Origin of the sequence: Thiothrix eikelboomii, from assembly GCF_900167255.1 — a bacterium.
GTDB classification, from domain to species: Bacteria; Pseudomonadota; Gammaproteobacteria; order Thiotrichales; family Thiotrichaceae; genus Thiolinea; species Thiolinea eikelboomii.
In genome coordinates this window covers 1-98432 of sequence record NZ_FUYB01000017.1, presented here as the reverse complement: position 1 = coordinate 98432, position 98432 = coordinate 1, and the positions used below count along the sequence as shown (strand labels likewise).

The window sequence follows — 98432 nt, the reverse complement described above, 5'->3', positions numbered from 1 at the left end:
GTTTGAATGTTTCCCTGTTTGAGAAGGGATTAAGACGCGGCAATAAAAACGAGTGCAATCACTTTCATACCGTTTGAATGTTTCCCTGTTTGAGAAGAGTATCGTCTTGAAATCAATAAAAAGGTGATAGAATTTTTTTATTGATCACGATCTACACAAATTAAGCCATAAGAGTGGCGATTTTTTCCAAAAGCCTCCAACTGGAGGATGTCAAAAGCACCGCCTGAAGCTAAAGCTCGCGCATAAGCTTATAGGCGGTTGGTCTGATTCCTCGGTATACTAAAGTCATTGGCGTTTCGCCCTGTTTAGCTTGATAGGTAAGCATCCATGTATAAACTTTTGCTTTTGTCTACAGTGTGGATTGGCTGTGCTAGTGCGTTGGCTCAAGCCGAGACGCTGACCACGATTGATCAGACCTTTTTTAATGTCGGTGGCCCCAGTCAAGCACTGACGGCTATTGCGCCGACTACGACCGTCAAACAACCTGATCCGATGCCAGATCCGGCTTTGTTTACTCAGGTTCAGAATTTATCTGAGCAGAATCATGATAATGCGGTTGATATTTTTGGCTTAGGCAAACGCGCAACGGCTACAACTGCAAGTGCTGGCGCGACGGTCATTGCACCCGATGGCACGACGGTTGCGGCAACCCCGCCAGTGAATCAATCAGGGATGCCTGATCCGAGCTTATTCACCAATACAGGTACACCCAAAGATCAAACTCGTGATCATCCGTTCAAACTGTTTTAATCAAATCGTGGCTTTGGGGCTGGTATACTGCAGCGCAGTCAACCCCGAAGGAATTGCATGAAAGATGTCATCATTGTAGGCGGCGGCCTCAAAGGCATGCTAACCGCCTTATTCCTGCATGATGCAGGGCTGAATATTATGTTGGTCGACCAGAATGAATTAGGTCGTGAATCGTCTTGGGCCGGTGGGGGCTTAATCACCCCTTTATATCCTTGGCAGGCTAGCCCAGTGGTGAGTGCCTTAGTCAAAGACAGCCAAAAGCATTATCCGGCTTTGTGTGAGCGCCTTTATCAAGAAACTAATATTGATCCGCAGTGGCTCAACTCGGGTTTGCTGATTACGGATACGAGTCAGCATCAAGCAGCTCAAGAATGGGCTAAGATCTGGGATTATCCCCTACAGATTTTGGAAGGCGCGAGTTTAACGCAGTGCGAGCCACAGCTTAACTCCCAGTTTGGGCAAGCTTTATATTTTCCTCAAACCGCTCAAGTTCGTAGCCCCCGCTTGAATGCAGCTGTGCGTGCTGCCTTGCGGATGCGCCCGATTTTAGTCAGTCAGCATCAAGCCGTGCGCCAGTTACATAGTGTGAATGGGCAAATCGGCGGGATTTATCTTGGCAATGATTTATTTAAAGCACACAAGGTGATTCTGACCGCAGGGGCATGGACAAGTGCTTTTGCTGAAGTACAAGCTAGCCCCTTGCAGCTGCGCCCGCAATTGGCGGAGTCGATTATGTTTCGCACATCCAAGCGTAGTCTGCAACGGATGATTGTGCATCAGCAGTATTATCTGATTCCACGCAAAGATGGCCGCATTGTCTGCGGTTCGGTGTTTTCTTCTCAAGGTCTGGAAAAAACCTTGAGCGAACAAGCCCAGCAGGAATTGCGCCGAGTGGCTTGCGAATTAATGCCAGAGCTAGCTGAGCTACCCATTCATAATCATTGGAGTAGCTTATTATCCTTCTCGGAAAATGATGAGCCGTTTATGGGGGAACACCCGACGATTCGTGGCCTCTATATTAATGCAGGCCACGGCAGTAATGGCGTTGCTACTGGCTTAGGTTCAGTACGGGCTTTAATGGCCCAAGTACTCGCTTAAAGCTTAGCTACGGCGCAATTTGGCGAAATCGAGCATCCGTTGGGTGGAGCGCAAAGCCTTCACCCGAATTGCCTCCTCCACGAAGATTTCATTTTTACCCGTTTCTAAAACTTGCAATAGATTATGCAGGCCATTCATAGCCATCCACGGGCAATGGGCGCAGCTCTTACAAGTCGCACCCTCGCCCATAGTTGGGGCGGCGATAAACTCTTTATCCGGCGCGGCTTGTTGCATCTTGTAGAAAATACCGCTATCGGTCGCGACGATAAAGCGCGGATGCGGTAAGGTTTGGGCGGCTTTAATGAGTTGCGTGGTTGAGCCGACGGCATCGGCGAGCTGAATGACTTTTTCAGGTGATTCAGGATGAACCAATACCCCCGCTTCAGGGTATTTTTCTTTTAGTTCAGCCAATGCTAAATGCTTAAATTCATCATGGACGATACAAGCACCTTGCCAAAGCAACATATCCGCGCCCGTAACTTGCTGAATATAGCGACCTAAATGCCGATCTGGTGCCCAAAGGATTTTTTTGCCTTGCTCATCCAGCCAAGAAATTAGCTCAACCGCAATGCTTGAAGTGACCACATAATCAGCGCGGGCTTTAACAGCTGCACTGGTATTGGAATAGACCACCACTGTGCGCTCAGGATGTTGATCACAGAATTGATAAAATGAAGCGGCGGGGCATTCTAAATCCAAAGAGCATTCAGCCTCTAAGGTAGGCATCAGCACGCGCTTTTCGGGATTGAGAATCTTGGCAGTCTCCCCCATGAAGCGTACCCCGGCAACGATCAAAGTCTTGGCCGGATGCTCATGGCCGAACCGCGCCATATCTAATGAATCAGAAACATAGCCGCCGGTGGCTTCAGCTAATTCTTGCAGATCCCGATCAACATAATAGTGCGCAATCAAGACCGCATCTTGCTCTTTGAGCTTTTCAGCAATCTTGGCTTTGATTACTAGTTTTTGCTCAGGTGTATAATGCGGGCGCAATGATTCAACCTGTGCAGTAATCGGAATTTTAATTAACGGAACGCTCGGTGTTTTGGCAGTCATATCGAACTCTTTATTCAGCAATCACGATAAGCACTAAGCATGGGCTAGAATGGCTTAGGATTCAAGTTTGCCCATTATTCAAGTCGTTAAAGCCCAGTATCCCAGTGTCTCTGCGGCCTTATTGACTCAACGACTGGGGTAATCCACACTTGAATTACCCTTAAGTGGTTTACGGTTTAACTGATGGTTTAACCTTTCCGATGCATAGCATCAAGACTAGCATAGGCTGCCATATTAACAATGCCGCGCACCGTCGTACTTTCAGTGAGAATATGCGCTGGATAATTAGTGCCGACTAACATCGGGCCTACGGGTAAACCATCTGCTAGCATTTTCGTCATATTGTAAGCAATATTCGCCGCATTCAAAGAAGGGCAGACCAATAAATTAGCCTCCCCAGTGAAGGCTGAGTTTTTAAATAAACGATCCCGAATTTCTTGCGACAGTGCCGCATCGGCGTGCATTTCACCCTCTGCTAAAATCTGCGGATATTTATCGCGCAAGATTTGCAGCGCTTGACGCATTTTCTCTGAATGTTCATTTTGGCGACTCCCAAAATTAGAATGTGAGAGCAACGCAGCTTTTGGTTCCATCCCAAAACCTGCCATAAGTTCGGCGGCCAAGGCGGTACTATCAGCAATCTGGGTGGCGGTGGGATTCACACTGACATGCGTATCAGTGAGGAAATAAGTACCTCTTTTCAGAATCAACATCGTGACCGCTGCTACATCCGCTAGGCCGGGGCGAGCGCCAATCAAATCACGGATATAACGTAAGTGAGAAATATAGTTACCTTCCACCCCACATAACATCGCATCCGCATCACCTGCTCGCACCATAATCGCCGCGAGTGCCGTATTGCGCGTTGCAATCACCCGCTTAGAATACGAAGGTGTAATCCCCTTACGACACATCAATTCATAGTAAGCTTGCTTATGCTTTTTATACTCAGGGTTGTTACGTGGGTCAATCACCTCGATATTTTCGCCAACTTTTAAACGTAGGCCGTAGTTATCAATATTCTGCTGAATACTGGCCGGATCACCCAAGAGAATAGGTTTGCAAATACCATCATCGACGAGAATTTGTACGGCATTGATCACCCGCTGGGATTCACCTTCTGCAAAAACAATCCGTTGCTGATTACGCTTTGCCAATTCAAAAACGGGTTTCATCGTCATTCCAGAGCGGAATACAAAGGTCTCGAGTTGGCGTTGATAAGCATCGAAGTCTTCAATGGGACGGGTAGCAACCCCCGTATCCATAGCTGCCTTGGCGACTCTCGGCGGAATAATCGTCATTAAGCGCGGATCGAAGGGTTTAGGAATTAAATACTCGCGCCCAAAACTAAAGGCTTTGCCACCATAAGCCGCCACCACCGTGTCAGCCGCTTCACGCATCGCTAAATCACCAATCGCATCCACTACTGCAATTTTCATAGCGTCATTGATTTCGGTCGCGCCCACATCTAAAGCCCCCCGAAATAAGAACGGGAAGCAGAGTACATTATTCACTTGGTTCGGATAATCGCTGCGCCCCGTAGCCATAATCGCATCACCACGCACCGCATGCACCAACTCAGGGCGAATTTCTGGCTCAGGATTTGCTAAGGCCAGAATCAACGGATTAGCCGCCATGCGCTTAACATGCTCTTGCTTTAACACACCGGGAGCAGACAAGCCTAAGAAGACATCCACATCATCCATCACATCATCTAAAGTACGAGCCTCCGTTTCAATCGCATAGGCTGAATTATAGGGGTTCATTTCATCCACACGCCCCTTGTAAATGATCCCAAAGCGATCATTGACCGTGATGTTTTCTTTCTTTAACCCCATTTCAACTAACAAATTCAAACAGGCAATCGCGGCTGCTCCTGCACCTGAACAGACAAATTTTATTTCCCCAATGTTCTTACCGGCTACCCGCAAACCATTGCGAATCGCGGCAGCTACACAAATCGCTGTTCCATGCTGATCATCATGGAATACAGGGATTTTCATGATGGCTTTTAAGCGCTTTTCAACCTCGAAACATTCAGGGGCTTTAATATCTTCTAGATTGATCCCGCCAAAAGTAGGCTCTAGCAAGCTAACCGCATCCACAAAGCGACCCACATCTAAGGTATCGACTTCAATATCAAAGGCATTTACCCCTGCAAATTTTTTAAACAGTACCGCCTTACCTTCCATCACCGGTTTAGAGGCTAAAGCACCAATTGAACCTAAACCGAGCACCGCTGTTCCATTAGAAATCACAGCCACCAAATTGCCACGGGTAGTGTAATCGGCTGCACACGCTGGATTTTCTGCAATCGCTAAGCTCGCAGCGGCCACGCCCGGCGAATAGGCTAAAGCTAAATCGCGTTGGTTAACCATATTTTTAGTTGGAGTAACTTCCAATTTGCCCGGGGTTGGATAGCGGTGATAATCCAACGCAGCTTGGGATAATTCGTCAGCCATTTGATTGTCCTGCGGTGATAAGAAAAGGAAAGCCTTTTACTTTACTCGGATCAAGCAAGAGAGAGAAGTATAAAAACCTGAGTTTATGAAGGTGAACTTGAGTGAAGGTAAAAAAGAACTAAGCAGCGACTAAGAAAAAACAAAAAAACAAGAAAACTAGCAGTTACTCCCACTAAAAATGCGGAGTCACCAGAGGTTCTGAGCAAGTACTCCTCCAAAAGTACTTGCTCAGCAATAGCCTGTTTACACGCGCTTGAACAAACTAACAATGAACAGCAGTAACACCGCACCGATAGTAGCCCAAATAATTGAACCTACGATACCCGGAATATTCAGATTCATCGCACCACTGACCATGCCACCAATAAAGGTACCAATGACTGAGCCGATTAAACCCACCACAATATTACCGATTAAACCAAAACCACCGCCACGAATCAGATTGCCTGCCAGCCAACCTGCTACAGCACCAATCGCCAACATGATTAAAATCTCAACGAGACCCATGCCATACTCCTGATTACTAGGTTAATAAAGTCCGCTTTTCTAAGTCGGAACAGCTTGAAGTATAGTTCAGGCATGGTTAATAGAGAATTTTATTAAGCAAATAACTTAAATTTCAGGACGAACTTGAAAAAACCAGCGATGAACTAGCCTAACGCCGCTCACTGTAAGCGATCGTATAGTTCTTGCCCTGCTTGAGTTTACTATAATTACCAAACACTTCTTGCAGATTACGCTTCATGTACTCGCGTAAACCATTGATGGTCACCAAGTAAATCCGGCCACCCGGCTTCAGATGCTTGTTCATATCCTGTAGCAAGATCGTCATCATCTCCTTACCGACTTTGGCAGGAATATTAGATGCAATCACATCAAAACGTAAGCTCGGATCAATATGCTGGAAACCATTACTGAGCATGGCTTGCGCATTAGCTAGCTTATTCAGCTGCGCATTACGATTGCTGTATTCAACCGCCATAAAATCCTTATCCACCATCAAAGTTTTACCTTGAGGCGCTAATTTCGCCATCGCAAGCCCTACAGGACCATAACCACAACCTAAATCAAAGCAATCATCGGTTGGATTAATTTCGATATACTTGAGCAGTAACTCGGTGCCTTCATCAATTTCACGTGGCGAAAAAATACCCCAAGTACTTAAAAAACTAAACGTCTGACCACATAACTCAGCTTCAAAGCGAATATCCTGACGAATTTCGCGTAAATAGTTGCTATCCGTCATCCTTTAAACCTGCTGTAAACGAGCAAAAATCCGATTAGCTTCAGCAAGAGCGCTCTGCAAATCGGGGGCAAGGGTACAAAAATGTCCCATTTTTCGCCCAGCACGGGCTGCATGTTTGCCATATAAATGGAGCTTGCTATTAGGACTGGCCAATAACTCATCCCAAACTGGCTGACTACTCCCCCATAAATCCCCTAAAAGGTTGGTCATCACCACGGGAGTATGTAAGCGAGTATCTGCAAAAGGTAATGCGCAAACCATCCGCACTTGCTGCTCAAATTGCGAACTGATACAAGCATCGAGGGTGTAATGACCACTATTATGGGTACGGGGTGCAAGCTCATTGACTAATAGCTCACCTTGGCAGGTCACAAAAAACTCAACCGCCATCACCCCGACAAACTCTAATTTTGTCGCCAGACTTTGTGCCGCTTGCTTAGCTTGCTCTGCAAGTTCGGCGCTAATTCGGGCGGGAGCGAGGGTTTGATGCAAAATACCATTTCGATGCAAGTTTTCAGCGACCGGAAAGCACTGCATCGCACCAGTCACACTGCGTGCAAGTATCACTGAAACTTCTTTTTCCAGCTCAATACGCTGTTCTAATACACAGTCAACGGCGTTTAACTGTTGAAAAGCCAGCTCTAGCTCGGCTGGGCTATTTACAAGTATTTGCCCCTTACCGTCATAACCTAAACGAGCTGTTTTCAAAATGGCTGGGAAATTAATCTGTGTGCAGGCCTTAGGAATATCCGCCAGCTGGCGAATCGGTGCAAAGGCGGCAGGTGATAAGCCACAACTGCGAATAAATTCCTTTTCTACCAACCGATCTTGTGTCACTTGTACAGCGGCTGCGGCAGGACGTACAGGGCAGAACTGCGTTAAAAACTCCAAAGTTTTGGCGGGGATATTCTCAAACTCAGTGGTGACTACCGCGCATTGCTCACCAAACTGTTGCAAAGCCTGCTCATCGTCATACGCTGCGCATAGATGCTGATCCGCTAACTGCCCCGCAGGACTTAACGGATCAGGCTCAAGCACGATAACTTTGTAACCTAAATTACGCGCTGCTATGGTAAACATACGCCCTAACTGCCCACCACCGAGCATACCAATCGTCGAACCGGGAAGAAGCATTAACTCGCCACTCACTTAGCTAAATACACAACAGAAACACCAGATAAAAATCTAAGCCATCTAAGCCGATTCCGCAGGTGGCGGTAAGGGCATATTCAAAGCGAATTCGCACTGAGCTTGGCGAAACTCGGCTAATTGCTTCGCTAAACCGCTCTCGTGTAAGGCTAATTGTGCTATCGCAAATAAAGCGGCATTCGCTGCACCCGCCTCACCAATTGCAAAAGTTGCCACCGGAATTCCTTTGGGCATTTGTACAATCGAATAAAGCGAATCCTGACCATTCAAATAGCGGGAAGGCACGGGAACACCTAGCACCGGAATCGGTGTCTTAGCCGCCAACATCCCCGGCAAATGGGCAGCACCACCTGCTCCAGCGATAATGCATTGTAAACCACGATCTTGTGCCGTACTGGCATATTCAAACAGCAAGTCAGGGGTACGGTGCGCCGACACGACTCGATATTCGTGCGCTACTCCAAACTGCTCTAGCAGTTCAACGGCCTTGGACATGACTTTCCAGTCACTATTACTGCCCATGACCACCCCTACGAGTGGTTGCATCATCTTGCTACCCTTATCAAACAAAAAATCTGATAGTATAACGGCTTAATCCATTTCTCACTACTTTATGCAGCAATGAGCCAATCTGTCAGTATCTTAAATTCAGCCACCCCAGTCCTTGAAACTAACCTGCAAAATCTAGCCCTGCTAGCACGCGGTAAAGTACGAGACATTTATGCGATTGATGATCAGCATCTGCTGATTGTAACGACCGACCGCCTCTCCGCTTTTGATGTAGTAATGCCGACACCGATTCCAAATAAAGGCAAGATTCTCACTCAAGTAGCTTTATTCTGGTTTGATAAACTAAACGCTATTATTCCGAATCATTTAAGCCAGCTGAGTTTGGATGATTTGCCCTTGACGGCTGAAGAAAAACAGATCCTAACAGGGCGCAGTATGCTAGTGAAGCGCCTGAAACCCTTACCTATTGAAGCGATTGTACGTGGCTATTTAATTGGTTCTGGCTGGAAAGATTACCAGCTAACGGGTACGGTTTGCGGCTTAGCTTTACCAGCAGGTTTACAGCTGGCTGAAAAATTGCCACAACCGATATTTACCCCCTCCACTAAAGCCGAGGTGGGTCTGCATGACATCAATATTAGCTTTGCACAAGTGGAAGCAAAACTGGGCAAAGACCTTGCCGAACAAGTGCGTAAAGTCAGTATAGAACTTTATCAACAAGCAGCAGCCTACGCTTTAGAGCGCAAGATTATTATCGCCGATACTAAATTTGAATTCGGCCTTGACCCGCAAGGCAACTTAGTCTTAATTGATGAAATCCTAACCCCAGACTCTTCGCGCTTCTGGCCAGCTGAGCACTATCAATTAGGCAGCAATCCACCCTCTTTCGATAAACAGTTTGTGCGTGATTACCTAGATACTCTAGATTGGGATAAAACCGATCCCGGCCCCTACTTACCTAGCGCGATTGTCGAAAAAACCGCTGAAAAATATCAAGAAGTCGCTACACTCCTCACCCAGTCAAACTGAGAGATTTTAGCCATGCATGTTCTTGTTACCGGTGCTGCAGGTTTTATTGGAATGCATGTCGCCCTCGCGTTGTTAAAACGTGGCGATACGGTCATTGGTTTAGATAATTTAAATAATTATTACTCTGTCGCCTTGAAACAGAGTCGCTTACAACAGATTCACGAGCAAGCTAGCCAGCAGAGCTTCCAGTTTATACTAATGGATGTGGCGGATCGGGAGGGGATCGCTAAACTTTTTGCTGAGCAACCTTTTGATAGCGTAGTGCACTTAGCCGCTCAAGCAGGTGTCCGCTATTCTCTAGAGAATCCGCTCGCTTATATCGACAGTAATCTCGTCGGCTTTGCGCATATTCTCGAAGGCTGCCGTCAACAACGGATTAAACATCTCGTTTATGCCTCGTCTAGTTCAGTGTATGGAGCTAATGAAGCCATGCCGTACTCTGTACATGATAATGTGGATCATCCCTTATCTTTGTATGCGGCCTCGAAGAAAGCCAATGAACTCATGGCACATGCCTATTCGCATCTCTATGCTTTACCCACAACCGGTTTACGGTTTTTCACGGTGTATGGCCCTTGGGGTCGCCCTGATATGGCACCCATGAAATTTACCAAGGCTATTTTAGCAGGTGAGACGATTGAGGTTTATAATTACGGGAAACATCGACGAGATTTTACTTATATTGATGACATCGTTGAGGGTGTGATTCGCGTTTTGGATCAGCCTGCCACAAAAAATTCAGCCTGGAATGGCAAAAAACCTGATCCAAGTAGTAGTTCTGCTCCGTGGCGAGTCTATAATATAGGGCAGCAGCAACCAATTGAGCTGCTTGATTATATTGCTGCACTGGAGTCACATTTAGGTAGAAAAGCTCAGCTAAATCTTCTACCCTTGCAGCCCGGCGATGTGCCTGACACATTTGCTGATGTCGAGGATTTAGTAACAGCGGTCGGCTATCGACCCACGACTTCCGTTGATGAAGGAACCCGTCGGTTTATAAGCTGGTATCGTGCATATTCTAGGGTTGATTTTTGACTGCACAGGTTTGATCTATGCAAAAGCTTAAGCAACAACAACTGTTGGATCGTATGCTGGAAAAACTACCTGACCACGTAACTTTTTTACTGGTCATTCTCAGTGGTTTTCTCTTAGCGCGCCTCACTTGGACTTTATTTCCTGCAGACCCCGCCCTAAACCTTGCAGCTAACCAAACTGAGATTGCCCCTGCTGTTGAAGTGATTCCCGCCACTGCAAGCTCGATTGAGCTAGGGCAGGAATTAGCCAATTATCATTTATTAGGGGTGTATCAAGCGCCTGTGGCCCCAGCGGCTCCCGCTCCTGTTGTTGAGCCAGCTCCGGCTCCCGCCCCTGAAGCTCCACGGGTTCCCCTTAAATTGGTTGGGGTCTATGCGCTACCTAATAAAAATGGGGTAGCCGTAATTGAAGTTGGGGGTGCAGCCCAAAAAGTAGTCGGGATTGGTGAAGCTATTGCCGATAGCAACGGTGCAGTGTTAGAAAAGGTCTTTGCTGATAAAATCGAGATTAGCTGGCAAGGAAAACTCGAAACCTTAGGGATGCCGAAACTCGGCGATGCCCCTATAGGTGGTGCTGGCCAAGGTGGCGAAGCTCCGATTGAGGAATATATCCCTGAGCCAGAACCAGAAATCATTCCTGATCAATTAATGCTGCAACAGCAAGAAGCACAGCAACAACAACTTCAGCAAGAAGAAGTTGAAGAAGATGCTGAAGAAGGTGCACCTGCAGCACCTGTGCCGCCGGGGGCGGTTCCACCACCAATGCCACAGGTTGACCCTGAAGCTAATGCAGGGAGTGCTTCTGAGTTAGGCAGTTTTCGTCAACAAGTGGCACAAAACAATTTAAAACTGTTAGAAGTGATTCGGCCTAGCCCTGTTTCTGACCGAGGCCAATTGACAGGGTTTAGAGTAACCCCAGGGCAGAACGAGGCTTTATTTAGACAAACGGGTTTACAGGCCGGGGATGTTGTCACGGGGATTAATGGCACACCGCTAAACAGTAATTCATCTAGCTTGCAGGCTATGCAAGGCTTATTAACGAGTGCTAGTGCCCAATTAACCGTATTACGGGCTGGGCAAACCACCTCGGTGCTGGTCAGTTTTTAACTGAGACCAACCTAGCTCTAGCGCTTAGTTTACGAACGGCGCTGAGCATCTTGCACCGAAGGTAATTGCATTAATTTCTCTAATACCTCAGACAATTGTTCAATATCTTGAATTTGAATCGTTAAGTTAATGAAGGATATTTCTTCATTTTCTCTTGGCAAGGTATTAATTTCGTGAATATTAATATTGAGCCGAGCTAAGACATCGGCAACATCACGAACTAATCCCGGTTTGTTTTCTCCACTCACTTGAATATCAACTGCGTAATCCATTGTCCCCCCCCTCCAGCTCACATCAACTAAACGTTTTTTCTGTTCCTCATTTAGATGAAGGATATTTTTACAATCTACTCGATGGACGGAGACACCCCGACCAATCGTGATATAGCCAATAATAGCCTCACCTTGCAAGGGTTGGCAGCATTGCGCTATTTGTGTGACTAAATCGGCTACACCTTGTACCACCACTCCGCCGACTGGCTTGCTTAGAGCAACTTTTTTAATCTTACGAATCGGTATTTCAGTCGAACGCGAACGCAGCAGTGAATCAGAAAACTGCTTAGGGCTAATATCCCCACGCCCCAATGCAATCAGAAAATCACGTTCATTTTGCCGCCCGAACTGCTGAAATAAATCCTGTGCCTTGAGATTCGGGAAATTCAATTTGTGCTTTTCCCGCTCTAAAATCGCTACACCCTCTTGATAATTACGCTCATGGTTTTGTTGGCGAAACCAGTGATTAATTTTTTGCCGAGTACGCGGTGCTTTCACAAAACCAAGGCTACTATTCAACCAATTCATTTTTGGCCTTGGTTCTTTATTGGTGATTATTTCAACTTTGTCAGCATTTTTAAGCTCATAATTCAGTGAGGTCAGCCGATCATTCACTTTCGCACTATGGCAGCGATGACCTATATCTGTGTGAATAGCGTAAGCAAAGTCAATCGGGGTTGCGCCTTTAATAAGATCAACGATCTTACCCTTGGGTGTCACCACAAATACCCGATCAGAAAATAACTCTGCCTGAAAGTCTTCGATTAGCTCCCCATCATCCACATCCGCATCGAGCAAGCGCCGCATAGAGTTAATCACCCGCTCTAAGTTGCGATCATAGCGGCCACCTTCTTTATAACGCCAATGAGCAGCGACCCCAAGCTCAGCAAACTGATGCATCTCTTGAGTACGAATTTGGATTTCTACCGGTCGATCTGCAGAACCAATCACCACCGTATGAATTGACTGATAGCCATTCGATTTAGCATGATCAATATAATTGTCAAATTCCTCTTGAATGTGCGCCCAACGGGCATGAACCAGACCCAGCACTTGATAGCAAGCATCGTTATCGTCCACAATGATTCTAATCGCACGTAAATCATATAATTGCTCAATACTTACATGCTTGCGCTGCATCTTCTTCCAAATACTATAGATATGCTTAGGGCGACCATAGACTGTGGCTTTAATATTGGCCTCTGCCAACATGACCTGAATCGTCTGAATAAACTCTTGAATATAGTTTTCGCGTTGTAAGCGGGTATTTGCGAGCGCTTTGGCAATACTTTTATATTGTTGTGGCTCTAAAAAACGGAACGATAAATCTTCTAACTCCCATTTAACCTGACTAATCCCTAGACGATTCGCTAAAGGTGCAAACAGCATCATGGTTAAATTGGCCGCATGCATATGCACAGGGCTTAACTCTTCTCGTGCTAATAGCCGTAAATATTGTAATTGCCAAGCCAATTTGATTAGCACGGCGCGTATATCACCGACCATCGCCAACAACATATTACGCACGAGTTCGGCTTGTTCTTTTTGGGTAGGATCAGCCGCCCCAGCCGTATTTTCTCGAAAAGAATGCAAACTCCACATACCCGCACAGATACGACTCACCTGACTGCCATAATCACGCTCAATCTCACCCTGTTTTAACGGCTCAGCATACAACGGGTCAGAAAGCAGGGCAGCGAGTAGTGTAAGCTGTTCAGCTTCCATCAAACGCAGGTTTTCAGCGACATCTAAGCTACAAGGCTGTAAATACTCACATTCCCCACGCGCTATTAAGGGTCGAAGCGCCTTATAGAGTAGGTCTAAATCCTGCTCCTGCTTAGAAACCCATAAGCGCTGTACCCAAGTATCTAAGTCACGTGACTTAGGATTGACGGTTTGGCTGTGTTGCATATTAAAATATCCTGTCCGTCTTCATCCATGAAGCTAGCTATTGGCAGTTACACATTATTCTAATCAAAAAGAACGCCCTAGAAGTCTTATAATAATTTAACTAGAGCTTCTATTTCAGCAAAATTTGTCATAATCGCATCAGGCTTTAATCCTATGGGCGGCTCCCGCTGTTGCGGATTAAACCAGATAGTACGCAAGCCGACTTGCTGTGCGCCAATTACATCTTTTTCTGGGTCATCACCCACATAAACCATTTCATGCGCCGCCACTTGAGCTTTCATTAAAGCTTGCTGAAAAATTGCAGGATGCGGTTTGGCCACCCCTGCTTCGGCTGAGCTGAGTGTAAAGCAAAATAAATGACCAATACCAATCTGATGGACATTCGCATTACCATTGGTAATCACCCCTAAGGGATAGGTTTGAGACAAACCCTCTAGCTTGGCGAGCACCGCCGGAAAAAGCTTAACTTGATTACGTGCTTGCCAAAATACTTGAAAAACCTGCTCGGCCATTGAGGGGGCTAACTCCGTTTCAAGTGCTAATTGTTGCAACCAACGCAGTCGTAATCTAGTCAAATCATGCTGTAACTCAGGGTATTGCTCAAGGTAAGTGAGGCGACTGGTGATCAGTTGCTCCAAACTTGGATAGCGCGCCACTACAGCTGGATAATGTTGTTCTAGATAGTGAAACTGAGCCTGCTCCGCATGATGAAGGACTGAGTGGCAATCCCACAAAGTGTCGTCTAAATCAAAAGCAATACAGCGAATAGTCATCAAGCAGTCGTCAGGCAAAAGAAAACGATATACTAGCAGTAAATAGTCGATTTAACCGAGAAGGACCTTCTATGAAATTTTTTGCTGGCTTAGTGGTGCTGATTGTTAGTCTGCTTAGCGCAAGTGCTAAAGCAGCAACCTTAGTATTGATTCCGGGGTTTCAAGAGTCGGGTATGGCTTGGCGTTTTCAACATGTCACTTCAAGCTTAGAAGCCTCAGGCTGGGTCGATGGTGGCAATTTGATTTTAACGCCACAGGGTGTAGTCAATCACAGACCGCTGGCTAAACGCCCGAAAAAAGTCGTTTATACTCTCGAATTACCAAATCAGCGCTCCATCACTCAGCAAGCGGCGGTTTTGGATCATTACCTTAGAGTGCTGGCTGCAGAACGCAAAGAGCCACTCAGTTTAGTGGGGCATTCGGCAGGAGGGTTGGTAGGGCGCTATTGGCTAGTGACCGCCCAGAGTGTCCCTGTCGATACTCTCATTACCATCGCCACGCCACACCTAGGCACACCTTGGGCGGATTTTTCTGAGGTCGCCATTAATACACCTCTAGCTGAATTAGCCGCAAGCTTAGGTTTGGACTTAGCCAGTGCTCAACCGCTATCTAAAGAGCTACGTGAAGAGCGCCCGGGTAATTTTTTATATTGGCTCAACCATCAGCCGCATCCAGCCATTCGTTATGTTGCGATTGTGCGTAATAGCCAAAGACCAGACTCAATGGATTTAGTCGTACCCCCACACAGTCAAGCCATGACTAAAGTCTTTGCGCTTCAAGGGCAGACTGAAACTGTGCTCAGTGAAGGGCAACATTTTATCAATGCGAATGACGGTTATCGGATTGCAACCATTTTGGCACCGCCCCAGCTAAGGAAAAAATAGTGCCTACTAGAGAAAGCTACCTATCCCCAACCGCTAGTGTTACTATTTAAATAATAGGGTAAATAACCAAAGACCTGTATTGGCCTTAATAATAGAATCAATTAGCTACCTAGATAGACGATACCCATGAACGAGGCGATCTACGCACCGAATCATACACCGTTGATGAAAACACTGCCGTTTGCTTTAGCAGTGCATGCCGCTATTATTTTTGGTATTTCCTTTGCACCTTTAGTATTACCGCGCTTAGCGATACCGCCAGCTTTAGATATTACGATTGTGCAACTACCTAGTGAAGAAACACCGAAAGAAGTAAACTTTCTAGCACAAGCGAACCAAGAGGCTAGTGGTACGGAAGAAGAAGTCAATAAACCACGCAGTCCCTTAGCTTCGTCACTCTCAACTGATACGGGTGAATCACCCGTGCCATCAGAGGCAAGCACCGAAGACCTACAGCCAAAACTCGAACCGCAAATCCTCACAACCAAAGGCAACACCTTCACTGAATTAAGCAAAGAACCTGACCAACCTGATAACCCTAATCAACTGATTGCTGATATTACCGCCGATAGCGCTCGGGAAATTGCAGAATTATTAGCCGAGGTTGATGCCGCAGAGGCACAGTATGCACGTCGACCCCGCATTCATTTTATTGATGCTGTCAGTGCCAAAAGTGCGGTTGAAGCGGCCTATATTGATAGTTGGATCAAAAAGATTGAGCGGATTGGGAATATTAACTTTCCAGAAGAAGCCATTCGCCGCAATATGAGTGGTAAGCTGATTCTGAATGTAACGCTCGATCATGCGGGTCGTGTTGTGGATAGTCAGATTGATGTATCATCAGGCTTTAATATTTTGGATAAAGCAGCGCTACGCATTGTAAACTTAGCATCACCTTATCCACCACTTCCTGCTGATATTCGCAAGAAATGGGATCAGCTAAATATTACCCGCACTTGGATTTTCCATAGCGGTACTTTAAACACAGAATAGAGTCTATGCAGGCCATTTCCAATTTGCGTAACAACTTGCTGATTGCCATGCCTAGCATGGATGATCCTAATTTCGATCACACAGTCACCTTGATTTGTCAGCATGATGAACAAGGCGCGTTTGGTGTGACGATTAATCGTCCACTGGAAATCACTATAGGCGAATTACTCGCACAATTAGACATTGAACTCACCAATATCCAGCTAGCTAATCGTGTCGCCATGAGTGGTGGCCCGGTGCAATCAGAACAAGGTTTTGTCTTGCATAACACGAATCGCGCTTGGGAAAGCACCTTGCATATTGCTGAAAATCTATCAATTACTTCGTCGAAAGATATTTTAACGGATATTGCAACGGGCAATGGCCCTGATCAGTTTCTCTTAGTCCTCGGTTGTGCAGGTTGGAGTCCGGGGCAACTTGAGCAAGAAATTAAAGAGAATGCTTGGCTCACCTGTGATGCTAATAACTCCATCCTTTTCGAAATGCCTTATCCACATCGTTGGCGGGGTGCAGCCTCTACGTTAGGGATAGATCTTAACCTACTCGGCACGGCGGCTGGTCATAGTTAAAATATGTCGATTACGGTTTTAGGCTTTGACTTTGGACTTAATCGCACGGGTGTTGCCATCGCCAATACCCTGACAGGTGTCGCCACCCCTCAGACTGTTTTACATTCAAAAAACAAGCAACCTGACTGGCAAGGGATTGAGCGCTTAATCCATTTATGGCGACCTCAAATTTTAGTCGTCGGCCTACCACGCAAGCTCGATGGGAGTGAGAGTCGTATGCAAGCCACGATCTTAAAATTTTGTCGTGAACTTGAAAAGCGTACTGCACTCCCTGTACAGACGGCCAATGAACAATTATCTTCTCGAGAAGCAGAACAACGTTTGAAGAGCGCCCGCCAAGCCGGTCGCACCCAAAAAATTCGCAAAGAAGAAATTGACTCGCTAGCAGCCGCGATTATTTTAGAGAATTGGATGCAAGAACATGCCCACCCCTCCTTATGATTTACCTGAATTACTCAAGCAGCTCGCTGAGCAGCTCACAATCTATTTACAAGAACATCAAATTAACAATCCTGTACTGGTGGGGATAGAGCGCTCTGGGGTTTGGCTAGCCGCTGTTCTACATGAACGCTTGCAACTCACTGAGGCTTTAGGCAGTTTAAACATTAGTTTTTATCGGGATGATTATCATCGTACTGGCCTCGCCGTACAGACTGAACCTTCACGTTTGCCCTTAAGTTTAGAAGACCGACATATCATTCTAGTGGATGATATCATTCATACCGGACGCACCATTCGTGCTGCTATGAATGAGTTATTTGACTATGGGCGACCTGCTAGTATTATTTTAGCCACCATTGTTGCGCGCCAGGGTCGGGAACTACCGATTGAACCGCAAGTCTGCGTACTCCGTGAAGATCCGGGTAAAGACTATATTTATCATATCTCCCAAGACCCCTTACGCATGGAATTGGTACGTAAAACCTAATACAAAGGTTTATCAGGCTGAGACAAACTTGTAAAATACAGCCACCTTAGCCATCTAGCGAATATGCCTCATGCACCCTCATCTAAAACCCGGCCCTTTGCCTTTGAGCATGCAGCTCGCGCCGGGTAATCAATTAAATCATTTCCTGACTGTTGAAGGGCTACCTTATCAATTGCTGCACGATATTATGGATCGCGCCGAACAGTTTGTAACTTTACCCGCTAAGCAACAGAAAAAAGCACCTTTACTACGTGGTAAAACGGTGATGAATTTATTTTTCGAAAATTCGACTCGCACCCGTGTCACTTTCGAAATCGCCGCACAACGCCTTGGCGCTGATGTGATTAATCTTGATATTCGGACTTCATCGACCGCTAAAGGTGAAACCTTACTGGATACCGTGCGCAATTTAGAAGCGATGAATGCCGATATGTTTGTCGTCCGTCATGAACATGCGGGGACGGCGCAATTCATCGCTCGCTATTCAGCTCCGCATATTAGTGTCTTAAATGCAGGTGATGGTAGACATGCCCACCCGACACAGGCGATGCTCGATATGTTTACGATCCGCCAAAAGAAAGGGGCTTTTGAGCCACTCAAGGTCGCCATTGTCGGTGATGTCCTGCATTCACGAGTAGCACGCTCACAGATTCATGCCTTAACCACACTATTGACTGGCGAAGTGCGGGTGATTGGCCCGAAAACCTTAATCCCTGCACATATCGAACGCATGGGGGTAAAAGTTTTTCATAACCTCGATGAAGGTTTGCGCGATGTGGATGTGGTGATCATGCTGCGTTTGCAACGGGAGCGAATGGCTGGCGCACTCCTACCTTCCGAGCGTGAATTTGCGAAATTATATGGTTTAAACGAACAGCGCCTAGAACTCACTAAACCCGATTCCATTGTGATGCATCCAGGACCGATTAATCGTGGGGTAGAAATTGATACTGAAGTCGCTGATGGCGTGCGTTCTGTGATTTTAGAGCAAGTCACCAATGGGATTGCAGTACGGATGGCGGTCATGGCCATGATTATGGGTGGCAATACAGGGAGTGCAGCATGAACTTAATCATTCAACAAGCACGCCTGCTTGATCCTCGTTCTGGTACTGATCAAATCACCGATGTCTATATTCAAGACGGACTGATCCTAGCGATCGGTGAACCGCCGCAGTTAACCTCTTTTCAAGCTGACGAACGGGTCAATGCTGCTGGGATGTGGCTCATGCCCGGCGCGATTGATCTAGCCACTTGGCTACGTGAACCGGGCTTAGACCATAAAGCCACCTTAGCCAGTGAAACTCGTGCCGCTGTCGCCAGTGGCGTGACTACTTTATGCTATCAACCCGAACCGGCCACGAGTATTGATAACTCCGCTGCAGTCAATTTAATTCGGAAGATTAATCAGGGCTTACAGCTGGCTAAAGTCGAAGTCATCGGTAATATGACCTTTAAGCTCGAGGGTAAGCGCTTATGTAATATTGGAGGCCTGCGGCGAGTAGGTTGTGTCGGTGTTACCAATGGTTGGCAGCCGTTTGAAAACCTGAATGTATTGCGCCGTGCGATGGAGTATACCTCAACCCATGATTTAACAGTCTTCATGTACCCCTTAGAACATGGCCTAGCGGCAGCGGGGGTCATGCATGAAGGCGAGGTCTCCACCCGGTTAGGCTTGCCTGCGATTCCCTCTGCCGCAGAAACAGTCGCAGTGGCACAAATTATTGCTTTAATGGAGTTAACCGGTAGTCGAGTGCATTTTTGTCGTTTATCAGCCGCTGGCAGTGTGCGCCTGATTCGTCAAGCCAAACGCGAAGGGTTAGCTGTCACGGCGGATGTGGCCGCTCATCAACTCTATCTGACTGAGCGCAATGTATTAGATTTTGATCCGCTGTGTCATGTACGCCCGCCGTTACGTGCCCAAGCAGATCGAGATGCTTTATTAGAAGGCTTAAGTGATGGCACGATTGATGCCATTTGCTCTGATCATCAGCCGCACGAATTGGATGCTAAACTAGCGCCTTTCCAGCAAACTGAGCCGGGGATCTCCGCTTTAGAAACCCTAGTCCCATTAACTTTACGCCTCGCTGAAGAAGGTGTGCTACCTTTGCTATCAGCCTTAGCTAAAATTACGGCTAATCCAGCAGCAATCATTGCTAGCCCCGCCGGTTGTATTGCCCCCGGTGCACCCGCTGATTTAGTGCTATTAAAGCCGGAGGTGCTTTGGGATTTCAGCTTAGCCACTATGCGTAGCCAAGGTAAAAATACTCCCTTTGCAGGCTGGAGCTTTCAAGGCCAAGTACAACGTACCTTTTTGGCAGGTCGAACTGTTTATCAAGCTCAAGAGGCTAACTGAGCGATGTTCCATGTAGCTTTATTTGAACCCGAAATTCCACCGAATACTGGTAATATTATGCGCTTATGTGCCAATACGGGCTGCTACTTGCATCTCATCCATCCGTTAGGCTTCTCTTTGGATGAAAAGCAAGTACGCCGTGCGGGAATGGATTATCGGGATTTGGCGGTCGTACAAGAGCATGAAAACTTTGCTGCTTTTAATCACGCGATGCGCGGTAAACGAGTATTTGCTTGCACGACTAAAGCAAAAAGCTCTTATGCGGCTACAGAATTTCAACCCGATGATGTCTTGCTGTTTGGCCCAGAAACACGCGGTTTACCTGAGATTTTGCTGGCCAGCTTGCCAGAAGAGTTAAAGCTACGTATCCCCATGTTGCCAGATAGTCGCAGTTTAAATCTGTCGAATACCGTAGCGATCTTCGTTTATGAAGCTTTGCGTCAGCAAAACTTCACAGGCTTAAGTTAGTATGAAGCTATTACGCTCATGGAAGCAGCAAACACCGCCGTGTATTGCCACCATTGGGAATTTTGATGGCCTGCATTTAGGTCATCAAGGGATTATCCAACAAGTAAAAGCACACGCGGCTCATTTAGGATGGCTATCCACCGTGATTAGTTTTGAGCCTTTACCCGCAGAATATCTCCGTCAACCGCCACCGACTCGTATTTTGCCGCTACGCGATAAGCTTATTTATCTACAAACCTTAGACATTGACCAATTTGCCTGCTTAACTTTCAACTCAGAGCTAGCCACGATGGAGCCCGAGGATTTTATTCAAGACATTTTATTAGCAGGCTTACAAGTACGTGCCTTGGTCGTTGGCGATGATTTTCGTTTTGGACGTAAACGGCGCGGTGATTATCAGATGCTGCAAACCCTAGGGGCAAAGCAAGGTATGGAGGTTGTGCAAAGCTCTACAATAGTACACACCGAGGAGCGGGTAAGTAGTACTTGGGTGCGTGAAGCCCTAGCTAAAGCCAATCTCAGTACGGTTAACACGCTATTGGGGCGAGCTTATACTTTATCGGGTCGAGTACGACACGGTGATAAATTAGGGCGGACAATTGGCTTTCCAACCTTAAATTTGCGTATCCCTGAAAATATTGCTTTGCGTAAAGGGGTCTATGCAGTGCATGCTTTTCAAGGTAGACAAGCTCCCATCAAAGGCATTGCCAACCTAGGTGCGCGCCCGACCGTGAACGGCTTGCAAAGCCGTCTTGAAGTACATCTGTTCGATTTTTCACAGCAGGTCTATCAACAGCATTGGACGATTGAACCCATCACGTTTATCCGTGACGAACAACGCTTTGCATCATTTGAACACCTAAAGCAGCAAATTAGCCGGGATGTGGAACAAGCACACAGCCTGCTCCACTAAACCTTTAAGCGCTAAGCAAGATGATAATCAACCACGCGCTGTACTTCATTTTTAGAACCTAAAACAACAGGTACACGTTGATGTAAAGCATAAGGTTGCAACTCTAAAATACGCTCCCGCCCCGTACTCGCCAAACCGCCAGCTTGCTCAATCACCATCCCCATCGGATTGGCCTCATAGAGCAAACGTAATTTACCTTCCTTACCTGCTTTGCGCATTTTCTCATCCATAGGGTACATAAATACCCCACCCCGCGTCAGAATACGATGTACTTCCGCGACCATCGACGCGACCCAGCGCATATTAAAATCCTTGCCACGGACACCTTCTTTACCTTCGATACATTCTTGGATGTAACGCTGCATAGGCAATTCCCAATGGCGTTGGTTGGAGACATTAATCGCAAATTCTTTAGTGTCTTCAGGGATTTTTACATGATCGCGAGTGAGTATAAACTCCCCACAACTACTATCTAAGGTGAACATACTCACCCCACGCCCAGTGGTCAGCACCATAATGGTTGAAGGACCATATAAGCAGTAACCCGCCGCAACCTGCTGAGTCCCTGCTTGTAAGAAGTCCTCAGCACTTGGGTTTTCTATCCCAACAGGTGCACGCAAGATAGAAAAGATGGTCCCCACCGATACATTCACATCCATATTGGAAGAACCATCCAAGGGATCAAAGGTGACTAGATAAGAGCCACGGGGCTTACCTACTTTCAGGTTATAGACCGTTTCCATCTCCTCAGAGGCTAAAGCAGCGACATGCCCATTATTCTCTAAGGCCTCAATGAAGACATCATTAGAGATAATATCCATTTTCTTTTGGATCTCACCTTGGACATTTTCTGAGTTAGCCGTGCCTAAGACACCTACTAAAGCCCCTTTTTTAGTCAGGCTGGCTAATTTCTTACAAGCCGTCGCGATGTCGTTTAATAAGCCCGTAAACTGCCCACGCGCACCCGCAAAAGTGTGCTGCTCTTCAATAATATATTGTGTCAGTGTTGTACCAATTTGATACATAAAATCAGTCCTAAAACAGAATAAAAACCGCTTTATGAGCAAGTCGACAGAACAATCTTGCTCGATCATGAATGTTCAAGAATAATAGCAGCATGTCTTTGTATAACGATATAGACCCATTGGTGTAAAAAGACGGGTCCGAAGACCCGTTAGATTTGCGAGGGAGTATTATAATTTTATGATGACTAGTTCGAGTGTGTTAGTGAAGGTTGTTTAGGGCGCCAACCACTCTTAAATGAGCAGTGTAGTGTAACTTGGTCAATTCTCAGTTCTACGGCAGCCTGTCAACCAATGACTCTCTGTCGTGCCAAGGCCACCGTCGGTTCATTTATTTTTATGACTCAGCCGCTTGTGCAAGAAAAAATCACAAGAAGTTCAAACCAAATAATGACTCAAGGCGACGAAGCTAATGAACGGTTCAATCAAGCACCAAGAAACAGCTAACCATAGTGCGGAGCAACACATTAGGCAGGGCGATGAGGAACTTTTAAGCCAAATTGCTCAAGGGGATCGACAAGCGTTTAGTCGTTTGTATTTGAAGTATCAACCACGTTTGGTAAGCTATTGCGCTCGCTTACTTAAAGATGATGTCGCCCAAGCAGCCGATATTGTGGATGATGCGCTATTTGATGTATGGCGATCCGCTGATAAATTCGAAGGCAAATCGAAAGCCTCTACATGGATTTATTCCATAACACGCAATAAGCTTATTTCTTGGCTAAGAAAAACATCTGAAGTTATTTTAGATGATGATGCCATCATGTTGGCAATGGAAGACAGCGCTCCCAATCCTGAGGAAGCTCAGATTGAAGAGGACATGAAGGATCAATTACTGCGCATGATGAACCATTTGACAGATGAACATCGAGATGTCTTAAAACTCACGTATTTTGAAGATAAGTCTGTTAAGGAAGTTGCTGACATCTTAAAAATCTCGGAGAACACTGTCAAAACACGCATGTTCTATGCTCGCAAGCGTTTAGGTCAAATGCTTGAGAAAGCTGGAATCATGGAATTCGATATATAAACAGGTCATCATTATGAGTCATCTTGAGTCCAACACCCTCTTGGAAGAGGCGCGCCACCTGCTTCCTTGGTATCTCACCGATAAGCTTAGCAAAGCAGAACAGGCCTTAGTGAATCGAGCTTTGGAATTATTTCCAGAGTTGCAGTCTGAACTCAGACAAGAAGAAAAGATGATGCGCTTGGTATGCACCAATACCAGCTTATTAGAGTTATCGGCTTTAGATACTACCGAACAACGCTTAAATAAGTTATTAGCCCGCATTGATCGTGAAGAAGATAAGCCTGAAGAAGCTTCACTGCATCCACTAAACTCAGCGCCTATTGCAAAGAATCTCGTCATACCACCAGTGATCAGTACGGATAGCCCCAAAACCCGCCCTCCAGTGCAAAAAAAATGGTTGGAGTTTTTGTGGCGTCGGCCTTTATTTAATCTGAATTGGCTAACACCCGCTAATGCTGTTTTTGCGGGTTTAGTTGGTGCACAAATCGCTTTATTAGCTTACGGGCAGTTTGCCAACGAGCCTGATGTCAAGTTCAGTGTTGCGAGTGTCGCCACATCCTCTGCACAAACCAATACCGATGGTAAAACTGAGCTGAGTCGTTTTTTAGTGCAATTTGCGGATGATGCTAAACATCTTGAAGTCTGCGAGTTTCTTAATCAGTGGCAGGCACATATAGTTTCTGGCCCGAATGCCCAAAGCATTTTTACGATTGAAATGCCTGTAGCACCGAATATTGACAAAGTAGCTTTAGCTGAAAGCATCATGCAACAAACTGCGCAACAAAGTTCACCCGTGTTATTTTTAGGCCCACAATTTCAGGATAAAACGACGCAGTGACTAAACTTGCCGCTTCACTAGCTTTAGCCTTAAAGCAGCACGCTCAAGGCTTGGGCTTAGTTTTTATTAGCTTAAGCGCTGCCTCTTTGGTCGCTGCAGCACCGAATGATCCTAAAATTAGCTACGACTCGCCTGCTTGCCATATTTCAAATGCTTGGTGTGTAGGCAATATCCATAATACTGACCGTGAGTATCGTAAAAACGAATTATTGTTATTGTACGATGCACAGCAATCTTCTCGGTTTGCGGAAGATATTTTACAGCGCTATCGCCTGACTCAAAAACGTAGTGATGAATTAAACTCAATCCGCACTAAGATGCTGACCGTAGCGACCAATGGTCAAGATCCCAAGGCCTTAGTCGATAGTATTAATAAAAAAGAAGAAAAGGTTGAAGCTAATTTAAGTAGTTTGTTTTTTACAGCAGCCACGACACCGACTAAGCCCAGTCCAGTCGGTTATCCCTTGGATTTAACGGGGATAGCCCAAGCCCACCAATTTACTAAAGGGGCGGGAGTAAAAATTGGGATGGTTGATACCCCGATTGATATTCTGCATCGCTCACTCGATAACTCGAAAGTCAGACGGGTTGAGCTGATTCCAGCAGGGGATGCCAATAATCAAAAGCATGGCACAGCCATCGCGGGGGTCTTGATTGGCCAAAACCCTCGGATTGGGATTGCACCTGAAGCCTCTTTGTATGCTGTGAGTGCCTTTAGTGCTGACCCCAAAAACCCAAATGACCGCAGTAGTACTGCAGGCCTAGTCGCGAAAGCGATTGACCTCTGCATTCAAGAAAATGTTGATATTTTGAATTTGAGCTTTGCAGGTAAAAGTGATCCTCTCGTACAAAAAATGATCCAAAGAGCGATCAATAATAGAATTATTGTCGTTTCTTCAGCCGGTAATGGCGGTCCTACCGCTGAACCTGCTTATCCTGCTGCGATTGAAGATGTGTTAGCGGTCACCGCTGTCGATGAACAGGAAAGCCTGTTCAGACGGGCTAATCGTGGTTCTTATATTGATCTGGCTGCACCGGGGGTAAATATTTTTACCACCTCTCCTGCGGGTACTTTCGATTTAGCCACTGGCACGTCGATGGCAACCGCGCATGTGACGGGCTTAATTGCCTTACTACTTTCCATGAATAAACAAGGTGTTACACCTAGCCTTTTACAACAAACCGCGATTGATCTAGGCAAACAAGGTCGTGACAATGATTATGGCTATGGCTTAGTCAATGTGGATCGTGCTTTAGCTGCCCTACGTGCTTCAGCTAACCATTAATATTAATCCCTAAAAACTTGATCTAAGCCAAGAAAGCCTTTGGTTGTCCGTTGGTGTTTGATCAAAATCAAAGTAGATTTTTAGCCTCATTGCAAAATTAAGCTTGTCACAGTCCATCACAGTTCAAGTCGGAGACAAGCGTATGTTGAATTTTTTCAGCAGTATGACTGGCATTTTGATGATGACCAGCCTCACCATTCTGTTTATTTTGGGGTTTTTAGGTTATTTATTTTGGAAGCTTATGAAACTTTCCAATCATAAGCCGCAACCCGGAGAAAAATCCTGGTAAATCCACAGATCAGGTTTAGCAGCTAGCTAAACCTAACCAATCACGCGGTTTTAGGAAATCGGTGTACAGTCGAGCTTCGGCAGAATGCGGCGCTGGCTGCCAGTCATAGCGCCATTTAACCAAAGGGGGCAAAGACATTAAAATCGACTCAGTGCGACCACCCGACTGTAAGCCAAATAAAGTCCCGCGATCATACACTAGATTGAATTCGACATAGCGCCCCCGCCGATACAGTTGGAAATCGCGTTGTGCTTCAGTAAACGGTAACTGCTTGCGTTTTTGCACAATCGGCCGATACGCTTGAATATAATGATCGCCGACACTTTGCATCAATGCAAAACTTTGCTCAAAGCCCCCTTCATTTAAATCATCAAAAAATAGGCCGCCGATCCCACGTGGCTCATTCCGATGCTTTAGGAAAAAGTAGTCATCACACCAGCGCTTATAATTGGCATAAACCTCTGCCCCAAAAGGATCACAGGCTACTTTAGCCGTTTGATGCCAAGATACACAGTCTTCTTCAAAACCATAATAGGGGGTCAAATCAAAGCCACCACCAAACCACCAAACCGGTGCTTCAGTGGGGTGCTCAGCTATGAAGAACCGGACATTGGCATGCGAGGTTGGCACAAAGGGGTTGTGTGGATGAATGACCAAAGAAACACCCATAGCTTGAAAACGACGCCCTGTAAGCTCAGGGCGGGCTGCTGTCGCCGAAGGGGGTAGAGTCGTACCAAAGACCTGCGAGAAATTCACTCCAGCTTGCTCAAACACTGCACCATTGGCTAATACCCGAGTTTGCCCACCGCCCCCACCTGGACGCTCCCAAATATCCTCTACAAAATGAGCTTGCCCATCTTCAGCGCTGAGCTGAGTACAAATATCAGCCTGCAAAGCCAGTAAATAGTCTTTAACCACAGCAATATGGGATTGTGTCGGGTGTGTCATATTGGGAATACCCATGCCTAAACAGAAAGTGGCTTATTGTAACGAGATTTTGTCGCCTAGGTCGATGATCTAGAAACAAAACCTGACTTACATCAAGCCCGCTGCTTTTAATAGAGCAATTCCCAGACTCGTACTTAAAACCGAACCTAGGGTAGTGACCACAATAATATTCGCTGCCAAGACACTATTCCCCCCCATCGCTCTCACCATCACATAACTAGCTGCTGCAGTAGGAGCAAACGCCATTAGCGCCATCACACCCAAACTAATCCCAGTGAAGCCAGCCCAAATCCCACCTAAGATAAAAATCGCTGGAATAAAAATTAGCTTACCGAGGCTTGCACTGATCGTATTATGCATATTTTGACGCATCGACTTAAAACTGAGCGAAGCACCCGTACACAAGAGAGCGAGCGGTAAAGTCATTTGTGCAAAATACTCGCCTGACTTTAATACCACTGCAGGTAGTTTCCACTCTAGATAAGACACCGGTAAAGCGAGCAAAATACCGATAATCAATGGGTTTTTAGCAATACCTTTAATGATCGGCATGATACCCTGCCCTTGCTTATGCAAAGAGCGACTGAGCGTAATCACAGAAAGAATATTAAATAAAATCGTAATCAAGCCTAAATATAAAGAGGCTGCGACGACGCCTGCTTCACCATAGGCATTCGCACAATAGGCAAGGCCAATAATCCCCATGTTTGAACGAAAAGCACCTTGTACAACCACACCACGGTCTTCGGGGGGCTGTACACTGAAATAGGCGAAAATTTCCAGTATGAGATAACTGATCAGTGTCAGCACAGCTCCTAAGCCAATCAAAGCAAAGTTAGCACTGTCACTGAGCTGGGTTTTGCTCACGCTAATAAATAGTAAGGCAGGCAAGGTAACATTAAAAACTAGACGCGAACCCGCTTCGACAAAAGCATCGGTTAAGATACCGATGCGCCTTAGATAAACGCCAAGGCTTAAAATTAGAAAAATCGGCCCCGTCACATTCAGCGAAAAAACGAGGGAATTGAGAAATTCAGACATGATCTTAGTTATCAGTTTCAAAAACTCACTCTACGCCTGAGCTTTCAACGGAACAATAGTTCATTATAAAAAGCCAGTACGATCTTATTTGACCAAAGGGAAAGCTCACAGGTATAACAACAGCCTGTGCATTGGAGACCTTGTTTTGACTACCAAATCCGCTACCTCTAGACCGTCCTATCCGCAAGTACTGCTACATCGGGGCCGTGATAAAAATGTACGTGCTCGCCATCCGTGGGTATTCTCAGGGGCGATTGCCAGCGTCAAAGGTGAACCTGCTTTAGGTGAAACGGTCGAGCTACGCTCCGAGCATGGTGACTTGCTAGGTATGGGTGCTTGGTCGCCACAGTCACAAATTCAAGTGCGCTTATGGGCGGTAGGCCGTGCCACTATTGATCGCCATTTCTTTGCTCAACGGATTCAAGCGGCGTTTCAACAGCGACAAACCTTAGGGATTAGCACCCGCAATACGGGTTATCGTCTACTCAATGCAGAATCCGATGGTTTGCCCGGCGTTATAGTGGATAAATTCGGTGACTGGCTGATTCTGCAAGCGCTGACGGCTGGGGCAGAGTATTGGAAGGCTACCTTGGCTGAATTATTGATGGAGTTGATTCCTTGCCAAGGTGTGTATGAACGCTCCGATGTTGAGATTCGCAAGAAAGAAGGCTTGACCACCACAACTGGAGTTTTAAGAGGCCAAGCACCGCCTGCATTTATTGATATTCTTGAAGAAGGTCGCCACTATCGGGTCGATGTCATCAATGGACACAAAACGGGGTTTTATTTAGATCAGCGCGATAATCGCTCTGCAGTTGAGCAATATGCGCAGCATAAAACTGTTCTTAATTGCTTTTCCTATACCGGTGGCTTCTCGATTGCGGCACTCAAAGGCGGAGCGGTGAAAGCGACGAATATTGATGCCTCTCAGCCTGCTTTAGATTTAGCTGCTCAGGCGGCTGCATTAAATGGCTTCACCCCTGAGCAGATGGAGAATATTCAAGGCGATGTCTTCCAGCTTTTAAGACAATATCGAGATGAAGGGCGGCAATTTGATCTTATTGTACTCGACCCACCTAAATTTGCTGAAAATAAAAGTCAAATTGAGAAGGCCGCCCGTGGCTATAAGGACATAAATTTACTAGGCTTTAGGTTATTAAAACCACAAGGCTTACTATTTACCTTCTCATGTTCTGGTTTAATGGAGAGCAATTTGTTTCAAAAAATTGTGGCAGATGCGGCAGTAGATGCGGGTTGTGATGCAAAAATTATTCGCAAACTGGATCAAGCCAGCGATCATCCGACCGGCTTAGCCTTTCCTGAAGGCTATTATCTAAAAGGCTTGATCTGCCAAAAATAACTTATTTACCTGTTGATAAGGAGTTAAACCATGTTAGTTCGTTTCGATAGTAAAGTGGGAGCATTCTCAATGTTTGAAAAAGATGCGCGCACGATGATCAAGCTCATGGGGCATAGTGACACGATTCCAGGCGCCATTTTAGGTGCGGATGTCGAAAAAACCTTACAAACCTTTCAAACCAGCTTGAACGAAGTCGCTAAACAAGAAACTCAAGATCGTTCAACAAAGTCAGATGACGAAGAGGCAGAAGAAAGCGTTTCCGTCAATCGGCGCGCTTATCCCATGTTAGAGCTGCTTAAGAAAGCAGCTAAACACACAGAAACCGTGATGTGGGATTTTGACGAAAAACTGGTTTAAGACCTAAAATTTACCGAAAAAGCCGTAAAGCCCCTTTCTTGAGGTGGGGCTATCGGCTAAACACCGATTAAAGCGGTCTATCCTGTTGCTTGATGTATTGCTTAAGAACGGTCAAGGGCGCACCGCCAACACTGCCGACCCGTGCGAATAGCCATAGACTCACTCTTTAATAATTCATTAAGGCTAGTTATAATAAGCCTTATGACAGAAAAGGCCAATCTCAAAACGCTCAAAGTTCGCATCAAGGATAAGCACAAGCTGATTCTTGAACGAATGGCATTTGAGGTGAATCAGGTCTGGAATGCGGCGAATGAAATCACGGCGAATTATTCCGATATACCTATTCCCGAAGTCGGCTGGTTAAAAACCTATTTCTCTGCGTTTGATCTGCAAAAAGACTTGAAGCGCCTTAAAGCGGAACGTGGATTTATCTTTCATTCAACCACGGTCCAAGAAGTGATTGCGGCTCACCATAAAGCCCGTCGTCAATTCAAAACGGATAAGCTGCGCTGGCGGGTATCCGGTGGAGCACGGCGATCCTTGGGCTGGATTCCGTTTAAGGTCGGTGCTGCCAAGTGGAAAAGCGGACAAGTCTATTTTGCAGGCCACTACTTCAAGGTATGGGATAGCTACGGGCTGGCTCAATTTGAGTTTCGTTCGGGTTCATTTTCTCAAGATGCACGCGGACGCTGGTATTTCAATATCGTCGTTGAAGTCGCTCAAACGACCTCCTCAGCAATAGGGCAAGTCGGTGTTGACTTAGGTTTAAAAACCACTGCTACCTGTAGCAATGGCTTAAAGCTCGAGTCCGAACAGTTTTATCGTGAGTTAGAACCTAAACTAGGCCTAGCTCAACGCGCTAACAAAAAGCAGCGTGTTAAAGCTATCCATGCCAAGATTAAAAACCGTAGGCTAAACCATCTTCATCAATTCACTACGCAAATAGTAAAAAATAATGCGTTAATTGTCGTAGGCGATGTGAGTTCAAAGGCCTTAGCCAAAACCAAAATGGCTAAATCTGTATTAGATGCGGGTTGGTACACCCTCAAAACACCGCTTGATTATAAATCGAAAGCGATGCAAGCCGTGTTTATAGAAGTCAATGAATCATACACCACCCAAACTTGCTCGTGTTGCGGCTGCATAAGCTCCAACAGTCCGAAAGGTAGAGCGGGACTTGGAATAAGAGAATGGACTTGCCCTGAGTGTGGGGCTATGCATGATAGAGATATTAATGCAGCACGGAACATTCTCGCGGCAGGACATTGCCGCCTCGCTGGAGGAATCCTCGCCCTTTAGGGCGGGGAGGATGTCAAGGCTGCCAGTGCATAAAGTTCGCCAGTAGCCGTAAACCATCTGCCGCTGATTTTTCAGGGTGTGCCTGAATGGCAAATAGGTTTTCGTGGGCAATGGCAGAGGCATACTTCAAACCGTAGCAAGTGCCTCCAGTGACTAACTGGGCATCTTCTGGCTGTACATAATAGCTATGCACAAAATAGAAACGCGAATTATCTGTAATTCCAGCCCATAAGGGGTGTGGCTGGGTCTGCTGGATTTGATTCCAACCCATTTGCGGTGTTTTCAACTGAGCCAGTGCTAGACTTTTAAAAGAGTTTACTTTACCCGCATAAAGCCCCATACACTCCACACCACCATTCTCTTCCGAGAAATCCATTAGCACTTGCATCCCCATACAAATGCCTAAAAAGGGTTTGGTCTTGGCAACTTCGCGCACGACTTCAGTTAAACCTCGAGTTTCTAGCTCACGCATACAATCACGCGCTGCACCTTGCCCGGGAAAGACAATTCGATCAGCATGGCGAATAAAATCAGGATCTGCTGTAATTGTGATTTGAGTTTCTGCGGGGGCTACATGAGTGACTGCACGCCCCACCGAATGTAAATTCCCCATATTGTAATCAATAATGGCAACTTTCATTAGAGGGAGCCTTTGGTTGAGGGCATAATACCAGCCATGCGCGGATCAAGCTCTAACGCCATTCTCAAGGCACGTCCAAACGCCTTAAAAATAGTCTCAGCCACATGATGTGCATTGTGCCCACGTAGATTATCAATATGCAGGGTCACTAACGCATGATTCACAAAGCCTTGGAAAAACTCAAAAAAGAGATCCGTATCAAATTGGCCAATATGCGAGCGGCGATAATCAGCATGATGCTCCAAGCCGGGGCGACCCGAAAAATCAATTACCACTCGCGATAAAGCTTCATCCAAGGGTACATAGGCATGTCCATAACGACGCAAGCCTTTCTTGTCACCGACTGCTTGCTTCAGGGCTTGACCTAAGGTGATGCCAATATCTTCAACACTATGATGATCATCAATATGGCGATCACCCTCGCAAGTGATGCTCAGATCGAGCATGCCATGTCGTGCAACTTGATCTAGCATATGTTCAAGAAAAGGCAGGCCCGTATTAAAACTAGACTTACCTGTACCATCCAAATTCACAGTAACAGCAACCCGTGTCTCTAAAGTATTTCGCTCCACCGTGGCAATCCGCTCGGTCATATCAATAGCCTATCCATTCAAACGACTAAAGCTAGAGTTTAACATAGCTTCTACTCAGATTAGATCAGTCTTCAATGCTTAAAGCTTGGTCTTGGATACGGATACTGGCTTTACCACTTAAAATACGTGCAAATAACTCATTTACCAAGCTGCCTCGCCAATCATCCGAAAGTTGAGTACGGCCTTCGGTCAACATTTTTTCGATTTGTGCTCGACTGGCGAGCATCGCCGCCGAAATATTGTGTGCTAAGGCTTGCTGATTAACGACTACCATCAATAAATCAGCGACTAAGGACAGTTCAGCATCTAATTTCCGCCGCCGAGGTAAGTCAGGCCAAGCTTCCGCCGGCAAAGCTTGGGCTTGGCGAATCAAGCCTAACCACAGTTGACCATAGCGAGCAATTTGCTCAGCACTCAAACCCCGAATCGCTGAGAAATCAGTAAGTTCGCGATTTTTCATACGCGCCATATCGACTAATACTTCATCTGTTAGTAACCAACGACGGGGTAAATCTTTTTGAATAGCCAAGGTCTCGCGCCACGCGGCTAATTCACGCAGCACCGCCAACTGCTTAGACTTTAATAACTGGACACCCTTCACCCGCTCCCAACTCGTCCAAGGATCAGGCGTATATTCACTGGTTTCAGTTAAGCGTTCAAAGGGTTTATTCAGCCAATTTAAACGCCCAGTTTCCTGCAAGCGTTGTTTGAGGAGAGGGTAAATTTGTCGCAAATAGCGCACATCATCAATCGCATAATCCAACTGCTGATGGCTAAGTGGCCGCCGCGCCCAATCCGTGCGAGATTGCGATTTATCCAGCTGTATACCGAGTAATTCCTCAACTAAACGCGCATACCCGAGTTGATCACCCAAACCCAAAACGGCCGCCGCAATTTGGGTATCAAACAGCGGTTTAGGTACTTGCCCACTCAAATGATAAAAAATTTCCAGATCCTGCCAAGCAGCATGGAATACTTTGAGCATTTGCGGCTGCTGCAACCAAGCAAAAAACCCTGATAAATCTTGAATACTTAAAGGATCAATGCAGACTAAATCATCCACCGTCGCTAATTGTATTAAGCACAAACGAGGATAATAGGTTTTTTCTCGAATAAATTCAGTGTCTAAAGCAATCCAATCAGAATACTGAGCTTTCTCCAAAAAGCTATTTAATTGCTCTGGCTTATCAATATATTCAAAATCGGTCATGAGTGTCACTGCAAGAAAGTAATCGGCTAGTATAATTGAATTGTACTAGCTCGCATATTTTAGAATTTAATCATACACTAATATATTTGAAATCAAGGCTTTAACTCGCAGTTAAATTTGACTTCTACAATTTTTTGACTAGAATCAAAGCTATCTATCTGCCTAACTCAATCAGTTTTTCATTCCTCAACCGCTAGTGAGGAAGCTAGCTACGGTGCACTAAACCTGTAGCACATTCTGGCTCGGAAACATGTCTTTGATTCCGAGCCGTATTTTAAAAAATGAGAAACTACTCTTTTTATCCGCATTTTATCAAAACAATAGAGTTTCAATATATTGATTGATCTCTGTTATTGTTTTTCTTTGTGAATCTGTAAAATCAAGCTGTGCGATTAAAGCGGCATCTTTTAATCCTAATAAATAACGGATAATCAGCAAACCATCTTTATCAGCCTCTAACCGATGATCACCATCAATGTCGAGGATTGGCTTGAGTAAATCGAGCTTAGCTTCTAACTCTGCCCAATTTACCGGGGTAGTAGCTACTTGGCGGGTGAGCTGATCACCACGCTGCCCCGCTAAATAGCGGGCGATAATAATGCCATCCACTAAAGCATTTAAGGGTTGGTTGGTATTCAATAAACTTGCTAGAGGCTCACCCTTCGATTCCAGCCAAGTTGCTACATACGGATGAAAACGCTCTAGGCGGGTATATTCATCAGGTGCATTTGGTTCAGCACAGCTAGAAGAACCACCGACTAGACTCCCTTTAAAATAGGCTTGATCATTTAGGCTAAACCATAGACCTGAACCACTGCTACCTTGAGCGGTGATGCCTTCAGTCCAAGTCACTTGCGTAAAATTGCCGAGGGGGTCTTTGGTGACCATATAACCTGTAGGTGTCGATAAAATACTGGCATAACTCACAAACTTGCCTTGGCTAAACTGCTGCGGATAACCAGAGCCATGATGAATACCGACGACGGCGGCACTAGCAGGTAAAGCCTCCAAAGCCCAACCCGATAAAACCACGCCCACCGGTGGGGGTGTACGGATACGGACTAAGCTACTATCTAACTCACTCCGGGTCGCTAGCAAATCTGCTCCCCCAGTTGTTCGCACCCAAGTTGAATAGCCTGAACCGCAACTCGTCTCTTGATACAACCAATAAAAATCCATGCTAGCCGCTGCACTTGCCTCATTAATACAATGCGCAGCGGTCGATAAATAAGGAATTTGCGTACTCGTATCTTTATCGGCTAATAGTGTACCGGTACATAAATAACTGCTACCGGTGGCATCAGTGAAAATATAACGAGCCACCGCTTTAGCCGTGGTCTGCCAAGCGGCTGGAGCACACGCCATACTGAGGTCACAACTAGAAAATTTTAAAAATGAATCACTTAACTTAAATTTTTCCGTCTTTAGATCATAATCAATATGCGAAATTTGCGGAATAGTTAACTTGATTTGTGCAGGGTCGATGCCCGTGGGAATAAAGACTTCCAGACCCAAAGCACTACCACTGACAGTCGGCGTCCATAATTGAAACGGCTGAGTAGTATCCAGCTGAGTGAAATCGGCTTGTTGATAAGCACCAAACACTTCCGCGCTGGCTTCAAGAGAAAAGACCCGTAACTCAACGCCCTTAGGCAAGGGCTGGTCTAATTGCAGCAGAGCACGTAAATTAGCCGCAGCTTCCGAACTAAGCATAAATTGGGCGGCTTGCCCATCTAACACCGGCATCCAGACCCAATCCTGAAGTTCAGGTAAGGCTGGTATCTGTCGCTCAATTCCTATTTTTAAAGCTCGATGCTGAGTCTTGTGTTGTTGCAAGGCTGCCAGCTCTGTGGTGCTCGGCACACCCAGCTGCAGGGAAGGTATAGGGAATAATAGACTGTTTAACCGACGGTTTGCAGGGTTTAGAGCCGATAATTTCAGCTGAGTCTGGCCTAATTCGGCCTTGAAGGGCGCAGGTTGATAAAGCTCTGACTCTACTCGCTCAGCCGCTTGGCTAATCGGCAATAAACTACTCAGGCTTAATAGCCCAAGACAGAAAATGCGCAAGCTCAGTGTGATCATGATTTAGCTCCAAGCTGCCCTTGACCTAAGCGCAGGTGAGCGCAGGCTAAGAGGGCAAAACCGACTATTAAGAGCAGTAACATGGATTCACTTAAAGTCGGTATAGAAGGTGTTTGAGCCTGATTAAGCGGTAAACTGGTATTGAGACGCGATTCATCATCCAAGAGCAGCAGCTCAACTGTATTAAGCTCAGATAGGTGATAGGCCGTCTGTGCAGATAAATTGATTTTTAAAGTTTCATCTTGCTCTTGCAGGCTATCATTGAATAAATTCACCACCAAACTGCTATGTGCTTGACCTGCAGGGATGATGAGTGAACTCGGCAAAGCCTGATAATCCTGACCGACACTTGCTGAACCTGCTGTCTGTAGCGCCACAGTCAGTCCGAGGGACAGATCCTTAGCTTGGCGCGCTACGGTTAGCTTGACCGAAGGATCACTTCCTTCTAACACTTGTAATTTAGCACTCGTCAGCAACACCGTCGGTAAAGCATCAACACTGGCATCTTGTAATGTCACATTCGCTTGACTCTGGCTAGCTAACTGATAATGGTCATTGGTTTGCAAACTCAAGCTCACAGTCTCATCGGCTTCTATTTGAGTATCTACTAAAGGAGTAAGGACAATATCCGCTTGTTGACTACCGGCTGGAATAATCACCGTACCGCTTAAAGCCACATAATCACTCCCCGCTATCGCCGTACCACTGACCTGATAATTAATATTTAAAGCACCACAGGCCGTTGGTAGCGGCGTGGCAAGGCTAACTTGGAAGCTTGCTGTATTGGCCGCTTTTTCATTCGCCAATGCATCGGTTGCCGTAATACTCACGAGGGGCTTAGCACAAATTATTAAAGGGCTGGTTTGGAACTGAGTCGCTTGTGCGGTGGCTGAAGCCGAAAAACGAATCGCCGTCGCCCCTGTAAAACCAGCTTTGGTACGAAATTGGCTACTGAATAGATTCAAGGGAAGTTGACCAACGCCGGGCCAATTCGCATCCCTATCGACCCAAGCGAGCACCCAATAGTGATCCGTGGCCAGATCACCATCTAAATTCTGGGTATCAGGACTTATCGCACCGATGGGTTGGAGTTGATGGCTATAAGCGGTTTGGCTGACTCGCTCCAAAGTATTGGAATTATAATGCACCCTTAGACCCAAACCTGTTGAATTTTCAGTATCAGGTGTCGTCACTGTATACCTTAAATTAACCGGAACAATAACTTGCGGATCAGCGAATACGAGGGTAAGCGTTGGTTGGACAACTTGAGCGGCTTGAGTCTGTGTCGCCATCAACACTAACCAAACAACACTGGCAAACAACCACCATAAGGGTTTGAGCTTATTCATGCCTGTTGATTATTTTTATAAATGAGTAGGGCTATGGATAAGTTAACAAAAGCCCTTACTAAGAACAATCAATTACGGATAGAAACACAATCAGCCAATCAAGCAATCGACGGGCGGTTAACAGCAGTTTCATTAGAATTCCGTGAGGACTTCATTAGGCGACTGGTTTTCTAAGGATTTTCTAAAGTTTCCCAACGAGCAAAAGCCTGCTCAAGTTCAGCGGTTAATTGTTCTAATTCCTGTTGCTTAGCGGTAATTGTTGCCGCATCTTGCTGATAAAATGCAGGCGTTGCCATCCATCGTTGTAGCTCTGCTAGCTGAGTTTCCAACTGCTCAATCAAGCCGGGCAATTGCTCAAGCTCACGCTGCTCTTTATAACTGAGCTTTTTGAGTTTAGTGCTTGGTTTCGCTTCTTCTTTAAGGGCAGTCGTTGTTGGCTTAGCGGCTGGCTCATTGAGCTTGTCTGTTACGGGTGCAGGACGTTGGATTAACCAATCATCATAGCCACCTGCATACTCACAAATGCTAGCATTCTCAAACACAATACTGCGCGTCACGACCGAATTTAAAAAACTACGATCATGCGAGATGAGAATTAAACTACCTGCATAATCAATTAATAATTCTTCCAATAACTCTAAAGTTTCTGCATCGAGATCATTCGTCGGCTCATCGAGCACTAACAGATTAGACGCTTGCGCAAACAAGCGTGCTAATAATAAACGATTACGTTCCCCACCTGACAACACTTTAACTGGTTTTTGAATTTGCAAAGGCGTAAATAAAAAGTCCTGTAAATAGCTAATCACATGTTTACGCTGGCCATTGATTTCAACGAAATCTGAACCCGGTGCAAGATTTTCACGCAGATTTTTTTCATTATCAAATTGAGCACGATGTTGATCGAAATACACAATCTGTAGATTAGTGCCTTGCTTAATTGTACCGGCTTGCGGCGTCAACTCACCCAGCAATAGCTTAATCAGGGTCGTTTTCCCCACACCATTCGGACCAATAATGCCGATTTTGTCACCACGTAGAATCGTCGTGCTAAAGTTGTTAATCAGCGGTTGCCCATCAAAACCATAACTAAGCTTGCTCGCCTCTAATACCAGCTTGCCTGAAGCTTCTGCTTGACCAATTTGTGCTTGGACTTTGCCTTGCAGATTACGGCGCTGGCGAAATTCTTCGCGCATCGCTTCTAAGCGACGCACTCGACCCTCATTACGTGTCCGGCGCGCTTTAATTCCTTGACGAATCCAAACCTCTTCCTCCGCTAAGCGCTTATCGAATAAAGCGGCTTGCTGTGACTCAGCCTCTAAAGCCGCTTGTTTGTTTTCTTGGTATTTATCAAAGTTACCCGTCCAACTCGTTAAGCGCCCTCGATCCAATTCAATAATCCGAGTTGCCAGCTTGCGTACAAAAGCACGATCATGGCTGACAAATAACAGCGTTGCTTTATAGCTGAGTAGAAAATTTTCCAGCCATTCAATCGCTGGAATATCTAAATGATTGGTTGGCTCATCCAAAAGCAAAATATCAGGATTGGCGACTAAAGCACGTGCTAATAAAGCGCGCCGCTTCCAGCCCCCGGATAAATCATCAAAGGCTTGCTCACCCTTTAATTGTAAACGACTTAAGATAGCTTCAATCTGCCACTGGGTTTGCCATGCTTCTTCAGTCGCTTGCTCACCAAAACCTGCGGCAACAATCTCAAACACACTCTCACGGTTGCCATGCGGGACATCTTGTTGCAGGCGAGCAATTTTTAAATCTGGCGAGTGAATAATTTCCCCATCATCTGCCTGCACCTCACGGCACAATAGCTTCATGAGGGTTGATTTACCTGTACCGTTGCGCCCAACTAGACATAAGCGTTCACCTGCTTCGATTTGCAAATCAATGCCATCGAACAGACGATTATCCCCGTTTTCGAGGTGAATATTGCGTAGATGTAATAATGCCATGCGGCGGATTATCTCAGCTCGCTTTTCAACTAGCTAGGCTGACTGTAGATTATTTTCTTGGGTTGAGAGAACTAAATTTGCAGTACGCATACTTAATAAATGTTGGTGCAAATCATGACTATGCTGGCGCAAAGAGGCTAGAGAGCAACGTAAAGCCAGTACTTGTTGCTGAGCTGTGTCTAATTCACTCATTTCCCATAAGATGGGTTTAGGTTTTTCCTCAATCTCAGGTTCAGGTGCATACAGCTGTACCACCGTTTCGCGAAATAGTTTTTCCATATCCAAGCAGCCTTGTTTATAGGCGACTGGATTCTTTAAACGGAGCTCTTCACGTAAATAACCACGAATTGGCTCAGGAACTAGCAATAAATCATGGTGACTTGGAATCGGTGGTGCTAATAAATGCAGACGGCGTAGGTTCTCAATCACCCAATGCCAATGATCTTCGTTTAAGCGCCCTAACGGAGCTAGGAAGCGAATATAATCATCACGACGGCTCAACCAACGCTCCACAAAGGTAGAGCGAAAAACTAGTTTCATCGGTAATTGTGGCACGGCTTGATCACTGAGACTCAGCAAATACAGCAAAGTCATGTCAGAGGCCCCCGCTAACTTTAATTGAAACGCAGCCAGCACTCGACGTAATGCCCGTCCATGCGGACGTTGATCAAGCAACACGGGAATACTATCTAAACCATTTAAGCGCCCTGCATACCAACGCTTTAGATAAGCACTGAGTAGGCTTAAAGTTAATGGATCATTTTCGAAATTTTGTGCGACTTGCTCTAATTTAGCCAGCTCAGCTTTGATTCCTTGTGTCAGCAAAAACTGCCCACCGACAAAGACCTCCGCTTCGGTTGTTTTTTGGTTAACTGTGCCCACAGTCAAAATTGGATTCCCAGACATCATCAGCCCCCGATAATAGACCTTAAGCCTTAGGTCTTTGCTATTAGTTATCCAAACACCTTAAGATGTATTATCGGGCAGGTCAATAGCTCTATTCAGTCTTGAGCGGTGTATGCGTAATGAGTTCTTCTGAACCGGGGAGGGGTTGGTCGACTAGCTCATTGGCGATCAAAGCTTCTGGATGAGTTGCGACTTCATCTATCGGCGGCTCATTGAGTTCAACGATGGCACTGGCGGTCGTTTCTATATCGGATAGATCCGTCGTCATACTGATTAAACAGGTATTAATATTGGCCTCACGCTCACTACCTTGTAAACCTTCATCATTTGCATAACTTTCACATAGCTCCTGCATGAGTTTTTTGCTATCTGAATCCACGGGTGCTTCAGCAGCCACCGCCTCCTGCACAGGCAACAGATTATGCGTATCCGCTTGGAGGGGTAAACTCACGGCTAGGAGTAAACCCAATAAATAGATCACCGTTTGCATCTTAATCTTGAGTCTCCATCATAAGGTTAGCTTGGCATCTTCCCTAAACAGATTATGGACTCATTTTCAGAGGATTGGTTCAGTTATCAAGCGGCGACACTCATAATTTTGGCAGGTGGTAAATAATCACGCTTACCTAAATACCAATCCAACGAGCTTGAGCTAACGGGTAAAGGTAGGGGAATATTATCCCATTTTATCAATCCCTTACCTGGAATAAATTCATATAAAGCTTCAGCTTGCGGATCTTTTACAGCCAATTGCAGCCATTCATTATCTAATAACTGTTTTAAATAAGCTTGCCGCTGATAAATCGCGGTTACAGTTTCGACTAAAGCCTCTACCACGACTAATAAACGCATCGGCTCATGTAGCTCAGTCATTTGCTGTGCCAGCCCTGTGCGTAAATCGCTAGCTGTACCCTCCATAACTGCAAAGCCCCCGACTAAATTATGTAAGATCTTGCTGCCCGACCCTAAATAACCGTTTTGAATCCGTGAAAAATAATAATCGAGTACAATCCCTACCCCGACCACACCATTTCCTAATAATTGCCCCTCTAATAAACGCCCTTCAGGGTCTTGTGCATAATCATATGAAATTAAGAAGGAACGCCGATCCCAAAAGCGTTGTTGGCTCATCGTGCGCTTACCAATAAAAGCGACTGCACAACCTTGATGCCCTAATTCTGCCCGCGCTTGGTCGGGAGCTGCCGCACGGTTATGGACATGTCGATAGGCTTGTAGAGGGGAGAGGGTTAAAGGAGCGGTCGCAAACTTTCGACAGCGCTCATGGGCTGAAGCACGGGAAGCTTTAACTAATTGTGCTTGCAAATGTTCAAATTCAGCCTGATGGGTATTAGGGATTAAATCGGTGTCAAACCAAGTAATATCATCATTGGTCGTATCGTGCTCAGCAGCGACAAACCAACAATCGGCTGGAAGATGAATATGATGCTTAAGTGCTAAACCCGCACGTACCTCTGGATCATTGATACTGCCCACAAAAGCCCGTGCATTCGGCCCCCCAAAACGACCACTACAAGCCCCACAACCATAAGCCAGCAAATGAGGATTATTCAAATGCTGGGCACGATGGGCGATTAAACAGACTAGACGTGCAAACCGTTGGGTAAAACCCGCCGCCTTAATAAACACAGCAATCTTTTCGATTTTCTCTTCTAAATTCAGGCCCAGTTGAAGCGCCGACTGGGGAGCTTGAGTCGTTTTTAGGGTCGCAGTCGCTGTGGCTGCCGTGTAGTCCACTCGTAAATTGACGGGTTTTAACAAGTTTTTAATCAGGTGTTGTTTATGCTGTTGATAAGAACCTGCCGCTAAACTACGCCCCAATAATTCACTCAGCGCTAAGCCACTTAGGACGGGTAAACTCAAGCAAGTTTGCCAAGCACTTTGACGTAAGGCATGACTTTTAAATAATTTAAGCTTTTCTAAACGACTCAGTTTATGACTATAACCAGCAATCTCTGCAGGCGAATCGCTCGGGTCGGCTACTTCACGAAACTCATGGACAGCTGTTACCACTGGTTGAGCCAATTTCAGCATTTTTGGATTATTAAAGCTGCGCCAGTAGTTAGGCAAACCAAAAACCCCCGCGACCCCCAAAGTGACAAAGCGTGGCTCGATTTCCTCTAAATGCCGTCGCATCGACTCCTCACGATCATCCATACAAAACAATAATTGAGCTAAGGGCTGACTTGGCTGATTCAATTGGATAGGACTCATTAAAGCATTAAATACCGATAAGCGATAATGATGCTCATAGGCACGTAGCCATAAATAACCCCGCGTATTCGGATCATCCAAAGCTTGCATCAACAAGCTAATTCGTCCGATCTGCTCCCGAGTTAATCGTTCTAGCTGTGAAGCAGCTAAGCCTAGATGCTGGGATAAGACAAATACCCGCCATACCACTTGGTACATATCCATACGAACGGGCAAAGTCGTGCCAGCGGCTAATTTCCACGTCATAATCATATGAGCCAGCTGATGCCATTGCTCCGCTGAAATCTCATCACCAATCCCACTCAACAAACCGGAAGCCAGCATTTGCAAATGCTCAGGCAACCGAGCTTGCCAAGCATAAAAACGAACTAATAATTCAGGTAAATTATGATTGAAATAACCCCTTAGCTCAGGCAAAGAAGCTTCAATATTCCAATACTCACGAGTGACTTGGCGGCAGTGCAAATGCTCTAAGACGAGACGTACTGCTAAATAATCAGCCATCGCCACCGCTGTCGGTTGCTCTGCATACTGCGGATGCTGGGCGCGCCAATTCACCATTCCTGACCAACCCGGCATTTCCAACGCCAAGCTCCGCAAATAAGCGCCCCAATTTTCACGAGCAATACCAATTCGCATTAATTCACTGCGAATAATGGTTAAGGGATTATCCTCTAGAGACAGGATGTAATCATGCCAAGGATCTAACTCACTAAACCCCGGAAAATGATCATTCAATGCTAAATTTTTCCAATAGGCTAAAAAGCCACCTGACTTCTCACTTAACCCCGAAAGCTCTAAATCTAACCATTGACCTAACTGACGAAATAGCAACGGGCATAAAGTATGTAAGACATCTTCCCCTGTCAGAGCTTTTAATAAGCCGCGTAAAGTTGTCATCGGGCCGACTTGCTCAATTAACCGATGCAGGCGTTCATGGCCAGCATGGGTGACTTGCTGCTCCATATCCAGCTCATCTAAATGTGCTGTTTCTTTAATCTCCTGCCATAAGTGGCTCAAATTACTGGCACTTAAATAAGTCACTGCCTCGGGATGAGAAAAATCTTCGTGAATATCCAGCAGGCTTAAAGTTGCTTTCCATAAAGCCTGTAGGGCTGATCCCGGATTGGCAGGATCGACGTGTGCGGCTTGCAATAAACGAGTTTGGCTAGTGGCTGCCACGGCAGACTGAAATTTCTCAAGCGCTTGCTCTTCTTCAATCTTCCAGCGAACTTGTCGATAACTGAGCTTTTTAATGGGATGCAAGAGCATTAACTGGCTTAAATCACGGACAGTCCAGCCCTCTAAGATTTGCTCATCAGAGCCAAACTCGGGCTCACTGGCTAATACCGCCTGTAAATCAGCGGCTGTAATTCGCCCTTGGTCATAAAAACGTCGGTACTCACTTTGGCTGAGATAAGCCAGTGCACCGGTACGCTGATAAACCTGTTTTAAAGCTTGTGCAAAGGGTAATTGCTCATAATGCATCAAGGGATTGAAATGTACAAAATCCGGCAGCGGCGCTTGAATAGGGAGCACCGTCGTCAGTGCATCAATTTGCTTTTGGAGATAAAGATGCTGCGCTTGAATGTCCATACCATCCCACTAAACTGATCCAGAAAACAGGGATATGAACATTAATTCTCGCCAAGGGTCAAGCACCCTGAAGGAGGGGAGCACGGCAAGGACTTGCTTCAAGGAGGCCAGTCGCTAAAAACGGCGGCCATGCCCGAGGTATTAGCCAGTAACTGCCTGCACCAGATAAGCGGGGAGTGGGGCAGACTTACCAGTACGCCGATCCATCCATACGACTTTAGCAGAACCTTCACTCGCCATTTCATTAGGAGCAGAAAGCGCAAACACTTCATACCAAGTCATAAAGCTTGAACGTCCAAGCTCACCCACATAACAATCAATACGTACACTGTCAGGATAAGTGATCGGCTTTAAAAAGGTACAACTGACATTAATCACCACCGTCGCAAAGTCACCGTCAGTAATTTGATTACCTAGCATATTCACCAGCATTTGTACCCGCGCCTCTTCAAGATAGCGCAGATACAATGCATTATTCACATGTCCAAATGCATCCATATCACCCCAGCGTACTGCTAAGCTGCAGCTGTACACTAAGCGTCGAATACTAGCCTCGCTCATATTAACTCGCCTTTACACGGACATAAGTACCGGGTGCATCGCCCAGTGCTGCTAATTGACCGCTACCCGGTACACGGGCAGCAGTTTCACCGCCTGTATATTGAGTTATCCATTGATCCCAATCATGCCACCAAGATTGTTTCACCAAGGCAGCAGCTTGCAACCATGCTTCAGCAGACTCGGGTAATTGCTCATTCACCCAATGGCCGTATTTATCCGCTGAAGCAGGATTAATAATACCCGCAATATGCCCAGACTGACCTAATACAAAGCGCACTGGGCCTGAAAACAATTGTGCTCCCGCATAGGTACTAGGCCAAGGCGCGATATGATCATCATAAGCCGAGACGAAATAGACTGGCGTTGTCACTGTGCTCAGATCAAGGTCAGTCGCTAATAATTGAAGACCATTCGGTTGGCAGAGCTTATTTTCTAAATACATTTTGCGTAGATAGAAGCTGTGCATAGCAGCCGGCATACGGGTACTGTCTGAATTCCAGAACAATAAATCAAAGGGCATAGGGTCTTTGCCCAATAAATACAAATTCACAAAGAATGACCAAATTAAATCATTCGCTCGCAGCATATTGAAGGCTGCCCCCATATTCTTGCCATCTAAATAGCCACCGTTATCTTCCATGCGTTGCTCTAAAGCAGCCACTTGCGGCTCATCTAAGAACACACCAATTTCCCCCGGCTCAGAAAAATCGAGCAAAGTCGTGAAGAAAGTAGCACTTTTAATCCGATCATCCTGATTCGCGGTCAACCAAGCTAAAGTCGCACCGGTTAAAGTCCCCCCTAAACAATAACCGACTATATTAACCTCACGCTCACCTGTGGCTTGCTCAATCGCATCGAGTGCGGCCAAAGTACCTGCACTGAGATAATCATCAAAGCTTAAATGCGCTTGCTCAGCACTTGGGTTAGCCCATGAAATAATAAATACCGTATGCCCTTGCTCAACAGCCCATTTGACATAGGAATTCTGCTCACGCAAGTCAAGAATATAAAACTTGTTAATCCAAGGGGGGACAATTAACAAAGGACGCTGATGCACTTGTTCTGTACTTGGACTGTACTGAATCAGCTCCATGAGCGGATTACGGAAAATAACCTTGCCCGGTGTAGTCGCAATATCTTTGCCCAGTTCAAAGGCCTTCATATCGGTCATCCGAATGCGCAATTCACCGTCTTGAAAATCATTGAGAAGATTTTCCATGCCTTTGACTAAATTAGCGCCTTGGGTGTCATAGACCATTTTCCATACTTGTGGATTGCTAGCTGCATAGTTGTTAGGCGCCAAGGCATCCACTAGACTATTTAAAAAAAAGGCGGCTTTTTGAGCTTCATGTTCTGGCAAGCCCTCCGTAATCTTAATTAATTTTTTCCAATAATCTGCTAGATTTAAATAGGCTTGCATCAAAGTTTCGCCAGCAGGATTTTCACGCCAAGCCGGATCTTTAAAACGCCGATCTTTGAGACTGGACTCTTCGCTAAGACTCATTCCTGAAAATCCTAGCATCTGCAGGCCGATTCGTTGGCTTAACTGTGCTTGATCTTGAATCAGTTGGTAGTTTGCCTGTGCAATCGTGAAAGGATGCCAGACTAGGTTTGCTGCCCAACGCAGGGCTGAATTTTGAAAGGCTAGATCGCCCGCCGAAAAGCGTGGTTTCGCCTTAAGGCTCGCACCCGTTGCCCGCAATAGAAATTGCTGCCACAAGCCAAAAGCCTTATTAAGATTGGCATGAAGTTCAAAAGGGTCAAATTGATCAGCGATCGCATTGGCTTCAAAGGGTTTGCCCATCAGCTGCGCTCCTTCAGTTAGCGTGGCCTGAAAATCAGAGGAATAGAGTGAACTTGGTTGTTGGCTTGCATAGATTTGCCAAACATCATAAAGATTTTGATGCTTAGCACAAGAGATTTTCCGACAAAAGTCGAGGAAGCCGCTGAAGATTTTTTCCAAGCACAGCTGGCTAAGCGCAACGAAGATAGCCACTAAGAAACTTTGCGAGTATTCTGCGCGAATTGCAGCAAATTATTTTAAATTTAGCAGGATTAACATGCGTACAGAAAGCAATTGGAATCTGGATTCTGCCCGCCAGCTTTACCGAGTTCGTCATTGGGGCAACGGTTATTTTGATATTAATGAGCAAGGCCATGTTGCTATGTGCTTGCCGCATAGCCAACAACAAGTCGATCTCTACGAATTTGCCCAGCGTGTTCATCAAGACAATGAGATGCGCTTCCCATTACTAGTCCGCTTTGTGAATGTGCTGCATGATCGCGTTCAACGCCTACAAATTGCGTTTAATAAAGCTATTGCTGAATCGGGTCAAACCAGCCGCTATACGGCTATTTATCCTATCAAAGTGAATCAACAACGCAGTGTCGTCCAACAGATCTTAGCGGGTGGCAAACAGCAAGTGGGTCTTGAGGCTGGAAGTAAACCTGAGCTTATGGCTGTACTTGGCTCAGCACCAGAAGGCTGTACGATTATTTGCAATGGCTATAAAGACCGTGAATATTTACGCCTCGCGCTCATCGGGCGGCAAATGGGACACAAAATCTATATCGTTGTCGAGAAACCTTCCGAGCTATTAGAAACCTTAGAGGAAGCTGAAAAACTACAAATTGAGCCACTCCTAGGAATAAGGGTACGCTTATACTCACTGGGCAAAGGTAAATGGCAAAATACCGGTGGAGAAAAATCTAAATTTGGCTTATCCGCTGCTCAAGCCTTAAATATGTTAGCCACGCTCAAGCAAGCGGGCAAAATCGACTGCTTACAGCTCCTACATTTCCACATGGGTTCGCAGATCGCAAATATTCAAGACATCCAACGCGGTATGCGTGAAGCCAGCCGCTATTTTGCTGAACTGCACCAACTCGGAGCAAATATTCGAGTGATTGATGTAGGCGGTGGCTTAGGGGTGGATTATGAAGGTTCACGCTCGCGAAGCGAAGGCTCGATCAATTACACCTTACAAGAATATGCGAATACCGTGGTGCGTAGCGTGTTCGATGCTTGTGAGGATTATCAAGTGCCCATGCCCGATTTTATCACTGAATCCGGGCGTGGCATGACAGCCCATCATGCGGTGCTGATTACGAATGTCATTGATACGGATCCCGAGCAACCTGAATCCGCTCCTGTGATTCATAAGCCACAAGAAGCAGATCCAACCATTTTGCATAATCTCTATCGTTTGTTGCAAAATCTAACGACTGTACCGCCTTCAGAAATTTATCATGATGCGGCTTATTGGTTAAGCGAAGCACATGGTTTATATGCGCATGGGGCAATCAACCTGCAACAACGTGCTCAAGCCGAAAACTTACATCGAGCGATTAGCCAAAAACTGATTGCTAACCCTGAAATCTTTAATACCTTAGAAACTGAAATTCAAACCCATCTGCGTGAGCGTCTAGCTGATAAATATTTCTGTAATTTCTCCTTATTTCAATCCATGCCAGATGCTTGGGCTATTGATCAAATCTTCCCGATTATGCCTTTGCATTGCTTAGACGAAGCCCCCAGCCGTCGTGTGACTCTGCAAGATCTTACTTGTGATTCAGATGGCACTATCGAGCGCTATGTTGAAAATGGACGCTTAGAAACCACCTTACCCTTACACCCCTTAAAGCCGAATCAAACTTATCTATTGGGTATTTTTATGGTGGGTGCTTATCAAGAAATTTTAGGTGACTTGCATAATTTATTTGGTGATACCGACTCGATCAATGTGGAACTGTTTCCTGATGGCAGCTATCAAATCAGTGAACCTGAACGCGGAGACACGATTGACGAGCTACTGCGCTCTATTCACTTTGAGCCAAAAAACCTATTAGCTCAATGCCGTAAGAAGTTAGCCGCAGCGGTAGATAATACCGATCGTCAGAAAATGCTGCTGCGGGAAATTGAAGCAGGTTTAATCGGTTATACTTATTTAGAAGATTAAAAATACTCAGAGGGTTAGCTGTGGAGTATCTATTAATTGTTGCCTTCGCTATAGGGCTACTACTATTTCTGTTAAGCTGGCTAAGGGTTATTATTGCCGGTTTTGCCCATCACTTCCTAACTGGCATTGTAGCTATTCTGCCGGTCGTGAATATCCTGGTTTTACCCAGTGTCTGGCATCAGGTGTATGCTTGGGTGATGGCTGGTTTTATTGGCTTCTTATTAGCGGTCGCAACCTGGTTTGCGGGTGCTGATAAGCAAGTGTATCAATACGCACATCAAGCTGGCTTTGAACTACCGGCGCAGCAAGTTACTCATCCGGTCGCTGCGAGTGAGGTCGCTACAAATCAAGCTACGGTGGAAGTTAAAATCCCCTCCACGACCCATACCGTTAACACGCCACAAACAGCGAATGATGATCCCAATCAACCCGCCCAACCTTTACCCACCGGTAAAGAGTTACCCAAAACAGCGTTATTTACGATGGCGTATAAAGCCGTGGATACCCAACAACTCGGCGAATATCAAGGCCAATACATTCGCCTTACCCAAAAAGATCGCCAACAGTATGAGGGTAAATTGCTAGACACTGAAGCGGGTGCATTGAGAATTGAACGGCGTATGAATGGTGGCTTGGTAGAACATAAGGTAAGCTTCGCCGATATAGTTTCCAGTGAAGTAATGACCCGCGAATAAAAGGATGCTTTATGCAATGTTATGTGTATCGAAGCCGACGTAAACAACAAACTTATTTGTTTTTACCTCAGCGTGATGACTTCTCTCAAGTACCTGCTTCTTTGTTAAAGCTATTTGGCGATGCGGAGTTTTCGTTTGAATTCGAACTATCAACTGCGCGTAAAATGGTGTTAGCCGAAGCCAGCGAAGTCAAACGTAATATTCAAGAAAATGGCTTTTATCTACAATTGCCACCGGGTGAAGAGCAGGCTTGTTGAGATGACGATTAAAGCATTTGAAGGCCATTATCCTAACATTCATCCTGAAGCCTGGGTGGATGAATCTGCTTATGTAAGTGGACAAGCCAGTTTAGGGGCAGGTTGTTCAGTCTGGCCAATGGTAGTGATTCGTGCGGATATTAATCCCATCACCATTGGTGAACGGACTAATATTCAAGATGGGGCTGTACTGCACGTAACACATGGCAGCTCATTCACAACCCCAGCAGGTTTCCCTTTAATCATTGGGGATGAGGTCATTGTTGGGCATAAAGCGGTCTTACATGCTTGCACCATCGGAAATCGTTGTTTAATTGGCATGTCGGCTACAGTCATGGATGGAGCAGTGATTGGTGACGAGAGCATTATTGCTGCCGGCAGTCTCGTCCCACCAGGTAAACAATTAGCAGGTGGCTATTTATATGCAGGTAGCCCCGTCAAACAAATGCGGCCGATTACTGAGAAAGAACGCGCCTTTTTTAGCTATTCTGCAAATTATTACGTCAAGCTTGCTCAACGTACCGACGCTTCTTCAGCAAACTGATGGGGACTAATCCATCGCTAAGATAATCTTATTGATAGTATTTTCCTTAACCCAGAACTGTCGACTACGTACTGTCGAATCATGAGTAGCGATAACCTCATAAAACCCAGTCGGTACAGTAATACCTTGGGAATGTTGATAGTAATTGCCTATATGTTGACGCTCACCACCTTGTTCTAAGCGAAAAACTGTCCAAGCTACCGGTTTAAACAAGGGTTGATTATTTTCAACTGCAATCAGACTCACCTGTACGACTGGAATATCAATAGTGACTGTACTCAGATGACCCGCTAAAACATTCACGACTTGTCGACGGGCAACACCACTGTAAGTTGGGGTGACTTCATAAAAACCAGCTGGTACCCAAGCCTCTAAGTATTGAGTAGCCTCAACTGCAAACTTGATATTCGTCTGACTCAAACTATTAATAGTCCAATTAGCAGTATGATTAGCCATGACCGCTAGCTGCCCAAGCTCCGCTTTGAAATACGGTCGACTCACTACATCTGTCTGAATAGCTAACTCTTTATGCAGGGTAAATTGTCCAATACTGAGTTGAATATGGTAATGCCCCTCCTTAAGCTTTAAGGCCTGTACTTGCCCATATACCTGCTGTACCGGTACACCCTGGGCATCACTAATTTGCCAATAGATAGCCTGCTGAGGCACATCCAAAGACTCTGTTAGTTGTACTTCTAAAATGAGATTATTGCCCACAGTTGGGTTTAGGGCAGAGGCTGTGATTGTTTCGGTACTGACTCGCGTATCAAGGATGCTGAACAAGGCTGGTTTATTTGCATCTGCCGCTACAACAGTCTGCCCCCCTAAGAGGCATAAACTAAAATAGAGTAAACCTGCGAGTTGAGACGGTTTAGACCAAGCAATAGCATGGTAAAACCCGCTTAAGGCTATTATTTTTGTAATCATTTTTTGTGAGGGGTTTGTTTGGATCAGCCTATCTAATCCAAATTTGCGGCCAGCCTCCAGTAAAAACCGATGGGGAATCCGGTTTATACGCTTGGCGGTTAAACGAGCAGAACTGGCTCAGTTGGGGTTCAGACTCAACTAACTGAGCACTGAAATTAGCGCTGGGTGACTAGCTTAAAACGAGCTTGATAAGCTTGCGGTGCTGAATCTACGCTAGCAGTAACTTGCCAGTGCATTTCACTTTCACTACAGACGGGTAAACTAAAACTGCCCTGCCAGTCAGTGGCAGTTTGCTTGACTAGTTGCACCGTTTGAAAGCCCATATACATATTGAGACCTTCAATTTTCAACTCGATAGCCTCAACAGATGAGAGACCGCTGAGTTGCAAAGTCGCTTGCACTGGCTTCATTAAGGGTACTGGCTGCGGAGTCAAGCTTAGCTTAATCTGAACTTGTTGATCGCTAGCGCTACAAGCCCGTTCCTGCAAAAAACAATTCGCTTCGGCAATCAACTGCCGATGAGCAGTCGAGCTTGCGTGGGAGGCTGACTCCGTTTGATAAACCTGATAGCCCACTACACCCGTGATCAAGGCTAAGACGAATAACAGACTTATTCGCTTCAAGCTGCTCGAACCAAACCACTATGGCGTAACAGAGCCTCAATTTGTGGTTTACGGCCACGAAAGGCTATAAAAGACTCCATCGCAGGACGAGAGCCTCCCACCTGTAAAATCTCTGCTAAAAACGCTTGCCCTACTTCAGCAGAGAATAAACCTTCCTCCTCAAAGCGTGCATAAGCATCCGCAGAAAGTACTTCCGCCCATTTATAACTGTAATAACCAGCGGCATAACCACCCGCAAAAATATGCGAGAAACTATGTGCCATTCGATTGAAAGCAGGGGGGGTTATAACGGCTACTTCATCACGCACTTCAGCTTGAATCTGCTCTAAATGCCCTGGTTCAGCCGCTCGAGGATCCATGTGCAAACGCATATCAAATAAGGCAAACTCCAACTGACGCACCATCATCATGGCTGTTTGAAAGTGGCGGGCAGCTTGCATTTTATTAAATAGCTCAGCAGGCAATGGCTCGGCAGTTTGCCAATGCCCAGAAATCATCTTTAACACTTCAGGTTCCCAACACCAATTTTCCATGAACTGACTTGGCAGTTCCACAGCATCCCATTCCACCCCATTAATCCCAGCAATATCGGGATAGTCTACGGTCGTGAGCATATGGTGCAGACCATGCCCAAACTCATGAAAGAGAGTAACCACTTCATCATGGGTAAACAGTGCAGGCTTATCACCCACAGGTGGGGTACCATTACAAGTCATGAAGGCAACAGGAATTTGTATGCTCTCTTTACGCTTAAAACGACCACAATAGTCACTCATCCATGCACCACCACGCTTGTGCTGGCGAGCGTATAAATCTAAATAGAATTCAGCTCGCAAACTCCCATCCGCATCAAACACTTGATAGAAGCTTACCTCTGGATGCCAAATATCAACTTCGGTGGCTTGTTGAATCCGCACTTGATACAGACGTTCGACTAAACTAAATAAACCTTGAATCACTTGACTCACTGGAAAATAAGGCTTTAAATCCTCGTCAGAAAAATCAAACCGAGCCTCTTTCATTTTCTCACTGATATAAGTGACATCCCAGGCTTGAACCTCAGCCATCCCAAGCTGCTCCTGAGCAAAGGCCTTTACCTCTGCAAACTCTCGTTCGGCAAAAGGTTTGCTACGTTTGGCCAAGTCCATTAAGAATTCGACCACTTCTTGGGTGGTATCGGCCATCTTCATGGCTAAAGACAATTCTGCATAATTCGCAAAACCTAAAAGCTCAGCCTCTTCTTGGCGTAGACGCAAAATATCTCGCATGGTCTGAGTATTATCCCAAGCCGGATTAGACCCTAACTCGGAAGCACGAGTGGTATAGGCACGGTATAATTCCGCCCGTAATTCACGATTATCCGCATAAGCCAGCACTGAATAATAGCTAGGAAAATCCAAGGTAAATACCCAGCCCTTTAAGTCACGCTGCTGAGCAGCTTGTTGAGCCATCTCCAAACCAGACTCAGGAATCCCCTTGAGTTCATCGAGCTGAGTGACTTGTTTAAACCAAGCATTGGTAGCATCGAGGATATTGTCCGAATACTTCGAGCTTAAGCTCGAAAGCAGTTGGCTAATTTCACGATAACGTTGTTTTTTATCCTCAGCTAAAGCGACACCGCTCAAACGAAAGGAGAGTAAGCTTCTTTGTAAAGCATATTGCTGGCTTAAATCCAGTTGTTGTTCGGTTTCAACAACTGCCTTAACTGCTTCATACAAGGCTTGGTTTTGTCCCATTTCAGTATGATAATCACTAAGCTTAGGCAGGCAGGCATTGTAGGCTAAACGTAGCGATTCTGTATTCGCGACTGCATTCAAATGACTGACAGGTGACCATACCCGTTCTAAACGATCACCTGCCTCATCTAAAGGATAAATCAAATTATCCCAAGAAGGCTGCACAGTCTCTTGCAAACGCTGAGTTAACCATTGGCGGTTTTCATCCAATACTTGCTCTAAAGCAGGCTCAACATGTTCAGCTCGAATTGAACTAAAATTGGGTAGCTCGCCTACGGCTAATAAGGGGTTACTCATATACTTACCTATCACTTGTTCGCTATGACTGATGGGATGTTCCACGTGAAACTTTAAATATCTAAATTCTCAACGGCTAAAGCATTGCTTTCAATAAACTCACGACGGGGTTCTACTTGATCCCCCATCAAGGTTGTAAAGATTTGATCCGCACCAATCGCGTCCTCAATCCTAACTTGCATTAGACGGCGCGCACTGGGGTCCATCGTGGTTTCCCACAGTTGATCGGGATTCATCTCACCCAAACCTTTATAGCGACTAATCGTTAAGCCACGATTCGCTTCCCGCATTAACCAAGCAGCTACCGCATCGAAACGCTGCACCTCATGCTTACGCTCACCACGCTGAATATAAGCACCGTTCGCTAATAAACCATCTAACTCTTGATTGACGCGCATTAACAATTTAAGTTCAGGTGTCAAGAACAACCCTTGATCTAAAACCAGTACATGGTCTAGACCATGTTGACGACGACTCACCTCAATCGCCCATTGCTTATCATCTTCCTTACGGAAAGCGACTTTATATAGACGCTCACCATTCATACTCGCATTGAGTTGTTTAATCGCATTTTCAACCCATGTGAAATAAGCATCCGCGCTCAAATCTTCACTGGCTGCCTGCATGGGTTCGAACAGTAAACTACTTAACACATCATGATCATAGCGGCGAGCTAAGCGGTTAATAATCTGGCGAGCCGAATTATAATGTTGCAATAAAGACTCTAAAGCCTCACCACTGATAGCAGGCGAATCAGCATTAAGATGGAGTTGTGAGCCATCCAAAGCTAATTGAATCAAATAAGCCTCCAAAGCACTATCGTCTTTTACATACTGCTCTTGCTTACCACGCTTCACTTTATACAAGGGGGGTTGAGCAATATAAATATGACCACGCTCGACTAATTCCGGCATTTGCCGATAGAAGAAAGTGAGTAATAAAGTACGGATATGGGAACCATCTACATCTGCATCAGTCATGATGATCACCCGATGATAGCGTAATTTATCCGGGTTATATTCTTCGCGACCAATGCCACAGCCCAAAGCTGTGATTAAAGTGCCGACCTCTTGCGAAGCCAACATTTTGTCAAAACGGGCTTTCTCCACATTTAAAATTTTACCCTTCAACGGCAAAATCGCTTGAGTCCGACGATCACGACCTTGCTTAGCAGACCCACCCGCTGAGTCACCTTCGACCAAAAATAACTCGGACAAAGCGGGGTCTTTTTCTTGGCAATCGGCCAGCTTGCCGGGCAAACCTGCAATATCTAAAGCACCTTTACGCCGTGTCATTTCACGCGCCTTACGAGCTGCTTCCCGAGCACGGGCTGCTTCAATCATTTTCCCCGTGATTAAGCGCGCTTCCTGCGGACTTTCGAGCAGAAATGCACCCAGTCGCTCATTCATTGCCGCCTCGACGACCCCTTTAACCTCCGAAGAAACCAATTTATCTTTAGTTTGCGAGGAAAACTTAGGGTCAGAGACCTTGACCGATAAAACGGCCGTTAAACCTTCACGGGCATCATCACCTGTGGGGCTAATCTTTTCTTTTTTAGATAAGCCTTCCGTTTCAATATAATTATTTAGTGTGCGGGTTAAGGCAGCTCGAAAACCTGAAAGGTGAGTGCCCCCATCGCGCTGGGGAATATTATTCGTAAAACAGTACACATTCTCTTGGTAAGAATCATTCCACTGCAAAGCGACCTCTACCCCCATCCCATCTTGTACTGTGCTGAAATAAACGATACTAGGATGCACTGGCGTTTTATTCTTATTCAAATGGGCTACAAAGGCTTGAATACCGCCTTCATATGCAAATACCTCTTCCCGCCCTTCACCACGGCGATCCACCAAACGAATCCTAACCCCAGAGTTTAAGAAGGAAAGCTCACGCAAACGCTTCGCTAAAATATCGTAGTGAAACTCAGTTTGCGTAAAAATAGTTGAGCTAGGCCAAAAGCGCACCGAAGTCCCGGTTCCTTCGGTGTCGCCAATAATAGCTAACGGAGCGACTGGATCACCGAGTTTATAAATTTGCTGGTGCAATTTACCATTACGGCGAATCGTTAACTCAAGCTGTTCTGATAAGGCATTGACAACCGAAACCCCAACACCATGCAAACCACCTGATACCTTGTAGGAATTATCATCGAATTTGCCGCCTGCATGCAGAATAGTCATAATCACTTCCGCCGCTGAGCGTCCTTCTTCAGGATGAATATCCACAGGAATCCCACGCCCATCATCAGAAACTTTCACTGAGCCATCACTGAAAATTTCAACTTTAATCTCTTTGCAATAACCGGCTAGGGCTTCATCAATCGAGTTATCGACGACTTCAAAGACCATATGGTGCAGACCCGTACCGTCGTCGGTATCGCCAATATACATACCTGGACGCTTGCGTACTGCCTCTAAACCACGCAGTACTTTAATATTCGAGGAATCGTATTGTTGCTCGCTCATGACTTTTCCTAAGTATTCACCAGACGGATATGGCCTTGTTCCACGTGAAACAAATGTGCATCTGGAGGTAGAAATTCGGGTAAAGGTTGACGTGTGCTCGTGATAACCAATTGTTTCTGAGTTTTTTGTAAGACCTGAGCCAGCAGGTATTGGTTATCCACATCCAATTCAGCAGCTAAATCATCAATAGCGACTATACCACGTTTTGTGTCAGTTGTGCTGATCGCCTCACTCTGTGCAAGTAATAAAGCAATCCCTAATAACTTTAACTGACCACGAGAGGCTCGGCGGATTACAGGTTCGTCATTCATCGTAATCAACAAATCACCCCGATGTGCACCAAATAAACTGACCCCATAGCGTAGCTCTTGCTCTTGACGCTCTTGAAAAAACTGCTTAAGTGCGAGGGTATCCGTCGGATCAAGTGAGGTAGGAAACCCTGAGTGCAAACGTAAACGAATCGCACCGATGGCTGCATACAATAACTCCACTGAAGCTAAAGCGGTGGTGAGTGACTCAGTGGCTCTTAATCTAAATTGATACAATTTAGGTTGAGCTTGAATCAATTGCTGCGTCCACTCAGCTAAAGCATAGCGTTGATTGGGGTCACGTAAACAAGCATTACGCTGCTTAAGGATACGTTGGTAGTTTTTCCAAGTCTGCTGAAACTCAGGTTCAAGATAAAAAGCTAACCAATCTAATAAACTACGCCGATGTACCGGCGAGCCGATTAGCAAATCAATGCTCTCTGGGTGAATCAAAGTCAACGGCAAATGACTGCTTAGCTCGGCCTGTTGACTGACATCAGCATGATTAATTCTGATACGAGTTTGCCCATTACGCTGTTTAGCAATACCCAAGGGATAACTACTCGCTAAAGCCTCATTCACTAGCCTACCCGTTACTGTCAAGCTATCAGCTTGCTGACTAATCACCTCATGAATCCGCTGAGTCCGAAATGAACGCCCTCTAGACAAGACACAGAGGGCTTCTAAAAAACTGGACTTGCCCGAGCCATTCGCACCGGTAAAAAAGCTCACCGTCGGTGACAAACTCAGCTCACATTGCTGAATCACTCGACAATGTTGGATCACGAGGTGTTGCAGCCAAATGGACAAAGCTTGACCTATAAACGAATCGGCATAATGACATTACGAATCGCTTCATCCTGTGGATCAGTCACCAACGCACTACTCTCTGGCGAGTTTAGCTGCAAGATAATGCTGTCGTGGTTAATATGATTAATCGCATCCAATAGATAGTTAACATTAAATCCAATATTAAAATCCTCACCTTGATAATTAATATCTAATTCATCTTGAGCGGTTTCTTGCTCAGGATTATTCGATTGCACGATTAAAACATTTGGCTGCAAACTCAAGCGTACACCTCGAAATTTTTCATTCGATAAAATCGCAACTCGAGTCAGCATGTCTTTGAAGGCTTTGCGATCTACCTCAATACTGATTCGGCCTTTAGCAGGAACAGCCGCTTGATAATCTGGATAGCGTCCATCTACCAATTTAGTCGTGAATTGGAGCTGATCCAGCTGTACTCTTAAGTGGTTCTGACTAATTTGTAAAGTAACGGGGGTTTTAGCATCACTGCGTAATAAGCGCGTCAGTTCAACGACGCCTTTGCGTGGTAAAATAAACTGCACTAAACTATCCACAAGTGGAGTTTCCTGTGGATAAGTATAGAGGGATAAACGATGTCCATCGGTAGAAACAGTGCGTAAATAAGTAGGCGCCAATTCAAGTAGCAGACCATTTAAATAATAGCGCACATCCTGATTCGCCATTGCAAATGCCGTACTATCCAGTAAAACCTTTAAATCAGCTTCAGGTAATTCAAATTGATAACTTTCACCCAAATCATCTAAACTTGGAAAGTCCTGCGCGGGTAAAGTGGCTAATTCAAAACGACTGCGCCCACAACTCACTAAAGCACGCTGATTATCTAAAACTTCAATCGTAATTAAGCTTTCTGTCGGTAAAGACTTGCAAATATCGGCCAATTTTCGTGCCGGAAGGGTAATAGAACCTGGTATAGCATCTATCACCAAGCTTGAGCTAGCAATCTCTAGCTCAAGGTCAGTGCCTCGCCAATGACTACGACTGTTCGCGATTGTTAACAGTACATTTTCTAAAATGGCTGAGGTGTTACGCTTCTCGATAGCACCTAAGGTTGCTTGTAAGGCTTCTAGTAAAGTTTCCCGAGTCTGTATTAATTTCATTTAGATATATATCTTATCTATAGTAATAATAAGGCTAACATTTTCTGTGGATAAGTAGTCTAAGTAAATGCTTTTAAAAGAAATTAGCGCATGAACTGTTCCTTGAGCAACTAGGGGATTAAGCTGTGGATAAGATGTGGATGATATTCACCTCCAAAGTTATCCACAGGTTTTCCCCCTAATTATCCCTATACTTATCCCTAACTTGTTAGACTCCGTATTAGAATCCGATAGTCTTCCTCCATACGTGGATCAGACTCCCGTAATTCAACAATTTTTCGACAGGCATGGAGTACCGTGGTATGGTCACGCCCGCCAAATTCAGTGCCAATTTCTGGCAAACTATGACTAGTCAACTCTTTGGCTAAAGCCATCGCCACTTGCCGTGGACGTGCGACCGAACGGGTACGGCGCTTAGAATCCATTTCAGTGATACGTACATTATAGTACTTAGCGACCGTTTTCTTGATATTGCTAATCGACACCATTTTATCTTGGCTGGCGAGTTGATCACGTAAGACATCATGTACAAAGTCCATATTGATATCTTGGATACAGCGTAAACGCATACTCGCAATCACTCGCTGCAAAGCACCTTCTAAATCACGAATATTTGAACGGAAGTGCTTAGCAATAAAAAATGCAATATCCTTTGGTAAATACAACTCATGATCTTCAGCTTTCTTGCGTAAGATCGCTACTCGTGTTTCTAAATCTGGGGGTTCGATTTGCATGGTCAAACCCCAATTAAAACGTGAACGCAAGCGATCATCTAAGCCCTCTACATCACGAGGATAACGATCACTGGTTAAAATAATTTGTTTTTGCCCTTCTAATAAAGCGTTGAAAGTATGAAAAAACTCCTCCATTGAACGATCTTTATTAGCAAAAAACTGAATGTCATCAATTAATAAAGCATCAACACTGCGATAATGCTGTTTAAACTCTTCAATACGTGAGGTACGTAAAGCATTCACCATATCATTCACAAATCTTTCTGCATAAACATATAAGACATGTGCCTCAGGATTGGCTTTAAGAATACAGTTGCCAATTGCATGCATTAAATGAGTTTTCCCTAGGCCCACTCCGCCATATAAAAACAATGGATTATAGGAAGAACCCGGATGCTCCCCTACTTGTAAAGCAGCGGCGCGTGCTAATTGATTCGATTTACCTTCGACAAAATTTTCAAACGTCATTTTGATATTCAAGGCATTCACAAATCGCTCTGAGGCAGCTGCAGGTGTGAGCAGATTTAAATCGGCACTGTTGAGCGGATGATTAACCACGGCCGCAGTGCTCGTCGGCGGCGCAACAGGGGACGGATGAGCACTGACGGCTGTAACTGGAGGCTTAGGCAAGGGTTTGGGTGCACTGCGTGATCCAATTTGCAACATGACATCGAAACTGTGATCGCCTGATAAATTACGCACATGTCTTAAGATATGTGGCAAAAAAATCTCATGGATATGTTGTAAAACAATCGGATTGGGGGCAAGCAAATAGAGTGCTTTGGGTTTTTCAACTGCATGTAAGCTTCTTAACCAAGTATTGATTTCTTGGCTAGGAAATTCATGTTCAAGTTGAGTCAGGCATTGTTGCCAAAGCATAAAACAGCGTCCCGTGGTGGTGAACAGGAAAAAAATAGTAGGAATGGATGAAGCTTATTATAAGGCGTGCACGAAGTTATCCACAAGCTAAGAACTTTGTTTGTGGATAAGCTGTTTACTTGACAAAAATAGACTTATCAAGTAATTTGCCTGACCTTTTGGCGACTGGGCTAAGGCATTTGTTTGCAGTCAAGTCCAGTGAAGCCGATTTTATTTCAATTATTTGTTGGTGTATTGCAATGAAAAGAACCTTCCAACCTAGTAATTTACGTCATGCACGTAAACAAGGTTTCCGTGCGCGGATGAGTACTGCTGATGGCCGTAAAATTCTAAGTGCTCGTCGTGCTAAGGGTCGTAAAAATCTAATTCCATAAACTTTAGATTTAGCGTGGCCTCTTATCCGCGCACCTGTCGTCTGACACGACCTAGTGAGTTTCAATATGTATTTGAACGAGGTTTGCATCGGCGTGTTCAGGTTCAAGGCTTATTTGCTCGTGTGCGCGAAAGCTCTAGCTCGCAGGCTAGACTCGGTTTTGCCTTGTCTAAGCGTTCATTGAAGCATGCGGTTGATCGTAACCGAGTGAAACGTTTGACACGTGAAAGTTTTCGTTTGCATCGCGAGCAGCTACCAAGACTAGATATGGTGATCATCACACAGTCTGAGGTGGCACAACTTAACAACGCTGCTATACTGCAGCAGCTTGACATCTTATGGGAGCAATTAAGCAGATTATATCCTGCTTTAAAAACAACTCCTCAAGCCAAATTGACCGTTTAAAGCTTTAACTCCCCAATAAATTGGATTGAATCATGATGGATTCCCAACGCCCGTTTCTGTACCTGACCCTGATCTTTTTGGGGTTTTTGTTATGGACTAGCTGGCAACAAGATCATGCACCGAAACCTCTAGCACCTTCTAGTACACAATCGAGCCAGTCGAACCCGGCGTCTAGTTCAGTGCCTACACAGACCACCTCAGCAGCGGGTGCACCAGCTGTACCGCCTGTACCTAATGTCAGTGGTTCTGCCACCAGTGTGAGTGGGGCGGGGCAAATTATTCGTATTAAAAGTGATGTGTTAGATTTACAGATCAGTACGAAGGGCGGTGATATTGTCGCGGCAGATTTGTTAACTTATCCGGTGAGCCTTGAGGAGAAGGATAAGCCCGTGCGGATTCTGGATCTCAATGGGCGCAATTATGTTGCACAGTCTGGCTTACAGCATCAGCCGGTCAATGGCCAAACGGTTGATGGTTTAGCACCCAATCACTTGGCCGATTTTACCGCAGAAAAAACTGAATACCTGCTAGCGCCTGATCAAAACGAAGTGGTTTTACCGCTCGTGTGGCAAGGTCCTAATGGCTTAGTTGTCACGAAACGTTATCGCTTGAAACGTGGCAGTTTTGATCTTGTTTTAGAAGAGGAAGTCCAAAACAACTCAAGCCAAGCATGGATTGGTTCTGAATATCGTCAATTAAAGCATGGTCCAAGTCATGTTAATAATAACTTTTTAACCAGCGGTGTGCAGGCCTTTGTAGGTGGTGCTTATTACGCTGAGGATAAATATAAAAAGATTAGTTTTACTGATATGAAGGAGTCTTTGACAGAGACTGCTACCGGCGGCTGGGTGAGTATGTTAGAGCACTATTTCATCAGTGCTTGGATTCCACCGCAAGATCAGCAAAATACCTATTACAGTATGGAAAACCAACAAATGGGTGTTCCTAACTATATTTTAGGTGTCCGTAGCCCTGTGAAGGAAATTGCCCCAGGTACGAGTGGTCTGTTTACTAGCCAACTTTGGGTAGGACCGAAAATGCAAGATGACCTCGAAGCCATTGCTAAGGGTTTGGATTTGACGGTTGACTACGGCATTTTTGCCTTCGTCTCTAAGCCCATTTTCTGGGTGATGCAGGCCATCCATTCATTTGTGGGTAATTGGGGTTGGACGATTATTCTGTTGACGCTCTTCATTAAAATCTTATTCTTCTGGCCATCTGCGGCTAGCTATAAGTCGATGGCTAAAATGAAAGCCGCAGCGCCAAAAATGAAGGAAATTAATGAGCGTTTTTCTAGTGATCCTCAAGCTAAGCAAAAAGCGATGATGGAGCTGTATAAAAAGGAAAAAATCAATCCATTAGGCGGATGTTTACCGATTCTGATTCAAATTCCAGTCTTTATGGGCTTGTATTGGGTGCTGTTAGAAAGTGTAGAGTTGCGCCAAGCGCCTTGGATCTTATGGTATAAAGACTTATCCATCATGGATCCTTATTTCGTTCTGCCTTTACTAATGGGGGCGAGCATGTTTTTCCAACAAAAGCTCAATCCACCGCAGATGGATCCGATTCAGCAGAAGATCTTCCAGTTCCTACCGATTATTTTCACCTTTATGTTCCTGTGGTTTCCTGCCGGTTTAGTCTTGTATTGGGTGGTGAATAACGTTTTATCCATTGCGCAACAGTGGGTTATTAATAAAAAGATTGTAGGACATGCTTAACTCGCGATGAGTACCGAAACAATTGCTGCGATAGCCACCCCCCTTGGACGGGGTGGCATTGGTGTTGTTCGTATCTCAGGTCATGATCTCACGAAGTTGGCTGAGCCTTTGTTGGGTCAACTACCATCCCCACGTATAGCTCAGCACCGTTTATTTCGTGCTCAAGATGGCTCAATTTTAGACGATGGCCTAGCTTTATTTTTCCCAGCCCCATACTCCTTTACTGGCGAAGATGTTCTTGAGCTACAAGGGCATGGTGGTGTGGTCGTGTTAGACATGGTGTTGAAGCGCTGCCTTGAATTAGGTGCACGTTTAGCCCGTCCCGGAGAGTTTTCTGAGCGTGCTTTTTTAAATAATAAACTTGATTTAGTACAAGCCGAGGCTATTGCTGATCTGATCGACTCTAGTTCTGAACAAGCTGCTCGTTCGGCGCTGCGCTCTTTACAAGGTAGTTTTTCACAGGCAGTGGATAAGTTACTCAGCGCTTTAATTGAATTAAGAGTCTATGTGGAAGCTGCACTGGATTTTCCTGATGAGGATCTTGATTTCTTAGCAGATTCAGCGGTAACCACACGTTTAGCCATGATTAAACAGCAATTAGCCGCTATTTTTCATAAAGCTCAACAGGGTAGTTTGTTACGTGAGGGTATGCATCTTGTTATCGTCGGGCGACCGAACGCCGGAAAATCAAGCTTATTAAATGCCTTAGCCGGACAAGAAACCGCGATTGTCACCGAAATTGCAGGTACAACCCGTGATGTATTACGTGAGCGGATTAATCTAGAAGGTATGCCTTTGCATATCGTGGATACGGCAGGTTTACGTGAAAGTACTGATCCGGTAGAAAAACTTGGGATCGAACGCGCTTGGCGTGAAATTGAAAAAGCGGATTTAGTGTTATTGCTAGTCGATGATACTCAAGTGGAGGCTGAGGCGGATCAGGAAGCGCATCAAGCGATTCTGAGCAAGCTGCCGACGCAGATTCCGGTGTTAACCGTGCATAATAAAGTGGATTTAACGGGTAAGGCAGCAGGTAAACAAGGGCAGCATATTTATATTTCAGCCAAGCATGATTTAGGCCTTGAGGTTCTTAAAGCAGAGTTAAAAGCTTGTATGGGGTTTCAAGGGGAGCGTGAAGATAGTTTCATAGCAAGGCGGCGGCATTTGCACGCTTTGCACACCACACAAGCGGCGGTTGAGCGGGCTGAAGAGCAATTATTGGTGTTTAATGCCGGTGAATTAATGGCTGAAGAATTACGCTTGGCTCAAGATGCTTTAGGGCAAATTACAGGTAAGTTTACTTCCGATGATTTATTGGGGGAAATATTTAGTTCTTTTTGCATCGGTAAATAGCTAAGACTTAAAAGCCAAAGTAGCCAGAGTTCAGTTTATACCCCAATAATTTTGAAGATACTGGGGTATAAGAAAGTTGATCTCTACATTCGTTATTTAACAGCTTTCAAGCCGGGCGCTAAGCCTTTTAAAGAAATTGGTAGAATAACTGGCTCTTTATTTGGACCGGGGCGATAGGCTAAGAGCGCACGCTGGCCTTTAGAAATTTGTTGCATCATTGGATTATCTAAGGTAAAGCCGGCTCGACAACCTTGTTGATCACATTTACCTTTGAAGGCGACGGCTTGGTTTTTGTCGACTTTCAACTGCACGCCCTGCTTCATATCCACCCCTTTGGGCAGTTCAAAAATAGCGGTTGGAAAGGGTTTGCCTTTGCCATAGCCTAAGACAGTAATCATTAAAGGCTGTTTGCTATTTTTTTCAGATAATACTTGCTGGACATAACAAATCTGACTTTTGTCAGGTGCTGCTTCACATTTAACCCCCCAATCACCAAAGCGTTGCCCCGGTTTAGCCCCTGCCGCATAAGCATTATTGACCACTAGGCTAACCATCGCTAGGGCAATCAATGATCCGAATTTTAAACTCATGGTTTGGTCTCCACTATAATAATTAAGTGCGTAAGGATTTCATTATAGCATTCGAAATCCTTTGATATTCATCAACGCAATTCAATTGACAAATAACATACGCTTGTCTTATGACAGATTAAGGCAAGGTGGAGTTCAGATGGACACGAAAGAAGCATACTTAGCGAATGACACAGAGGCAGGGATTGAAGCTCTCAATGTAGTAAAAAGCGTGACAGCAGCCCAAACTGCACAGGTTGTCGCAGCTACTGAAATTTTAGCAGAAGCCAAACAAGCCAACCCCGCTGATGCAGACGAAATGCTCAGACGTTTGCAAGTGATGTTAGACGGTGCTTCACCTGATGATAAAGCGGCTTTGGAAGCGGCCGTAGCCCATTGGCAAAACCCACCGAAGACAATGATTAATAAAGATGATGAATTAGTCGATAACTGGCGATCTGCGGTTTATCCTTATAAAAATCGGATGTCCCGCAAAAATTATGAAAAAGAAAAATTTCGCTTACAAGTAGAGTTATTAAAACTACAAATGTGGGTGAGAGAAAGTGGTCAGCGGGTGGTGATTTTGTTCGAGGGGCGAGATGCAGCGGGCAAAGGGGGGACAATTAAGCGTTTTATGGAGCATATCAATCCTCGGGGAGCGCGGGTAGTCGCTTTAGAAAAACCGACTGAAGCTGAGCGTGGGCAATGGTATTTCCAGCGGTATGTTCAACATCTACCCACCTCCGGTGAAATCGTGTTATTTGACCGCTCTTGGTACAATCGTTCGGGTGTTGAGCGCGTGATGGGTTTCTGTTCTGATAAAGAATATGATGATTTTTTACGTCAAGTGCCTGAATTTGAGCGGCATTTAGCCAGTAGTGGTATTCATTTAATTAAGTTCTGGTTCTCAGTCAGTCGTGCAGAACAGCGCCGTCGCTTTGAAGAGCGTAAATTGCACCCCTTAAAACAATGGAAACTCAGCCCGATTGATCTGGCTTCTTTGGATAAATGGGATTCTTATACGACGGCCAAAGAAGCTATGTTCTTTCATACGGATACTGCAGAAGCACCGTGGACAGTGGTTAAATCGGATTGTAAGAAACGAGCGCGCTTAAATGCTATGCGTTATGTCTTGCATAGATTACATTACACCGGTAAAAATTTGCGTAATATTCAATCCATTGATCCTTTGATTGTGGGGCGAGCCAATATCATGGCTGATTTATAAGCTAAGCTACTCTGCTTGATTCGTTAATTGTCGCCAATTTCTGCCAATCTCTGTGACAACCCCAGCCTTACCAATCAAGGCTGGAGTTTGTGATCGTCGTTAATTCTACTCGCTCCCTTGCCTAAAGCGCGCTAACCTTAGCTGTCCTAGTTTGCTATGAGTTCTCGCCATGAGTAGCGCTTCTGCTGTTAGTACGAAACCCTTGATTTTAGTTGATGGGTCTTCGTATTTATTTCGAGCTTTTCATGCTTTGCCACCCCTGACTAATTCTAAAGGCGAAGCCACAGGGGCGATGCATGGTGTTCTCAATATGTTGGATAAGCTCAGGAAGGATTATCAGCCTGAACAGATGGCAGTCGTCTTTGATGCGCCGGGTAAAACCTTTCGTGATGATTTGTATCCAGCTTACAAAGCTAATCGGCCGTCGATGCCAGATGAGTTACGCCAGCAAATTCAACCCCTCTTAGCGATGATTAAGGCGCAGGGTTACCCCTTACTGATTATTGAGGGAGTGGAAGCCGATGATGTGATTGGTACTTTGGCTAAAGAGTATGCTGGGCGGGTGATTATCTCTACCAGTGATAAAGATATGGCTCAACTAGTGGATGAGCGCGTGCATTTAATCAATACCATGAGTAATCATTATTTAGACCCAGCAGGGGTGAACGCCAAGTTTGGTGTAGCACCTGAGCGAATTCGTGATTATTTAGCCTTGATGGGAGACGCGGTGGATAATGTCCCCGGAGTGGATAAGGTGGGGCCGAAAACCGCTGTAAAATGGCTGCAGGATTATGATTCACTCAGCAATATCATGGAACATGCTGCTGAATTCAAAGGTAAAGTGGGTGAAAATCTACGAGCAGCACTGGCTCATCTGCCCTTATCTTATGAGTTAGTCACGATTAAATCGGATTTGGCATTGCCCATTGAACCAGAAGGATTAACCTTTAGCCCGCCTGATTTGGAGGCTTTGCGTGAGCTTTATACACGTTATGAATTTCGTTCACGCCTAAATGCTCTAGATAAATTAGCCTTACCGCCTGCTAATACGCAAGTTACCAACCTTGAGCTTAAGGAGCTACCCTCTTCCCTTAGTTTGAATTTAAGCTCAACCCCGGAATCAAGCCCTCAACCAGTATCTGAGCGCCAGTATCAAACTATTTTGACGCAAACCGAATTAGATCAATGGTTGCAGCGTATTCAGCAGGCGGGTGAGTTTGCGGTTGATACTGAAACCACGAGTCTGAATTATATGAATGCACAGATTGTGGGGATTTCTTTTGCCTTGCAAGCGGGTGAAGCAGCGTATCTACCCTTAGCACATGATTATTTAGGTGCACCGGTACAGTTAAATCGTGAGGCCGTCTTAGCTCAACTGAAGCCTTTATTAGAGGATGAGCATTTAGGAAAAATTGGTCAGAACCTAAAGTATGATCGCAATGTTTTACTGAATCATGGCATTTGCTTAGCGGGTATCAAGCAAGACACGATGCTGGAATCTTATGTGTTAGATTCAACCGCAAGCCGTCATGATTTTGATACTCTCTGTGCGCAACATTTGCAGCATACTACGATTCACTTTGAAGATATTGCTGGCAAAGGTAAACATCAGTTGAGCTTTAATCAGGTGGCTTTGGAGCAAGCAACCCCTTATGCCGCAGAGGATGCTGATTATACCTTACGTCTGCATCATTATTTCTGGCCACAATTGCAAGCCTTAGATGGGCAGCGCTTGCTTTATCAGCAAATCGAACTTCCACTAGTACCCATTTTATCGGATATGGAACGTAAGGGGGTCAAAGTCGATGCCCTCATGTTGGCGAAACAAAGCCGAGAGCTAGAGCAACGCATGAATGAACTGGTCGAGCAATCTTATCAAGTTGCAGGGCAGGTATTTAATTTAGCCTCCCCTAAACAAATTCAGGAAATTTTCTTTGAGAAGCTGGGTTTGCCCGTTTTGCGAAAAACACCGAAAGGCCAGCCCTCAACTGCTGAAGATGTATTAGAAGAATTAGCAGAATTAGGCCATGAATTGCCCGCACTAATTTTGGAGCATCGTGGTTTAAGTAAGCTCAAATCCACCTATACGGATCGTTTACCGGAGCAAATCAATGCACGTACTGGGCGGGTGCATACCTCATATCATCAAGCGGTTGCAGCCACGGGTCGCTTGTCTTCGACTGAACCAAATTTACAAAACATTCCAATTCGCACTCCTGCAGGTCGGCGGATTCGCCAAGCCTTTATTGCTGAGCAGGGTTGTCAATTATTAGCCGCAGACTATTCGCAAATTGAACTGCGTATTATGGCGCATTTATCGGGCGATCAAAGCTTATTAGCGGCCTTTGCTCACGGATTGGATGTGCATCGAGCCACCGCTGCGGAAGTGTTTGGTATCAGCCTAGAGGCAGTGACCCCTGATCAACGCCGAGCTGCCAAAGCGATTAACTTTGGCTTGATTTATGGGATGTCTGCTTTTGGTTTAGCTCGGCAATTAAATGTTGATCGGCGTGAGGCTCAAGCCTATGTGGATTTGTATTTTGCACGCTATCCAGGGGTGAAGGCGTATATGGAAAATACTCGTGAGCAAGCCCGTGCCCAAGGTTATGTAGAGACCTTATTTGGGCGGCGCTTATTCCTGCCGGATATTAAAGCACGTCAGGCTGCTACCCGCCAATATGCTGAGCGTACTGCGATCAATGCTCCCATGCAGGGCAGTGCTGCTGATATTATTAAAAAGGCGATGATTGCGGTGGATCGCTGGTTGCGTGCCAATCAGCTGAAAACTAGCATGATTTTGCAAGTGCATGATGAGCTCGTGTTTGAAGTACCCTTGGATGAGTTAGCGCAAGTACAAGCAAAGATTCCTGAGTTAATGATGCATGCCGTGAGCTTGTCAGTACCACTCTTAGTCGAAACGGGCGTTGGAGATAATTGGGATGAGGCCCATTAGAAAAAAGCCCGCATAGAGCGGGCTTGTTGTCCATCCTTGGATTTAAAGAATTACCACTTGATAGTCACATTCTTGCGCCCGAAGCGCCGTGCCTTGTGGCGATCCATCCCCATATATATATCAATCTTTTTTTCCCAGCGCTGGTGCATTTTGTCCAGCACAAGGAATTCGCCATCTAACCCACTGATCCGAACCTTAGCTTTGCGTTTTAATCCATATTTGTAGAGCAGGTCACGAGAAACAGCAATGGCTTTCATGCCGGGGCGTAAACGATCACCCCAAGCAGCGAGGTCAGGGGTATTATCCGTCTGACCGGGTAGAGAGTTATAAGCAGTCGCAGTTACGCGAAGACTGATTGTCGTCTCCTTCTTTCCGGCGGCCAGTGCTGGACTTGAACAAACAAGCGCCATTACCAGCAAAGCTAGAAAATGGTTAAACAAAGTCATAACAATAACCTAACAGTTTGTTTATAAAAGCAATTCATCATTTTCAAAAAGATTAACGACGAATCGGGGCGAACTTTAACACGTGAGTCTTCAAGGATGAATAGGCCTAGCCGCCATTTTTTGGATGATAGCTGCTTCGATAAATGGATGATTTTAATATCTATTTATTTTTTTTATGGATATATAAAAAAGATCGAGACTAGTTAGCATCAGGCTTGCGGGCGCTATTGACAAATTGTAATATTTGTGATTCCTAATAAATTGAATGATCTATTTTTTAGATTGATCGAACTAAATATTGAGATAAATGTCGCATTAAAACCACAGCCTTAAGTCTTTACAACAGTCCGAAAATAAGATTCAGCATTATTTTTATGCTAGAATCTGCCCACTTTCCCTTTCAACAGCCGATATGCCCGAAATTCTGCTCACGACACTGAATGCTCGTTATAATCATGCGTCCCTAGGTCTCCGTTATTTGTATGCAAATTTAGGCAATTTGCAGCCTCAAGCTGAGCTGATGGAGTTCACCATTGCGATGCGCCCGCTAGATATAGCTGAGCAGATTTTAGCTAGGCAGCCAAAAATAGTTGGTTTCGGGGTTTATATTTGGAATGTGGCTGAAACGACGGCGGTTGTCACTCTATTAAAAACCTTAGCGCCGCAGTTAGTGATAGTCTTAGGCGGCCCTGAAGTTAGCTATGAAGCCACCTGCCAAACGATTAGCACATCAGTGGATTATGTGATTAGTGGGGCTGCTGAGCAGAGCTTTCGCGATTTGTGTCTAGCGGTGTTGGCTAACACAAGGCCAAGCACTAAGTTTATTCAAAGCCCCTTGCTTCCCTTAGCACAACTCAATTTGCCCTATGCAGAGTATACCGAGACGGATCTTAAGCAGCGTTTTATTTATGTAGAGGCTTCGCGTGGTTGCCCTTTCAAATGTGAGTTTTGTTTATCTGCCTTGGATAAAACCGCTTATCCCTTTGAGCTAGCACGTTTTTTAGAGGCAATGGATCAGCTTTGGCAGCGTGGTCTAAGGCATTTTAAATTTGTTGATCGCACCTTCAATTTGAAAATCGCAACGACTCAGGCGATTTTAGAATTCTTTTTAGCACGTTTAGATGCGGATACCTTTTTGCATTTTGAATTAGTACCGGATCATTTACCTGATGCGTTAAAAGACTGTATTCAGCGATTTCCAGCGGGTAGTTTACAGTTTGAAATCGGGATTCAAACCTTTAATCCTGAAGTACAAGCCTTAATTAGCCGTAAACAGGACAATGCTAAATCCATTGAAAATTTGCGTTGGTTACGTCAGTACAGTACTGCTCACCTCCACACCGACTTAATTTTCGGTTTACCGGGGGAGGATTTAGCGAGTTTTGCACAGGGTTTTGATCAACTCGTGGCTTTGCGCCCGCATGAGATTCAGGTCGGTATTCTTAAACGTTTACGAGGTGCACCAATTATTCGCCATACAGAAGCCTATGGCATGCTCTATAACCCTTATCCACCGTATAATATCTTAGCGACGGATCGAATTGATCTGTTTACGATGCAGCAAATGAATCGTTTTGCACGTTATTGGGATCTCATTGGTAATTCGGGGCGGTTTGAACAGAGTTTAGCGCTGTTGCTAGGATCGAGTCCGTTTGCACGTTTTTGGGTCTTGAGTGAGCAGTTACATCAGTTATCTGGGCAAACGCATCAAATTGCGTTACCGCGTTTATTTAAGCTCGTCCATGAGATAGCTATCCATGAATTGGGTTTAGGTGAAGCATTTACCGACCAATTACTGGCTGATTATGCTCGCAGCGGGCAAAAAGGTGAGATTCCCTTTGTTCCCGGTTTGAGACAAAGAGCAGTGCAAACGCTAGGAGTCGATGCACGCAAGCAACGGCAACTGCGTCACAGACTCGATAGCTAGGGTCAGGGCTAGCAGCTTTCACACTGCTAGCGGACTCTAGTGTTTAAACGATGGGGTTACGATAGGTATCTACTCGATTTTGCCAACCACGTAACCAACGTGCCTCATTACGAGAAGGATCTGAGTTATTTACACGCCGTTGTAATACCCGCATCGCGGCATCGGCAAACTCATGCAGGGCTTGTTGCCCTTGAGTACCGGGGCGCATTTCTTCGAGTACTTGACGTAAGCCCCAGTTTTGGCCGCGATAACCACCATTCCCTAAGCCTTCACCTTTGAAGTTCACATAGTCAATCAGGGCATACCAGCCACCGGGAGTATTCGCGACCGCATTCAAATTACGGGCGACTAAGGACTGTTGATTGGAAGCCTTCACGAGTTTTGGCATAGCAGTACGAGTACGGTCAACAATGTATTGAGCTTGTAATTCGCGTGTGTTGTAGAGCAGGTTTTGGAGCTGTTGAACCTGTGGGGTGTGTTTTTGTGCCATGAGTTGTTCACGGCTTGACCAAGGTGCACCTTGATAGCGTGCTTGTTGCAACCAACCTGGCAGTTGTACGCCATTTTGTGCCATATAATCCAGTAAACCGGGGAAGGTATTACCGAAGCTTTGGCGGCGACCAGCAGGGTACCAAGTGAAATGACCTATTCCCATTGAGGCAAAATCTTCGCCGTCGTTCCAATGTACTAAGTGATTCAGATTACCGCCGCCTTCATTATTAAAAATCTGATCACCAATCGCGCGTAGCTCAACCCGTGATAACCGTGGCATAGGATTATTCGTGGCGAGCTGTGGAGGAATCGAGGGAATCCCATAGCCACCGGGCTGTGGGTTCGTGTATGGATTAACAGGCAGTGGATACGCAGAGGGTAGGTTGGTTTGCTGGGCTAATTGCTGATGCTTAGGAATACGGACGGCCTGTTGTGAGTGCGGTGGCCGCACCATCGGTGTAGTGACTAAGGCATCGGCTTCAGGAATCGCTTGGGGATTTTGGCTGCATGCAGATAGCCCTAGACCTGCCATTGCAGCGAGTGCAAGTAGATTATATTTTTTCATTAGTTATTGCCGTTCGTTGTTTTTATTATTAGGATTTGTTATCCAAATATAAAATCATTTACAAAGCTGCTTAAATTTACCCGACGAGCTGCCCGCTCTTGGAGCATGCTCGCAGTTAGTGCCTGAACGGTGACTGATTAATTAGTAGGATTAATAGAAAATTGCTTAAACTAATGAATTGACTTCAGTGGTTTGGTGAGTTTTATGCATAAGTAAGGTAGGTTTGTAGTGTTGCCAGAAACTTTTAAGGGGTGGTTTGTTGGCTGGCAGATTGACAAGCTGAGTGTTTACTGGTGGCTTTGATGTTTTCAGTTCAGTTTCAACCAACTTTCTTAGCACCCAATCATTGGTATTGGGTAGATCAGCTAAATTATTAAGCGCCTGACTGTTCTTTACTAAGCAACGCACACTTAAGCCTGCCTGATAAGCATCGGCAACTAATTCGCGATGAGCTTCTATGGCAATATTGGATAGTTTACCCTGTTTTAGGATTTGAGAGGTTTCTAGGTTGATATTTAAATGCCGTAAGCCTGCTGCACGGGCCGCCACTAAGGTATTAAAATCTAAACCTAATGGATTTTCTCCGTCAAAATAAATAGTGGCCAGCCATTGGCAATGGGGTACTATAGGTTGAATTTTATCAATCAGCCCATGCCACATAGCCAAGTTCGTGTTGAGACTAGAATCAAGAAAGATAAAGCGCTTACGCTGATACCGCTCTGCTTGAATAGATAATTCATCTAACACAGCTTGTACAGGTCGAGGGCTATAGACAGATTGCTGATCATCTAAGCTAGTGGTTCGCCCCGTTAATATAGGAACCGACGCTAAAGGATAATGTTGCCAAGCAAAATCAGATAAATCAGGAATAGGTAATAATTCTAATTCTTGCAAAGGAGGTGCTGTTATATTCTCAAGCTCTAGATTATCGTATTGATTTTGATAAATTCCAGGCCATAGCGATAAATCTTGTTTATTTAAGGCTGTTTCTATTAAGTCGACGATCACCCAATCGGCTGCGCCTACAAAAACCGCGCTAACACCTTGGATATTTAACCATAAGGGCAAATCTTCAATACTCGCTGTATTGAAACAAGCCCCACCTAAGATTAAAGGTAATTGCAGTTGTTGTGCACATTTAGCCAACCCTTGGATCACAGCATAGTGATTTAAATAATTAGGAACTAAAATCAGTGCAGATTGAGTATGTTCTAAGTAAGTTTGAAGAGTTGCCAGATTCAATTCAACTTGGCCAGCTTGGAGTTTATCAGCTGGATGAGTCAAGGAAGGGCTAGCGGGCTTACTGACCAGTGGTTGCAGGTCGACCTGAAAGCCCGCTGCTCGTAAGGGGGTGACTAAATAAGCAATAGATAAGTCGGGACACGTGGGCGTGGGGTTAAGATCAAGTACTAAAATTCTAGCCATCATGACACATCCTTTTGTCCATGGAAGAGTCATTATCTTAGTCATTTGGGTGAAGCTGTCATGTTTTAAACGTATTTGACCGCCAAAGCGACTGATTTAACTGATGAGTTGTCAGTCATGCCCTGCTAACAAACACGATGAGTGCAACCATTTTTTTTGCAGCTTTGCATTATTAGTTAAACTAACCTAAATCTGGAACGGAGGTAAAGAGTGTCATCTGAACCTGTACGAGCCGAATGGCTTTCTACTACGCAGCTGAAAAGTACAGCTGCACGGCATTTTGCTGAGTTTTGTCAGCAGAATTTTGCAGCAGTGTCTAATCAAGCACATTTCGACCCTCACCTCTATCAAGAGGCGGCTCAATGGGTGCTTGAGCGCTTAGAGCAAGCGTCAAGCTTAGGAGAACAAGGATGATTATTACGGAAGTGCTTGCGGAAAACTTCCGTAAATACGAGCGGCTACATTTAAAGGATTTACCTGAGCTGGGTTTGATCCTAGTCACCGGCGGTAATGAGTCGGGCAAAAGTAGTATCGGCGAAGCGCTGAGTTTTGCCTTATTCGGGCGTACTGATAATCTCACGACGGATCGTACTTATAAGCTGATTCATTGGGGAGCTGAGCAAGCCAGTGTCGACTTAAGTTTTGCTCATGCCGGCAAGCTCTATCACTTAAAGCGGAGTGTCGATAAGCAAGGTCACCAACAAGCGGTGGTTTTAGACGAGCAACAACAAGTGTTAGCAGAGGGGGTGACTCAGGTTGAGCAATTTTTAACTCAACTGGTCGGTTTTAATTACTCAACCTTTAGTCGAATTTTTTATTGGAGTCAGCAGCTAAGTACTGAGCGTGAAACAGATACCAAAAATTTGCAGACGATGGCTGGCATTAAAGCCTATGCTCAGTTGGACGAAGTACTGCAACAGGAGTTGCAAACCACGCAAGAGGCCTTAGCTAAACTCGATACCGATTATAAGGCCACTCAAGCTGCTCAAGCGACGGTGATGATTGACCATCAGCGCTTACCTGATTTATTAGAGATACGTGAAGTTTTAGAGGATCGCCAAAAACAAAGCCAAGCTTTAGTCAGTGCACTGCCAACAGGTAGTGAAGGCTATTTGATGGATCATCAGGCTTATCAGCGCTATCGGAACAAGAGTCGTTGGCTAGGCCGCTGGAGTGTCTTAGGTATTATTGGCTTGTTGTTGGTGCTGGCGGCTTGGGGCTTATTAACCTTAGTTCCGCAGTGGTTGGAAGGAGTAAGCCGCCCTGATTTTACCCATGAGCCACTGTTTGCGCGTCGCTTGCTATGGGTGGGTGTAGGTCTGGCGATTGTGACTAGCTTTATTTTATTAAGAGGTTGGTATGTAGAGCGCTATCGTTTGCAACCCTTGCGTGAGCAGGCCCAGCGGTTCAGTCACTCTTTACAAATAGGTTGGGAGCAAGCCAATACTCAGTTAGCTACCCTACTCGGCAATAAGTCCACCGAATATCTGCAAGAACGCCATTTATGGTCACAAGCCCCAGAACCGGCTAAGTTGGCAGAGGATTTATCCTTATCGTCTGAGTTACCTAAGCAGGTCGGTGATTATTCGGTATTGCCGGATCAAGTACGTTATACCAGTCAAGCAATTAGTGAGGACTTAAAGCAACGGGGACGCTTTCTTGGGCAGTGTATGAGCACTCTCGATGAGGATGTCGCCAAAGAGCGTGGTGTAGTCGATCAGTTTATGGCCTTGAACCGAGAGGCAGCAGAGCAAAACTCACAGATAGCGACTTACCAGCATGATCTGCAGGTGAAAGCGAAAGCCTCTGAATTACTGCGTCAGGCTTCACAGTTTTCTATCGCACGTTTCAATCAAATTGTACAACAACGTTGCCAAGGTCTGTTATCGGACTTTACCCAAAGCCATTACAACAGCTTAGAAATTAATAATGACTTTGCCCTGCGTGTACTCTCGGATGAAAAGGGTGACTATCTTGATTTTGATGAAATTTCGTTAGGGACTCAGCGCCAGATTAGTCTGGCGATGCGGATGGCTTTAGGTAATTCATTAGTTGAAACCAATGACACGGAGAGTCAGTTTATTTTCTTAGACGAACCTTTTGCTTTTTTTGACAACGAGCGCACGTTTGCTGCCTTACAAAGCTTGCAAGAGGCTACTTTGGGTTATTTAAAACAAGCATGGGTGACTATGCAAGAAGCCCCAGAAGAAGTGCCAGTGGCAAAACTCATTCAATGCTTACAGAATGAAGCTGTGCTAGAGGCATAAAATGAGCTAAGCGCTATTGGTAAGATCAGTGTTTAGAGAAAAGCTTAGATTAACTAGCGGTTCAGTTAAAAAAATGCTTGAAACGTATCGGTGATTGTGTAGAATGCACGCCTCGACGGGTCGTTAGCTCAGCCGGTAGAGCATCTGACTTTTAATCAGGTGGTCATGCGTTCGAATCGCATACGACCCACCACCTTTAAAGCCTTGTAAATGAATAGTTTACAGGGCTTTTTGCTTTTTGGAAGCTGAGCATTTTTAGGGGGTATTTTCTGAAGCTTAGGGGGTAGTTGCTATCCAGCAGGTTCAAATACTTCCATTTTTGTGTTGTAACGCTCTCGCATGGCTTCGCTGCGGTGACCCGCAATTCGCTTGTTTTTCGCATCAGATACTCCCTTAGACTTGAGTAAATGCAAGTGCCAATACATAACTTCTAACCCACGTGCTTTCATTTTTTGTTTGAGTCGTTGCATAGCACTGTCCAATCCAGATCGGGTGAGGGGTTGTCCATCACGAGACAGTAGTAGTGGCGGGTCTATGGGTAAGATTTTATGTTGCTTGTGGCGAGTGATGGCGGATTGATAAGCATCGCGCAAGCGTGGTGACCAGAGGATAAGGTTACTTTTGCTACCTTTGGTACGCTTGATATAAATACCTTCGCTAGTGCAGTCACTTACCTTGATATTTAGCACCTCAATCCCACGGGTAGCAGTCAAGTAAGTGAGTTCAAATACAATGGGTAAAATGCTGTGTTCATCTTCGCTGGCAATACTGATTTGTTGCTGGTACTCAAGATCGGTGACATAACGCAGATTAGGCGTTTCTTTCAACTTTTTTAGGCCAAGTAGCGGATTATGTTCAATGCCTATTCCTGTCAGATTATTCACAGCCCATGATAATGCAGAACTGATTAGACTGATTTCACGATTAGTTTGTGCTTCACCTTTTTGCCCGGCTTGTTGACGTTTCTTGTAGCGACTTTCCTTAATCTGGTTGAAAAGCGGCTTGCTAATATGGATTAGGTGCAGGTTGCCTAGTTGATCCTCATTACCATTTATTTCCAGTGGGTGATCCAGAATCAGTAGCAAGCTAACATCGCGCTTACGTGTATTGACGGCCAACTCACGATACTGACGGCTACGCATGTATTCATTAAGCACCCAACGCAAGGTGTGAGTTTTAGCAGCGTGTGTTTTTTCGAGTGTACTTTTCGCTTGGAGATAGGTTCGCATGATGGCGTCAATATCATCGCCCACTTTACCCAATAGTAGTGGTGGTGCTAAACGCCCTTTGCGGTCTACTTTAATATCAGCGGTGCGATTTTCAAAGCGAATATAAGGTCGCCAAACAACACGACCATTGGCTACTTCTACAGCGGGGATGGGGTATTTTCGTTTTTTCATAAGACTTTGATGTTTAAGGGTTGATCGGGTGCTTTATCAGGCAGGTGCTGGCCTACAGGTAACCCCATACTATGGTTTAGTGCCGCCTCCGTTGTAAATGGTTTGCCAGATTTGCCAAGAATAAAGCGGACTCCAGCACGCTCCAGACGTGCCGCAACATCGGCAGGGTGTGAGCCGCCAAATTGTTGCTTTAATTGTTCATAATCAATAATCATGAGAGTAGCTTATTTACCCCCTACCCCTAGGGGGCTAGCACTTTATAATATTTTTGCGCTTAGGCTGATCACCGAAAACTGGAGTCCTTACCCCGGCTGGCGCAAATTTTTATGGTAAGGTGAACAAGTAAGGGGTTCTTATGACAGTGATTTGGGACAGTAATGAGCTGTTTTCAATGAGTGAGGCTGTCGCAGCCATCGAAGAATATGGTGGAGAAGCGTGGCAAATAGAAGATGTATTCAGTGCGGCACTGATGGGGAGGGTGAGTTTATTGTGTAGGGCTGATCGAGTGGGGGTGGTTAAATTTATTCCAGATCGGCCAATAGATGATTCAGAGACTACTCATGATAGTGAGACGTTATTTCTGGATAAACAACCCTCCGAGGGTGAATATTCAGGTTATTTTGACCCCATAGCTGATGAGTCAGGGAAACATTATTTAAAAGCGCTGATCAGAGGAGAGCAGCCAATACAGGGGATTAGGCGGTTTATTGCACACGGTGATGATGATAACGACTGCTTGACTGCGTGGAGTGGTGAGGGTGTTAGACCGTCTATTGAGGATTTCTATATACAGGGACTTCATTTATCCTTGCTGATTGCTAACTTGATTCAGCGTAATCAGTACCACTATGTGAGTATCTTTGTAGCGGCAGAGCTGATGGCAATAGCTGAGGGTGAGAAGTGGCTGAAGCCACGTTCGCGCTTTGGCAGTATACACAGTCAATACCATACCTCACGGATAGTGCAGGCAGCACAACAAGGCGCATTCCCGATTTGGAAAAAAAAGCTAAACGGCTACTGGTATTGTCAGTGGGGTAAGGATGTTTATTCAACCAGTCAGGTACTGGTCACAGATATTGAGCGTCATTTTGGACTGACATTGCCCCTAGAAAATCGCAGTTTGACGTTGGAAACTTTAAATGCTTTTCTGAACGATAAGGATGCATTAGCTGGATTATTTGCTCCTAGTAAGCAGCCACCAACGCCTACTTATGTAATCGGTGTGCGGAAAATCTATAAATTCATTATAAATAATGTTGCCCCTGACTTTGATTTTTCCACTTTCGATATGGATAAAGTGGAAAAGATCGCGGGATATGATACACAAGGAATGCTTGACGCTATAAATCCGATCAGTGGAAAAGATCGAACTCTTGCATCGTTTAAGCGTGATTGTTTGCAAAAAGCCAGTTTTATATTCAAAAAATTAGCCAAAAAGCCTAGTTAAAAAAGGTTTGCCCCCTACCCCTAGGGGGTTTTGATGATGGCGCTTTTTAAAAGGAGCGCCAAATGAAAAACGATGTAATCCGACTGCGAGTAGCACTATCCGATGTGTTTGAGTGGGCAGTTATTCATACTCGAAGCGAGTTGTCGCCCGAAGCTTGGGCAGAAGTAAGGCAGGGATTTGCAGGGATCAAGCAAATTCTTGAGGAACATTTAGCTGCTCAAAGCTTAAGAAGGCGGTACAAACTAGGTGAAGTCTTAGCAGTATTGGAGAGCGGTGAATGAATCTTACTGACTCGAATCCAAAACTGCTTGCTGGATCACCCAATCTGCGGCCTACGCCTGAATCCAGCAACATTATCTTAGCAGTAGCCTTGTGGTTTGCCAGTCAGGGGAAACCTGTATTTCCAGTTCGTAAAAATCTCAAAACACCCGCGTGTAAATGGAAGGAGGTGGCCACCACTGATGAGGCTCAAATAAGGCAGTGGTTTGGTGGTTCTAGAAAATATAACTTAGGTGTGGTTTGTGGCCCCAAGGGGGCGATCAGGAGCTTGATCGTTTTTGACGTGGATATGAAGCATGGCAAGAACGGGAAAGCGTCGCTCGAAAAGCTAGGAAAACTTTTGGGCAAGTTACCACCGACTCTCACTACTGATACTCCGGGGCTGGGGGAGCATCAGTATTTTTGGATAGACGCGAGTAAATACCTGATTAAGAACAGTGTTGAAGGTATTGGTGAAGGTATTGATATTCGTGCCAATGGTGATGGTTATGTTGTAGGAGTGGGGTCACATCTTGAGGCGGATGCGGATGACACTGGAAGGCAAGCCACTGGGGATTATGCGTTTGCAAACAAGCTGCCGATTGCTGAATTGCCTCCAGCATGGTGTGAGTTTTTAGCAAAAAAATCTGAACCTCACAAACCCACAGTACAGTACAAAACAAGCCCTCCACGGCAAGAGTACCAAGACGAAGATTTACAATCGGCCTTAAATTTTCTCGACGCGGCGGATAGTGCTACTTGGGAAGCGGTTATGTTTAGTCTGAAAGGTAGCTATGGCGATGCGGGGTATGCCCTGTTTGATAGCTGGAGTTTGACAGCACCTGATCACTATAACGCGAAAGAGAATCGGAAACGTTGGGATAGCGTCAAAAACGCTACAAAGACGAAAGCAAGTGTCTTTCAAATGGCGCAAGACAAGGGCTGGAAAAATCCAGCCAAAGGTCAGACAGTACGTTCTAATACTTCCCTTACTTCCTTTACATCACAAAAAAGCACAGTACACCCAGCAAAAAACTATCCACCGCAGCTTTTGCCGGACAGTTTACCTCCGGTTCAGGCATTTGATTTGGATTGGTTGCCAGATGAGTTGGGGGCGTGGGTACAAGACACTGCGCGTCGAATGTCTACCCCTGTTGATTATATAGCTATGCCTTTGTTGGTAACCCTTGCTGGAGTTATTGGACGTAAGGTGGCTATTCGACCTATGGAGTTTGATCACTGGACAGTTGTAATCACTTTGTGGGCAGTCATGATTGGTCGACCTTCTTTGAAAAAGTCCGCTGGTATTAGTGCTGCATTAAGTTTTCTGCAAACTTTGGAGGCTAAGGAGCGAGCTATTTATCAGCAGCAAGTAGAGCAGTATAGCTATGAGCTAGAACTCGCTGCTTTGCAAAAAGAAACTATTAAAGGCGAAGTCAAAAAGTCACTAAAAAATAAACAAGCCGTCAGTGCCAGTGAGTTGCAGGTGGATGCACCTGATAAACCGATCCAGCGGCGTTATCTGATCAATGACGTGACGATGGCTGCTTTATTGCAAGTGTTACAGGATAACCCCAACGGCCTGACGGTATCGCGGGATGAAATTGTAGGCTTTCTAAAAACTTTGGACTCAGAAGGAAATACGGGATTACGCGAGTTACTGCTGGAGGCATGGAATGGCAATGCGAGTTTTAATACTGATCGTGTTGCACGAGGGAAAGATTTATTTGTAGAAGGGGTTTGCTTATCGGTATTGGGCGGAACGCAGCCGGGCAAGTTAGCAGCTTACTTAAAATCGGCGGTCAAAGGTGGGGCTAGTGATGATGGATTGATGCAACGCTTTAATCCTATTTGGCCAGACGCTGTTCCTTATGAAGGGATTGATGAGCCGCCTAATAAGCTACTGAAAACGGCAGTACAAAAGATTTTCAATCGCTTGGATACGCTGACCACTGAGTCTGTCGAAGCCATTCAGGAGATTGATGAGGACGGGCAAGCAGATGGCTTGCCTTATTTGCGATTTGATTATCAAGCACAAGCTTTATTCAAGGATTGGTTGTTCAACCACGAAACTCGGTTAAGAGCAGGTGATTTACATCCAGCAATGGAGTCGCATTTAGGTAAATATCCTAAAACGCTAGTGACCCTTGCACTGATTTTACATTTGGTTGAAGTAGGACATGGTGCAGTAGGGGAAATCTCCTTACTACGTGCCATAGGCCTAGTCGAATACTTGGAGAGTCATGCTAATCGTGCTTATGCCAGCATTTCAATGCCGGATGTGGATTCTGCCAAGCAAATATTAAATAAACTCAAGTCAGGACAGTTATCGAATCCGTTCAAAGCCCGCGATATTTATTCAGCAGGATGGACAGGGTTAGATCGTGAAACGACTACCGCAGCTCTAGAGTTATTGCAGGAATACCGCTGGCTTGATGCTGAGGAGCTAGAAACGGGTGGCAGGCCTACCACGGTTTACTATCTGAACCCATTGGTGGGGGGGTAGTGTTATGGACTATCAAACCCGATTAAAAAGCTTGCTCAAGGTGCGAAGCGAGCAAGCTGCATCCACACTCCCCACAAAACTAACTGCCTTGGAGCGACTGCGCCAAGCAAATGCAGCGGTGGGAATACCGCTGGTGGAGCTATTGCAGTGGTATCAAGATGATTTGACAGCGATAGAAACTGATCCAGAACTGACAGATAGCAAATTAATAGCCTATGTGCAGGATTATGCTAAGCGTCGGCGAGGAGAGCAAACATGCTAGTAGTTAGTATGGATAGTATGCTTCACCTCAAATCAAAGGATCAGGGTAATGCAATCATTCGGCAAGCTTGTCGTGATAATACGTATGAAACGCCAAAACGAGAGAAACCGGCCGGAAAAGCCTATAAGTATCTTTACCGATGGGATAGTGCAGGGGTGCATTTTCCTCGTGGGTATGCAGGGGAATTCTTCAGGCAGTTTCCTACCTTGTATTCACAAATGGAAGATAGTCGCAGCATTGCACCAGCAGCTATACCCGCGCTTCAAGGCATCATCCTACGTGACTATCAACAGCGTGCTGTGGATGTGATAGGAAAGCTTGATCAAGGCATCATCGAAGCCCCGACGGGAGCGGGAAAAACAATTATTGGACTCAGTTTGATGCATAAGGCACAACAACGTGTGTTGGTTTTAGTACACAACAAAGCTTTGTTGCAGCAATGGCAGCAAGTGATCAGAACGTTATTAGGGATTGAGGCGGGAGTGATCGGTGATGGTCAATGGCACGAGGGCGAACAGATCACAATTGCTGTTATTCAGACGTTGGTGAAACGCTTTGATCAACTACCCAGCCTTGGACGAGGGTATGGACTGCTGATGGTTGACGAATGCCATCATATACCTGCTAACACCTTTAGTGCTGTGGTGAATGAGCTACCGTGTAAATACCGTTTTGGGTTGACAGCGACCCCTTGGCGTAATGATGGCTTGCATGAAATTATTGCGCGTTATATCGGGCGTAATCTAGTGAAAATATCGGCGGGTGAGGTTGAGCAATCGGGCGGTATTGTGGGGGCGCAGGTGGTGCGGGTGCATGTCGGGGGCTGTGATAGCGATTGGGTGGATGACTATGAGAACCATGAGGATTATCGCTATCATGAATTTGTTACAGACTTGGTATTGTGTGAGCGCCGCAATGAAATGATTATGCAGTTGGCTACTGAACAAGCTTGGCATACACCAACCTTAATTCTCACTGATCGAATTCAACATGCTGAAGCACTATGTCAGATGAGTCCAGAGGCGGTATTAGTGCATGGTGGCTTAGGAAAAAAGACCCGCGAACAAGCAATGCAAGCGATGGCACGAGCGGATTTGAGTGTTGGCACATTTGGTACTTTAGGCGAAGGGGTCGATGTTGCACGGTGGGGCAGTTTAGTGTTGGCGTTGCCTACTGGGAGTCGGGCGCGAGTTTTGCAGGCACTAGGTCGGGTTTTACGCGCCTCTGAAGGAAAGCAATCCGCGTTGGTCTATGATATTTGTGATATGCATCCTTTTGCGGAAAAGAACATGGGCAAGCGCCTAGCGATTTATCGAGAGCGCGGTTATTCAGTTAGAGAGCTTGTAGATTATGTAGAAGGTTCACAGGTTGATGAATGCCTTTTGTAGGTTTTGTGGATTCGTCGATAGCATTTTTTCCGAGGAAATTACATTTAAAACTTAGTTTTGGGGGAGTTGATTGCTACCCAACAGACCTTTTGTAGGTTTTGTGGGTTCGTTGATAGCGTGTTTTCCAAGAAAATTACATCTAAAACTTAGGTCTTGGAGGGTTGACCGCGCCCCTAACAGACCTTTTGTAGGTTTTGTGGGTTCGTTGATAGCGTATTTTCTGAAAATTTAGAGGGCAGTTCTTAGCGGTGTGTTTGACTTTTCTGAAAAACTACCAGAGTATTGAAAGTAGTCTACTAACTAGTGGAAGCTATTCTCTTTCCTTTAATCTTTTGATTAAGAAAAATATCTTTGAATTTCAGGCACTTGTTCGGGTTTGCGGTTGGCTACGCTGAGTAACGCTTTTACAAATAGAGAACCACTAAAATTTTTAAAATGCCTCTTCGATGAACTTACAAAACCTACAAAAGCCTAGTCTGGGTTGAAGGGTAGAATAAGTGAGCCACACCCACTTATTCACCCTGATAGATAGTTGCCCACAATAGGAGGCACTTTAGTGACTAAGACAATGAGGTCTAATCAAGGCTGGTGAATACCGAAGTATTTGTTTTGGCTAAGGCGAAGGTAGGAGTGGTTTAAATACGGGATTTTCCCGTATTGAGTTCTGCTAAACTGAGCACAACGTATGAAGGTAGCCGTTAAGCATGACTGATCAATCACGCAAAACCCTGAGCACTCAACAAAACCTTGTGTTTAGTAAGCAAAACGCCGCACTGAACCCGACACAGCAACCTTGTAGAACCTGTGAGCATTACCAGAACGGATGGTGTTCAGTTGAGGGCGATGTGCTACCCCATTGGACGGGCTGTATAGTTTGGCAGTTAAGAAATACTCATAGCGCAAGGTATGAAGGAGTCCGTTAAGCATGAACGATCAACCGCGCAAAACCCTGAGCATTAAGCCCAAGATAGAGCAAGCCTCTATACTCAATCAAGAAACTAAGACCGTTTTACGGGGCAATAAACGCATCATCAAACGTGAGCAAGTGCAGGCCAATGCTTTAGCCAAACTCAAGGCCAAAGTACCCGCGAAAAAAACCAGTAAACCGCGCAAAACTGCCCCTAAAAAGCCTTTAGTCGCGCCCTCAGCTATTCGCATGGACAACTTGAACGCGGCGCTGAATGCCTTTGTGGTGTGGCGTGAACATCAGCCATTGGCGCTGGGCATTGAGCGGCAAATCTTCCAATTGATTGCACAGCAGAACTTAAGTGCCTCTAAGCGGGTGGTGCAGAAGTTGCTGTATCAGCATACGCACCAACGCCATTATTTGTTGAAAGTGGGTCAAGGCGGGGCGCGGTTTAATTTGGATGGTTCAGCGGGTGGGGTGGTTTTACCAGAAGAAAGTAAACACACCAGCTTTGTTTTAGCCAAACAATTAAAATAAATGATATTAACGAGCATGCACAGCTATGAATGAATCTATAGAGATAATCCTTGATCATCTGTTATCGGTTACAGCAGAAAGTGAAATAGTTGAATTTAAAGAAGCAAAAAATCAATTTGATAGCAATGAGTTGGGGAAATATTTTTCAGCACTTAGCAATGAAGCAAATCTAAGGGGTTTAGAAAGCTCATGGTTGGTAATGGGGGTAAGTAATACTCGGAAGATTGTAGGAACTGCCTATTTAAGCAGTCTAAAATTGATTAATGAATGTAAAGCCAGCATTGCTCAACATACAACTGGAAGAATTACTTTCCGTGAAATTCATGAGTTTATTCATCCTTCTGGTCGGATATTATTGTTTCAGATTCCTAACGCACCTAAGGGCTTTCCTATTGCTTGGAAAGGACATTATTATGGTAGAGATGGTGAGCAACTAAATGCTTTGAATTTAGAGGAAATAGAGCGGATTCGCTCCCAAAGTACCAAAGAAGATTGGAGTGCTGGCATTTGTCATGGGGCTACACTCAATGATCTATCTAAGGTAGCTATTCTTCAAGCTCGTGAAGCATTTAAGAAAAAGAACCAAAATTTAGCCAGTAATGTTGATGAATGGGATGATGTAATATTTTTAAATAAAGCTAAAATTTTAATTAATGGCAAGGTTACTAGAACAGCAATCTTATTGCTTGGTTTACCTGAGTCGGAGCACTTCATCAGTCCTGCTATTGCCAGAATCTCTTGGATATTAAAAAACAAAGATAATGAACCTAAAGATTATGAGCATTTTACCTGCCCTTTTCTATTATCTGCTCAATCTGTTTTTAATAAAATTCGTATTCTGAAGTATAGGTATATGCAGGAACACTCTTTGTTTCCCGAAGAAGTTGATCAGTACCATCCTTATCTAATTCGTGAAGCATTAAATAATTGTATTGCACATCAGGATTACTCTTTAGCTGGAAAAATCAATGTTATAGAAAATGAAAATGATTGCTTGGTTTTTTCTAATCAGGGAAGTTTTATTCCAAGAAGCATTGATGCTGTTATTAGAGCAAATGCTCCAGAATCTATTTATAGAAATCCTTTTCTCTCAAACGCAATGGTCAATCTAAACCTAATTGATACTATTGGTAGTGGTATTCGTAGAATGTTTACTATTCAAAGGGAAAAGTTTTTTCCATTACCAGAATACGACCTCGATAATGAACGAGTTGAAGTAACGATTACAGGCAAAATTTTAGACTTAAACTATGCTAAAAAGCTTGCTCAAAAACCAAGCTTAAAGCTTGAAGATATTATTTTGTTAGATAAAGTTCAAAAACATAAGCGGCTTACTGATACAGAAATCAAGTATCTTAAAAAGCATAAACTTATTGAAGGACGGAAGCCTAATTTTCATATTTCATCTAGTGTAGCAGCAGCTACTGGCCAGCAAGATACTTATATGAAGATGCGGGGGCTAGACGATAGCTACTATAAAAAACTGATTCAAGAGTACCTAACGAAATTTGGACATGGTAAGAGAGCCGACTTTGATAACTTGCTCTTAGACAAACTTCCTAGCTCTTTAGACGAACAGCAAAAGCTGAACAAGGTTAAAAATATACTACAAGACCTTAAAAATCAAAAAGTTATAAAACTATCTAAAAATAAAACATGGATTTTAGAGCAAGATTCTTAGACTAAATTAGACTAAAGTTAGACGAAGTGTTTAAAAAATAGCCAATCCATGTGATTAACTTATATAAGGAATACTGCTTCTTCCTAGCCCTCACTATCATATTGAAATAATTTCAACTTAATCCGCCATTCATTGAAAACATTTCAGCGCAAAAAAGCAGCGTTCAGCGTACTCTAAAAATACAAATTGATTCGGGACTCATATACCCACGTAAGGCGGCAAACACCGCCCACAGCATGGCGGTTTTTTTATACCTGTATCATGCCCACTTTGGCGGTTTCGTCGGGTGTGCGTGGACTACAAAACCGCTTAGCGGGAATAAGCGCGTCGTTTCCTTACGGACGATATGAACACCCGGCAATCTGTGCCAACTCATAGAAAACGTAAGAGGTACACACGATGCAAGCTGCATTCAGCGCGGGCTTATTGCGCCCCCACGCCGTTGGCCTAAACCGCCACACTTCACCCACTATTCAACGATTCCCGACTCCACACGGCTATTTAGCCCTGCACCAACAGCAGGTCTTAGCTTGGGTATTCCCCGGCGTATGCCGCAGCCGTCACCAAACCGATCACTTTGTTGATGTGGCTTATATCAAGCCTACCCAGTCGATTTATGGCAACCCCAACGGCCTGATGCTGGACACCGAAACCTTTGACACCTCTGCGCAAGCCTTGGCCTTTGTGCGTACCTTGGCGCAAGGTGGGGAGGTGCAAGTATGAGCGCTGCTTACCCTTTGCCTGCTTTGGCGAGTTCTTCTCTGATGACTTCTCTCAGTCGTTCCTCAGATACACAGTTGCTTAAGCCTGTACTCGTCAAGGCTTGTTCAAGGCGTGCGGTTATCTCAGCGTTCAAGGTTCTATTGTTGGCCTTGGCTGATTCTTCTATCAGTGCTTTCAGGTCGGGCGAAAGCCTGATTTTCATTTGAGGATAGTCACGTACTGATTCCATATAGAACATTTTGAACCATTGTGGTGTTGACAGCAATAAACCACGGTGGTCTAATCAAATACAAATGAACCACGGTGGTTCTGAGGTTGGAAGATGATAGAAGCAGGAAAAAAACGTTTCAGCATTGGTTTAGAGCCTAGCTTGCTGGAATGGGTGAAAAAGAAGGCACTTCAAGAACGGCGCTCAGTCGCTGGAGTGATTAGCGAAATCGTTAGACAAGCCAAGGAGTCGGAAGAGCAACAGAAAATAAAGGAGTAGAAACGAAAACGCCCCCAACGAGTGGAGGCGCTTAAGGGCTTATCGAGTCTTCGACCACTCTTTAAGCCTTGCTAAATACACTAACTCTCTAATTTGAAAGGAACTAGCGATATGAATACTAGCAAACTCTCTGCACCTGCACTAGACACCTCTAGTGACTCACCGAATGCCGTTGATCAGATTGATCAAAAGCTGGATCAACTGACCGCCCTGCTGAATGTGGCCCGTTGTGGGGATTTCGCCCTCTATGACACGACGACCCAGAATAATTATCTATGGATTTGCCATGAATTAGCCTGTGAGATCACAGTGTTGATGGAGGCAGAGTCACCAGCGGTGTTAGCAAAACTCACCGCACTGCTGAGCGTTGCCCTTTGCGATGATTTCGCCAGCTATAACGCCCAGACCCAGAATAATTATATGTGGACTTGCCATGAATTCGCCTGTGAGATCAGGCGGCTGATGGATGCTGAAACGGTGGGGGTGTCCGTATGAGCAGTTTATCGCGTGATTTGATTGATGCAGCCTTGGCGGCGGATTTGTCCAAGAATGAATACAAAGTCTTCCTTGCTTTGTTCCGTCAAACCCTCTGTTATGGCAAAGCCTCCGACCCCTTGACCCTCAAACGCTTAGCGGATTTAACGGGGATTCGTAAAGATCGACTCGCTCAAGCGGTGCAAGGCGTGATCACTAAGGGATTATTTGAGGCCACTGAGCACAAAATCTTCGATACCCTTTATGCTATTGGTGGTCAGTTCTTGAATGCAGCGGCTGTGCCTTTTTTTGCACCTCACCTCCCAGTGAACGGAAAGAGTTCCCCAGTAACAGAAACGGTTTCTGAAATTCGGGAGGATTTACCCGAAAGTCGGGTACATACATCTATACACCTTACACCATTAACCACTACTTCATTCACCCCACAACCTACCCAAACAAAAATCGAAGCCAGCGAAAAGGCCGCTGTGGTGGTGAGTGGTGATTTGAATAGTTTGCCCTATCCTGAAAGTTTCACCTCCAGCGAGTGCCAACAGGCCGCCCGTTGTTTGGATGGTTTGCATCCTGAATTAGCGAGTGATTGTTTGCAGCTTCTCAAGCTTGGTCTACTGTCGGGGCGCGTGAAATCGCCGTTGGCTTATTTAAACCAATTGGGCAAGGCCGCACGAGCGGGTCAGTTAGATCGCTCCCAGCTCGTACCTTCAAGTTCTGCACCGACGGCTGAAGCACGGGATCAACGTCCAGTATCAACAGAACAGCGCTATCGTTTGCAGATCTTAGCGGCGGATATTCAAGCCCTAGATCGGCTTCAAGCCCTTGCTGGCTGTCCGCTGGACGCAAGTACCCAAGCGCACCGCCAAACGCTAGTGAGTGAATTTAAGGCTTTAAAAGCTCAGCTACAGGAGAACGCAGCATGAACCACAGTTTATCCACTCACCTGCCCTTACTGGTTAAATTCACCGCCTTCGCTGCTTTGGCGTGGGCAGTGCTGAAGGTTGTATTGATTGCGAATACTTACGGTGCTTTAGTCGCTTTGGTCTTCGCCGGGCTTCACCTACCCTTTTGCTTGTTCAGTACGCTATTTGTGCTATGGCTGTTTGACCTGCATCAAGGCTTCGGTTTCTTGGCGCTCTTCAGTGCTTTGCTCAACGCTGTGTTGATTTAGGAGGTACATCATGTCCGTGAAAAATACACAACTCGACATTATGCAGCGCAAGCTAGAACAACACCGAACCCATGAAGAACGTGGCTTATTGCTGTTGAAATTAGGCTTCCTGCTGACCTTCTTACTGTACTTACTGTTCAATCAACATCTGTACTTAGGTGATGCACTCTCGTGGAGTGCTTACTTCAAGGATGCGGCTTCCATCTTTGGCTTCACCTTCACGGTGTCGATTGTGGTCTTGATGGCCTTATTCCTCAGTTGGGTCAAACACCATGCCTATCTGCACTTCGGCTTCTTTGGCAGTGTGGCTTTAGTGGTGAGTACGGTTATAGGCTTTGCATTGTTCGCTGAGTTCTTTAGTTCAAGCGCTAATCAGGACGTGAAGGCCAGCGTACTCTTGGAGCGCAATAGTGCTTATCAAGCGACCCTCACCAATGAAGGTAGCAGTTCAAGTGCAGTGAATACAGGCTTGATTACATCCATCGCCAACGCAGAGCAAAAGCTGGCCCGTTGTGAGGAAAATCTAAAGCTTGGCAAAGAAAAGCACTGTAACGGTGACCGTGCCAAAGTTGCAGCCTTGAGAAGCTCAGAACAATCCGCGAATCAGGCACAAGCGAATGCCAGTATAGAGCGCGACAAGCTCAAATATGAGCGACAGGACGCGCTCAAGGCAGAGTCTTATAATCCGGTCATCATTACCCTTGCGCGTGCTCTAGCTGGCGAAAATGGCGATTATAAAGACTATCTCAAAACCGCCGTAGTGTTCATTACCCTCTTCGTGGCGGTCTGCTTTGAAATCCTGCACCACTTCCTGAGTAAAGGTCATCGCGCATCAATGGCCGCGATTGAGGATTTAGAGCTAGCCCTTGCCAAATACAGCGCACAACCTGAACCCGTCCTGCCCTCTGCACCGACTCACGTGCAGCCGATCACTGAACCGAATAAGCAGCCTATTGGGTTCGGTTTCCCCCAAGCAGCTCCCAGTGTGGCCCACGGTGAAAGTAAGCCGATGCTGTTCAAGTACCAAGCGCAAGCCGAACCGAAATCGGCTTTGACTAAACAAGGGTTTATGGGCTTTTTAAATCCTCATCAAACAACCAGCAAACAGCTAAGCCCTGTGGCTAGCCAATTGCTGAGCCAAACGAGTCCAATCATCAAACAACCCACAAACAAGCTAGGTACTCAGGAAGAACAGCTTCCCTTACCGGATTTTGGCCGTTTTAAATCACGTCGGGATACCTTCGCTAGCCCTGCTTTGAGTGACTCTGAAACCCTTAGAGAACCCTTAGCTAAGGGTCAAGAAAGTGCTTTTAGTGAAACCAATTCAAATACCCTTAGAGAACCCTTAGCTAAGGGTGCAGATGGCCTCTATGGTGAATGGGTGAGTGCGGTTAATGCTAAGCAATGCAAACCATCCGTAGAACCAACTTGGAGCTGGATTCAAAAGCGGATTAGCAACAAAGAGACGGGTAGTCGTACCCATGACCGTACCCGCATTAGCCACATGCAAAAAGCCTTTTTTGCTCGTGCCATGAAAGAGGGCTTGATGATTGAAAATCCGAATTACAAAAACGGAGGTAAAAAATACTTATGGATTGCTTAAACACATCAACACAAAACCAGATGATTTATTACTGGCTCGATGGTTATTGGATTACCGACAAGGAAGAGGCGGAACTAATGGATAGTATTAACGCCTTCGGAAGTCTGCACCAAGTAGTAGAACTACCAGTGAATGCAAATATTGATCAAGAGGTCAGTCGCTTGTTAAAACAGGTTGCTTAGGCTTGGAAAGAGCGGGTCACAGTCACCCGCTTTTCTTTTTGTGTCCATCCCTACAGTGTCTATTAATTTATAAATTAGTAGACAGTCAAAAATACACCTTTTTTAGTATCTAATATATCGTATTTTGCCAATTTATAGACTATAATTCCATTATTCGATTTAATAGACATTTTTAAGAGGTGAAACCATGCGTGTTTTTGGATATGCCAGAGTGAGCACCAGCCAACAATCATTAGACGTTCAAATTAAGGCATTAAAAGCTGAAGGGGTGGAAGATCATCGCCTATTCACCGATAAGGCCACAGGCAGCAATACAGAGCGCTCGGGGTTAGATGCACTGCGAAATAAGATAGAAAAAGGTGATCTAATTCTTGTTAAAAAATTAGACCGCTTAGGACGTGATACCGCCGATATGGTGCAATTGATCAAAGAGTTCGATCAACAAGGCGTAGCAGTACGTTTTCTTGATGATGGAATTAGCACAGAGGGCGCGATGGGTCGTATGGTGGTCACCATTTTAGCGGCTGTTGCCGAGGCCGAACGTGCCCGAATCCTAGAGCGTACTAATGAGGGTAGGTTAGAAGCTAAAAACAAAGGTATTCAGTTTGGGAGGAAGCCACATATTGACCGTGAAAAGCTCAAGGCTTTACATCAAGCGGGTAAGGGAGCAACCGAAATAGCTAAGGAAATGGGGATAGGTCGATCTACGGTCTATAAGCTGCTTAATTAGCAGGGAAGTATATATCTAGGAGCTGGAGATGAAGGATTAAGCAATCAAATATCTTAAAAAGCTAGGGATTTCTTGTTGATGAATAAGATTTTGTACCACTCACTCCTTAAGGGTATGTGATGACAACTCCCTGATTAGTCTTATATTTATATTCTGTTGTTAAGGAGTGATTTTAAATTTAACTATATGATTATAAAGAAATTAAGAAAAGACTTTTAATCAGGTGGTCATGCGTTCGAATCGCATACGACCCACCACCTTTAAAGCCTTGTAAATGAATAGTTTACAGGGCTTTTTGCTTTTTGGGGTGTTCGATTTTTTAGGCGAAAATGCTAAAAGGCTGTTTCGGAGTCCACTAGGGAGTCCACTGATTGAGTGGCTAGAGCTGCTTAAGAATGAACATTAAGGCGCTTTTAGCTTGCAGACGCTTTCCCGCACTGTATGCGGTCAAGCATCTTGGCTGAGCGTGTTTTAGTCAGTTTGCCGTGAATATGAACCTCTTCAGACTCCCGTTGGTCGCTGGCTAGATCGGTGGCTACAAGGCTACCCTTCGGTGTCTAGACTGCTTTAGATCGGTTTTATGGATGGATACCGTGGCTAGAACCGCGCCCTTTCAGCGTCAAGACTGACTCACAGCCTAGCCAGCCTTGACGGGGCAAGGTTTTTAACTCAGCAAGCGCCTCACCTCTACCTCAACATCCGCCCCCAAGGGCAATTCAGCGACTTGATGCAGACTGCCAAAGGCGTTGATGCTATCCATCAACTCGGCCTCTTCCTTGTCCGTGATCCAATAACCATCTAACCAGTAGTAGATGCTGTGGGTCGTGGGTACAGCGTTTAGGTTATTTAAGCGATCCATAAATATTTCTTACCTCCATTGGTGTAGTTCGGGTTTTCAATCATCAAGCCCTCTTTCATCGCACGGCTGAAAAAGGCCTTTTGCATGTGGCTGATGCGGGTACGGTCATGGGTTCTACTTCCGGTCTCTTTGTTACTAATGCGCTTTTGAATCCATGTCCATGTAGGTTCTACCGATGGCTTGCATTCACCTGCTTTAACCGCCTTCACCCATTCGCCATACAAACCACTATCACCCTTAGCTAAGGGTTCTCTAAGGGTTGCTGAAGTGGTTTCGTTTAAAGCGCTGTCTTGACCCTTAGCTAAGGGTTTACTCAGGGTTTCCGACTCACTCAAAGCAGGGCTAGCAAACACATCTCGCCGCGCTTTAAAACTGCCAAAATCCGGCAAAGGTAGCTGTTCTTCCTGAGTACCTAAGCGGGGTGACGGGCTGGATGGCTTGGCAACCGCTGGAAAAGTGAAGCCTATCGGATGAGGCGCTTTGGTTTCCGGTTCTACCTGCACTTGGTACTTGAACAGCACCGACTTGTTTTCACTATGGGCGGTACTGGGTGCAGTAGACGGGAAACCAAAACCCATCGGCTGCTTAGTCGGCTCAGTGAGGGGCTGCACTGTAGCCAAGGCAGAAGGAAGGACAGGTTCAGGCTGTGCACTGTATTTAGCGAGTGCTAGTTCCAAATCCTCAATCGCGGCCATTGATGCGCCATGACTTTTACTCAGGAAGTGATGGAGGATTTCAAAGCAGACCGCTACAAACAGGGTGATGATGACCACAGCAGTCTTGAGATAGTCCTTATAATCGCCCGACTCACCCGCTAGAACACGTGCCAGCGTGAGGATAACCGGATTATAAGCCTGTGCTTTGAGTTCGTCTTGGCGCGCATATTTGAGCTTATCACGCTCTATATTGGCCTCAGCTTGGGCTTTATTCGCGGATTGCTCGGAGTTTCTAAGGGCTTCGACCTTGGCACGATCACCATTGCAGTGTTTTTCTTTGCCTGCTTTGAGATTTTCCTCACAGCGGGCTAGCTTTTGCTCTGCGTTGGCGATGGATGTAATCAAGCCTGTATTCACTGCACTTGGACTGCTCGCTTCATTGGTAATGGTCGCTTGATAGGCGCTATTGCGCTCCACCAAGACACTGGCTTTCACATCCTGATTCGCGCTTGAACTGAAGAATTCAGCGAACAATGCAAAGCCTATAACCGTACTCACGACTAAAGCCACACTGCCAAAGAAGCCGAAGTGCAGATAGGCATGGTGTTTGACCCAACTGAGGAATAAGGCCATTAAAATCACGATCAACACCGTGAAGGTGAAACCAAAGATCGAGGCCGCATCTTTAAAGTAAGCACTCCATGAAAGGGCATCCCCCAGATAGAGATGCTGGTTGAACAGCAAGTACAGTAAGAAGGTCAGCAGGAAGCCCAATTTCAACAGCAATAAGCCGCGCTGTTCATGGCTGCGATGCTGGTCTAGTTTGCGCTGCATAATGTCGAGTTGCGTATTTTTTACGGACATGATGCACCTCCTAAATCAACACAGCGTTTAAGAGCGTGCTAGCCAAGGCTAGAAAACCTATCGACTGATAGTGCTCAAAGAACCACAGCACGAAAAGCGTACTGAATAGGCAAAGAGGCAGGTGCAGGCCAGCGAATACCAAGGCCGACAAGAAACCGAATTGCTCAGCAATGAACACCCCTTTCAACAGTGCAAAAGCAAATGCAGCGAAGGCGGTGAATTTGACGGCATAAGGTAAAGCAGCGATAAAGTTAAACGCAACGCTAGGCAGGGCGCGGCTTGCGGCATCTTTTCCGTTTTCAGAGGTGATAGAGGTATTCATTAGGCAGCCTCCCTCAGTAGGGGTTGCGTACAGTTATTAACAGAACTCCAAGGGGAAGAAAGCAGGCTAGCCGCCTGCAAAAAATCCACAGCCGCTGCCAAGACAGCAGAGCTGCGAATCACCGAAGTATCCGCTCCTTCATCCGACTCACCCGCCGCCGCCGCTTTTGGCTGAATCGTCCATTCCTTAGTGCGAGTGATCGTGATTGCACCGACACAATCCAGCCCCTTGGTACGCTTCACCGTTTCACCGTAGCGGCTGGCTTTCAGTGCACCCGTGGTCATATCCACGGACTCGATGCTCCACAGCTGAATGGGTTGACACTTACGCTCTAGGGTTGCGCCCCCTTGCACCTTGAGGTAGTTCGCCCACTGACCGCTATCGGCTGCTAACCGTGCCTGTTCTAATAAACCCTCCACCGCGTGTTCCATTCGCCGCAATTCCCGCCAGACCCCGACCGCTGCACCGCCAATCTGTTGAAACTGGCGAATCCCCCACACACTCGACCACGCCCGCACTCGTTGCGCGCTGTTATCGGCTTCCACACCCGCCTCTGAATCGCTATCCATACCAAAGCCATCAATATTCTTACTGATGTATTTAGCAATATAACCCGTAGCACTACCGCGCTGTGAGTCAATCACAAGTGCCTCAAAGCGATGCTCAGCCGCGCCCGCTTCTTGCCCCTCTTCTAAGAAGGCGTAATGTTTCAAAGCCGCTGTGACGGCTAATTGATGCTCAGGCTGCATGAACAGCAGGATATGCCAGTGGGGTGTTCCATCATGATGGGGTTCTGCCACGCGGAAACCATAGACATTCATCCCTTCACGTTTGAGTTTGGCACGAATCTGTGACCAGATTTTCACTAGATAGGCTTGGGCTTCGCGTGGGGTCGCGTGTTCGTATTTAGGGTTTAAGCCTTCACCGGAATAGCGGTGATACTTCGAGGGGGTAGTCAGGGTGTAGAACATCGCAACATGACCTTGTTCGCTGGCGTAATCCTCGAAGCCGCGCATTCTCACCATCAGTTCCGCACGACGCACAGCGGGATTCGCCACCGACTTCTTGAGCACGTCTAACAGATTGAGGGTATCGCCTTCATTCGAGACAGCCTCATAGTTCGCTAGAATCTCAAGGCTGGCTTGATGACGGGCTTGAATACGCGCTAAGAGTGCGGTACTAACATAAGGTTGCTGATTCTTGCGCACCAAGCCGACCTGTACCGCTAATTGCTCTTGCTGGCGGTCTTGCTGCTTTCTTAAAGCACGTGACCACCACAACGGGCAAGCCAGCCGTGCCAGTGCCGACTCATCATCTTGAGCCGTGGGGAAGGGCAGACCCACACTTTTTAATAGCGCTTCAGCCTTGGCAATACTAATGCCTTTGCCGACCCGCGCCATGCGATGGGCTTTAGAACGTAGGGTGCTATCGGATTGCACCAGTAGGCGTTTACCCGCCGTGAGTTCGACGACTGACAGCAAATACTGATTAGCCGCTTGCCGACCGCTATGCTCAAAGGCGCGCCCGTAATTGAATTGAATCGCTTGATGCAGAGACAAGGGGAGCTGGCTGAACTGTTGGTCTAACCAATATTCATCATGGGGATGATGACGAGTGGTGCTGAAGTCTTGAGCTTGAAGGTTCATGCTTGCACCCCCGCTTCATTCACACCCAAGGCTTGCAGCAAGCGCGGCATCCAATACGCCACCCGCTCCACCCGTTGGGCTTGGTTCGGTTTGCCGAAATAATCACGCGGTAGGTTGATATAGGGGCAGCAACTGCCGTCGGCTTGCGGGTTCTCGGTGTAACCTAAGACGGCTAGTCGGCGCTTTTGGTACAGTGTTGTGCTCATGCTTGCACCTCTGCCGTTTCAGCATCCATCAGCCGCCTGATCTCACAGGCGAATTCATGGCAAGTCCACAGATAATTATTCTGGGTCTGGGCGTTATAGCTGGCGAAATCCTCACAACGGGCAACGCTCAGTAGGGCGGTGAGTTTTGCTAGCACTGCCGGGGTTTCTGCCTCCATCAACACGGTGATCTCACAGGCGAGTTCATGGCAAATCCATAAATAATTATTCTGGGTCATCGTGTCATAGAGGGCGAAATCCCCACAACGCGCCACATTCAGCAGGGCGGTCAGTTGATCCAGCTTTTGATCAATCTGATCAACGGCATTCAGTGAGTCACTAGAGGTGTCTAGTGCAGGTGTAGAGAGTTTGCTAGTATTCATGTCGCTAGTTCCTTTCAAATTAGAGAGTTAGTGTATTTAGCAAGGCTTAAAGAGTGGTCGAAGACTCGATAAGCCCTTAAACGCCTCCACTCGTTGGGGGCGTTTTCGTTTCTACTCCTTTATTTTCTGTTGCTCTTCCGACTCCTTGGCTTTCCGCAACTGTCTGTTGATTTCCGCATTAATTGAGCGGTCACCCTCACGCGCTTTTTCAGCTATCCATTGTTTCAACTCAGGTTCTAGGCGCATTGGGTATGGCTTCGGTTGGCTTTTATTCATAATCCTTACTCTATCTATTAGATAGGAAAACAGCATAGGATAATTAAATTAAAGATACAAAAAGAATCTAATGCTATCTTTGATACAAATAGATTCTTAATAGAAAATTCATCTCATGAGTAAAGAATCACAACAAGTAAACCCCTACCCGATCAGGCTCACCAAAGAGCTAAGGGAAAAGCTGGAGGCCATTGCAAAGGCCAATGGCAGATCATTGAATGCTGAAATGATTCTGCGCCTTGAATCGACACTTGAAAGCGATTCAAACGAAGCGGATATGTTAGAAAGAATGCGCCAGATTGCGCTTGAAGTGGTTCGAGAAGAACTCGCCAAAGCAGGCAAAGGGTAAGCAGCGATCATACTTCCACCTCCCCACGTTGTGCCAAGGTACGCACAAAGGCCAAAGCTTGCGCCGAGGTGTCAAAGCTTTCCGTGTCCAGCATCAGGCCATTGGGGCTGCCATAAATCGACTGGGTAGGCTTGATATAGGCCACATCAACAAAATAATCCGATTGGTGACGGGTGCGGCACACGCCGGGGAATACCCATGCTAAGACCTGCTGTTGGTGCAGGGCTAAATAGCCGTGTGGGGTCGGGAATCGGTGAATAGTGGGTGAAGATTGGCGGTTTAGGCCGAAGGTGTGGGGGCGCAATAAGCCCGCGCTGAATGCAGCTTGCATCGTGTATACCTCATGAGTTTTTTTACAGTTGGCACAAATGGCCGGGTGTCTGTAATCGTCCTCACGGAAACGACGTGCTTATTTCCGCTGCTTGCGGTCTTGTATGCTGCACACCACCCGACGAAAACCGCCAAAGGTGCATGATACAGGCATAAAAAAACCGCCATGCTGTGGGCGGTCTTGCCGCCGTGGTGGGATTACAGTCCCGAATTAATTTGTATTTTTAAAATACGCCGTTCGCTGCTTTTTTGCGCTGAAATGTTTTCAATGAATGGGGAATTAAGTTGAAATTATTTCAATAAAGCATTAGTAGACTTCCAAACAAGCAAGGTCTGGATGTTCGACAAAGATTTTCACATCGGCTTGAATGGATAAGAGGATTTCAGTGATGCGCTGCTTGGATTGATTGCCGCACTTGAGCCAAATCACTTTAGGCGGATAGCCATACAAAGCGGATAGGTCATTAAAATCACTATCCTGAGTGACCAAGATATAGCCATTATCACGCGCAAACGCCCATAACTGCTCATCTGAACGTGCATCCATACCTAATAAAGCCACCTGAGTGGATTCAGGATAAGCGCCCAGAATCGCTGGAATAATGCGCCTTGATAAATTTTCATCTAAAAATAGTTTCATGCAGCTATCAATACCTGCATCTGTTGCTCACGATGCGCTGCAAATTGTAAGCAAGCTAGAATATCCGCCGCCTCCAATTCCGGGAAATCCTCCAAAATTTCTTGGTGGCTCATACCTGACCCTAGCCATCCCAGCACATCCACAACCGCTATACGCATGCCACGAATACAGGGCTTACCGCCGCGTTTCCCAGCTTCCAATGTAATCCGCTCACTGAGTTTCATTGTTTTACCTCACTATTGGCTATCTCAACTCATTGTAGGCGCTGGCGTTCAAGTCGCCAATAACCGCCCAACATGTTCACGCTCTTCGGGCAGAATCACCCCATCCGCTGAACCATCCAAATTAAACCGCACCCCGCCTTGACCGACTTTCAACAAATAATGGCTCTGGTGCGTATGCTGATACAGCAACTTCTGCACCACCCGCTTAGAGGCGCTTAAGTTCTGCTGTGCAATCAGTTGGAAGATTTGCCGCTCAATGCCTAGCGCTAAGGGTTTGCGTTCCCGCCATACGGCAAATGCATTCAGTGCCGCATTGAGGTTGTCCATCCGAATATCTGAGGGTGAAACTAAAGGCTTCTTGGGTGCAGGTTTACGCGGTTTGTTGGGCTTTTTGGGGAGCGCCTTAGATTTTGGTTTAGCCAGTGCATAAGGCTGCACCTGTTCACGCTTAATGATGCGCTTATTGCCCCGTGAAACGGTCTTCATTTCTTGATGGAGTGTAGCGGTTTGCTCTGTAGTGGGGACAGTCTTTGGCTTAATGCTCAGGGTTTTGCGCGGTCTGTCGGTCATGTTGTTTACTCGTGCTTGGTGTCGAGATTTTCCCTTGAGGGTCTTTTGGTTGAAGTCTATCCTAATTTCAGATCAATCCGTTACTCAGCGTTACCCAAACCGCTAGCCTTCCTTATACTGTATGCAATCGACCCCTGAATACCAAGCAGG

At 45.6% G+C, this 98432-nt stretch carries 96 protein-coding genes and 1 tRNA gene; 50 read left to right on the top strand and 47 right to left on the bottom strand.

Annotated elements, in window-relative coordinates:
• The first annotated feature begins 327 nt into the window (after nt 1–327).
• On the top strand, nt 328–750 hold the full coding sequence (locus B5D50_RS14910) for a hypothetical protein (RefSeq protein ID WP_078923451.1): 423 nt from the start codon (nt 328–330) through the stop codon (nt 748–750).
• A gap of 57 nt (nt 751–807) precedes the next feature.
• Nucleotides 808–1848 (top strand): NAD(P)/FAD-dependent oxidoreductase, encoded by a 1041-nt coding sequence (locus tag B5D50_RS14905; RefSeq protein WP_078923450.1) that lies wholly within the window; start codon nt 808–810, stop codon nt 1846–1848.
• A gap of 3 nt (nt 1849–1851) precedes the next feature.
• Here the strand turns inward: B5D50_RS14905 and nadA are convergent, their stop codons facing one another.
• From nadA to purE, 6 genes are all read right to left on the bottom strand, one after another.
• Nucleotides 1852–2925: a quinolinate synthase NadA gene (gene nadA / locus B5D50_RS14900; RefSeq protein ID WP_456119735.1), complete on the bottom strand. Its 1074-nt coding sequence runs from the start codon at nt 2923–2925 to the stop codon at nt 1852–1854.
• Between the two features lie 167 nt (nt 2926–3092).
• Complete coding sequence (locus B5D50_RS14895; RefSeq protein WP_078923448.1) at nt 3093–5366, bottom strand: NADP-dependent malic enzyme; 2274 nt, start codon at nt 5364–5366, stop codon at nt 3093–3095.
• A gap of 243 nt (nt 5367–5609) precedes the next feature.
• The gene (locus tag B5D50_RS14890; RefSeq protein WP_078923447.1) at nt 5610–5873 is read right to left on the bottom strand and encodes a GlsB/YeaQ/YmgE family stress response membrane protein; all 264 of its coding nucleotides are present in this window, start codon (nt 5871–5873) and stop codon (nt 5610–5612) included.
• Between the two features lie 148 nt (nt 5874–6021).
• Nucleotides 6022–6612, bottom strand: coding sequence for a class I SAM-dependent methyltransferase (locus tag B5D50_RS14885; protein ID WP_078923446.1), 591 nt, complete (start codon nt 6610–6612; stop codon nt 6022–6024).
• Nucleotides 6613–6615: 3 nt separating this feature from the next.
• Nucleotides 6616–7746 carry a 5-(carboxyamino)imidazole ribonucleotide synthase gene (locus B5D50_RS14880; protein WP_078923445.1) on the bottom strand — a complete coding sequence of 377 codons (1131 nt, stop codon included), beginning with the start codon at nt 7744–7746 and terminating at the stop codon, nt 6616–6618.
• A gap of 60 nt (nt 7747–7806) precedes the next feature.
• Nucleotides 7807–8310, bottom strand: a complete 504-nt coding sequence (gene purE / locus B5D50_RS14875; protein WP_078923444.1) for a 5-(carboxyamino)imidazole ribonucleotide mutase — start codon at nt 8308–8310, stop codon at nt 7807–7809.
• 72 nt (nt 8311–8382) lie between these two features.
• Here purE and B5D50_RS14870 point away from each other — a divergent pair, with 72 nt between their 5' ends.
• Genes B5D50_RS14870 through B5D50_RS14860 form a run of 3 tightly spaced genes read left to right on the top strand, consistent with a single transcriptional unit; the run spans nt 8383 to nt 11441 of the window.
• A complete protein-coding gene (locus B5D50_RS14870; RefSeq protein ID WP_078923443.1) occupies nt 8383–9300 on the top strand; it encodes a phosphoribosylaminoimidazolesuccinocarboxamide synthase in 918 nt (305 codons plus the stop codon).
• 12 nt (nt 9301–9312) lie between these two features.
• Complete coding sequence (locus B5D50_RS14865; RefSeq protein ID WP_078923442.1) at nt 9313–10335, top strand: NAD-dependent epimerase; 1023 nt, start codon at nt 9313–9315, stop codon at nt 10333–10335.
• A 17-nt stretch (nt 10336–10352) separates the two neighbouring features.
• On the top strand, nt 10353–11441 hold the full coding sequence (locus B5D50_RS14860) for a type II secretion system protein N (protein WP_078923441.1): 1089 nt from the start codon (nt 10353–10355) through the stop codon (nt 11439–11441).
• A gap of 29 nt (nt 11442–11470) precedes the next feature.
• Here the strand turns inward: B5D50_RS14860 and B5D50_RS14855 are convergent, their stop codons facing one another.
• Both B5D50_RS14855 and B5D50_RS14850 read right to left on the bottom strand, forming a co-directional pair.
• Nucleotides 11471–13624, bottom strand: coding sequence for a RelA/SpoT family protein (locus B5D50_RS14855; RefSeq protein WP_078923440.1), 2154 nt, complete (start codon nt 13622–13624; stop codon nt 11471–11473).
• 86 nt (nt 13625–13710) lie between these two features.
• Nucleotides 13711–14397, bottom strand: coding sequence for an HAD family hydrolase (locus B5D50_RS14850; protein ID WP_078923439.1), 687 nt, complete (start codon nt 14395–14397; stop codon nt 13711–13713).
• 71 nt (nt 14398–14468) lie between these two features.
• Here B5D50_RS14850 and B5D50_RS14845 point away from each other — a divergent pair, with 71 nt between their 5' ends.
• The 9 genes from B5D50_RS14845 to ribF all read left to right on the top strand — a co-directional run bounded on the left by B5D50_RS14845 (nt 14469) and on the right by ribF (nt 21507).
• Nucleotides 14469–15281: an esterase/lipase family protein gene (locus tag B5D50_RS14845; protein WP_078923438.1), complete on the top strand. Its 813-nt coding sequence runs from the start codon at nt 14469–14471 to the stop codon at nt 15279–15281.
• 126 nt (nt 15282–15407) lie between these two features.
• Nucleotides 15408–16274 carry a TonB family protein gene (locus B5D50_RS14840; RefSeq protein WP_078923437.1) on the top strand — a complete coding sequence of 289 codons (867 nt, stop codon included), beginning with the start codon at nt 15408–15410 and terminating at the stop codon, nt 16272–16274.
• A 5-nt stretch (nt 16275–16279) separates the two neighbouring features.
• Nucleotides 16280–16843, top strand: a complete 564-nt coding sequence (locus B5D50_RS14835) for a YqgE/AlgH family protein (protein WP_078923436.1) — start codon at nt 16280–16282, stop codon at nt 16841–16843.
• 3 nt (nt 16844–16846) lie between these two features.
• Complete coding sequence (gene ruvX, locus B5D50_RS14830; RefSeq protein WP_078923435.1) at nt 16847–17284, top strand: Holliday junction resolvase RuvX; 438 nt, start codon at nt 16847–16849, stop codon at nt 17282–17284.
• Complete coding sequence (gene pyrR / locus B5D50_RS14825) at nt 17265–17771, top strand: bifunctional pyr operon transcriptional regulator/uracil phosphoribosyltransferase PyrR (RefSeq protein WP_078923434.1); 507 nt, start codon at nt 17265–17267, stop codon at nt 17769–17771. Before ruvX ends, pyrR begins: the two co-directional genes overlap by 20 nt.
• A 70-nt stretch (nt 17772–17841) precedes the next feature.
• Nucleotides 17842–18837, top strand: coding sequence for an aspartate carbamoyltransferase catalytic subunit (locus B5D50_RS14820; RefSeq protein WP_078923433.1), 996 nt, complete (start codon nt 17842–17844; stop codon nt 18835–18837).
• Nucleotides 18834–20126: a dihydroorotase gene (locus B5D50_RS14815; RefSeq protein ID WP_078923432.1), complete on the top strand. Its 1293-nt coding sequence runs from the start codon at nt 18834–18836 to the stop codon at nt 20124–20126. The genes B5D50_RS14820 and B5D50_RS14815 overlap by 4 nt, the downstream gene beginning before the upstream one ends.
• 3 nt (nt 20127–20129) lie before the next feature.
• On the top strand, nt 20130–20594 hold the full coding sequence (locus B5D50_RS14810; RefSeq protein ID WP_078923431.1) for a tRNA (cytidine(34)-2'-O)-methyltransferase: 465 nt from the start codon (nt 20130–20132) through the stop codon (nt 20592–20594).
• Nucleotide 20595: 1 nt separating this feature from the next.
• Complete coding sequence (gene ribF, locus B5D50_RS14805; protein ID WP_078923430.1) at nt 20596–21507, top strand: bifunctional riboflavin kinase/FAD synthetase; 912 nt, start codon at nt 20596–20598, stop codon at nt 21505–21507.
• Between the two features lie 11 nt (nt 21508–21518).
• Here ribF and B5D50_RS14800 read toward each other — a convergent pair whose 3' ends face one another.
• Entirely contained in the window at nt 21519–22532 is a 1014-nt protein-coding gene (locus tag B5D50_RS14800) for a class 1 fructose-bisphosphatase (RefSeq protein WP_078923429.1), read from the bottom strand.
• A gap of 409 nt (nt 22533–22941) precedes the next feature.
• Between B5D50_RS14800 and B5D50_RS14795 the strand changes: the two genes are divergently transcribed.
• The 3 genes from B5D50_RS14795 to B5D50_RS14785 are packed head-to-tail and all read left to right on the top strand — an operon-like array spanning nt 22942 to nt 25683.
• The gene (locus B5D50_RS14795) at nt 22942–23559 is read left to right on the top strand and encodes a sigma-70 family RNA polymerase sigma factor (protein ID WP_078923428.1); all 618 of its coding nucleotides are present in this window, start codon (nt 22942–22944) and stop codon (nt 23557–23559) included.
• A gap of 13 nt (nt 23560–23572) precedes the next feature.
• A complete protein-coding gene (locus B5D50_RS14790) occupies nt 23573–24397 on the top strand; it encodes a hypothetical protein (protein ID WP_078923427.1) in 825 nt (274 codons plus the stop codon).
• Entirely contained in the window at nt 24394–25683 is a 1290-nt protein-coding gene (locus tag B5D50_RS14785; RefSeq protein ID WP_078923426.1) for a S8 family serine peptidase, read from the top strand. The genes B5D50_RS14790 and B5D50_RS14785 overlap by 4 nt, the downstream gene beginning before the upstream one ends.
• Nucleotides 25684–25987: 304 nt before the next feature.
• Here B5D50_RS14785 and hemF read toward each other — a convergent pair whose 3' ends face one another.
• Together hemF and B5D50_RS14775 are read right to left on the bottom strand one after the other, a co-directional pair.
• Complete coding sequence (gene hemF / locus B5D50_RS14780) at nt 25988–26920, bottom strand: oxygen-dependent coproporphyrinogen oxidase (protein WP_078923455.1); 933 nt, start codon at nt 26918–26920, stop codon at nt 25988–25990.
• An 87-nt stretch (nt 26921–27007) separates the two neighbouring features.
• Entirely contained in the window at nt 27008–27961 is a 954-nt protein-coding gene (locus B5D50_RS14775; RefSeq protein WP_078923425.1) for an AEC family transporter, read from the bottom strand.
• A gap of 145 nt (nt 27962–28106) precedes the next feature.
• On the opposite strand from B5D50_RS14775, the gene B5D50_RS14770 reads away from it, so the two are divergent.
• The 3 genes from B5D50_RS14770 to B5D50_RS14760 all read left to right on the top strand — a co-directional run bounded on the left by B5D50_RS14770 (nt 28107) and on the right by B5D50_RS14760 (nt 30977).
• A complete protein-coding gene (locus tag B5D50_RS14770) occupies nt 28107–29321 on the top strand; it encodes a class I SAM-dependent rRNA methyltransferase (protein ID WP_078923424.1) in 1215 nt (404 codons plus the stop codon).
• A 30-nt stretch (nt 29322–29351) separates the two neighbouring features.
• Nucleotides 29352–29678 (top strand): DUF1840 domain-containing protein, encoded by a 327-nt coding sequence (locus tag B5D50_RS14765; protein WP_078923423.1) that lies wholly within the window; start codon nt 29352–29354, stop codon nt 29676–29678.
• Between the two features lie 201 nt (nt 29679–29879).
• Nucleotides 29880–30977, top strand: coding sequence for an RNA-guided endonuclease InsQ/TnpB family protein (locus tag B5D50_RS14760; RefSeq protein ID WP_078923422.1), 1098 nt, complete (start codon nt 29880–29882; stop codon nt 30975–30977).
• Between the two features lie 13 nt (nt 30978–30990).
• Here the strand turns inward: B5D50_RS14760 and hisH are convergent, their stop codons facing one another.
• The 11 genes from hisH to B5D50_RS14705 all read right to left on the bottom strand — a co-directional run bounded on the left by hisH (nt 30991) and on the right by B5D50_RS14705 (nt 45917).
• Nucleotides 30991–31617 (bottom strand): imidazole glycerol phosphate synthase subunit HisH, encoded by a 627-nt coding sequence (hisH, locus tag B5D50_RS14755; protein WP_078923421.1) that lies wholly within the window; start codon nt 31615–31617, stop codon nt 30991–30993.
• Nucleotides 31617–32210, bottom strand: coding sequence for an imidazoleglycerol-phosphate dehydratase HisB (gene hisB / locus B5D50_RS14750; protein ID WP_078923420.1), 594 nt, complete (start codon nt 32208–32210; stop codon nt 31617–31619). Before hisB ends, hisH begins: the two co-directional genes overlap by 1 nt.
• Nucleotides 32211–32274: 64 nt before the next feature.
• Nucleotides 32275–33420 carry a ribonuclease D gene (rnd, locus tag B5D50_RS14745; protein WP_078923419.1) on the bottom strand — a complete coding sequence of 382 codons (1146 nt, stop codon included), beginning with the start codon at nt 33418–33420 and terminating at the stop codon, nt 32275–32277.
• A gap of 312 nt (nt 33421–33732) precedes the next feature.
• Nucleotides 33733–35502, bottom strand: a complete 1770-nt coding sequence (locus tag B5D50_RS14740) for a trypsin-like serine peptidase (protein WP_078923418.1) — start codon at nt 35500–35502, stop codon at nt 33733–33735.
• Complete coding sequence (locus tag B5D50_RS14735) at nt 35499–36851, bottom strand: Calx-beta domain-containing protein (RefSeq protein ID WP_078923417.1); 1353 nt, start codon at nt 36849–36851, stop codon at nt 35499–35501. The genes B5D50_RS14740 and B5D50_RS14735 overlap by 4 nt, the downstream gene beginning before the upstream one ends.
• A 170-nt stretch (nt 36852–37021) precedes the next feature.
• The gene (locus tag B5D50_RS14730) at nt 37022–38818 is read right to left on the bottom strand and encodes an ATP-binding cassette domain-containing protein (RefSeq protein ID WP_078923416.1); all 1797 of its coding nucleotides are present in this window, start codon (nt 38816–38818) and stop codon (nt 37022–37024) included.
• A 33-nt stretch (nt 38819–38851) separates the two neighbouring features.
• Complete coding sequence (locus tag B5D50_RS14725; protein ID WP_159448650.1) at nt 38852–39700, bottom strand: hypothetical protein; 849 nt, start codon at nt 39698–39700, stop codon at nt 38852–38854.
• Between the two features lie 115 nt (nt 39701–39815).
• Complete coding sequence (locus tag B5D50_RS14720) at nt 39816–40214, bottom strand: hypothetical protein (protein WP_078923414.1); 399 nt, start codon at nt 40212–40214, stop codon at nt 39816–39818.
• Between the two features lie 86 nt (nt 40215–40300).
• Nucleotides 40301–43552: a putative inorganic carbon transporter subunit DabA gene (locus B5D50_RS14715; protein ID WP_078923413.1), complete on the bottom strand. Its 3252-nt coding sequence runs from the start codon at nt 43550–43552 to the stop codon at nt 40301–40303.
• Nucleotides 43553–43693: 141 nt separating this feature from the next.
• On the bottom strand, nt 43694–44113 hold the full coding sequence (locus B5D50_RS14710; RefSeq protein WP_078923412.1) for an acyl-CoA thioesterase: 420 nt from the start codon (nt 44111–44113) through the stop codon (nt 43694–43696).
• A gap of 1 nt (nt 44114) precedes the next feature.
• Nucleotides 44115–45917, bottom strand: a complete 1803-nt coding sequence (locus B5D50_RS14705) for a PHA/PHB synthase family protein (protein WP_078923454.1) — start codon at nt 45915–45917, stop codon at nt 44115–44117.
• Nucleotides 45918–46173: 256 nt separating this feature from the next.
• On the opposite strand from B5D50_RS14705, the gene speA reads away from it, so the two are divergent.
• From speA to B5D50_RS14685, 4 genes are all read left to right on the top strand, one after another.
• Nucleotides 46174–48072 carry a biosynthetic arginine decarboxylase gene (speA, locus tag B5D50_RS14700; protein ID WP_078923411.1) on the top strand — a complete coding sequence of 633 codons (1899 nt, stop codon included), beginning with the start codon at nt 46174–46176 and terminating at the stop codon, nt 48070–48072.
• Between the two features lie 146 nt (nt 48073–48218).
• The gene (locus B5D50_RS14695) at nt 48219–48767 is read left to right on the top strand and encodes a hypothetical protein (protein ID WP_159448649.1); all 549 of its coding nucleotides are present in this window, start codon (nt 48219–48221) and stop codon (nt 48765–48767) included.
• An 11-nt stretch (nt 48768–48778) separates the two neighbouring features.
• Nucleotides 48779–49024, top strand: coding sequence for a YcgL domain-containing protein (locus tag B5D50_RS14690; RefSeq protein ID WP_078923409.1), 246 nt, complete (start codon nt 48779–48781; stop codon nt 49022–49024).
• A 1-nt stretch (nt 49025) separates the two neighbouring features.
• Nucleotides 49026–49568 (top strand): gamma carbonic anhydrase family protein, encoded by a 543-nt coding sequence (locus B5D50_RS14685; RefSeq protein ID WP_078923408.1) that lies wholly within the window; start codon nt 49026–49028, stop codon nt 49566–49568.
• A gap of 6 nt (nt 49569–49574) precedes the next feature.
• On the opposite strand, the gene B5D50_RS14680 is transcribed toward B5D50_RS14685, so the two are convergent.
• From B5D50_RS14680 to dnaA, 7 genes are all read right to left on the bottom strand, one after another.
• Nucleotides 49575–50495: a hypothetical protein gene (locus tag B5D50_RS14680; RefSeq protein ID WP_078923407.1), complete on the bottom strand. Its 921-nt coding sequence runs from the start codon at nt 50493–50495 to the stop codon at nt 49575–49577.
• A 155-nt stretch (nt 50496–50650) separates the two neighbouring features.
• Nucleotides 50651–51118: a hypothetical protein gene (locus B5D50_RS14675; RefSeq protein ID WP_078923406.1), complete on the bottom strand. Its 468-nt coding sequence runs from the start codon at nt 51116–51118 to the stop codon at nt 50651–50653.
• Nucleotides 51115–53151: a M3 family metallopeptidase gene (locus B5D50_RS14670; RefSeq protein ID WP_078923405.1), complete on the bottom strand. Its 2037-nt coding sequence runs from the start codon at nt 53149–53151 to the stop codon at nt 51115–51117. Before B5D50_RS14670 ends, B5D50_RS14675 begins: the two co-directional genes overlap by 4 nt.
• 53 nt (nt 53152–53204) lie before the next feature.
• On the bottom strand, nt 53205–55619 hold the full coding sequence (gyrB, locus tag B5D50_RS14665; RefSeq protein WP_078923404.1) for a DNA topoisomerase (ATP-hydrolyzing) subunit B: 2415 nt from the start codon (nt 55617–55619) through the stop codon (nt 53205–53207).
• Between the two features lie 8 nt (nt 55620–55627).
• Nucleotides 55628–56737 (bottom strand): DNA replication/repair protein RecF, encoded by a 1110-nt coding sequence (gene recF, locus B5D50_RS14660; RefSeq protein WP_234975893.1) that lies wholly within the window; start codon nt 56735–56737, stop codon nt 55628–55630.
• 8 nt (nt 56738–56745) lie between these two features.
• The gene (gene dnaN / locus B5D50_RS14655; RefSeq protein WP_078923403.1) at nt 56746–57855 is read right to left on the bottom strand and encodes a DNA polymerase III subunit beta; all 1110 of its coding nucleotides are present in this window, start codon (nt 57853–57855) and stop codon (nt 56746–56748) included.
• A gap of 200 nt (nt 57856–58055) precedes the next feature.
• A complete protein-coding gene (dnaA, locus tag B5D50_RS14650; RefSeq protein WP_078923402.1) occupies nt 58056–59468 on the bottom strand; it encodes a chromosomal replication initiator protein DnaA in 1413 nt (470 codons plus the stop codon).
• A gap of 239 nt (nt 59469–59707) precedes the next feature.
• Between dnaA and rpmH the strand changes: the two genes are divergently transcribed.
• The 4 genes from rpmH to mnmE are packed head-to-tail and all read left to right on the top strand — an operon-like array spanning nt 59708 to nt 63317.
• Entirely contained in the window at nt 59708–59842 is a 135-nt protein-coding gene (gene rpmH / locus B5D50_RS14645) for a 50S ribosomal protein L34 (protein WP_078923401.1), read from the top strand.
• Between the two features lie 14 nt (nt 59843–59856).
• Entirely contained in the window at nt 59857–60246 is a 390-nt protein-coding gene (gene rnpA, locus B5D50_RS14640; RefSeq protein WP_078923400.1) for a ribonuclease P protein component, read from the top strand.
• A 32-nt stretch (nt 60247–60278) separates the two neighbouring features.
• A complete protein-coding gene (yidC, locus tag B5D50_RS14635) occupies nt 60279–61964 on the top strand; it encodes a membrane protein insertase YidC (RefSeq protein WP_234975892.1) in 1686 nt (561 codons plus the stop codon).
• A 6-nt stretch (nt 61965–61970) separates the two neighbouring features.
• Nucleotides 61971–63317: a tRNA uridine-5-carboxymethylaminomethyl(34) synthesis GTPase MnmE gene (gene mnmE / locus B5D50_RS14630; RefSeq protein WP_078923399.1), complete on the top strand. Its 1347-nt coding sequence runs from the start codon at nt 61971–61973 to the stop codon at nt 63315–63317.
• Between the two features lie 92 nt (nt 63318–63409).
• Here mnmE and B5D50_RS14625 read toward each other — a convergent pair whose 3' ends face one another.
• On the bottom strand, nt 63410–63907 hold the full coding sequence (locus tag B5D50_RS14625; protein ID WP_078923398.1) for an invasion associated locus B family protein: 498 nt from the start codon (nt 63905–63907) through the stop codon (nt 63410–63412).
• A 397-nt stretch (nt 63908–64304) separates the two neighbouring features.
• On the opposite strand from B5D50_RS14625, the gene ppk2 reads away from it, so the two are divergent.
• Together ppk2 and polA are read left to right on the top strand one after the other, a co-directional pair.
• Complete coding sequence (ppk2, locus tag B5D50_RS14620) at nt 64305–65114, top strand: polyphosphate kinase 2 (protein WP_234975894.1); 810 nt, start codon at nt 64305–64307, stop codon at nt 65112–65114.
• 169 nt (nt 65115–65283) lie between these two features.
• Complete coding sequence (gene polA, locus B5D50_RS14615) at nt 65284–68067, top strand: DNA polymerase I (protein WP_078923396.1); 2784 nt, start codon at nt 65284–65286, stop codon at nt 68065–68067.
• Nucleotides 68068–68117: 50 nt separating this feature from the next.
• Here polA and B5D50_RS14610 read toward each other — a convergent pair whose 3' ends face one another.
• Entirely contained in the window at nt 68118–68513 is a 396-nt protein-coding gene (locus tag B5D50_RS14610) for a 3D domain-containing protein (protein WP_078923395.1), read from the bottom strand.
• 412 nt (nt 68514–68925) lie between these two features.
• Between B5D50_RS14610 and B5D50_RS14605 the strand changes: the two genes are divergently transcribed.
• Nucleotides 68926–70440 (top strand): B12-binding domain-containing radical SAM protein, encoded by a 1515-nt coding sequence (locus B5D50_RS14605; RefSeq protein WP_078923394.1) that lies wholly within the window; start codon nt 68926–68928, stop codon nt 70438–70440.
• A gap of 43 nt (nt 70441–70483) precedes the next feature.
• On the opposite strand, the gene B5D50_RS14600 is transcribed toward B5D50_RS14605, so the two are convergent.
• Complete coding sequence (locus tag B5D50_RS14600; RefSeq protein ID WP_078923393.1) at nt 70484–71497, bottom strand: hypothetical protein; 1014 nt, start codon at nt 71495–71497, stop codon at nt 70484–70486.
• Nucleotides 71498–71662: 165 nt separating this feature from the next.
• Nucleotides 71663–72925 carry a radical SAM protein gene (locus B5D50_RS14595; RefSeq protein ID WP_143594374.1) on the bottom strand — a complete coding sequence of 421 codons (1263 nt, stop codon included), beginning with the start codon at nt 72923–72925 and terminating at the stop codon, nt 71663–71665.
• A gap of 207 nt (nt 72926–73132) precedes the next feature.
• Here B5D50_RS14595 and B5D50_RS14590 point away from each other — a divergent pair, with 207 nt between their 5' ends.
• The 3 genes from B5D50_RS14590 to B5D50_RS14580 all read left to right on the top strand — a co-directional run bounded on the left by B5D50_RS14590 (nt 73133) and on the right by B5D50_RS14580 (nt 75382).
• A complete protein-coding gene (locus B5D50_RS14590) occupies nt 73133–73336 on the top strand; it encodes a hypothetical protein (RefSeq protein WP_078923391.1) in 204 nt (67 codons plus the stop codon).
• A complete protein-coding gene (locus B5D50_RS14585; protein WP_078923390.1) occupies nt 73333–75189 on the top strand; it encodes an AAA family ATPase in 1857 nt (618 codons plus the stop codon). Before B5D50_RS14590 ends, B5D50_RS14585 begins: the two co-directional genes overlap by 4 nt.
• 117 nt (nt 75190–75306) lie before the next feature.
• Nucleotides 75307–75382 (top strand) — tRNA-Lys (locus B5D50_RS14580).
• A gap of 97 nt (nt 75383–75479) precedes the next feature.
• Here B5D50_RS14580 and B5D50_RS14575 read toward each other — a convergent pair.
• Together B5D50_RS14575 and B5D50_RS14570 are read right to left on the bottom strand one after the other, a co-directional pair.
• Entirely contained in the window at nt 75480–76589 is a 1110-nt protein-coding gene (locus tag B5D50_RS14575) for a tyrosine-type recombinase/integrase (protein ID WP_078923389.1), read from the bottom strand.
• The gene (locus B5D50_RS14570) at nt 76586–76804 is read right to left on the bottom strand and encodes a hypothetical protein (protein ID WP_078923388.1); all 219 of its coding nucleotides are present in this window, start codon (nt 76802–76804) and stop codon (nt 76586–76588) included. The genes B5D50_RS14575 and B5D50_RS14570 overlap by 4 nt, the downstream gene beginning before the upstream one ends.
• 140 nt (nt 76805–76944) lie before the next feature.
• On the opposite strand from B5D50_RS14570, the gene B5D50_RS14565 reads away from it, so the two are divergent.
• The 8 genes from B5D50_RS14565 (at nt 76945) to B5D50_RS14530 (ending at nt 86298) form a co-directional block, all read left to right on the top strand.
• Nucleotides 76945–78036, top strand: a complete 1092-nt coding sequence (locus tag B5D50_RS14565) for a hypothetical protein (RefSeq protein WP_078923387.1) — start codon at nt 76945–76947, stop codon at nt 78034–78036.
• A 62-nt stretch (nt 78037–78098) separates the two neighbouring features.
• The gene (locus tag B5D50_RS14560) at nt 78099–78317 is read left to right on the top strand and encodes a hypothetical protein (RefSeq protein ID WP_078923386.1); all 219 of its coding nucleotides are present in this window, start codon (nt 78099–78101) and stop codon (nt 78315–78317) included.
• Nucleotides 78314–80800 carry a DUF3987 domain-containing protein gene (locus B5D50_RS14555; protein WP_078923385.1) on the top strand — a complete coding sequence of 829 codons (2487 nt, stop codon included), beginning with the start codon at nt 78314–78316 and terminating at the stop codon, nt 80798–80800. Before B5D50_RS14560 ends, B5D50_RS14555 begins: the two co-directional genes overlap by 4 nt.
• Nucleotides 80801–80804: 4 nt before the next feature.
• On the top strand, nt 80805–81062 hold the full coding sequence (locus tag B5D50_RS14550; RefSeq protein ID WP_078923384.1) for a hypothetical protein: 258 nt from the start codon (nt 80805–80807) through the stop codon (nt 81060–81062).
• The gene (locus B5D50_RS14545) at nt 81056–82450 is read left to right on the top strand and encodes a DEAD/DEAH box helicase (RefSeq protein ID WP_078923383.1); all 1395 of its coding nucleotides are present in this window, start codon (nt 81056–81058) and stop codon (nt 82448–82450) included. The genes B5D50_RS14550 and B5D50_RS14545 overlap by 7 nt, the downstream gene beginning before the upstream one ends.
• 925 nt (nt 82451–83375) lie before the next feature.
• A complete protein-coding gene (locus tag B5D50_RS14540; RefSeq protein ID WP_078923382.1) occupies nt 83376–83894 on the top strand; it encodes a ProQ/FINO family protein in 519 nt (172 codons plus the stop codon).
• A 25-nt stretch (nt 83895–83919) separates the two neighbouring features.
• Nucleotides 83920–85575: an RNA-binding domain-containing protein gene (locus B5D50_RS14535; RefSeq protein ID WP_078923381.1), complete on the top strand. Its 1656-nt coding sequence runs from the start codon at nt 83920–83922 to the stop codon at nt 85573–85575.
• A 399-nt stretch (nt 85576–85974) separates the two neighbouring features.
• Nucleotides 85975–86298: a hypothetical protein gene (locus B5D50_RS14530; protein ID WP_078923380.1), complete on the top strand. Its 324-nt coding sequence runs from the start codon at nt 85975–85977 to the stop codon at nt 86296–86298.
• Nucleotides 86299–86305: 7 nt separating this feature from the next.
• Here B5D50_RS14530 and B5D50_RS20860 read toward each other — a convergent pair whose 3' ends face one another.
• Nucleotides 86306–86500: an Arc family DNA-binding protein gene (locus tag B5D50_RS20860; protein ID WP_407701253.1), complete on the bottom strand. Its 195-nt coding sequence runs from the start codon at nt 86498–86500 to the stop codon at nt 86306–86308.
• Nucleotides 86501–86620: 120 nt separating this feature from the next.
• On the opposite strand from B5D50_RS20860, the gene B5D50_RS20370 reads away from it, so the two are divergent.
• From B5D50_RS20370 to B5D50_RS14495, 7 genes are all read left to right on the top strand, one after another.
• Nucleotides 86621–86785: a hypothetical protein gene (locus B5D50_RS20370; protein WP_159448647.1), complete on the top strand. Its 165-nt coding sequence runs from the start codon at nt 86621–86623 to the stop codon at nt 86783–86785.
• Nucleotides 86786–86896: 111 nt separating this feature from the next.
• Nucleotides 86897–87280, top strand: coding sequence for a hypothetical protein (locus B5D50_RS14520; RefSeq protein WP_078923378.1), 384 nt, complete (start codon nt 86897–86899; stop codon nt 87278–87280).
• A complete protein-coding gene (locus tag B5D50_RS14515; RefSeq protein ID WP_078923377.1) occupies nt 87277–88197 on the top strand; it encodes a replication protein in 921 nt (306 codons plus the stop codon). Before B5D50_RS14520 ends, B5D50_RS14515 begins: the two co-directional genes overlap by 4 nt.
• Nucleotides 88194–88445, top strand: a complete 252-nt coding sequence (locus B5D50_RS14510; protein ID WP_078923376.1) for a hypothetical protein — start codon at nt 88194–88196, stop codon at nt 88443–88445. Before B5D50_RS14515 ends, B5D50_RS14510 begins: the two co-directional genes overlap by 4 nt.
• Before the next feature lie 10 nt (nt 88446–88455).
• Complete coding sequence (locus tag B5D50_RS14505) at nt 88456–90048, top strand: hypothetical protein (RefSeq protein ID WP_078923375.1); 1593 nt, start codon at nt 88456–88458, stop codon at nt 90046–90048.
• On the top strand, nt 90036–90230 hold the full coding sequence (locus B5D50_RS14500) for a hypothetical protein (protein WP_078923374.1): 195 nt from the start codon (nt 90036–90038) through the stop codon (nt 90228–90230). Before B5D50_RS14505 ends, B5D50_RS14500 begins: the two co-directional genes overlap by 13 nt.
• Nucleotides 90231–90417: 187 nt before the next feature.
• On the top strand, nt 90418–90960 hold the full coding sequence (locus tag B5D50_RS14495) for a recombinase family protein (protein WP_078923373.1): 543 nt from the start codon (nt 90418–90420) through the stop codon (nt 90958–90960).
• Between the two features lie 664 nt (nt 90961–91624).
• On the opposite strand, the gene B5D50_RS14490 is transcribed toward B5D50_RS14495, so the two are convergent.
• From B5D50_RS14490 to B5D50_RS14460, 7 genes are all read right to left on the bottom strand, one after another.
• A complete protein-coding gene (locus tag B5D50_RS14490; protein ID WP_078923372.1) occupies nt 91625–91819 on the bottom strand; it encodes a hypothetical protein in 195 nt (64 codons plus the stop codon).
• Nucleotides 91807–93339, bottom strand: a complete 1533-nt coding sequence (locus tag B5D50_RS14485; protein WP_078923371.1) for a hypothetical protein — start codon at nt 93337–93339, stop codon at nt 91807–91809. The genes B5D50_RS14490 and B5D50_RS14485 overlap by 13 nt, the downstream gene beginning before the upstream one ends.
• A 10-nt stretch (nt 93340–93349) precedes the next feature.
• On the bottom strand, nt 93350–93661 hold the full coding sequence (locus B5D50_RS14480) for a hypothetical protein (RefSeq protein WP_078923370.1): 312 nt from the start codon (nt 93659–93661) through the stop codon (nt 93350–93352).
• Nucleotides 93661–95307, bottom strand: a complete 1647-nt coding sequence (locus B5D50_RS14475) for a replication endonuclease (protein WP_078923369.1) — start codon at nt 95305–95307, stop codon at nt 93661–93663. Before B5D50_RS14475 ends, B5D50_RS14480 begins: the two co-directional genes overlap by 1 nt.
• Nucleotides 95304–95513 (bottom strand): hypothetical protein, encoded by a 210-nt coding sequence (locus tag B5D50_RS14470; protein WP_078923368.1) that lies wholly within the window; start codon nt 95511–95513, stop codon nt 95304–95306. The genes B5D50_RS14475 and B5D50_RS14470 overlap by 4 nt, the downstream gene beginning before the upstream one ends.
• Nucleotides 95510–95893: a hypothetical protein gene (locus B5D50_RS14465; protein ID WP_078923367.1), complete on the bottom strand. Its 384-nt coding sequence runs from the start codon at nt 95891–95893 to the stop codon at nt 95510–95512. Before B5D50_RS14465 ends, B5D50_RS14470 begins: the two co-directional genes overlap by 4 nt.
• 111 nt (nt 95894–96004) lie before the next feature.
• Nucleotides 96005–96169 carry a type 2 periplasmic-binding domain-containing protein gene (locus B5D50_RS14460; RefSeq protein ID WP_143594373.1) on the bottom strand — a complete coding sequence of 55 codons (165 nt, stop codon included), beginning with the start codon at nt 96167–96169 and terminating at the stop codon, nt 96005–96007.
• A gap of 115 nt (nt 96170–96284) precedes the next feature.
• Here B5D50_RS14460 and B5D50_RS14455 point away from each other — a divergent pair, with 115 nt between their 5' ends.
• Nucleotides 96285–96518 carry an Arc family DNA-binding protein gene (locus B5D50_RS14455; RefSeq protein ID WP_078923365.1) on the top strand — a complete coding sequence of 78 codons (234 nt, stop codon included), beginning with the start codon at nt 96285–96287 and terminating at the stop codon, nt 96516–96518.
• 7 nt (nt 96519–96525) lie between these two features.
• Here B5D50_RS14455 and B5D50_RS14450 read toward each other — a convergent pair whose 3' ends face one another.
• The 4 genes from B5D50_RS14450 to B5D50_RS14435 all read right to left on the bottom strand — a co-directional run bounded on the left by B5D50_RS14450 (nt 96526) and on the right by B5D50_RS14435 (nt 98282).
• Complete coding sequence (locus B5D50_RS14450; RefSeq protein ID WP_078923364.1) at nt 96526–96849, bottom strand: hypothetical protein; 324 nt, start codon at nt 96847–96849, stop codon at nt 96526–96528.
• A gap of 306 nt (nt 96850–97155) precedes the next feature.
• Complete coding sequence (locus B5D50_RS14445; RefSeq protein WP_078923363.1) at nt 97156–97488, bottom strand: DUF5615 family PIN-like protein; 333 nt, start codon at nt 97486–97488, stop codon at nt 97156–97158.
• Nucleotides 97485–97712: a DUF433 domain-containing protein gene (locus B5D50_RS14440; RefSeq protein ID WP_078923362.1), complete on the bottom strand. Its 228-nt coding sequence runs from the start codon at nt 97710–97712 to the stop codon at nt 97485–97487. The genes B5D50_RS14445 and B5D50_RS14440 overlap by 4 nt, the downstream gene beginning before the upstream one ends.
• A 48-nt stretch (nt 97713–97760) precedes the next feature.
• A complete protein-coding gene (locus tag B5D50_RS14435; RefSeq protein WP_078923361.1) occupies nt 97761–98282 on the bottom strand; it encodes a ProQ/FINO family protein in 522 nt (173 codons plus the stop codon).
• Nucleotides 98283–98432: the final 150 nt, after the last annotated feature.

Coding starts and splice junctions, on each gene's coding strand:
- B5D50_RS14910 (WP_078923451.1), top strand. CDS start 328: ATGTATAAACTTTTGCTTTTGTCTACAGTGTGGATTGGCTGTGCTAGT.
- B5D50_RS14905 (WP_078923450.1), top strand. CDS start 808: ATGAAAGATGTCATCATTGTAGGCGGCGGCCTCAAAGGCATGCTAACC.
- B5D50_RS14895 (WP_078923448.1), bottom strand. CDS start 5,366: ATGGCTGACGAATTATCCCAAGCTGCGTTGGATTATCACCGCTATCCA.
- B5D50_RS14890 (WP_078923447.1), bottom strand. CDS start 5,873: ATGGGTCTCGTTGAGATTTTAATCATGTTGGCGATTGGTGCTGTAGCA.
- B5D50_RS14885 (WP_078923446.1), bottom strand. CDS start 6,612: ATGACGGATAGCAACTATTTACGCGAAATTCGTCAGGATATTCGCTTT.
- B5D50_RS14880 (WP_078923445.1), bottom strand. CDS start 7,746: ATGCTTCTTCCCGGTTCGACGATTGGTATGCTCGGTGGTGGGCAGTTA.
- purE (WP_078923444.1), bottom strand. CDS start 8,310: ATGATGCAACCACTCGTAGGGGTGGTCATGGGCAGTAATAGTGACTGG.
- B5D50_RS14870 (WP_078923443.1), top strand. CDS start 8,383: ATGAGCCAATCTGTCAGTATCTTAAATTCAGCCACCCCAGTCCTTGAA.
- B5D50_RS14865 (WP_078923442.1), top strand. CDS start 9,313: ATGCATGTTCTTGTTACCGGTGCTGCAGGTTTTATTGGAATGCATGTC.
- B5D50_RS14860 (WP_078923441.1), top strand. CDS start 10,353: ATGCAAAAGCTTAAGCAACAACAACTGTTGGATCGTATGCTGGAAAAA.
- B5D50_RS14855 (WP_078923440.1), bottom strand. CDS start 13,624: ATGCAACACAGCCAAACCGTCAATCCTAAGTCACGTGACTTAGATACT.
- B5D50_RS14850 (WP_078923439.1), bottom strand. CDS start 14,397: ATGACTATTCGCTGTATTGCTTTTGATTTAGACGACACTTTGTGGGAT.
- B5D50_RS14845 (WP_078923438.1), top strand. CDS start 14,469: ATGAAATTTTTTGCTGGCTTAGTGGTGCTGATTGTTAGTCTGCTTAGC.
- B5D50_RS14840 (WP_078923437.1), top strand. CDS start 15,408: ATGAACGAGGCGATCTACGCACCGAATCATACACCGTTGATGAAAACA.
- B5D50_RS14835 (WP_078923436.1), top strand. CDS start 16,280: ATGCAGGCCATTTCCAATTTGCGTAACAACTTGCTGATTGCCATGCCT.
- ruvX (WP_078923435.1), top strand. CDS start 16,847: ATGTCGATTACGGTTTTAGGCTTTGACTTTGGACTTAATCGCACGGGT.
- pyrR (WP_078923434.1), top strand. CDS start 17,265: ATGCCCACCCCTCCTTATGATTTACCTGAATTACTCAAGCAGCTCGCT.
- B5D50_RS14820 (WP_078923433.1), top strand. CDS start 17,842: ATGCACCCTCATCTAAAACCCGGCCCTTTGCCTTTGAGCATGCAGCTC.
- B5D50_RS14815 (WP_078923432.1), top strand. CDS start 18,834: ATGAACTTAATCATTCAACAAGCACGCCTGCTTGATCCTCGTTCTGGT.
- B5D50_RS14810 (WP_078923431.1), top strand. CDS start 20,130: ATGTTCCATGTAGCTTTATTTGAACCCGAAATTCCACCGAATACTGGT.
- ribF (WP_078923430.1), top strand. CDS start 20,596: ATGAAGCTATTACGCTCATGGAAGCAGCAAACACCGCCGTGTATTGCC.
- B5D50_RS14800 (WP_078923429.1), bottom strand. CDS start 22,532: ATGTATCAAATTGGTACAACACTGACACAATATATTATTGAAGAGCAG.
- B5D50_RS14795 (WP_078923428.1), top strand. CDS start 22,942: ATGAACGGTTCAATCAAGCACCAAGAAACAGCTAACCATAGTGCGGAG.
- B5D50_RS14790 (WP_078923427.1), top strand. CDS start 23,573: ATGAGTCATCTTGAGTCCAACACCCTCTTGGAAGAGGCGCGCCACCTG.
- hemF (WP_078923455.1), bottom strand. CDS start 26,920: ATGACACACCCGACACAATCCCATATTGCTGTGGTTAAAGACTATTTA.
- B5D50_RS14775 (WP_078923425.1), bottom strand. CDS start 27,961: ATGTCTGAATTTCTCAATTCCCTCGTTTTTTCGCTGAATGTGACGGGG.
- B5D50_RS14765 (WP_078923423.1), top strand. CDS start 29,352: ATGTTAGTTCGTTTCGATAGTAAAGTGGGAGCATTCTCAATGTTTGAA.
- B5D50_RS14760 (WP_078923422.1), top strand. CDS start 29,880: ATGACAGAAAAGGCCAATCTCAAAACGCTCAAAGTTCGCATCAAGGAT.
- hisH (WP_078923421.1), bottom strand. CDS start 31,617: ATGAAAGTTGCCATTATTGATTACAATATGGGGAATTTACATTCGGTG.
- hisB (WP_078923420.1), bottom strand. CDS start 32,210: ATGACCGAGCGGATTGCCACGGTGGAGCGAAATACTTTAGAGACACGG.
- rnd (WP_078923419.1), bottom strand. CDS start 33,420: ATGACCGATTTTGAATATATTGATAAGCCAGAGCAATTAAATAGCTTT.
- B5D50_RS14740 (WP_078923418.1), bottom strand. CDS start 35,502: ATGATCACACTGAGCTTGCGCATTTTCTGTCTTGGGCTATTAAGCCTG.
- B5D50_RS14735 (WP_078923417.1), bottom strand. CDS start 36,851: ATGAATAAGCTCAAACCCTTATGGTGGTTGTTTGCCAGTGTTGTTTGG.
- B5D50_RS14730 (WP_078923416.1), bottom strand. CDS start 38,818: ATGGCATTATTACATCTACGCAATATTCACCTCGAAAACGGGGATAAT.
- B5D50_RS14720 (WP_078923414.1), bottom strand. CDS start 40,214: ATGCAAACGGTGATCTATTTATTGGGTTTACTCCTAGCCGTGAGTTTA.
- B5D50_RS14715 (WP_078923413.1), bottom strand. CDS start 43,552: ATGGACATTCAAGCGCAGCATCTTTATCTCCAAAAGCAAATTGATGCA.
- B5D50_RS14710 (WP_078923412.1), bottom strand. CDS start 44,113: ATGAGCGAGGCTAGTATTCGACGCTTAGTGTACAGCTGCAGCTTAGCA.
- B5D50_RS14705 (WP_078923454.1), bottom strand. CDS start 45,917: ATGGGCAAACCCTTTGAAGCCAATGCGATCGCTGATCAATTTGACCCT.
- speA (WP_078923411.1), top strand. CDS start 46,174: ATGCGTACAGAAAGCAATTGGAATCTGGATTCTGCCCGCCAGCTTTAC.
- B5D50_RS14690 (WP_078923409.1), top strand. CDS start 48,779: ATGCAATGTTATGTGTATCGAAGCCGACGTAAACAACAAACTTATTTG.
- B5D50_RS14685 (WP_078923408.1), top strand. CDS start 49,026: ATGACGATTAAAGCATTTGAAGGCCATTATCCTAACATTCATCCTGAA.
- B5D50_RS14680 (WP_078923407.1), bottom strand. CDS start 50,495: ATGATTACAAAAATAATAGCCTTAAGCGGGTTTTACCATGCTATTGCT.
- B5D50_RS14670 (WP_078923405.1), bottom strand. CDS start 53,151: ATGAGTAACCCCTTATTAGCCGTAGGCGAGCTACCCAATTTTAGTTCA.
- gyrB (WP_078923404.1), bottom strand. CDS start 55,619: ATGAGCGAGCAACAATACGATTCCTCGAATATTAAAGTACTGCGTGGT.
- dnaN (WP_078923403.1), bottom strand. CDS start 57,855: ATGAAATTAATACAGACTCGGGAAACTTTACTAGAAGCCTTACAAGCA.
- dnaA (WP_078923402.1), bottom strand. CDS start 59,468: ATGCTTTGGCAACAATGCCTGACTCAACTTGAACATGAATTTCCTAGC.
- rpmH (WP_078923401.1), top strand. CDS start 59,708: ATGAAAAGAACCTTCCAACCTAGTAATTTACGTCATGCACGTAAACAA.
- yidC (WP_234975892.1), top strand. CDS start 60,279: ATGATGGATTCCCAACGCCCGTTTCTGTACCTGACCCTGATCTTTTTG.
- mnmE (WP_078923399.1), top strand. CDS start 61,971: ATGAGTACCGAAACAATTGCTGCGATAGCCACCCCCCTTGGACGGGGT.
- B5D50_RS14625 (WP_078923398.1), bottom strand. CDS start 63,907: ATGAGTTTAAAATTCGGATCATTGATTGCCCTAGCGATGGTTAGCCTA.
- ppk2 (WP_234975894.1), top strand. CDS start 64,305: ATGATTAATAAAGATGATGAATTAGTCGATAACTGGCGATCTGCGGTT.
- polA (WP_078923396.1), top strand. CDS start 65,284: ATGAGTAGCGCTTCTGCTGTTAGTACGAAACCCTTGATTTTAGTTGAT.
- B5D50_RS14610 (WP_078923395.1), bottom strand. CDS start 68,513: ATGACTTTGTTTAACCATTTTCTAGCTTTGCTGGTAATGGCGCTTGTT.
- B5D50_RS14605 (WP_078923394.1), top strand. CDS start 68,926: ATGCCCGAAATTCTGCTCACGACACTGAATGCTCGTTATAATCATGCG.
- B5D50_RS14600 (WP_078923393.1), bottom strand. CDS start 71,497: ATGAAAAAATATAATCTACTTGCACTCGCTGCAATGGCAGGTCTAGGG.
- B5D50_RS14595 (WP_143594374.1), bottom strand. CDS start 72,925: ATGATGGCTAGAATTTTAGTACTTGATCTTAACCCCACGCCCACGTGT.
- B5D50_RS14585 (WP_078923390.1), top strand. CDS start 73,333: ATGATTATTACGGAAGTGCTTGCGGAAAACTTCCGTAAATACGAGCGG.
- B5D50_RS14575 (WP_078923389.1), bottom strand. CDS start 76,589: ATGAAAAAACGAAAATACCCCATCCCCGCTGTAGAAGTAGCCAATGGT.
- B5D50_RS14570 (WP_078923388.1), bottom strand. CDS start 76,804: ATGATTATTGATTATGAACAATTAAAGCAACAATTTGGCGGCTCACAC.
- B5D50_RS14565 (WP_078923387.1), top strand. CDS start 76,945: ATGACAGTGATTTGGGACAGTAATGAGCTGTTTTCAATGAGTGAGGCT.
- B5D50_RS14560 (WP_078923386.1), top strand. CDS start 78,099: ATGAAAAACGATGTAATCCGACTGCGAGTAGCACTATCCGATGTGTTT.
- B5D50_RS14555 (WP_078923385.1), top strand. CDS start 78,314: ATGAATCTTACTGACTCGAATCCAAAACTGCTTGCTGGATCACCCAAT.
- B5D50_RS14550 (WP_078923384.1), top strand. CDS start 80,805: ATGGACTATCAAACCCGATTAAAAAGCTTGCTCAAGGTGCGAAGCGAG.
- B5D50_RS14545 (WP_078923383.1), top strand. CDS start 81,056: ATGCTAGTAGTTAGTATGGATAGTATGCTTCACCTCAAATCAAAGGAT.
- B5D50_RS14540 (WP_078923382.1), top strand. CDS start 83,376: ATGAACGATCAACCGCGCAAAACCCTGAGCATTAAGCCCAAGATAGAG.
- B5D50_RS14535 (WP_078923381.1), top strand. CDS start 83,920: ATGAATGAATCTATAGAGATAATCCTTGATCATCTGTTATCGGTTACA.
- B5D50_RS14530 (WP_078923380.1), top strand. CDS start 85,975: ATGCAAGCTGCATTCAGCGCGGGCTTATTGCGCCCCCACGCCGTTGGC.
- B5D50_RS20860 (WP_407701253.1), bottom strand. CDS start 86,500: ATGAAAATCAGGCTTTCGCCCGACCTGAAAGCACTGATAGAAGAATCA.
- B5D50_RS20370 (WP_159448647.1), top strand. CDS start 86,621: ATGATAGAAGCAGGAAAAAAACGTTTCAGCATTGGTTTAGAGCCTAGC.
- B5D50_RS14520 (WP_078923378.1), top strand. CDS start 86,897: ATGAATACTAGCAAACTCTCTGCACCTGCACTAGACACCTCTAGTGAC.
- B5D50_RS14515 (WP_078923377.1), top strand. CDS start 87,277: ATGAGCAGTTTATCGCGTGATTTGATTGATGCAGCCTTGGCGGCGGAT.
- B5D50_RS14510 (WP_078923376.1), top strand. CDS start 88,194: ATGAACCACAGTTTATCCACTCACCTGCCCTTACTGGTTAAATTCACC.
- B5D50_RS14505 (WP_078923375.1), top strand. CDS start 88,456: ATGTCCGTGAAAAATACACAACTCGACATTATGCAGCGCAAGCTAGAA.
- B5D50_RS14500 (WP_078923374.1), top strand. CDS start 90,036: ATGGATTGCTTAAACACATCAACACAAAACCAGATGATTTATTACTGG.
- B5D50_RS14495 (WP_078923373.1), top strand. CDS start 90,418: ATGCGTGTTTTTGGATATGCCAGAGTGAGCACCAGCCAACAATCATTA.
- B5D50_RS14490 (WP_078923372.1), bottom strand. CDS start 91,819: ATGGATCGCTTAAATAACCTAAACGCTGTACCCACGACCCACAGCATC.
- B5D50_RS14485 (WP_078923371.1), bottom strand. CDS start 93,339: ATGTCCGTAAAAAATACGCAACTCGACATTATGCAGCGCAAACTAGAC.
- B5D50_RS14480 (WP_078923370.1), bottom strand. CDS start 93,661: ATGAATACCTCTATCACCTCTGAAAACGGAAAAGATGCCGCAAGCCGC.
- B5D50_RS14475 (WP_078923369.1), bottom strand. CDS start 95,307: ATGAACCTTCAAGCTCAAGACTTCAGCACCACTCGTCATCATCCCCAT.
- B5D50_RS14470 (WP_078923368.1), bottom strand. CDS start 95,513: ATGAGCACAACACTGTACCAAAAGCGCCGACTAGCCGTCTTAGGTTAC.
- B5D50_RS14465 (WP_078923367.1), bottom strand. CDS start 95,893: ATGAATACTAGCAAACTCTCTACACCTGCACTAGACACCTCTAGTGAC.
- B5D50_RS14460 (WP_143594373.1), bottom strand. CDS start 96,169: ATGAATAAAAGCCAACCGAAGCCATACCCAATGCGCCTAGAACCTGAG.
- B5D50_RS14455 (WP_078923365.1), top strand. CDS start 96,285: ATGAGTAAAGAATCACAACAAGTAAACCCCTACCCGATCAGGCTCACC.
- B5D50_RS14450 (WP_078923364.1), bottom strand. CDS start 96,849: ATGCAAGCTGCATTCAGCGCGGGCTTATTGCGCCCCCACACCTTCGGC.
- B5D50_RS14445 (WP_078923363.1), bottom strand. CDS start 97,488: ATGAAACTATTTTTAGATGAAAATTTATCAAGGCGCATTATTCCAGCG.
- B5D50_RS14440 (WP_078923362.1), bottom strand. CDS start 97,712: ATGAAACTCAGTGAGCGGATTACATTGGAAGCTGGGAAACGCGGCGGT.
- B5D50_RS14435 (WP_078923361.1), bottom strand. CDS start 98,282: ATGACCGACAGACCGCGCAAAACCCTGAGCATTAAGCCAAAGACTGTC.